Source organism: Micromonospora sp. CNZ297, assembly GCF_007827625.1.
Genome location: NZ_VISU01000006.1, coordinates 1 through 112,241, shown reverse-complemented (window position 1 = coordinate 112,241; position 112,241 = coordinate 1). Strand labels below are relative to the sequence as shown.

Annotated in this window: 106 protein-coding genes, 1 tRNA gene, 2 pseudogenes and 2 riboswitches (1 of these 111 running past the window's edge); of the genes and pseudogenes, 52 read left to right on the top strand and 57 right to left on the bottom strand. The window is 73.3% G+C overall.

Annotated elements, in window-relative coordinates; genetic code table 11:
- A protein-coding gene (locus FB454_RS13520; protein WP_145823015.1) for a helix-turn-helix domain-containing protein crosses the window boundary here: on the bottom strand, positions 1 to 12 show its beginning. Its footprint begins 645 nt before the window's first position; only the first 12 of its 657 coding nucleotides appear in the window; its start codon is at positions 10 to 12; the stop codon falls past the left edge of the window.
- A 113-nt stretch (positions 13 to 125) separates the two neighbouring features.
- Between FB454_RS13520 and FB454_RS13515 the strand changes: the two genes are divergently transcribed.
- Entirely contained in the window at positions 126 to 923 is a 798-nt protein-coding gene (locus FB454_RS13515) for an alpha/beta fold hydrolase (protein ID WP_236619413.1), read from the top strand.
- Between the two features lie 122 nt (positions 924 to 1,045).
- On the opposite strand, the gene FB454_RS13510 is transcribed toward FB454_RS13515, so the two are convergent.
- From FB454_RS13510 to FB454_RS13495, 4 genes are all read right to left on the bottom strand, one after another.
- Complete coding sequence (locus tag FB454_RS13510; RefSeq protein ID WP_013288807.1) at positions 1,046 to 2,005, bottom strand: asparaginase; 960 nt, start codon at positions 2,003 to 2,005, stop codon at positions 1,046 to 1,048.
- A 94-nt stretch (positions 2,006 to 2,099) separates the two neighbouring features.
- Entirely contained in the window at positions 2,100 to 2,942 is an 843-nt protein-coding gene (locus FB454_RS13505) for a beta-keto acid cleavage family enzyme (RefSeq protein ID WP_013475115.1), read from the bottom strand.
- A gap of 112 nt (positions 2,943 to 3,054) precedes the next feature.
- Positions 3,055 to 4,164 (bottom strand): CAF17-like 4Fe-4S cluster assembly/insertion protein YgfZ, encoded by a 1,110-nt coding sequence (ygfZ, locus tag FB454_RS13500; protein ID WP_145753725.1) that lies wholly within the window; start codon positions 4,162 to 4,164, stop codon positions 3,055 to 3,057.
- Positions 4,161 to 4,568 carry a Fur family transcriptional regulator gene (locus tag FB454_RS13495; RefSeq protein WP_082171454.1) on the bottom strand — a complete coding sequence of 136 codons (408 nt, stop codon included), beginning with the start codon at positions 4,566 to 4,568 and terminating at the stop codon, positions 4,161 to 4,163. The genes ygfZ and FB454_RS13495 overlap by 4 nt, the downstream gene beginning before the upstream one ends.
- A gap of 92 nt (positions 4,569 to 4,660) precedes the next feature.
- Here FB454_RS13495 and FB454_RS13490 point away from each other — a divergent pair, with 92 nt between their 5' ends.
- Entirely contained in the window at positions 4,661 to 5,536 is an 876-nt protein-coding gene (locus FB454_RS13490; protein WP_145823013.1) for an aminotransferase class IV, read from the top strand.
- Positions 5,537 to 5,609: 73 nt separating this feature from the next.
- Here the strand turns inward: FB454_RS13490 and FB454_RS13485 are convergent, their stop codons facing one another.
- Together FB454_RS13485 and mtfM are read right to left on the bottom strand one after the other, a co-directional pair.
- Positions 5,610 to 6,236 carry a heme-binding beta-barrel domain-containing protein gene (locus tag FB454_RS13485; protein WP_145753721.1) on the bottom strand — a complete coding sequence of 209 codons (627 nt, stop codon included), beginning with the start codon at positions 6,234 to 6,236 and terminating at the stop codon, positions 5,610 to 5,612.
- On the bottom strand, positions 6,202 to 6,306 hold the full coding sequence (gene mtfM / locus FB454_RS35370) for a small membrane protein MtfM (protein ID WP_013288813.1): 105 nt from the start codon (positions 6,304 to 6,306) through the stop codon (positions 6,202 to 6,204). Before mtfM ends, FB454_RS13485 begins: the two co-directional genes overlap by 35 nt.
- Before the next feature lie 23 nt (positions 6,307 to 6,329).
- Here mtfM and FB454_RS13480 point away from each other — a divergent pair, with 23 nt between their 5' ends.
- The 3 genes from FB454_RS13480 to FB454_RS13470 all read left to right on the top strand — a co-directional run bounded on the left by FB454_RS13480 (position 6,330) and on the right by FB454_RS13470 (position 9,230).
- Positions 6,330 to 6,692 carry a DsrE family protein gene (locus tag FB454_RS13480; protein ID WP_013288814.1) on the top strand — a complete coding sequence of 121 codons (363 nt, stop codon included), beginning with the start codon at positions 6,330 to 6,332 and terminating at the stop codon, positions 6,690 to 6,692.
- Positions 6,693 to 6,765: 73 nt separating this feature from the next.
- Complete coding sequence (locus tag FB454_RS13475) at positions 6,766 to 7,155, top strand: SCP2 sterol-binding domain-containing protein (RefSeq protein WP_145753719.1); 390 nt, start codon at positions 6,766 to 6,768, stop codon at positions 7,153 to 7,155.
- Positions 7,152 to 9,230 carry a glycogen debranching N-terminal domain-containing protein gene (locus FB454_RS13470; protein WP_145753717.1) on the top strand — a complete coding sequence of 693 codons (2,079 nt, stop codon included), beginning with the start codon at positions 7,152 to 7,154 and terminating at the stop codon, positions 9,228 to 9,230. Before FB454_RS13475 ends, FB454_RS13470 begins: the two co-directional genes overlap by 4 nt.
- A gap of 2 nt (positions 9,231 to 9,232) precedes the next feature.
- On the opposite strand, the gene FB454_RS13465 is transcribed toward FB454_RS13470, so the two are convergent.
- The 7 genes from FB454_RS13465 to FB454_RS13440 all read right to left on the bottom strand — a co-directional run bounded on the left by FB454_RS13465 (position 9,233) and on the right by FB454_RS13440 (position 14,798).
- Positions 9,233 to 10,084 (bottom strand): hypothetical protein, encoded by an 852-nt coding sequence (locus FB454_RS13465; RefSeq protein WP_013288817.1) that lies wholly within the window; start codon positions 10,082 to 10,084, stop codon positions 9,233 to 9,235.
- A gap of 54 nt (positions 10,085 to 10,138) precedes the next feature.
- Positions 10,139 to 11,191 carry a hypothetical protein gene (locus FB454_RS13460; protein ID WP_013288818.1) on the bottom strand — a complete coding sequence of 351 codons (1,053 nt, stop codon included), beginning with the start codon at positions 11,189 to 11,191 and terminating at the stop codon, positions 10,139 to 10,141.
- A 129-nt stretch (positions 11,192 to 11,320) separates the two neighbouring features.
- A complete protein-coding gene (locus FB454_RS13455) occupies positions 11,321 to 11,659 on the bottom strand; it encodes a DUF1416 domain-containing protein (RefSeq protein WP_013288819.1) in 339 nt (112 codons plus the stop codon).
- The gene (locus FB454_RS13450) at positions 11,659 to 12,507 is read right to left on the bottom strand and encodes a sulfurtransferase (protein ID WP_013288820.1); all 849 of its coding nucleotides are present in this window, start codon (positions 12,505 to 12,507) and stop codon (positions 11,659 to 11,661) included. Before FB454_RS13450 ends, FB454_RS13455 begins: the two co-directional genes overlap by 1 nt.
- A 206-nt stretch (positions 12,508 to 12,713) precedes the next feature.
- Positions 12,714 to 12,791 (bottom strand): Ms5788A family Cys-rich leader peptide, encoded by a 78-nt coding sequence (locus FB454_RS35365; protein WP_311202345.1) that lies wholly within the window; start codon positions 12,789 to 12,791, stop codon positions 12,714 to 12,716.
- A 95-nt stretch (positions 12,792 to 12,886) separates the two neighbouring features.
- Positions 12,887 to 13,669, bottom strand: coding sequence for an LmeA family phospholipid-binding protein (locus FB454_RS13445; RefSeq protein WP_013288821.1), 783 nt, complete (start codon positions 13,667 to 13,669; stop codon positions 12,887 to 12,889).
- A gap of 79 nt (positions 13,670 to 13,748) precedes the next feature.
- Positions 13,749 to 14,798: a hypothetical protein gene (locus tag FB454_RS13440; protein ID WP_013288822.1), complete on the bottom strand. Its 1,050-nt coding sequence runs from the start codon at positions 14,796 to 14,798 to the stop codon at positions 13,749 to 13,751.
- 245 nt (positions 14,799 to 15,043) lie between these two features.
- On the opposite strand from FB454_RS13440, the gene FB454_RS13435 reads away from it, so the two are divergent.
- The 7 genes from FB454_RS13435 (at position 15,044) to pstB (ending at position 22,120) form a co-directional block, all read left to right on the top strand.
- Positions 15,044 to 15,763 (top strand): winged helix-turn-helix transcriptional regulator, encoded by a 720-nt coding sequence (locus tag FB454_RS13435; RefSeq protein ID WP_186461596.1) that lies wholly within the window; start codon positions 15,044 to 15,046, stop codon positions 15,761 to 15,763.
- Positions 15,764 to 15,913: 150 nt separating this feature from the next.
- On the top strand, positions 15,914 to 16,768 hold the full coding sequence (locus FB454_RS13430) for a polysaccharide deacetylase family protein (protein WP_013288824.1): 855 nt from the start codon (positions 15,914 to 15,916) through the stop codon (positions 16,766 to 16,768).
- A gap of 67 nt (positions 16,769 to 16,835) precedes the next feature.
- The gene (gene mshD / locus FB454_RS13425) at positions 16,836 to 17,774 is read left to right on the top strand and encodes a mycothiol synthase (protein ID WP_030272143.1); all 939 of its coding nucleotides are present in this window, start codon (positions 16,836 to 16,838) and stop codon (positions 17,772 to 17,774) included.
- Between the two features lie 233 nt (positions 17,775 to 18,007).
- A complete protein-coding gene (gene pstS, locus FB454_RS13420) occupies positions 18,008 to 19,111 on the top strand; it encodes a phosphate ABC transporter substrate-binding protein PstS (RefSeq protein WP_013288826.1) in 1,104 nt (367 codons plus the stop codon).
- Between the two features lie 41 nt (positions 19,112 to 19,152).
- A complete protein-coding gene (gene pstC / locus FB454_RS13415) occupies positions 19,153 to 20,238 on the top strand; it encodes a phosphate ABC transporter permease subunit PstC (protein WP_013288827.1) in 1,086 nt (361 codons plus the stop codon).
- A complete protein-coding gene (gene pstA / locus FB454_RS13410; protein ID WP_013288828.1) occupies positions 20,235 to 21,323 on the top strand; it encodes a phosphate ABC transporter permease PstA in 1,089 nt (362 codons plus the stop codon). The genes pstC and pstA overlap by 4 nt, the downstream gene beginning before the upstream one ends.
- Positions 21,324 to 21,343: 20 nt before the next feature.
- Positions 21,344 to 22,120, top strand: coding sequence for a phosphate ABC transporter ATP-binding protein PstB (pstB, locus tag FB454_RS13405; RefSeq protein WP_013288829.1), 777 nt, complete (start codon positions 21,344 to 21,346; stop codon positions 22,118 to 22,120).
- 70 nt (positions 22,121 to 22,190) lie between these two features.
- On the opposite strand, the gene FB454_RS13400 is transcribed toward pstB, so the two are convergent.
- Positions 22,191 to 23,018: an NUDIX hydrolase gene (locus FB454_RS13400; protein ID WP_013288830.1), complete on the bottom strand. Its 828-nt coding sequence runs from the start codon at positions 23,016 to 23,018 to the stop codon at positions 22,191 to 22,193.
- A 277-nt stretch (positions 23,019 to 23,295) separates the two neighbouring features.
- Here FB454_RS13400 and FB454_RS35360 point away from each other — a divergent pair, with 277 nt between their 5' ends.
- A complete protein-coding gene (locus tag FB454_RS35360) occupies positions 23,296 to 23,433 on the top strand; it encodes a hypothetical protein (protein ID WP_232236700.1) in 138 nt (45 codons plus the stop codon).
- A gap of 124 nt (positions 23,434 to 23,557) precedes the next feature.
- Positions 23,558 to 24,526 carry a Gfo/Idh/MocA family protein gene (locus tag FB454_RS13390; protein ID WP_013475100.1) on the top strand — a complete coding sequence of 323 codons (969 nt, stop codon included), beginning with the start codon at positions 23,558 to 23,560 and terminating at the stop codon, positions 24,524 to 24,526.
- 43 nt (positions 24,527 to 24,569) lie between these two features.
- On the opposite strand, the gene FB454_RS13385 is transcribed toward FB454_RS13390, so the two are convergent.
- The 3 genes from FB454_RS13385 to FB454_RS13375 all read right to left on the bottom strand — a co-directional run bounded on the left by FB454_RS13385 (position 24,570) and on the right by FB454_RS13375 (position 27,306).
- On the bottom strand, positions 24,570 to 25,574 hold the full coding sequence (locus tag FB454_RS13385) for an inorganic phosphate transporter (protein WP_013288833.1): 1,005 nt from the start codon (positions 25,572 to 25,574) through the stop codon (positions 24,570 to 24,572).
- Positions 25,575 to 25,578: 4 nt separating this feature from the next.
- Positions 25,579 to 26,205 (bottom strand): DUF47 domain-containing protein, encoded by a 627-nt coding sequence (locus tag FB454_RS13380; protein ID WP_013288834.1) that lies wholly within the window; start codon positions 26,203 to 26,205, stop codon positions 25,579 to 25,581.
- 150 nt (positions 26,206 to 26,355) lie between these two features.
- Positions 26,356 to 27,306, bottom strand: a complete 951-nt coding sequence (locus FB454_RS13375; protein WP_013288835.1) for a PPK2 family polyphosphate kinase — start codon at positions 27,304 to 27,306, stop codon at positions 26,356 to 26,358.
- A 187-nt stretch (positions 27,307 to 27,493) separates the two neighbouring features.
- Between FB454_RS13375 and sigJ the strand changes: the two genes are divergently transcribed.
- Positions 27,494 to 28,447: an RNA polymerase sigma factor SigJ gene (gene sigJ, locus FB454_RS13370; protein ID WP_145823012.1), complete on the top strand. Its 954-nt coding sequence runs from the start codon at positions 27,494 to 27,496 to the stop codon at positions 28,445 to 28,447.
- Between the two features lie 6 nt (positions 28,448 to 28,453).
- On the opposite strand, the gene FB454_RS13365 is transcribed toward sigJ, so the two are convergent.
- Positions 28,454 to 28,960, bottom strand: coding sequence for a DUF402 domain-containing protein (locus tag FB454_RS13365; protein WP_013288837.1), 507 nt, complete (start codon positions 28,958 to 28,960; stop codon positions 28,454 to 28,456).
- A gap of 124 nt (positions 28,961 to 29,084) precedes the next feature.
- On the opposite strand from FB454_RS13365, the gene FB454_RS13360 reads away from it, so the two are divergent.
- The gene (locus tag FB454_RS13360; protein ID WP_013288838.1) at positions 29,085 to 31,226 is read left to right on the top strand and encodes an ATP-dependent DNA helicase; all 2,142 of its coding nucleotides are present in this window, start codon (positions 29,085 to 29,087) and stop codon (positions 31,224 to 31,226) included.
- Positions 31,227 to 31,278: 52 nt separating this feature from the next.
- On the opposite strand, the gene FB454_RS13355 is transcribed toward FB454_RS13360, so the two are convergent.
- The gene (locus FB454_RS13355; protein ID WP_030272135.1) at positions 31,279 to 32,553 is read right to left on the bottom strand and encodes an AI-2E family transporter; all 1,275 of its coding nucleotides are present in this window, start codon (positions 32,551 to 32,553) and stop codon (positions 31,279 to 31,281) included.
- A gap of 172 nt (positions 32,554 to 32,725) precedes the next feature.
- Between FB454_RS13355 and FB454_RS13350 the strand changes: the two genes are divergently transcribed.
- Entirely contained in the window at positions 32,726 to 33,073 is a 348-nt protein-coding gene (locus FB454_RS13350; protein WP_013288840.1) for a GroES family chaperonin, read from the top strand.
- Between the two features lie 118 nt (positions 33,074 to 33,191).
- Positions 33,192 to 33,350, top strand: coding sequence for a hypothetical protein (locus FB454_RS34855; protein WP_162881441.1), 159 nt, complete (start codon positions 33,192 to 33,194; stop codon positions 33,348 to 33,350).
- Positions 33,351 to 33,377: 27 nt separating this feature from the next.
- On the opposite strand, the gene FB454_RS13345 is transcribed toward FB454_RS34855, so the two are convergent.
- Entirely contained in the window at positions 33,378 to 34,853 is a 1,476-nt protein-coding gene (locus FB454_RS13345) for a PrsW family glutamic-type intramembrane protease (protein ID WP_186461595.1), read from the bottom strand.
- Between the two features lie 23 nt (positions 34,854 to 34,876).
- A riboswitch (SAM riboswitch) is annotated at positions 34,877 to 34,999 on the top strand.
- Between the two features lie 45 nt (positions 35,000 to 35,044).
- On the opposite strand from FB454_RS13345, the gene FB454_RS13340 reads away from it, so the two are divergent.
- Positions 35,045 to 36,343, top strand: a complete 1,299-nt coding sequence (locus FB454_RS13340) for an aminotransferase class V-fold PLP-dependent enzyme (protein ID WP_486485415.1) — start codon at positions 35,045 to 35,047, stop codon at positions 36,341 to 36,343.
- A gap of 144 nt (positions 36,344 to 36,487) precedes the next feature.
- Here FB454_RS13340 and FB454_RS13335 read toward each other — a convergent pair whose 3' ends face one another.
- Positions 36,488 to 37,741, bottom strand: a complete 1,254-nt coding sequence (locus FB454_RS13335) for an FUSC family protein (RefSeq protein WP_145823011.1) — start codon at positions 37,739 to 37,741, stop codon at positions 36,488 to 36,490.
- Between the two features lie 69 nt (positions 37,742 to 37,810).
- Here FB454_RS13335 and FB454_RS13330 point away from each other — a divergent pair, with 69 nt between their 5' ends.
- Positions 37,811 to 38,446 (top strand): HD domain-containing protein, encoded by a 636-nt coding sequence (locus FB454_RS13330; RefSeq protein ID WP_013288845.1) that lies wholly within the window; start codon positions 37,811 to 37,813, stop codon positions 38,444 to 38,446.
- Here the strand turns inward: FB454_RS13330 and FB454_RS13325 are convergent.
- The gene (locus FB454_RS13325; RefSeq protein ID WP_013288846.1) at positions 38,372 to 38,704 is read right to left on the bottom strand and encodes a DUF4031 domain-containing protein; all 333 of its coding nucleotides are present in this window, start codon (positions 38,702 to 38,704) and stop codon (positions 38,372 to 38,374) included. The two genes, FB454_RS13330 and FB454_RS13325, sit on opposite strands and share 75 nt — an antisense overlap.
- A 33-nt stretch (positions 38,705 to 38,737) precedes the next feature.
- On the opposite strand from FB454_RS13325, the gene FB454_RS13320 reads away from it, so the two are divergent.
- The gene (locus tag FB454_RS13320) at positions 38,738 to 40,138 is read left to right on the top strand and encodes an FAD-binding oxidoreductase (RefSeq protein ID WP_145823010.1); all 1,401 of its coding nucleotides are present in this window, start codon (positions 38,738 to 38,740) and stop codon (positions 40,136 to 40,138) included.
- On the opposite strand, the gene FB454_RS13315 is transcribed toward FB454_RS13320, so the two are convergent.
- Positions 40,135 to 40,638 carry a hypothetical protein gene (locus tag FB454_RS13315; protein ID WP_114919019.1) on the bottom strand — a complete coding sequence of 168 codons (504 nt, stop codon included), beginning with the start codon at positions 40,636 to 40,638 and terminating at the stop codon, positions 40,135 to 40,137. The genes FB454_RS13320 and FB454_RS13315 overlap by 4 nt on opposite strands.
- Positions 40,639 to 40,704: 66 nt before the next feature.
- Positions 40,705 to 42,522: a glycerol-3-phosphate dehydrogenase/oxidase gene (locus FB454_RS13310; protein WP_186461601.1), complete on the bottom strand. Its 1,818-nt coding sequence runs from the start codon at positions 42,520 to 42,522 to the stop codon at positions 40,705 to 40,707.
- Between the two features lie 68 nt (positions 42,523 to 42,590).
- On the opposite strand from FB454_RS13310, the gene FB454_RS13305 reads away from it, so the two are divergent.
- From FB454_RS13305 to FB454_RS13295, 3 genes are all read left to right on the top strand, one after another.
- A complete protein-coding gene (locus FB454_RS13305) occupies positions 42,591 to 45,002 on the top strand; it encodes a S8 family serine peptidase (RefSeq protein ID WP_145753699.1) in 2,412 nt (803 codons plus the stop codon).
- A 43-nt stretch (positions 45,003 to 45,045) separates the two neighbouring features.
- A complete protein-coding gene (locus FB454_RS13300) occupies positions 45,046 to 45,972 on the top strand; it encodes a GNAT family N-acetyltransferase (RefSeq protein ID WP_013288851.1) in 927 nt (308 codons plus the stop codon).
- A gap of 70 nt (positions 45,973 to 46,042) precedes the next feature.
- Positions 46,043 to 46,285 (top strand): hypothetical protein, encoded by a 243-nt coding sequence (locus FB454_RS13295; RefSeq protein ID WP_013475087.1) that lies wholly within the window; start codon positions 46,043 to 46,045, stop codon positions 46,283 to 46,285.
- Between the two features lie 72 nt (positions 46,286 to 46,357).
- On the opposite strand, the gene groL is transcribed toward FB454_RS13295, so the two are convergent.
- The 3 genes from groL to FB454_RS13280 form a co-directional block, all read right to left on the bottom strand.
- Positions 46,358 to 47,980 (bottom strand): chaperonin GroEL, encoded by a 1,623-nt coding sequence (gene groL, locus FB454_RS13290; RefSeq protein WP_013288853.1) that lies wholly within the window; start codon positions 47,978 to 47,980, stop codon positions 46,358 to 46,360.
- 274 nt (positions 47,981 to 48,254) lie between these two features.
- Entirely contained in the window at positions 48,255 to 49,607 is a 1,353-nt protein-coding gene (locus FB454_RS13285) for a hypothetical protein (protein ID WP_145753697.1), read from the bottom strand.
- Positions 49,608 to 49,717: 110 nt separating this feature from the next.
- The gene (locus tag FB454_RS13280) at positions 49,718 to 49,921 is read right to left on the bottom strand and encodes a cold-shock protein (RefSeq protein WP_013288855.1); all 204 of its coding nucleotides are present in this window, start codon (positions 49,919 to 49,921) and stop codon (positions 49,718 to 49,720) included.
- A 218-nt stretch (positions 49,922 to 50,139) separates the two neighbouring features.
- Here FB454_RS13280 and FB454_RS13275 point away from each other — a divergent pair, with 218 nt between their 5' ends.
- The gene (locus FB454_RS13275; protein WP_013288856.1) at positions 50,140 to 50,655 is read left to right on the top strand and encodes a GNAT family N-acetyltransferase; all 516 of its coding nucleotides are present in this window, start codon (positions 50,140 to 50,142) and stop codon (positions 50,653 to 50,655) included.
- A 63-nt stretch (positions 50,656 to 50,718) separates the two neighbouring features.
- On the opposite strand, the gene paaN is transcribed toward FB454_RS13275, so the two are convergent.
- From paaN to thrC, 3 genes are all read right to left on the bottom strand, one after another.
- Entirely contained in the window at positions 50,719 to 52,392 is a 1,674-nt protein-coding gene (paaN, locus tag FB454_RS13270; RefSeq protein WP_174361745.1) for a phenylacetic acid degradation protein PaaN, read from the bottom strand.
- 52 nt (positions 52,393 to 52,444) lie between these two features.
- Positions 52,445 to 53,464, bottom strand: a complete 1,020-nt coding sequence (locus tag FB454_RS13265) for a GNAT family N-acetyltransferase (protein WP_145823009.1) — start codon at positions 53,462 to 53,464, stop codon at positions 52,445 to 52,447.
- Between the two features lie 311 nt (positions 53,465 to 53,775).
- Positions 53,776 to 55,065, bottom strand: a complete 1,290-nt coding sequence (thrC, locus tag FB454_RS13260) for a threonine synthase (RefSeq protein WP_013288859.1) — start codon at positions 55,063 to 55,065, stop codon at positions 53,776 to 53,778.
- Between the two features lie 12 nt (positions 55,066 to 55,077).
- Positions 55,078 to 55,210: riboswitch (SAM riboswitch) on the bottom strand.
- Between the two features lie 170 nt (positions 55,211 to 55,380).
- On the opposite strand from thrC, the gene FB454_RS13255 reads away from it, so the two are divergent.
- Positions 55,381 to 56,034 (top strand): DUF4232 domain-containing protein, encoded by a 654-nt coding sequence (locus FB454_RS13255; RefSeq protein WP_232236699.1) that lies wholly within the window; start codon positions 55,381 to 55,383, stop codon positions 56,032 to 56,034.
- 55 nt (positions 56,035 to 56,089) lie between these two features.
- Here FB454_RS13255 and FB454_RS13250 read toward each other — a convergent pair whose 3' ends face one another.
- The 4 genes and pseudogenes from FB454_RS13250 to FB454_RS35355 form a co-directional block, all read right to left on the bottom strand.
- Entirely contained in the window at positions 56,090 to 56,536 is a 447-nt protein-coding gene (locus FB454_RS13250; RefSeq protein ID WP_013288861.1) for a DoxX family protein, read from the bottom strand.
- A 152-nt stretch (positions 56,537 to 56,688) separates the two neighbouring features.
- The gene (locus tag FB454_RS13245) at positions 56,689 to 57,606 is read right to left on the bottom strand and encodes an ABC transporter permease subunit (RefSeq protein WP_013288862.1); all 918 of its coding nucleotides are present in this window, start codon (positions 57,604 to 57,606) and stop codon (positions 56,689 to 56,691) included.
- A pseudogene (locus FB454_RS13240) lies at positions 57,606 to 59,663 on the bottom strand (ATP-binding cassette domain-containing protein); the annotation flags it as partial. The gene FB454_RS13245 and the pseudogene FB454_RS13240, both read right to left, overlap by 1 nt.
- 104 nt (positions 59,664 to 59,767) lie before the next feature.
- Positions 59,768 to 60,470, bottom strand: a pseudogene (locus FB454_RS35355) (alpha/beta hydrolase); the annotation flags it as partial.
- A gap of 374 nt (positions 60,471 to 60,844) precedes the next feature.
- On the opposite strand from FB454_RS35355, the gene FB454_RS13235 reads away from it, so the two are divergent.
- From FB454_RS13235 to FB454_RS13205, 7 genes are read left to right on the top strand one after another with little or no spacing between them, the layout of a single operon-like run.
- On the top strand, positions 60,845 to 62,023 hold the full coding sequence (locus tag FB454_RS13235; protein ID WP_013288864.1) for a hypothetical protein: 1,179 nt from the start codon (positions 60,845 to 60,847) through the stop codon (positions 62,021 to 62,023).
- Positions 62,010 to 64,706, top strand: coding sequence for a nitrate- and nitrite sensing domain-containing protein (locus FB454_RS13230; RefSeq protein WP_145823008.1), 2,697 nt, complete (start codon positions 62,010 to 62,012; stop codon positions 64,704 to 64,706). The genes FB454_RS13235 and FB454_RS13230 overlap by 14 nt, the downstream gene beginning before the upstream one ends.
- Positions 64,703 to 65,167, top strand: a complete 465-nt coding sequence (locus FB454_RS13225; RefSeq protein ID WP_013288866.1) for a roadblock/LC7 domain-containing protein — start codon at positions 64,703 to 64,705, stop codon at positions 65,165 to 65,167. The genes FB454_RS13230 and FB454_RS13225 overlap by 4 nt, the downstream gene beginning before the upstream one ends.
- Positions 65,164 to 65,613 (top strand): DUF742 domain-containing protein, encoded by a 450-nt coding sequence (locus FB454_RS13220; protein ID WP_013288867.1) that lies wholly within the window; start codon positions 65,164 to 65,166, stop codon positions 65,611 to 65,613. Before FB454_RS13225 ends, FB454_RS13220 begins: the two co-directional genes overlap by 4 nt.
- Positions 65,591 to 66,352, top strand: coding sequence for a GTP-binding protein (locus FB454_RS13215; protein ID WP_013288868.1), 762 nt, complete (start codon positions 65,591 to 65,593; stop codon positions 66,350 to 66,352). Before FB454_RS13220 ends, FB454_RS13215 begins: the two co-directional genes overlap by 23 nt.
- A gap of 45 nt (positions 66,353 to 66,397) precedes the next feature.
- Positions 66,398 to 66,892, top strand: a complete 495-nt coding sequence (locus tag FB454_RS13210) for a hypothetical protein (protein ID WP_013288869.1) — start codon at positions 66,398 to 66,400, stop codon at positions 66,890 to 66,892.
- Between the two features lie 36 nt (positions 66,893 to 66,928).
- The gene (locus tag FB454_RS13205; protein WP_013475078.1) at positions 66,929 to 69,169 is read left to right on the top strand and encodes an AAA family ATPase; all 2,241 of its coding nucleotides are present in this window, start codon (positions 66,929 to 66,931) and stop codon (positions 69,167 to 69,169) included.
- Positions 69,170 to 69,188: 19 nt separating this feature from the next.
- Here the strand turns inward: FB454_RS13205 and FB454_RS13200 are convergent, their stop codons facing one another.
- The 4 genes from FB454_RS13200 to FB454_RS13185 form a co-directional block, all read right to left on the bottom strand.
- The gene (locus FB454_RS13200) at positions 69,189 to 70,220 is read right to left on the bottom strand and encodes an SRPBCC family protein (RefSeq protein WP_013475077.1); all 1,032 of its coding nucleotides are present in this window, start codon (positions 70,218 to 70,220) and stop codon (positions 69,189 to 69,191) included.
- A 3-nt stretch (positions 70,221 to 70,223) separates the two neighbouring features.
- Entirely contained in the window at positions 70,224 to 70,679 is a 456-nt protein-coding gene (locus FB454_RS13195) for a hypothetical protein (protein WP_013288872.1), read from the bottom strand.
- Positions 70,680 to 70,828: 149 nt separating this feature from the next.
- Positions 70,829 to 71,338: a GNAT family N-acetyltransferase gene (locus tag FB454_RS13190; RefSeq protein WP_036310976.1), complete on the bottom strand. Its 510-nt coding sequence runs from the start codon at positions 71,336 to 71,338 to the stop codon at positions 70,829 to 70,831.
- 150 nt (positions 71,339 to 71,488) lie between these two features.
- Positions 71,489 to 72,391: a hypothetical protein gene (locus FB454_RS13185; protein WP_030272098.1), complete on the bottom strand. Its 903-nt coding sequence runs from the start codon at positions 72,389 to 72,391 to the stop codon at positions 71,489 to 71,491.
- A gap of 151 nt (positions 72,392 to 72,542) precedes the next feature.
- On the opposite strand from FB454_RS13185, the gene FB454_RS13180 reads away from it, so the two are divergent.
- Entirely contained in the window at positions 72,543 to 72,755 is a 213-nt protein-coding gene (locus FB454_RS13180) for a hypothetical protein (protein WP_145823007.1), read from the top strand.
- 6 nt (positions 72,756 to 72,761) lie between these two features.
- Here the strand turns inward: FB454_RS13180 and FB454_RS13175 are convergent, their stop codons facing one another.
- From FB454_RS13175 to FB454_RS13160, 4 genes are all read right to left on the bottom strand, one after another.
- Entirely contained in the window at positions 72,762 to 73,250 is a 489-nt protein-coding gene (locus tag FB454_RS13175) for a DUF3263 domain-containing protein (RefSeq protein ID WP_030272094.1), read from the bottom strand.
- Positions 73,251 to 73,386: 136 nt separating this feature from the next.
- Positions 73,387 to 74,400, bottom strand: a complete 1,014-nt coding sequence (locus FB454_RS13170; protein WP_013288877.1) for an ABC transporter permease subunit — start codon at positions 74,398 to 74,400, stop codon at positions 73,387 to 73,389.
- Positions 74,397 to 75,395: an ATP-binding cassette domain-containing protein gene (locus tag FB454_RS13165; RefSeq protein ID WP_013475073.1), complete on the bottom strand. Its 999-nt coding sequence runs from the start codon at positions 75,393 to 75,395 to the stop codon at positions 74,397 to 74,399. The genes FB454_RS13170 and FB454_RS13165 overlap by 4 nt, the downstream gene beginning before the upstream one ends.
- Before the next feature lie 142 nt (positions 75,396 to 75,537).
- Positions 75,538 to 76,323, bottom strand: a complete 786-nt coding sequence (locus FB454_RS13160; RefSeq protein WP_013288879.1) for a DeoR/GlpR family DNA-binding transcription regulator — start codon at positions 76,321 to 76,323, stop codon at positions 75,538 to 75,540.
- Between the two features lie 199 nt (positions 76,324 to 76,522).
- Here FB454_RS13160 and FB454_RS13155 point away from each other — a divergent pair, with 199 nt between their 5' ends.
- From FB454_RS13155 to nagA, 3 genes are read left to right on the top strand one after another with little or no spacing between them, the layout of a single operon-like run.
- The gene (locus tag FB454_RS13155; protein ID WP_013288880.1) at positions 76,523 to 77,452 is read left to right on the top strand and encodes an SIS domain-containing protein; all 930 of its coding nucleotides are present in this window, start codon (positions 76,523 to 76,525) and stop codon (positions 77,450 to 77,452) included.
- Positions 77,449 to 78,381 (top strand): ROK family protein, encoded by a 933-nt coding sequence (locus tag FB454_RS13150; RefSeq protein WP_013475069.1) that lies wholly within the window; start codon positions 77,449 to 77,451, stop codon positions 78,379 to 78,381. Before FB454_RS13155 ends, FB454_RS13150 begins: the two co-directional genes overlap by 4 nt.
- Entirely contained in the window at positions 78,378 to 79,487 is a 1,110-nt protein-coding gene (gene nagA, locus FB454_RS13145) for an N-acetylglucosamine-6-phosphate deacetylase (protein WP_013475068.1), read from the top strand. Before FB454_RS13150 ends, nagA begins: the two co-directional genes overlap by 4 nt.
- A 13-nt stretch (positions 79,488 to 79,500) precedes the next feature.
- Here the strand turns inward: nagA and FB454_RS13140 are convergent, their stop codons facing one another.
- Positions 79,501 to 80,709, bottom strand: a complete 1,209-nt coding sequence (locus tag FB454_RS13140) for a DUF4032 domain-containing protein (protein WP_013288884.1) — start codon at positions 80,707 to 80,709, stop codon at positions 79,501 to 79,503.
- 111 nt (positions 80,710 to 80,820) lie between these two features.
- Between FB454_RS13140 and FB454_RS13135 the strand changes: the two genes are divergently transcribed.
- Positions 80,821 to 81,588 (top strand): phosphatase PAP2 family protein, encoded by a 768-nt coding sequence (locus FB454_RS13135; protein ID WP_071097580.1) that lies wholly within the window; start codon positions 80,821 to 80,823, stop codon positions 81,586 to 81,588.
- Positions 81,589 to 81,673: 85 nt separating this feature from the next.
- Complete coding sequence (locus FB454_RS13130; protein WP_013475066.1) at positions 81,674 to 84,226, top strand: glycosyl hydrolase family 18 protein; 2,553 nt, start codon at positions 81,674 to 81,676, stop codon at positions 84,224 to 84,226.
- A 97-nt stretch (positions 84,227 to 84,323) separates the two neighbouring features.
- On the opposite strand, the gene FB454_RS13125 is transcribed toward FB454_RS13130, so the two are convergent.
- Entirely contained in the window at positions 84,324 to 85,469 is a 1,146-nt protein-coding gene (locus FB454_RS13125) for a glycoside hydrolase family 25 domain-containing protein (RefSeq protein ID WP_145753661.1), read from the bottom strand.
- Between the two features lie 298 nt (positions 85,470 to 85,767).
- Between FB454_RS13125 and FB454_RS13120 the strand changes: the two genes are divergently transcribed.
- The gene (locus tag FB454_RS13120; RefSeq protein ID WP_186461594.1) at positions 85,768 to 87,009 is read left to right on the top strand and encodes an APC family permease; all 1,242 of its coding nucleotides are present in this window, start codon (positions 85,768 to 85,770) and stop codon (positions 87,007 to 87,009) included.
- A gap of 94 nt (positions 87,010 to 87,103) precedes the next feature.
- On the opposite strand, the gene FB454_RS13115 is transcribed toward FB454_RS13120, so the two are convergent.
- Entirely contained in the window at positions 87,104 to 88,888 is a 1,785-nt protein-coding gene (locus FB454_RS13115) for a potassium channel family protein (protein ID WP_186461593.1), read from the bottom strand.
- An 87-nt stretch (positions 88,889 to 88,975) separates the two neighbouring features.
- Between FB454_RS13115 and FB454_RS13110 the strand changes: the two genes are divergently transcribed.
- From FB454_RS13110 to FB454_RS13095, 4 genes are all read left to right on the top strand, one after another.
- Entirely contained in the window at positions 88,976 to 89,455 is a 480-nt protein-coding gene (locus FB454_RS13110) for an MSMEG_6728 family protein (RefSeq protein ID WP_091330674.1), read from the top strand.
- A gap of 197 nt (positions 89,456 to 89,652) precedes the next feature.
- On the top strand, positions 89,653 to 91,206 hold the full coding sequence (locus FB454_RS13105) for an FAD-dependent oxidoreductase (protein WP_145823006.1): 1,554 nt from the start codon (positions 89,653 to 89,655) through the stop codon (positions 91,204 to 91,206).
- Positions 91,207 to 91,252: 46 nt separating this feature from the next.
- Positions 91,253 to 92,389: a hypothetical protein gene (locus FB454_RS13100; protein ID WP_145823005.1), complete on the top strand. Its 1,137-nt coding sequence runs from the start codon at positions 91,253 to 91,255 to the stop codon at positions 92,387 to 92,389.
- A 217-nt stretch (positions 92,390 to 92,606) separates the two neighbouring features.
- Positions 92,607 to 93,047 (top strand): HNH endonuclease, encoded by a 441-nt coding sequence (locus FB454_RS13095; RefSeq protein ID WP_013475060.1) that lies wholly within the window; start codon positions 92,607 to 92,609, stop codon positions 93,045 to 93,047.
- Positions 93,048 to 93,123: 76 nt separating this feature from the next.
- Here the strand turns inward: FB454_RS13095 and FB454_RS13090 are convergent, their stop codons facing one another.
- The gene (locus FB454_RS13090; protein ID WP_186461592.1) at positions 93,124 to 93,747 is read right to left on the bottom strand and encodes a TetR/AcrR family transcriptional regulator C-terminal domain-containing protein; all 624 of its coding nucleotides are present in this window, start codon (positions 93,745 to 93,747) and stop codon (positions 93,124 to 93,126) included.
- Between the two features lie 69 nt (positions 93,748 to 93,816).
- On the opposite strand from FB454_RS13090, the gene FB454_RS13085 reads away from it, so the two are divergent.
- Positions 93,817 to 94,368: a peroxiredoxin-like family protein gene (locus FB454_RS13085; protein WP_145823003.1), complete on the top strand. Its 552-nt coding sequence runs from the start codon at positions 93,817 to 93,819 to the stop codon at positions 94,366 to 94,368.
- A 48-nt stretch (positions 94,369 to 94,416) separates the two neighbouring features.
- Here FB454_RS13085 and FB454_RS13080 read toward each other — a convergent pair whose 3' ends face one another.
- Both FB454_RS13080 and FB454_RS13075 read right to left on the bottom strand, forming a co-directional pair.
- The gene (locus FB454_RS13080; protein WP_145823002.1) at positions 94,417 to 95,181 is read right to left on the bottom strand and encodes an enoyl-CoA hydratase/isomerase family protein; all 765 of its coding nucleotides are present in this window, start codon (positions 95,179 to 95,181) and stop codon (positions 94,417 to 94,419) included.
- A gap of 76 nt (positions 95,182 to 95,257) precedes the next feature.
- A complete protein-coding gene (locus tag FB454_RS13075; protein WP_145823001.1) occupies positions 95,258 to 97,657 on the bottom strand; it encodes a M4 family metallopeptidase in 2,400 nt (799 codons plus the stop codon).
- 170 nt (positions 97,658 to 97,827) lie between these two features.
- On the opposite strand from FB454_RS13075, the gene FB454_RS13070 reads away from it, so the two are divergent.
- Both FB454_RS13070 and FB454_RS13065 read left to right on the top strand, forming a co-directional pair.
- Entirely contained in the window at positions 97,828 to 98,277 is a 450-nt protein-coding gene (locus tag FB454_RS13070; protein WP_030272068.1) for a hypothetical protein, read from the top strand.
- 75 nt (positions 98,278 to 98,352) lie between these two features.
- On the top strand, positions 98,353 to 99,009 hold the full coding sequence (locus FB454_RS13065; RefSeq protein WP_232236698.1) for a type 1 glutamine amidotransferase domain-containing protein: 657 nt from the start codon (positions 98,353 to 98,355) through the stop codon (positions 99,007 to 99,009).
- Position 99,010: 1 nt separating this feature from the next.
- Here the strand turns inward: FB454_RS13065 and FB454_RS13060 are convergent, their stop codons facing one another.
- Together FB454_RS13060 and FB454_RS13055 are read right to left on the bottom strand one after the other, a co-directional pair.
- Complete coding sequence (locus FB454_RS13060) at positions 99,011 to 99,622, bottom strand: histidine phosphatase family protein (RefSeq protein WP_030272065.1); 612 nt, start codon at positions 99,620 to 99,622, stop codon at positions 99,011 to 99,013.
- Positions 99,623 to 99,686: 64 nt separating this feature from the next.
- Positions 99,687 to 100,106, bottom strand: coding sequence for a VOC family protein (locus tag FB454_RS13055; protein WP_013288900.1), 420 nt, complete (start codon positions 100,104 to 100,106; stop codon positions 99,687 to 99,689).
- A 160-nt stretch (positions 100,107 to 100,266) separates the two neighbouring features.
- Between FB454_RS13055 and FB454_RS13050 the strand changes: the two genes are divergently transcribed.
- The gene (locus FB454_RS13050; protein ID WP_145823000.1) at positions 100,267 to 102,147 is read left to right on the top strand and encodes a hypothetical protein; all 1,881 of its coding nucleotides are present in this window, start codon (positions 100,267 to 100,269) and stop codon (positions 102,145 to 102,147) included.
- Here the strand turns inward: FB454_RS13050 and FB454_RS13045 are convergent.
- Positions 102,116 to 102,616 (bottom strand): helix-turn-helix domain-containing protein, encoded by a 501-nt coding sequence (locus tag FB454_RS13045; RefSeq protein ID WP_013288902.1) that lies wholly within the window; start codon positions 102,614 to 102,616, stop codon positions 102,116 to 102,118. The genes FB454_RS13050 and FB454_RS13045 overlap by 32 nt on opposite strands.
- Positions 102,617 to 102,655: 39 nt before the next feature.
- The gene (locus tag FB454_RS13040; RefSeq protein ID WP_145822999.1) at positions 102,656 to 103,156 is read right to left on the bottom strand and encodes a GNAT family N-acetyltransferase; all 501 of its coding nucleotides are present in this window, start codon (positions 103,154 to 103,156) and stop codon (positions 102,656 to 102,658) included.
- A gap of 160 nt (positions 103,157 to 103,316) precedes the next feature.
- On the opposite strand from FB454_RS13040, the gene FB454_RS13035 reads away from it, so the two are divergent.
- The gene (locus FB454_RS13035; RefSeq protein WP_013288904.1) at positions 103,317 to 103,703 is read left to right on the top strand and encodes a VOC family protein; all 387 of its coding nucleotides are present in this window, start codon (positions 103,317 to 103,319) and stop codon (positions 103,701 to 103,703) included.
- Positions 103,704 to 103,786: 83 nt separating this feature from the next.
- Here the strand turns inward: FB454_RS13035 and FB454_RS13030 are convergent.
- Positions 103,787 to 103,863: transfer RNA gene (locus tag FB454_RS13030), tRNA-Thr, on the bottom strand.
- Positions 103,864 to 104,228: 365 nt separating this feature from the next.
- On the opposite strand from FB454_RS13030, the gene FB454_RS13025 reads away from it, so the two are divergent.
- Positions 104,229 to 105,320, top strand: coding sequence for an ABC transporter ATP-binding protein (locus FB454_RS13025; RefSeq protein WP_013475048.1), 1,092 nt, complete (start codon positions 104,229 to 104,231; stop codon positions 105,318 to 105,320).
- A gap of 57 nt (positions 105,321 to 105,377) precedes the next feature.
- Here FB454_RS13025 and rlmB read toward each other — a convergent pair whose 3' ends face one another.
- Both rlmB and cysS read right to left on the bottom strand, forming a co-directional pair.
- Complete coding sequence (rlmB, locus tag FB454_RS13020) at positions 105,378 to 106,493, bottom strand: 23S rRNA (guanosine(2251)-2'-O)-methyltransferase RlmB (protein WP_091330668.1); 1,116 nt, start codon at positions 106,491 to 106,493, stop codon at positions 105,378 to 105,380.
- Positions 106,493 to 107,908 carry a cysteine--tRNA ligase gene (cysS, locus tag FB454_RS13015; protein ID WP_013288907.1) on the bottom strand — a complete coding sequence of 472 codons (1,416 nt, stop codon included), beginning with the start codon at positions 107,906 to 107,908 and terminating at the stop codon, positions 106,493 to 106,495. The genes rlmB and cysS overlap by 1 nt, the downstream gene beginning before the upstream one ends.
- Before the next feature lie 63 nt (positions 107,909 to 107,971).
- On the opposite strand from cysS, the gene FB454_RS13010 reads away from it, so the two are divergent.
- Positions 107,972 to 108,619 carry an IclR family transcriptional regulator gene (locus FB454_RS13010; RefSeq protein ID WP_030272059.1) on the top strand — a complete coding sequence of 216 codons (648 nt, stop codon included), beginning with the start codon at positions 107,972 to 107,974 and terminating at the stop codon, positions 108,617 to 108,619.
- A gap of 1,101 nt (positions 108,620 to 109,720) precedes the next feature.
- Complete coding sequence (locus FB454_RS35350) at positions 109,721 to 110,299, top strand: endonuclease domain-containing protein (protein ID WP_232236697.1); 579 nt, start codon at positions 109,721 to 109,723, stop codon at positions 110,297 to 110,299.
- Positions 110,300 to 110,368: 69 nt separating this feature from the next.
- Here FB454_RS35350 and FB454_RS13000 read toward each other — a convergent pair whose 3' ends face one another.
- Complete coding sequence (locus FB454_RS13000; protein WP_030272055.1) at positions 110,369 to 112,057, bottom strand: S8 family serine peptidase; 1,689 nt, start codon at positions 112,055 to 112,057, stop codon at positions 110,369 to 110,371.
- Between the last annotated feature and the right edge of the window lie 184 nt (positions 112,058 to 112,241).

The following is a 112,241-nucleotide window of genomic DNA, read 5'->3' as shown; positions in this document are numbered from 1 at the left end:
GCTGGTGGCCATGACTCAACGCTAGCTCGGGCCGCTAACTCCTGCAAGCAAAACGCTAGCCAGAGTTAGCAGGGTCACCGAAGGTGGGTTGCGGAGGCCATGTCCGGTCCGTACCGTTCTCCCCCGTGACCAAGATCGATATCAACGGTGCCCAGCTCGCGTACGACGAGAGCGGCACCGGAACCGCCGTGGTGCTGCTGCACGCCGGCATCGCCGACCGGCGGATGTGGCGCGGGCAGGTCCCGGCGCTCGCGCAGCGCCACCGGGTGATCGCGCTGGACCTGCGCGGCTACGGCGAGTCGGAGCTGCCGACCACGCCGTTCGCCCACCACGACGACGTGGTCGGGCTGCTCGACGCACTGGGCGTCGAGCGCGCCGCGCTCGTCGGCTGCTCGTTCGGCGGCCGGGTCGCGGTGGACACCGCGCTCGCCCACCCGGAGCGGGTCTCGGCGCTGGCGCTCTTCGGCGCTCCGGTCTCCGGCAACGAGTGGTCGGAGGAAACCGAGCAGCTCTGGGAGGAGCTGGTCGGCGACGTGGACCCGGAGGACTTCGCCGCCACCGCCGCCGGCGAGGTGCGTTTCTGGGTGGTCGGCCCGACCCGCCGCCCCGAGGACGTCGACCCGGAGCTGATCCGATTCGCCGAGGAGATGGACCGCCGGGCACTCGCCGCCGAGCAGGCGCTGAGCGCGATCGAGGTGGGCGAGCTGGACCCGCCGGCCATCGACCGGCTGGGCGAGCTGCGCGTACCGGTACTGGTCGGCACCGGCGCGGACGACCTGGCCGACATCCGCCGCCTGGCCGACCGCATCGCCGACGAGGCCCCCCAGGGCGTGCGCATGCCGGACGTCCCCGACGCGGCCCACCTGCTCCCCCTGGAGCGCCCCACCGAGACCAACGCCGCCCTCCTGCCGTTCCTCCCCTGACCGCCCCGGGCTCTCTCCCCTCGCCGCGTTGATCTTGCACTTGCAGCCCTCAGTACGCCTGGAATGCGCATTTCGCCGGGGCAGTAAGTGCAAGATCGCCGGAGGTAGAGGGCGGGGAAGGGTTACCAGGTGGGGCGGATGGCTCCCACCGGGAGGCCGCCGCCCAGCAGGGGCGGTTCGGCGTACTCGGTGAGGATGGGGGCGCGCACGTCCAGGCGCGCCAGGGCCGACACCAGGACGGGTGTGCGGGCCCTCGCGGCACCGTCGTCGATCTTCAGAGCGACGGCGCCGACCTCCGGGATCGCCGCCGCGATCACACCCTCCGCGCCGATCTTGGCGAGCAGGCCGGGTACGCCGCGCATCAGCCGGGTGTCCTCCGCCTGGGTGCCGCCGACGAGTTCCGGGTACGCCCGCATCGCGTCCGCCACCGTCCGCTCGACGGTGCCCGGCTCGGCCTCGACCAGCCGCAGGAACGCCCGCGCCAGCCCGGTCAGCGAGACGGCGAGCACCGGTGCGCCGCAGCCGTCCACCCCGACCGCCGCCGCCCGCTCGCCGGTGAACTCCTCGATCGTGGCGGTCAGGCACTGCTGGAGCGGGTGCTCGGGCCGCCAGTAGCCGTCCAGCGGCCAGCCCGCGGCCAGGCAGGTGCGCACCATGCCGGCGTGCTTGCCGGAACAGTTCATCAGCACCCGGGCCGGGCCGCCGCCGGCCCGCAGCACCGCCTCCCGGGCGGCCTCGCCGAACGGCAGGTCCGGCGGGCAGTGCAACGCGTCCTCGGTCAGGCCGGCGTCGCGCAGCAGCGCTGTCACCCGCTCGACGTGGAACTCCTCGCCCGCGTGGCTGGCCGCGACGAGCGCGATGTCGGCCGGGTCGGTGAGCGGCAGGCCGGCCCGGAGCATGCCGATCGCCTGCATCGGCTTGCTCGACGAGCGGGGGAAGATCGGCGAGGTGACGTCACCGGCCCCGGCGACCGGCTCACCGGCGGCGTCGAGCACCACCACGGAACCCCGGTGGACGCCCTCCACGAAGCCGGACCGGACCACCTCGGCGAGCGGCACGCCGCCCTCGTACGTTTTTCCCACGGTATGGACGGTACCGAGGAGACGGACCCGGTCGGCGGCGGGGTGACCTGCGACGTCGACCGGGGCGGTACGGGGTCGGAGCGGGGTGCGCCGCTTACCGGACGGTAGCCGGGACGCCGAGCAGCGTACGGGCCTCGGCGGTGGTCAGCGGGGGCCGCTGGGCGAGCTGGGCGAAGCCGACCGCCCGCGCGACGAGCTGCATGTTGGACTCCACCGGACGCCCCTTGGCGTACGTGACCGTGTCCTCCATGCCGACCCGCAGGTGACCACCGGCCGACAGCGAGGCCAGCATCACCGGGATGGTGCTGCGCCCGATGCCGGTGGCCGCGAACGTGGTGCCCTCGGGCAGGTCGCGCAGCATCTGCTGGGCCGCGACAAGGGTCGCCGTGGTGCCGGGCATGCCACCCGGCACTCCCATCACGAAGTCGACGTGCACGTGCCCGCCGTGCGGCAGGCCGTACTTGCCGAGCAGCCGCTGCAGGGCGGTGAGGTGGCCCAGGTCGAAGATCTCGTACTCGGGGACGACGCCCCGCTCCTGCATCCGGGTGTGCAGGTCGACGATGAACTCCCACCGGTTGAGGAACACGTCGTCGCCGAAGTTGACGGTGCCCATGGTGCAGGAGGCCATGTCGGGTGCGGCGTCGAGCACCGCCAGCCGGGCCGACTCCGGGTCGGTCACCGCGCCGCCGGAGGAGAGCTGCACGATCAGGTCGGTGCTCTCCCGCAGCGCCGCCACCGTGTCGCGCAGCCGCCCCTGGTCGAGCGTGGGCCGCGCGTCGTCGTCACGGATGTGGACGTGGATCACGGCAGCGCCGAGCGCCTCGCACTCCTTGGCGGTCAGCAGCAGCTCGTCGAGCGTCACCGGCAGCGCCGGCACCTCCGCCTTCGCCGACTCCGCGCCGGTGGGGGCAACCGTGATCAACGTCCCTGTCGTCATGCCCCGGATCCTAGACCGGTGCCCGGCGCCGGGTCGACCGGAGGATTTCCGGTGAAGGCGGCGTTAAGAAGGGACCTTTCCTCTACCGGAGGCGTTAATAGGGGGCCCTTCCTTACACGTCGATGGCGGCGGCGCTCTCGCCCACGAGCAGTCGGGCGTCGTCGGGCGTGTTGCGCTTCAGGACTGCCAGCGCCACCTGACCCAACTCGTAGTGCTGCACGGCGGTGCCCACGAAGCCGACCGTCCGGCCGTCGAGCGTCACCGGCGTACCGGCGACGGGCGGCTGGTCGCTCGCCACGCCGTCCAGGTGCAGCAGGACGAGCCGGCGGGGCGGCTTGCCCAGGTTGTGCACCCGGGCGACCGTCTCCTGCCCCCGGTAGCAGCCCTTGTCCAGGTGCACGGCCGGGGCGATCAGGTCCACCTCGGCCGGGATCGTCCGGTGGTCGGTGTCCACGCCGGCCCGGGCCTGCTTGGCGGCCACCCGGATCGCCTCGTACGCCCACAGCCCGGCCACCGGCACCCCGGCGCCGCGCAGCTCCGCCACCACCTCGTCCATGGCCGCCCGCGGCACGAGCAGGTCGACGCCGAGCGCCACCCGCCGGGCCCAGCCGCCGACCGGCAGCGGCTTGACGTCGTACACCGCTGACGGCCGCGCGGGCAGCTCGCCGGAACGGAACTTCGGACCCGGCACCGCTGCCACGTCGGGAGCGGCCAGCCCGGTGACGCCGAGCGTGTCGAGCGCGCCGGGCGCCTCCGGCCCGACGAGCGACAGCAGCGCGTGGTCGGCGGTGGCGTCGCGCGGGTCGACCTTGCTGAAGAACCGCATCTTCTCCAGGTATGCCAGGAGGCCCTCGGTCATCCCCGGCTCGGTGTCGAGCCAGGTGGTCTCGCCGTCGTCGGCGACCATCGCGTGCTGCTCGACGTGCCCGTGCGGGGAGAGCACCAGCAGCTCGGTGCCCTGCCACGGCGCCAGCGCGGCCAGGTGCTGGCTGGTGAGCGTGTGCAGCCAGCCGATCCGCTCCTCGCCGGGCACCGCGACCACGCCCCGGTGCGAGCGGTCGACCAGGCCCACGCCGGTGGCCAGGAGCCGCTGCTCGCGCATCGGGTCGCCGTAGTGGGCGGCCACCGGGCCGACGCCCGCCGCCCGGTGGGCCGGTTCCGGCTGGTCCCGGGTCTGGTCGTCGATGGCGTCGGTGGTCACCGCGCCCGCGATGTCGATCATGTGCGTTCCCCGTTCTGTGCGCAGCGGCCGCAGACCCCGAAGAGCGCGACATGCCCGATGTCGACCTTGAACCCGCGCTGCTCGTCCAGCTGGTCGGCGAGCGGGCGGAGCATCTCCGGGGAGATCTCGTCGATCGCCCCGCACTCCCGGCACACCAGGTGCACGTGCTGGTGCTCACCCGCCGCGTGGTAGGTCGGCGAACCGTGCGACAGGTGCGTGTGCGTCACCAGGCCGAGCCGTTCCAGCAGCTCCAGCGTGCGGTAGATGGTGGTGATGTTGACTCCGGCCGCGACCTCGCGGACCGCTGTGTGCACCTGCTCCGGGGTGGCGTGCCCCAGATCCAGGACGGCCTGGAGCACCAGCTGCCGCTGCGCCGTCAGCCGCAGCCCGCGCGAGCGGAGCATTTCCGCGAGGGAGGATTCGGACACCCTTCGATCATAGTTCGGCCGCCGCGCCGGCCGGTCCGCCGCCGGGGGTACGCCACTACGCTGCGCCAGTGGGTACGACACGGGTGGCGGTGCTCGGCCGGGGGCTCGTACCGGCGGGTGAGCCGGTGCTGCGCGGCGACGACCGGGGCGTCCTGCACGGCGACGGCCTGTTCGAGACGCTGCACCTGCGCGACGGCCGCCCCTGGCTGCTGGAGCCGCACCTGGCCCGGCTGCGGGCCGGCGCGGCGGCGATCGACCTGCCGCTGCCCCCTGATGCCGCGCTCGTCGAGCTGCTGGACGCGGTGTGCGCCGGCTGGCCCGCCCGGACCGAGGGCGCGTTGCGGCTGGTCTGCACGCGGGGACCGGAGGGCGGTGGGCCGCCCACGGTGTACGCGACGCTCGGCGAGGTGCCTGCGTCCGCCCGACTGGCCCGGCGGGACGGGGTGACTGTGGCCACGCTGCCGCTCGGGGTGGCCGCCCGGTCCCGCCCGGAACTGGGGTGGCTGCCGAGCGGCGTGAAGTCCACCTCGTACGCGCTCAGCACCGCCGCCCGGCGGTGGGCGCAGCGGACGGGCGTGGACGACGTGCTCTGGGTCTCGACCGACGGCTACGTGTTGGAGGGGCCCACCGCGAACGTGGTGTGGCTGAGTGGCGGCCGTCTCCTCACGGTGCCGGCGGCACCGACCGGAATCCTGCCCGGCGTGACCGCCGGCCATCTGCTGGAACGCGCCGGAGAGCTGGGCCTGACCGCAGGCGAGCACCTGCCCACCGTGGCCGACCTGCACGAGGCCGAGGCGATCTGGCTGACCAGCTCGCTGCGCGGCCCGGCAGAGGTCACGGCCTTGAACGGAACCCCCCGCCCGAGTTCCCCCCTGACCCAGCGCATCCAGACCCTCCTGGACCTCCCCCCACCCCCACCCCCACCCCCACCCCCACCCCGTTGATCATGAAGTTGGCGGCGACAAATCGGGCAAGGATCGCCGCCAACTTCATGATCGCCGGAGCGAGAAGGGAACGTCAGCCGGCCACCCGGGTCAGGCGGGCGGAGAGGTGCGGGCTCAGAGGGTGGCCCACGGCGGCCATCTCCTGCGCGTAGAGCAGGGCGCCCTCGACGATGCCGAACAGCCGGGCACCGGCGGTGACCTCCTTCGCCGTGGCGGTACGCACGACCGCGTCGGTGGCGAACTCGATCCGGGTGCCCTTGCGCTTGCCGATGTGCAGCTCCATCACGCCGGTCGGCGTGGTCATCAGCGCCTCCAGCTCGTCGGTCACCCGCTCACCGTCGAGCACCGGACGCCACCAGCCCACCTCACGGCCGGCGGGACGGACCGGGCGGCTCTGCTCGTCCAGGATCCACGCCCGGGACTCGTAGAACAGGAACGGCCGGCCGTCGTGGCTGATCCGGATCTCCTGCGCGTAGTCGAAGTCCTCGATCGTCGGGAACCCACCCCGGCCCCGGCCGCGCCAGACCCCGATGTACGGCAGCAGGCCGTCCAGGCTCGGGTGCAGCTTCGGGCCGACGCGCAGGTCGTGGCTCTCCTCGTACGGGTACGGGTCGACCGGCGGCGCGTTCAACCACGGCGGCTGAAGCGGACTCTCACTCACAGATTCACCACTTACCTCTAGCGATTCGCACTGCGACATAGACCAGGCCACCCGCGAGCGCGCCCAGGCCGGCGACCAGCAGGCTGACGAACCCGATCTCGGTAACCATCCGGGCCATCCTATGCTGGCGTCATGGCGCGCACTCTCGTCGTCAAGGCCACCGCCGGCGCGGACTCCCCGGAACGCTGTGCACAGGCGTTCACAGTCGCCTCCACCGCAGCCGCGGCCGGGGTGGACGTGTCGCTCTGGCTCACCGGCGAGTCCACCTGGTTCGCACTCCCCGGGCGGGCGGAGACGTTCGAGCTGCCGCACTCCGCGCCGCTCGGCGAACTGCTGCACGTGGTCCTGACCACGGGCCGGGTGACCGCCTGCACCCAGTGCGCGGCCCGGCGGGACATCGGCCCGGGCGACGTCATCCCCGGCGTACGCATCGCGGGCGCCGCGGTGTTCGTCGAGGAGGCGATGACCGAGGGCGCGCAGGCGCTCGTCTACTGAGCGACCCGCCCGGGTCGTCCACTCTGACCGGTGAGCCGATCCTGACCCGACATGTCCGGATTACGCCTACCATGTGAACGTGAGTGAGGCGATCCAACAGTTCTTCGCGTCGCTACCGGCGCGCGCCGCGTCGGTGCTGAACAGCCCGATCGGCGGCACGCTTCAGATCGACCTGGCCGACGGCAACCGGACCGAGCACTGGTACGTGACGCTGGCCCCCGGATCGGCCCAGGTGAGCCGGGAGGAGCAACGGCAGGCGGACGGCGTGCTGACCCTCTCCACCGAACTGTTCGAGAAGCTGGTCACCGGCCGCGAGGCCGGCATGGCCGCGGTGCTGCGCAACGAGGCCACGTTCAGCGGGCACGTCGTGCTGTTCCTGGCGTTCCGCCGGTTCCTGCCGACCCGGCCCGACGTACGGGATCCGCGGGACGCCGCCCGCGACCACGTCCGGCGGGTGGCGTGAAGGAGCGGGTCAGCATCCTCGACGGCAACACGTTCCTGGTCAGCGACGATCGCGGCAACATCCAGCCGTCGTACGACTTCCCCACCGGGCTGTTCTCCTTCGACACCCGGTTCCTCTCCACCTGGATCCTCACCCTCGACGGGGAAACCCTGCACGCACTCTCCATCGACGACTCGCTGTCGTACAAGACGCGGTACTTCCTGGTCCCCGGTGAGCCGACGCACTATCTGGACGCGAACGTCTCGGTGATCCGCAGCCGCGCGATCGGCGGCAGCCTGGACGAGGAACTGACAGTGCTCAACCACTCCGCGCAGGCGAAGGAGTTCCGGCTCCGGCTGGAGATCGGCTCCGACTTCGCCGACCTGTTCGAGATCAAGCACAAGCGGGACAAGAAGGGCACCACCACGCCCAGCGTGGAGACGAACGCGCTGCGGCTGACCTACCGCCGGCAGGCGTTCCACCGCGAGACGATGGTGACCAGCAGCGCGCCGGCCGAGGTCGACGAGAGCGGGATGACGTTCCGGATCCGGGTCGGCCCGCACGGCGAGTGGACCACCCGGCTGCACATCGACACAGTCATCTACGGCGCCCGGGGCGAGGACATCCGGGCCATCCTGCCGCTGGGCGGCCAGCGGACGGCGGCCGACATCGAGGCGGAACAGAGCGCCCTGATCAGCCGGGCGCCGAAGCTCGGCTGCGACTGCGAGCCGCTGGCCGGGGCGTACCGGCGCAGCCTCAACGACCTGGCCGCGCTCCGGTACGAGTCGATCACGCTCGGCGTCCGGTTGCTCGCCGCCGGCCTGCCCTGGTTCATGACGCTGTTCGGCCGGGACAGCATCTTCACCTCGCTGCAGGTGCTGCCGTTCCTGCCCGAGATGGTCAAGCCCACGATCGTCATGCTCGCCGGACTCCAGGGCAGCCGGGTCGACGACTTCCGGGACGAGGAGCCCGGCAAGATCCTGCACGAGCTGCGCTACGGCGAGACCGCCGGCTTCGAGGAGCAGCCGCACTCGCCGTACTACGGCGCCGCCGACACCACGGCGCTGTTCGTGATCCTGCTCGACGAGTACGAGCGGTGGACCGGCGACGCCGACCTGGTGCGCAAGCTGGAGCACGAGACGCGGGCGGCGCTGACCTGGCTGGACACGTACGGCGACCTGCTCGGCACCGGTTACGTCTGGTACATGTCGCGGAACCCGGAGACCGGCCTGCCGAACCAGTGCTGGAAGGACTCGCCGGACGCCATCTCCTACGCCGACGGGCGGATGCCCGAGTTCCCCCGGGCCACGTGCGAACTCCAGGGGTACGCGTACGACGCGAAGCTGCGCGGCGCCCGCCTGGCCCGCACGTACTGGAACGACCCGACGTACGCCGACCGGCTGGAACACGAGGCGGCGGCGCTGAAGGAACGGTTCAACCGCGACTTCTGGATCGCGGACCGCGAGTACTACGCGCTGGCGCTCGACCCGCTGGGCCGCCAGGTGGACGCGCTCACCTCCAACATCGGTCACCTGCTGTGGAGCGGCATCGTCGACGAGGCCCGCGCCCCCGCCGTCGCCGCCCATCTGCTCGGCCCACGCCTGTTCTCCGGGTGGGGTGTGCGGACGCTCGCCGACGACCAGGGCCGGTACAACCCGGTCGGCTACCACGTGGGCACGGTGTGGCCGTTCGACAACTCGATCATCGCCTGGGGCCTGTGGCGGTACGGCTTCCGCCAGCAGGCCGGCCGGATCTGCGACGCTCTGCTCAGCGCGTCGCACTACTTCGACGGGCGGCTGCCCGAGGTGTTCGCCGGCTACGAGCGCGGCCTCACCGACTACCCGGTGGAGTACCCCACGGCGTGCAGCCCGCAGGCGTGGTCCGCCGGCACGCCGCTGCTGCTGCTACGGGTGATCCTGGGACTGGAACCGCAGGGCGATCACCTGATCATCGACCCGGCCGTGCCGCCCGGGATGGGCCGGGTGGAACTGCTCGACATCCCGGGCCGCTGGGGCCGGGTGGACGCGCTGGGCCGCAGCCGGGAGCCGCACGAGGAACAGCCGTCGCCACCGGCGCTGACCCTGCCCGGCGGCTGACGTCAGGCCCGGCAGGGCGTGGTGACCGCCACCCGGACCCGCTCACCGGCCCGCAGCGCCAGCACCGCCGGGTCGCCCGGGCGTGCGTACGCGTCGGCCGAGTCCACCACCGGCGCGGCGCCGACGCCGAACGCGGCGGCCAGCGACTGGTCGGCCGGCACTGCGGCCTCGGACCGGGCCGTGCGGGCGGTCCCGCCACCCGGGCAGGGCGCGGTCAGCACCTGGACCGGCCCGGTCGCGCCGCCCCACCGGCCCAGCGCCGACGCCAGCACGGCCGACTCGGCGGCGGCGTCGGCGGACGGAACCCGGTAGCCGGAGCCCGCCGGGCGGCAACCGGTGTCGGCGGTGAGCAGCACCCGGCCCGGGCCACCGGCCCGGCCCTCGACCGCGACGAACTCGCCCGCGTCGGCGCGCAGCAGCGGTTCGCCGTCGAGCGTCGACACGCCGGCCCGCCAGCCCGACGGCAGCCGGTCGGCGATGCCGCGCAGCACCTCGCGTACGTCGTCGCCGCCGATCGCCACCTCGACGCCGCGCTCCAGCGTCGCGCCGTCGTCCATCGGCGTGATCCGGCAGCCGCGCTCCAGCCGGTCCGGCAGGAGCGCCGGTACGCCCGCGGCGCCGACCGCGGCGGTCAGCTCGCCGATCGCCCGGTCCACCACCGGGCCGGCCTGGTCCAGCGACCGCTGCTCCTTCACCGTCGGCGCGTCCGTGCGCACCGACCACCAGGTCAGACTCGCGAGCAGCACGGCCCACACCACGGTGGCGACCGTCAGCCAGCGCAGCCGGCGTCGGCCGCCGGGGCCGGGCCGGCCGGGCGGGGTGGGCGGGGCGTAGCCCGTCTCGACGGCAGTCACCCGGCCATGGTGTCACGGACGGGCGAGACGCCCGGCCGCGCCTCGGCACCTCGCTCAGACCGGCTCCGACCGGCGGGACAGCAGCCACAGCAGGTAGAAGGGGCGCTGTCGCAGCTCGCCGCGACGGTCGGCGTACTGGTCGGCGGCGAGCACGGCGGAGAAGAACCCGCCCGCGCCCAGCATGCCGAGCACCGGCGCCAGATGGGTGCCCTCGACCGCCACCAGCGTCGCCGCGACAGTCGCCACCGCCGCCCCTGCGGCCTGCACGGCCGAGCGCCGGGCCACCCGGGCCACCTCGGCCCGGGCCGCCCGCACCCCCTCCTGGATCTCCGCGTCGAGCTTCACGAGTTGTACCAGCGCGCGGTCCGGGTCGGTGTCGACCTCCAGCATCCGGCCTCGCAGGTACGCCTGGGTCGCGGCGAGCGCGTCGCCCTCCTGGGTCAGGATGGCGCAGTAGTCCCGCAGCGACGTGCCCTCCAGCATCGGCAGTTCGAGCTGGAGCAGCGGGGTGACCAGCCGCGCCTTCACCGGATCCCCGCTCGGCACGTCGACGACCCGATGCCCCTTGACGATCAGGTCGAGCGTGCGGTCCGGGTTGTCGCCCAGCTCGATCCGGCCTGATGTGTCGAACAGCGACGAGGTGGACTGTGCGTCCGGCGCGCGCGACTCCAGGTGGCTGCGGCGGAAGGTCTGCGGGAAGTAGACGAGCTGGCCCAGCTCGAGCAGCGGCGCGCAGTCCCGCAGGTACGCGCCGAGGCGGCCCAGGTCGTCGCACTCGGCGAAGAGCTGGTCGATCCGGATGTCCTCGTACCGGCAGCGCGGCCCGCAGTGGTCCGGGTCCTCGCCGCACCTCTTGCAGATCTCCCGGTTGACCAGATAGCGGTGCTCGCCGCCCGGCTGGGACAGGACCAGCTTGGCCGTGACGAGCGTGGCCCGCTTGGTGAGGAACGACAGATCGGTGTCGAGGCTGGCCACCGAGACGTCGAACGGGCGCCGCCGGCCGGACGCGTCGGTGCGCTGGAGTTCGCGGACGACCTCCTCGCCCCGGTTGCCGTCGATGAAGTCGATCAGATAGCGGCGGGCGTGGGCAGCGGCGTCGTCGAGCACCTGATCCCCCTCCGGCGCGTCCGGGGCGCACCGCCGTCCAGCCTGCCAGCCACGGGCGAGCCGCACAGTCGCCGGAACGGCTCGTGGCCCGCCACCCGGGTGGGCGGCGGGCCACGATCAGAGCGTGGGTCAGGCGGCGACCGAGACGGTCACCTCGTTGATCCCGCGGGCCGCGGACACGGCGGTGTCGCCGTTGCCGTGGCGGGACAGCGCGCGCAGCGTCCAGGAGCCCGGCGCGGCGAAGAACCGGAACTGCCCGGCCGCCGACGTCACCACCTCGGCGGTGAACTCGCCCGTCGAGTCGAGCAGGCGCACGTACGCGCCCGGCACGACCTCACCGGACTCGGCCAGCACGCGGCCGGTGATGACGGTCTCCTTCTCCAGGTCCAGGCTCGCCGGGAGGGGGGCGGACTGGTCCGGCGCGGCGCAGCCGGCGGCAGCCGTCGAGGCGGCGGAGGCGGCGGTCATCAGGCCTCCCCGGGCTCGTCGCCGAGCGCCACCGGCACGCCGACGAGCGAGCCGTACTCGGTCCAGGAACCGTCGTAGTTCTTCACGTTGCGGTGCCCGAGCAGCTCCTGGAGCACGAACCAGCTGTGCGAGGAGCGCTCGCCGATCCGGCAGTACGCGATCGTCTCCTTGCCGTCGTCCAGCCCGGCGTCGGCGTAGATCTTGCGCAGCTCGTCGTCGGACTTGAACGTGCCGTCCTCGTTGGCCGCCTTGGACCACGGGACGCTGATCGCGGTCGGGATGTGGCCGGCCCGCTGCGCCTGCTCCTGCGGCAGGTGGGCGGGGGCGAGCAGCCGGCCGGCGAACTCGTCGGGGCTGCGCACGTCGACCAGGTTCTTGGTGCCGATCGCGGCGACCACCTCGTCGCGGAACGCGCGGATCGAGGTGTCCGGCTCCTGCGCGACGTACTGCGTCTTCGGCCGCTCCACCACGTCGGTGACGAGCGGACGGGCGTCCAGCTCCCACTTCTTGCGGCCGCCGTCGAGCAGCTTCACGTCGCCGTGGCCGTAGAGCTTGAAGTACCAGTACGCGTACGCGGCGAACCAGTTGTTGTTGCCGCCGTACAGGATCACGGTGTCGTCGTTGGCGATGCCCCGGTCGGACAGCAGCGCCTCGAACTGACTCTTGTTGACGAAGTCCCGGCGGACCTGGTCCTGCAGGTCGGTGCGCCAGTCGAGCTTGACGGCGCCGGCGATGTGCCCGGTGTCGTAGGCCGAGGTGTCCTCGTCGACCTCGACGAAGACGACGCCCGGGGCGCCGAGGTTCTTCTCGGCCCACTCGGCCGAGACGAGTGCGGTGTCGCGACTCATCAGATCACTCCCTGGTGAGGATGGTTTGGTGAGCCTGCGCGTGGAGATCGATGTCGATGGTTGTCGCACCACACGCGGACCCTGAGCTAGGAACGGATCACGGGTACGTGCGACGGCGCCGCTGCCGGGCGTTGAGGAGGGGGAACCGGGAAAGGTTCGTGGACCCTGGGTGGCCGCCGTTCAGGCGGCCGGAGACAGCCCCGCCGTCAGATGACGGGGCGACACAGGCAGGTGGCCACGCGGCACAGGTCGACCGCGCGCCGTTTGGTGAGGAGGGTCCCCATGGGCAGGGAGATTACCAGCCGAGGCGACAGCTGCCACCAGGCCGACCAGCATCCGGGACGGCAGGCCCGTTCCCCGGACCGGCCGTGTGCGGCTTTCAGCCGGCTGAATTGATGGGCACGTTCGCCGCGTCCGCCGTGACCACCAGGCCCTCCGGCTTCGGCTCCACCTTGCGCAGGTTGAGCTGGAACGGCAGCTCCGGCAGCGGCACGTCGATCGAGATGCCCTGCGCGTACCGGGTCAGCGCGGCCCGCGCCAGCGGCACGTTCGGCAGGCCCTCGGCGGTGAGGTCGTTGAAGCGCAGCGCCACCTTGTTGCCGGCCACCGTGACGTCGGCGGTGCCGTTGACGGTGAGCTTGATGCCGAGGACGTCCACCGGGGCGGTGACGGCGAGCTTGCCGTTGCGCTCGCCCAGCGTCAGCCCGGGCCGGTCCAGCAGCTTGGCCAGGCTCTCGTAGGTGACGGTGCCCCGCCCGTCGACGCTCTCGGCCACCACGTCGCCCCGGCCGGAGCGCAGCGTGTCCAGCGAGGCGGTCACGTTGCGCGCGTCCACGTCGAGCTTCGGCACCTCGACCGCGTCGCCCTGCACGTCGCCGCGCACGTCGGTGAGCTGGATCGAGATGCGCTCGTACCGGCCGTCGAGCACCTGGGTGAGGAACGGGAAGCCACCCACCTCGACCTGCGGCGCGGCGGACTGCGCGTCCTGCTTGGCGATCTCCTGCCGGACCTGGTCGGCGATGGCGCGCTCGGCCACGCCGGCGGCCACCCGGTCGGCGACCACGAGCAGCCCGGCCAGCACAAGCAGCAGGACGAGGAAGCCGATCAGCACCTTCCGGCCCCGTCGCCGGGGTCGGCCCTCCGCCGGATACGCCTCTGCCACGCCGCCTCCAGTCCTCGCCGCCGTCACCGCGCCTCGCGGCGCAACCGTACTTACCCGAGGCGAATCCTCCCCAACCGCGTCAGAGGAACAGCACGCACATGGCGTACGCGGCGGGCGCGGCCAGCGCGAACCCGCCCAGCGGTCCCTGCATGTGCCGGGCCACCCACATCGTCGGCGGTTCACCGGCCATCAGGCGGCCCGCCTCGGCGTACCCCACCGCTAGGTCGGCCAGGACGGCGGTGGCCGCGCTGACCACCCCGACCAGGGCGGCGCTGGTCGGGGTGAAACCGACCAGGTAGCTGCCGAGCACGGCACTGGTGAGGGTGCCGATCATGGCGCCGGCGACCACGCCCGTCGCGCCACGCGGCACCTGCGGGGCGAGCCGTGGCCACGGCGCGACCGCGTCGGTGAGCCGGGCGACGAGCAGCGCCACCCCGGCGGCGGTGAGGCAGACAGTGATCGCCTGGGTGCCCTTGGGGATCCGGCTGAGCACGATGAGCGTGGCGAAGGCGACCACGCCCACGACGATCAGCAGAGTGCCGCCGAGCGAGTCGGTCACCCGGACCCGGTCCACCCGCCGCACGAGCTGCCCCAGCACGGCCAGCAGGAGCCCGGCTGCGGCGGCGTAGCCGAGCGGGGCCAGGCCGGCGATGTCCGACTGCACGGCGGCGACGTCGGCGATCACCGCCGTCGCGGCGCTGACGAGCGCGACGACGAGCAGTGCGGGCGGTCGCATGGCCATCGTCCAGGCCAGCACGAACAGGAGCTGGACGCCGAAGATGATCGCCGCGAACGGAAGCCGGTGCCCGGGGCCCGAGGTCTGCGCGCCGAGCACCAGGCCGACGCCGAGCAGCGCGGCGAAGCCGGCGACGGTGAGCGCCAGGGGGCGGCGGACCGGGACCGGAGGCACCTCCTCCTCGGGCTCCTCGTCGGATTCGTCGTCGGGACGCCGGCCGGGACCGCCCTTGCGCAACCGGCGCGGGCCCTTGCGCTCCGGCCGCTCGCCCTCCTCGTCGGCGGGGCCGGTACGCGGGGCGGGCGGGTAGCCACGGGCGGGGCCGGACGGCCCGGCGGACGGGTCGTCGGCCCACGGTTCACGACCGGTGTCGCGCGAGGTGGAGGGAAACACGCCCCGATCGTGCCAGACCCGGGCGGCTCGGCGGAGGTCCCGGTTTCGACGACGTTAAAACCTGCGCCGCGATCGAGGGCAGAAAGGGCAAACGGTAAATCGCGCGAAGGTGACGGCCGGTCCATCGGTTACGCTCAGGCCGTTACCCGCCCGTCGACGACGCCGGGACCCACGCAAGTTCACAGTGCCGCCCGCACCCGGGCGTGTCGCTGGTCGCGCGCGGCCGGAAGGCCGCCGGGACGGAGGTGATCGTGGAGCTCCTGCTGCTCGTGACCGCGCGGGCCGGTGAGCCGTCGGCGGTGTTGCCGGCACTCGACCTGCTGCCGCACTCGGTTCGCACCGCACCCCGCGACGTCCGCACGCTGGTCTCCGGCCCGACCCCGGACGCCGTCCTGGTGGACGCCCGCTCCGAGCTGAGCGAGGCGCGTGCCACCTGCCGGATGCTGCACGCCACCGGGCTCGGCGTACCGCTCGTCGCGGTCGTCACCGACGCCGGACTGATCGCGCTCAACGCGGACTGGGGCGTCGACGACGTGATCCTGGCCGGCGCCGGGCCGGCCGAGGTGGAGGCCCGGCTGCGGCTCGCGGTCGGCCGGCTCAGCAACGCCACCGCCGGCGCCGGCGGCTCGATCCGGGCCGGCGAGCTGAACATCGACCCGGACACGTACGCCGCCAAGCTGAAGGGCCGGCCGCTCGACCTCACGTACAAGGAGTTCGAGCTGTTGAAGTTCCTGGCCCAGCACCCGGGGCGGGTGTTCACCCGGGACCAGTTGCTGCGCGAGGTCTGGGGCTACGACTACTTCGGCGGCACCCGGACGGTGGACGTGCACGTGCGGCGGCTACGCGCCAAGCTCGGCTCGGAGTACGAGTCGATGATCGGAACCGTCCGCCAGGTGGGCTACAAGTTCGTCGTCCCGCCGTCGCGCTCGCTGCCGGAGCCGGAGCCCGCCCCGCTGCCGGTCTGACCGCCCACGCCCCACCCCGCTAGAGGGCACTTTTCTTATATGCCCTTTTTGCCCGATCAGTCAGCCATATCCTGGCTGCCGGAATTGTCGGGCTAAGGGGGCGACGGTGCGTGCGGTGACCACGGGGGCGACGAACGGCCGGTGCCGCTGATGCGGGGCTCTACGCTGCGCGCCGCCGGGCTCGTGACAGTCGTACTGGCCGGCCTGCTCGGATCCGCGTTCGCGCTGGGCCGCAGCCTGGTGCCCGACCCGCATCCGTCGGCCGCCGGAGTCGCCACCACGCTCAACGGGCCGCGCTACGGCGAGCAGCCACCCAGCACCGACTTCCCGGGCGGCACGGCCAGCCCCCGGCCGAGCCCCGACGCCGCGCCGGACGCCGCACCGGTCGAGCCCGGCGGCGACGGCCCGTACGGCGCCCTGGTCGCCACCGGCTCCTCCCAGGTCGCGCTCACCTTCGACGACGGCCCCGACCCCCGCTGGACACCGCAGGTACTCGCACTGCTGGCCCAGTACGGCGTACGGGCGACCTTCTGCGTCGTCGGCGAGAACGTCGAGGCCCACCCGGACCTGGTCCGGTCGATCGTGGCCGAGGGCCACACGCTGTGCAACCACTCCTGGAACCACGACGTCAACCTGGGCAAGCGAGCCCCGGCGACGATCCGGGCCGACCTGCTGCGCACGAACGACGCGATCCTGGCCGCCGCGCCCGACGCGCGGATCGCGTACTACCGCCAGCCCGGCGGGGCCTGGACGCCGTCCGTCATGTCGGCCTGCGCCGACCTGAGTCTCACCCCGCTGCACTGGAGTGTGGACCCGTCGGACTGGAAGGCGCCGGGCGCCACCACCATCGAGGCGATGGTCCGCTCGCAGATGGGGCCCGGCGCGATCGTGCTCATGCACGACGCGGGCGGGGACCGGTCCGGCACCGTCAGCGCGTTGCAGCAACTCCTGCCCGAACTGCTGGCCCGGTTCGAGCTGGAGGCGCTGCCCGTCGGCAGCCCGTGACGAGCGCCACCGATCGCCGTCGTCGTCCGACGGGAACCGCGGCCCGCCTGCCGCTACCGTGACTTAGATGAGCAGCACCGAGCCGACGAGTGGTGCCGGGGCCGACGGGATCGACCGGGCGGACCGGCTGACGCCGGACGAGGTCGCCGAGGTGCTGGCGCTGGCCCGCGCCGCCGGTGACGCCGACGGCGCCGACCCGCTCGACGAGCACGTGCTGCTGCGGCTGCGCGACCCCGAGGCACCCGCCGTGCACCTCACCGCCCGGACCACCGAGGGCACCCTCACCGGGTACGCGCACCTCGACACCACCGCCCCGGCCGAGGGAGTCGGCGTGGAGATGGTCGTGCACCCGGCGTACCGGCGGCGTGGCTCCGGCCGGGCGCTGGCCCGTGGCGTGGTGGCCGCCGCGTCCGGACCGCTGCGCGCCTGGGCGCACGGCGACCACCCGTCGGCCGCCGCACTGGCCGTCGACCTGGGCTTCTCCCGGGCGCGGGTGCTCTGGCAGATGCGCCGTCCGCTCACCGCCGAGCTGCCGGCACCGGTCGTACCGGAGGGCGTGACGCTGCGCGCGTTCCGCCCCGGCGAGGACGACGAGGCCTGGCTGGCGGTGAACAACGCCGCCTTCGCCCAGCACCCGGAGCAGGGCAAGTGGACGCTCGACGACCTGCGCGTCCGCATCGCCGAGCCGTGGTTCGACAGGGCCGGATTCCTGCTCGCCGTCGACTCCGCCACCGGGCGGCTGCTCGGCTTCCACTGGACCAAGGTGCACGAGCAGCAGGGCTCGGCCCGCATCGGCGAGGTCTACGTGCTCGGCGTCGACCCGTCCGCGCACCGGGGCGGGCTGGGCCGGGTGCTCACCGCCGCGGGCCTGACCCACCTGCGCGACGAGCGCGGGCTGGACCGGGTGATGCTCTACGTGGACGAGAGCAACACCGCCGCTGTGGCGCTCTACGAGCGGCTGGGCTTCGCGCACTGGTCCGCGCACGTCAACTACCAGCTCGGCTGAGCGCTCGCCGGCCCCGGAAATTCGCCACAAAGGCGATAGCGGGCTGCTAGTTCACGAAATGGACAACCCCTCCTCAGCGTACGGCCACCTCGTCGGCTGAACGTGTTCACCGCGCGTTCACTTACGTCCGGCGAACCGTCCACCTGGCCCTCCTACCTTTCGTGTCAGCCGGTCAGCGCCGGCCCCCGGCACTCCGGGCGACCTGACCAAAGACGTGAAGGGAAACCCCTCAAGTGAAGCTCCAGCGGCACGGCGCCATCGCCTGTCTCGCTCTTACCGCGGTTCTCGGTCTCAGCGCCTGCGGCTCGGACAACAACGAGCCGGCCGGTGCCTCCGCCTCCGGTTCCGCCGCCGCGGTGGACTGCGCGACGGGCACGCTGAACGCGCAGGGCTCCTCCGCCCAGAAGAACGCCATGGCCGAGTGGATCAAGGCTTACCAGCAGAAGTGCGCCGGCACCACGATCAACTACGAGCCGAGCGGCTCGGGCGCCGGCATCCAGGCCTTCATCGCCGGCACCGCCGACTTCGCCGGCTCGGACTCCGCCCTCAAGCCGGAAGAGCAGCCGCAGGCCGACGCCAAGTGCACCGGCGGCCAGGCGCTCAACCTGCCGATGGTCATCGGCCCGGTCGCCGTCGTCTACAACGTCAGTGGCGCGGACAACCTCCAGTTCAGCCCGGCCACCCTGGCGAAGATCTTCGCCGGCAAGGTGACCAAGTGGGACGACGCGGCGATCAAGGCCGACAACCCGGACGCCAAGCTGCCGTCGACCGCGATCCAGGCGGTGCACCGCTCGGACGAGTCGGGCACCACCGACAACTTCACCAAGTACCTCTCCAAGACCGCCGAGGCGGACTGGACGCTCGGCAACTCCAAGGCGTGGAAGGCCCCGGGCGGCGTCGGCGCGGCCAAGTCCGACGGTGTGGCCAGCAAGGTCAAGAGCACCGACGGCACCATCAGCTACGTCGAGTGGTCGTACGCCGAGAACTCCGACCTGAAGATGGCGAAGATCAAGAACGGCAACGGCGAGTTCGTCGAGCTGACCGGCGACTCGGCCGGCAAGACCATCGCGGGCGCCAAGTTCGAGGGTCAGGGCAACGACCTGAAGATGTCGATCGACTACAACACCAAGGAGGCCGGGGCGTACCCGATCGTCCTGGCGACCTACGAGATCGTCTGCAGCAAGGGCCTCGCCGCCGACAAGCTGCCGCTGGTCAAGGGCCTGCTCGGCCACGCCGCCAGCGCCGAGGGGCAGAAGGAGCTCGTCGAGCTGGGCTACGCGCCGCTGCCCGAGACCGTCCGCACCAAGGTCGAGGCCGCGGTCAAGAGCCTCTCCTGACGCTCTGACCGACACCTCCTCAACACGAAGCGAGCGAGCAGATGGGTGACACCCCTCACCGCTCGGCCCACGCCGGCACCGGCGGGAACCCCGTGACCACGAGTCACGAGCGACCCGCCGGTGCCTCGGCGCGTGTGGCCGAGCGCCCCGGTAACCCGGGCCGCCCCGACGGTGGCCTCGGCGGCGGCGGCGCCCTCCCTCGGGCCCGCGCCTTCGGCGCGGAACGGGCGTTCCGCGGCCTGACCCTGGCCGCCGGCACCACGGTCCTGGTGGTCATCGCGGCCATCGCGATCTTCCTGATCGCCAAGGCCGTCCCGGCGCTGCGGGCCAACACCGAGTCGTTCTGGACGTTCGAGGGCTGGTTCCCGAACGACGACCCGCCGCAGTTCGGCATCGGCGCGCTCGCCTTCGGCACGGTCCTGAGCTCGCTGCTGGCGCTGCTCATGGCGGTGCCGGTCGCGCTGGGCATCGCCCTGTACCTGTCGCACTACGCGCCCCGGCGGCTCGGCAACGCCCTGGGCTTCCTGATCGACCTGCTGGCCGCCGTGCCGAGCGTCGTGTTCGGCCTCTGGGGCCGGGACTACTTCGCCCAGCCGGTCGCCGACCTGTCCGCGTGGCTGAACAGGTACTTCGGCTGGATCCCGATCTTCGGCGACGGCCCGTACGGCAACTCGATCCTGCTCGGCTCGGTGGTGCTCGCCATCATGGTGCTGCCGATCGTCACCTCGCTGTCCCGCGAGGTGTTCCGGCAGACCCCGACCGCCAACGAGGAGGCCGCGCTCGCGCTCGGCGCCACCCGCTGGGAGATGATCCGCACCGCGGTCCTCCCGTACGGGCGGCCCGGCGTCATCGCCGCGGTGATGCTCGGCCTGGGCCGGGCGCTCGGCGAGACCATCGCGCTGGCGCTCACGCTCGGCTCCACGTACGCCATCTCGTTCAACATCCTGCAGAGCGGCGGCAACTCGATCGCCGCGAACATCGCCAACCGGTTCGCCGAGGCGAACGACACCGGCCGGGGCGCACTCATCGCCTCCGGCCTGGTGCTGTTCGCGATCACGCTGATCGTCAACATCACCGCGCGGGCGATCATCCACCGGCGGCGCGAGTTCACGGAGTCGGCCGCATGACCACTACCCTCACCCCCCGCCGCCCGCGCCCGCCGGCCCAGCCGGCCACGCTGCGGGCGAGGCGGCTTCCCGCGTACGCCGCTCCGGCCATCGCCGTCGCGGCACTGCTGCTCGCGGCGGCCCTGGTGTACGGCGCCGGCATCGGCGGCCCGGTCCTGGTCGTGGTGGTCGGCGCGCTGTTCTACCTGGCCGGTCTGTTCGCCGCGGCCAACGCGGTGGAGGGCCGCCGGTCGGCCCGCAACCGCACCTGGAGCGCGCTGATCCACTCCGCGTTCGTGCTGGCGGTGCTGCCGCTGGCCTCGGTGGTCTGGACGCTTGTCAGCAAGGGCTCCGAGCGGCTGGACGCCAACTTCTTCGGCACCTCGATGAACAACATCGGCTCGCGGGACGCCAACGGCGGCGCGTACCACGCGATCGTCGGCACGTTGCAGCAGGTAGGCATCGCCACCCTGATCACGGTGCCGCTCGGCGTGCTCTGCGCGATCTACATCGTCGAGTACGGCCGGGGCCGGTTCGCGTTCACCATCCGCTTCTTCGTGGACGTGATGACCGGCATCCCGTCGATCGTCACCGGCCTGTTCGTGCTGGCCTTCTGGGTGCTGGTCGTCTCGCCGTGGTTCAACGACGGCCGGCCGGGCTTCTCCGGCTTCGCCGCCGCGCTGGCGCTGAGCGTGCTGATGCTGCCCACAGTGGTCCGCTCCACCGAGGAGATGCTCCGGCTGGTGCCGGCGCCGTTGCGCGAGGGCGCGTACGCCCTGGGCGTACCGAAGTGGAAGACCATCCTGCGGGTCGTGCTGCCGACCGCGCTGCCCGGCATCGTCACCGGCATCATGCTCGCCATCGCGCGGGCCGCCGGTGAGACCGCCCCGGTGCTGCTCGTCGCCGGCGGCGGCGCGGCGATCAACTTCAACCCGTTCGAGAACAACCAGTCGTCGCTGGCCCTCTTCGTCTACCAGCAGGCAGGCGAGGCGTCGAAGTACTCGCCGGCACGGGCGTGGACCGCGGCGCTGACCCTGGTCGCCCTCGTCCTCGTCCTCACCGTCGCGGCGAAGTTGCTGGCCCGTCGTAACCGGCTCGGCCGATGAACCCTGGAGGTACCGCCACCATGGCCAAGCGCATCGAAGCCACGAACGTGACCGCCTACTACGGCGGGTTCAAGGCGATCGAGAACATCAACCTGACCGTCGAGCCGAAGACCGTCACCGCCCTGATCGGGCCGTCCGGCTGCGGCAAGTCCACGTTCCTGCGGTCGATCAACCGGATGCACGAGGTGCTGCCCGGCGCCCGGGTCGAGGGCAGCCTCACCATCGACGACCAGGACATCTACGACCGCGACGTGGACGTCACGGCGGTCCGCCGGATGATCGGCATGGTCTTCCAGCGGCCGAACCCGTTCCCCACCATGAGCATCTTCGAGAACGTGGTGGCGGGCCTGCGGCTCAACGGCGTGCGGCGTAAGTCGATCCTGGAGGAGGCGGCCGAGCGGGCGCTCCGCTCGGCGAACCTGTGGGACGAGGTGAAGGACCGCCTCGCCAAGCCCGGCGCGGGCCTGTCCGGCGGTCAGCAGCAGCGGCTCTGCATCGCCCGCACCATCGCTGTCGAGCCGCAGGTGGTGCTGATGGACGAGCCCTGCTCGGCGCTGGACCCGATCTCCACGCTGGCCATCGAGGACCTGATGTTCCAGCTCAAGGACAAGTTCACCATCATCATCGTCACGCACAACATGCAGCAGGCCGCGCGGGTGTCGGACCGAACCGCCTTCTTCTCGATCGAGAAGACCGGCGACCCGGGGCGCCTGATCGAGTACGACAACACCCAGAAGATCTTCAGCAACCCGAGCCAGAAGAAGACCGAGGACTACATCACCGGCCGCTTCGGCTGAGGTGTAAGGAGGGGCCCCTGTTAACGCCTCCGGTAGAGGAAGGGGCCCCTCTTAACACCGCCGGCCGAGGTCAGCTCAGGCGGAAGCGGGGCTCGGCACCGTCCAGGCCGTCGATGTGGGGCAGGATCGGCGTACCCGGCTCTCGCTCTGCCGCAGCGCGGGCCACGCCGGCGAGGTCGCCCGCGGCGGCGACCTCGGCGAGCGTGACCATTGTGGGCGGCAGCATGGTCAGCTCGCCGGCCTCGGTCCGGGCCAGGGCGTCCGCCGGGCGCAGCCACAGCGTGTGGTCGGCCTCGCCGGAGACGTCCCGGGTCCGCTGCCCCTCGGGCAGCAGGGCCACGAAGAAGTACGTGTCGAAGCGGCGCGGCTCGAACTCCGGGGTGATCCACCGGCTCCACGGCAGCAGCAGGTCGGACCGGAGCGTCAGGCCCCGACCGGCCAGCAGGTCCGCGAAGCCGACCCGCCGTCCCTCCAGATCCTGCCGGGCCGTCTCCCAGTCGTCTCCGCTCACGTCGCCGACCACGGTGTCCGGGTCCGGCCCGGCGAGCAGCACGCCCGCCTCCTCGAAGACCTCGCGGGCGGCGGCGCACACCACTGCCTGCGCGGCGGCCGGGTCGAGCCGGAGGCGCTCACCCCACGCCGCCGGGTCCGGGCCGGCCCAGCCGAGGTGCGCCTCCGAGTCGGAGCGGTCCACCCCGCCGCCGGGGAAGGCGTACATGCCGCCGAACGTCATCGCCGCCACCCGGCGGATCATGTAGACCTCGAAGCCGTCGCCGGCCGGGCGGAGCAGCAGCACGGTGGCGGCGACCCGGGGTACGGCTGGTACGGCGCCCTCGGCCTGGAACCGGCGGGCGTGCTCCACCAGGGCGGGGGGTGCGGCGAAGCCGTCGATCGTCATGCGCCGAGCCTAGTTCGCGACGGGCGGCCCGGCCCGGCGGCGGCCGGGCGGAGACGCACGCCGCCTCACCCACACTCCCCGACCGCGCCGTCTGGTCACGATGCGTAGTTTTCGGCCCCGGAGCAACAGACACCCCTCTGCCGCCTTTGCTCTGCAGCCAGATCCGCATCGGCAACCGTCCGTGATCGGTGCGCATGAGGCTGCAGAGCAAAGTCGGCGAGAGGTAGTCAGTCCAGCTCGCGCCAGCGCCGACTTATGTCCGGTTGATCGCTTTTCGGTGCCTAGCTTCGACGAGGAGGAGGGCGGCAGCCGTCACTCTGCGCAGTCTTCACGCTACGTGTTCACCGCGAAGCGGCACGACGTCAAGCTGTTCAACGTCATGGTCCACGTGCTGACCGAGACCAGCCGACGCTGACGGTGCGTCGGGCGATGATCGAACGGGCCGCCCGGGCCGCCGCCGACACCCACGGCACCGCCTGACGTCCCGACGGGTGGATCACCCTGCCGGCCCCGGAGCGGGAAGGGATAGCGTGCCCGGCATGACGCGTTGGGGAATCCTGGCCACCGGAAACATCGCCGCCCGCTTCGCCGAGGATCTGCGGCTGGTGCCGGACGCCGAGCTGGTCGCGGTCGGCTCGCGTACCCGGGAGAGCGCCGAACTGTTCGCGCGCCGGCACGACGTGCCGCGGGCGTACGCCTCGTGGGCGGAACTGGCCGCGGACCCGGACCTGGACGCGATCTACGTGGCAACGCCGCACGCCGCGCACCACGAGGCGGCGCTCGCCTGCCTGGCCGGCGGCAAGGCCGTGCTGGTGGAGAAGCCGTGCACGCTGGACCTGCCGACCACCACCGAGCTGGTGGAGACGGCCCGCGCCCGAGGGCTGTTCCTCATGGAGGCCATGTGGATGCGGACGAACCCGCTGATCCTGCGGGTGCTGGAGCTGATCCGGGACGGCGCGATCGGTGAGGTGACGCACGTACGGGCGGACTTCGGCGTGGCCGGCCCGTTCCCGCCGGAGCACCGGATGCGGGCCCGCACGCTCGGCGGCGGCGCGCTGCTGGACCTCGGCGTCTACCCGCTGAGCCTGGCCCACCTGGTGCTCGGCGTGCCGCAGCACGTGCAGGCGTGGGCCAAGCTGACCCCGGAGGCGGTGGACGAGAACACCGGCATGGTGCTCGGCTGGGACTCCGGCGCGGTGGCGACGCTCAGCTGCGGCATGGTCGGCGCGACCGAGATCTCCGCGTCGATCACCGGTACGACCGGCCGGATCGACCTGCCCGAGCTGTTCTTCCGGCCCGCGCACGTGGTGCTGCACCGGGCCGGCGCCGAGCCGGAGACGATCCCGGCGGACCTGACCGGCGGCGGTTACCAGTACGAGGCGATCGAGGTGCAGCGCTGCCTGGCGGCCGGGCTGACCGAGAGCCCGCTGGTCCCGCACTCCGCCACGCTCGAGGTGATGGGCCTGATCGACGACATCAAGGCCCGGATCGGCGTCTCCTACGCGTGAGGGGTCCCCCGCCACGGCGGGGAACCCCTCGGCGTCAGGTCACTCAGAACAAGGGCCGGACCAGCAGGTACGCGAGGCAGGCGATCGCGGCGGCGGCCGGGAACGTGATAATCCAGGCGATCACGATGTTGCCGGCCACGTTCCAGCGCACCGCGGAGAGCCGTTTCGTCGCGCCCACACCCATGATCGCCGAGGTGATCGTGTGCGTGGTGGAGATCGGGGCCTTCAGCACCAGCGCGTTGAAGTAGAGCACCGCGCTGGCCACGGTCTCGGCTGCGAAGCCCTCGGCCGGGCCGAGGTCGATGATCTTCCGGCCGAGCGTCCGGATGATCCGCCAGCCGCCCGCGTACGTGCCGGCGGCCAGCATCGCGGCGGAGGTCCAGAAGACCCAGCCCGGGATGTGCGTCTTGCTCTCCTGGAAACCGCCGGTGTAGAGCGCGAGCACGATGATGCCCATGGTCTTGGCGGCGTCCTGCATGCCGTGGCCGACCGACATGGCGGCGGCGGACGCGGTCTGCGCCCACCGGAAGCCACGGCTGAGCTTGCCGGGCTGGCCCTTCCGGAACAGCCACATGATCGCCAGCATCATCAGGAAGCCGAGGATCAGGCCGACCACCGGCGAGAGCACCATCGGGATGAGGACCTTCTCGATGATGGTGCCCCACTGGACGATGCCGTCGGCGGCGAACAGGGTGGCGCCGACCAGGCCGCCGAAGAGGGCGTGCGAGGACGAGGACGGCAGGCCGAAGTACCAGGTGATCAGGTTCCAGATGATCGCGCCGAGTACGCCGGCGAAGACCACGCCGAGGCTCTCCACCCCGGTCGGCAACGTCACCAGCCCGTCGCCGACCGTCTTGGCCACCCCGGCGCCGAAGTGCGCGCCGACGAAGTTGCCGACGGCGGCCAGCGCGAGCGCGATCCGGGGGGTCAGCGCCCGGGTCGAGATACTGGTGGCGATCGCGTTGGCCGCGTCATGGAAGCCGTTCGTGTAGTCGAACGCCATGGCGACCGCGATCACCGCCAGCACGGCGATGAGTTCGGGTGTCACTGGATCAGGACTCCTTGACCGCGATGGTCTCGACGGTGTTGGCGACGTGCTCGAAGGCGTCGCAGGCGGCCTCCAGCTCGTCGGCCACCTCCTTCATCTTCAGCACCGTGAGCGCGTCGTACTCACCGGAGAAGAGGCGGACCAGCAGCATCCGGTACGCCTGGTCGCCGTCGTTCTCGAGCCGGTTGCACTCGATCCAGTAGTCCTCGAGATCCTTCATCGACTTCAGCCGGGGCATCGCCTCGGCGGTGAGCTTGGCCTGCAGGTCGAGCACGTTGACCAGCTCGTGCAGCTCGCGCGGGAGCGACGGGAGCTTGGTCAGGCCGTACAGGTAGAGCAGGTTGCCGACCGCCTCCAGGTGGTCCATCACGTCGTCGAGCAGCGAGCCCAGCCGGTAGATGTCCTCCCGGTCGAACGGCGTGATGAACGTGGAGTTGATCTTCTTGTACAGCTCGTGCGTGATCTGGTCGCTGTCGTGCTCGATGTCGGTCAGCCGCTCGCTGATCGACTGCACGTCGGCACCGGGCAGACCCAGCTCGTTGAGCAGTTCGGTCCCCTTCACCAGGTTCTGCGCGGCCCTGGTGAAGAGCTCGTAGAAGGCGCCCTCGGTGGGACGGAAGGAAAACTTCACAGCACGGACCTCGTCGTGTCGGTGGAAGGGTGGCCGTCGCCCCCCCGGGCGTCTGCTCTGCGCATGCTAGGGACCGCGCCGAACCCACTTTCGATCGGCCCACCCCTGGTCAGGCCCGATTCACCGCTCGTTCACCTTCCGTTCACCTGATCACGGACGGCGCTGGCTCCGTAACCGGTCACGCTCCCGTTCGACGTCGAAATCGGCAGGCGGATACCCCAGATCCAACCCGCCGAACGTCTCCCGCAGCAGGTGGGCGACCGCCCAGTCCCGATACCACTTGCGGTCCGCCGGCACCACGAACCAGGGCGCGGCGTCCGTGCCGCAACGCTCCAGAGCCTCGGCGTACGCGTCCTGGTAGTCGCCCCAGCGTGCCCGGGTGTCCAGGTCGCTGGGGTTGAACTTCCAGAACTTCGTCGGGTCGGTGAGCCGCTCCATCAGTCGCTCGCCCTGCTCGGCGTACGAGATGTGCAGCATGACCTTCACCACTGTGACCGCCTGCTCGGTCAGTTCCCGCTCGAAATCGTTGATGATCGCGTACCGGGACCGCCAGGTCGCCTCGTCGACCAGCCCTTCGACCCGGGCGATGAGCACGTCCTCGTAGTGGGAGCGGTTGAACACGCCCACGTACCCGGGTGGCGGCAGCGCCCGGCGTACCCGCCACAGGAAGTCGTGCCGCAACTCCTCCTCGGTCGGCGGCCCGAACGAGCGGATGTGCAACCCGAGCGGGTTCATCGCGCCCGCCACCCGCTTGACCGTGCCGTCCTTGCCACCGCAGTCCATCGCCTGGAGCACCAGCAGCACCCGGCGCGGCCGGTCGCCGTCCAGCCCGGCGTCCGCCTGCGCCGGCGCGCTGGTGGCGCTGCCCGGCCCGGCGGCGCCCTGCGCGGAGGCGTACAGCATCTCCTGCTGCCGCCCCAGTTCCGCGCCGATCAGCTCGACCTGGGCCCGCGCCCACTCCTTGCGCGCCGGCCCGTGCCCGGCCGCCACCGGAAGCCCCGGCGTCGACCGGGGATCGACAGCCGCCAGATCGACAGTGCCCGGCCCCACCCGAAGCAGTTCCCGCATAGGCCCGCCGTCGGGCCCCACCACCTCACTCATCCCCCGATCCTCACCCCCGGAGCCGTTCCCCGCCCGCCCCGCCCCGTCGATCTTGCAGTTGCGGCCCCTGGTACGCCCGGAAAGCACCGTTTGCCGGGGCGGCAAGTGCAAGATCGGCGAGGGTGGGCGGGGTGCCGGCGAGGGTGGGCGGGTGCCGTGACGGGCGGTGGGGCGGGAGAATGAGGGGGTGGACGAGCTTGCGGGGGAGTTCGAGGCGGAACGAGGGCGTCTCCTGGCGGTCGCGCAACGGATGCTGGGCAGCCGCAGCGAGGCCGAGGACGCGGTGCAGGAGACCTGGCTTCGCTTCTCCGGCGCGCTGAGCGACCCGGGGGAGCGCGCCCGCGTACGCGATCTGCGGGGCTGGCTCATCACCACCTGTTCCCGGATCTGCCTGGACGTGCTCCGCTCCGCCCGGGTGCGCCGGGAGGCGTACCCCGGTCAGTGGCTCCCCGAGCCGGTGGTGACAGCGGCGCCGGCGGCGGACGGGTTCGCGCCCGACCCGGCCGAGCGGGCGGTACGGGCCGACCAGCTCGGCACCGCGCTGCTGGTGGTGCTGGAACGGCTGACGCCGGAGCAGCGGGTGGCGTTCGTGCTGCACGACGTGTTCGCGGTGCCGTTCTCCGACGTGGCGGACGTGCTCGCGGTGACGCCGGAGGCGGCCCGTCAGCTGGCGTCGCGCGCCCGCCGGGCGGTGCACGGGCCGGACGCGCCCCGGCACAGCGCCGACCTGGCCGAGCAGCGGCGGGTGCTCGCCGCGTTCGCCGCCGCGGTGGAGTCGGGTGAGCTGGAGCAGCTGGTCCGCGTGCTCGCCCCGGACGTGGTGTCGATCGGCGACGCCGGCGGCCACTTCCCGGCCGGTCGCCGGCCGGTGGTCGGTGTGGAGTCGGTCGGCCGCCTGCTGCTCGGCCTCTACGGCCAGGCCCGGCAGCGGGGTGGCCTGCGCGGACGCCCGGTGCTGGTGGACGGCACGCTGGGATGGCAGACGGAGTTCTTCCACCGGGACGGGCGAACCATTCGGATGGTCACCTCGTTCGCGATCCACGAGGGGCGGGTCACCGGCGTGTTCAACCAGCTCAACCCGGCCAAGGTCGGCGAGCTGCCGCCGCTGGGGCCGGACGCCGTCTGGCCGCCGCGCTGGTGAACCGGCTCAGACCACCAGTGCGAGCCACTTCCGGTACGACGTGGCGAACGGCTCGGTGCCGTCACCGAGCGCGCCGAGCAGCCAGCGGGACGCGGCCTCGGCCTCGGTGACCACGTCGTCCGGGTAGCCCCAGCGGGCCCGGTGCACGGCGAACTCGTCCTCGTCGCGCAGCTCGACCAGGCCGGTCTCACGGCGGCGCACCACGTCCAGGTCGAGGTCGATCAGGTGGACCGTCTCCTCACCCTCCCAGCGGGCCGGGGTGGCGATGTCGCAGTAGACCTCGCTGGTGCGCGGCGGCGGGTTGAACATGCCGGTCCACCACCCGTGGTGCGGCACCAGCAGGACGAACGGGATCTGCTCGACCGACGGGCGGCCGTGGTAGACGGACTCGGTGCCGGCGGGCACGCCGAGCCAGACGCCGAGATCGTCCTCGGCGAGCCGGCGGGCCGGGTAGTCGCGGTGTGCGCTGCCGTCGTACTTGCGGTAGATCACGCGGACCACATCGCTCGGCATGCCTGGCACCCTAACCGATTCCGGCCACGCCACGCGATCGGGAGGTAACCGGACGCGACCCGCCGTCCCGCCACGCCGTCGGAGCGGCCGGACCCCCGTCGGTGCCGGCGGGTACGGTCGCACGGTGACCCCGTCCCGCACCGCCACCGGCCCGGCCGTCCCGAAGAAGCGCCGCAAGGGCCGCGCCGGTGCCGGGGAGTTGCTGACCGCCGCGGTGGGCGCGGTTCCGGGTGGCGCGGCCCGGCCGGGTCAGCAGCAGATGGCCGAGGCGATCGAGCGCAGCATCGCCTCCGGCGAGCATCTCCTGGTGCAGGCGGGCACGGGCACCGGCAAGTCCCTGGCGTACCTCGCTCCGGCGCTCACAGTGGACGGGCCGGTGGTGGTCTCCACCGCCACACTGGCGTTGCAGTCCCAGCTCGTCGAGCACGACCTGCCGAGGCTGGCCGACGCGGTCGAGCCGGTGCTGGGCCGCCGCCCGACCTTCGCCGTGCTGAAGGGCCGTCACCACTACCTGTGCCTGGCCCGGCTGGACAGCTCGGTCGAGGACGAGCCGGACGACGCGCTGTTCGACGCGCCGCACTCCGGCAACGGCGGCACCAAGTGGCTCGGTGAGGCGGGCCGGCTGGGCAAGCAGGTGCAGCGGCTGCGCGACTGGGCCGAGGAGACCGCCACCGGCGACCGCGACGAGCTGGATCCGGGCGTGGACGACCAGGTGTGGCGCAGCGTCTCCATGCCGGCCCGGGAGTGCGTGGGCGCCAGCCGCTGCCCGTTCGGGCAGGAGTGCTTCGCGGAGGCGTCCCGGGCGCGAGCCCGCGAGGCCGACATCGTGGTCACCAACCACAGCCTGCTCGCCGTCGACATGCTCGCCGGGCGGCACATCGTGCCGCCGCACAGGCTGCTCGTGGTGGACGAGGCGCACGAACTGGCCGACCGGGTCTCGTCGGCCGCCCAGGCCGAGCTGGTGCCGGAGCTGATCGACAGGTCCACCCGGCGGGCGCGGCCCCTGCTGCGCCCGGACGTGGCCGAACGGCTCACCGAGGCCGGTGACGCGCTCGCCGTGGGGCTGGCCGAGGCGCCGGCCGGGCGGCTCACCGCCGGTCTGCCGCCCGCGCTGCGCGAGGCGTGCACCTTGCTGGACTCGGCGACCCGGGCCGCGCTGGAGGGGATCGGCGACGTGAAGGCCGACGACCCCGATCCGGTACGCAAGCAGCAGGCCAAGGCCGTGCTGGACGAGCTGTCCACCACCGCCCAGCGGCTGCTGGAGGAGGCCGACCACGACGTCGCCTGGGTCGAGAAGCCGGACAACGGCAGCCGCCGGGCGCTCGTCGTCGCGCCGCTGTCGGTGGCGGGCACGCTCGCCACCCACCTGTACGACGAGCGCACAGTGGTCGCCACCTCGGCGACACTGGCGCTGGGCGGCCGCTTCGACACCGTGGCCCGGGCGCTGGGGCTGGACGCGCCTCCGCCCGCCCCGCCGTCACCGGCCGCCGCCGCGATCGCCACCGCTGCCGCCGCGGGCCGTTCCCCGGTCACGCCGGTGGCCGCCGCCGAGGGCAGCCGCGCGTCGGTCGGCACCGTCCCGGCGACCGAAGGGCCGGGCTGGAGTTCGCTCGACGTCGGCTCGCCGTTCGACTACGCCCGGCAGGGCATCCTGTACGTCGCCGCGCATCTCCCCCGCCCCAGCGTCTCCGGGTTGCCCGGACCGGCAGGTGAGGAGCTGCTGGCGCTGGTCGAGGCGCTCGGTGGTCGTACCCTCGGGCTCTTCTCGTCGCGACGGGCCGCGCAGCAGGCGGCGGAGCTGGTCCGCGCGCGGACCGACCTGCCGGTGCTGCTCCAGGGCGAGGAGGCGCTGCCGCTGCTGGTGCGCCGGTTCCGCGAGGTGCGGGAGAGCTGCCTGTTCGGGGTGATGTCGCTCTGGCAGGGGGTGGACGTGCCGGGCGACGCCTGCCAGCTCGTGGTGATCGACAGGTTGCCGTTCCCCCGTCCGGACGAGCCGCTCGCGGCGGCGCGGGCGGCGGCTGTGGACGCCGGTGGCGGCTCGGGTTTCGCGGCGGTGAGCGTGCCGATCGCGGCGGTCCGGCTGGCCCAGGGTGTCGGCCGGCTGATCCGGGCCACCGGCGACCGGGGCGTGGTGGCGGTGCTCGACTCGCGGCTGGAGACGGCACGCGGGTACGGCCCCTTCCTGCGCCGGTCGCTGCCGCCGTTCTGGTACACCACCCGGCCGGAGGTGGCCCGGGGCGCGTTGGAACGGCTCGCCAAGAGCTGACGCCCGCGCCTCCCCGGACGGGGTGACGCGGGCGTCGGCGGATCGTGCCTGGTCAGGGCGCCTGAGAGGCGACCACCACCGCGTCCGGCGGGGTGTCCGGCACGGTACGCGCGGCGAGCCGGCGCACCGCGGTGTTGAGGACGGCGATCAGCGGCACCGCGACCAGCGCACCGGCGATGCCGGCGAGCACCACACCGGCGGCGATGCCGATGATCACGGCGAGCGGGTGGATGGCCACCGCGCGGCCCATGATCAGCGGCTGGAGCACGTGGCCCTCGACCTGCTGCACGCCGATCACCGCGCCCAGGATGATCAGGGCGGTCACCGGGCCGCTGTCGACGAGCGCCACCAGCACGGCCACCACGCCGGACAGGAACGCGCCGACGATCGGGATGAACGCGCCCAGGAAGACCAGCGCGGCCAGCGGGAACGCGAACGGGATGTCGAACAGCACCAGGAAGATGCCGATGCCGACCGCATCGATGAACGCCACGAGGACGGTGGCCCGCACGTACGCGCCGAGCGTCGCCCAGGACGCGCGACCGGCGTCGTCGACCTTCCAGCGGGCGGCTACCGGCAGCAGCCGGACCAGGAACCGCCAGATGTTGTTGCCGTCGCGCAGGAAGAAGAACGTGGCGAACAGGACCAGGACGGTGCCGGTGAGCACCTCGGCGAGCGTGGCGGCGGTGCTTATCGCACCGCTGGTGAACCGCTCGGTGTTGCCGTTGATCCAGTTCTGCGCCTCGTCGATGTAGCGGTTGAGCTGGCTGTCGGACAGGTGCAGCGGGCCGGTCTTGAACCAGTCCTGGATCTGGCGTACGCCCTCGGAGGACTTCTGGCTCAGCTCCGGTACGCCCTTGATGAACTCGTTGACCACGAGCGTGAGCGTGCCGACGACGGCGGCCAGGCCGCCGACCAGCACCACGGCTGTCGCCAGCGAGCGGGGCAGCCGGGCCCGGAGCAGCCAGCCGACCGCCGGGGCGAGCAGCGCGGAGAGCAGCAGCGCGACGGTCAACGGGATGATCACGATGCTGATGGTGCCGACGATCCTGAGCAGGGCCCAGGTCACGATGCCGATCACGATCAGGCGCCAGCACCACGCGGCGGCGATGCGCAGCGCGTGCGGCACCTCCGTGTCGTCCCGGCTCACAGTCGAGGAGTGCAACGCCGCCGGCGACGCGGCGCCCACGACCACCGCCTCCGGCGCGGCGGGTGGCCCCGGCGCGGCGGGCGAGGCCACTCCGGCGTCCCCGGTGTCCGCGGCGGCCCGCCGGGTCCGGGCCGCCTCCCGGCCCGACTCGTACGCGCGGCGGAGCCGTCCGCGCATCCGCTCGAAGCGGCTCAAGCGCACCTCCGGCAAAATCAGCCCCACCAGGTCGCAGGGGGCACAGGATACGTCCGTACGCCCCACCCTAGGGCGACTCGGCCACACATTGCCCGCCCGGCGCTCTCGCCAACCACGCCGGGATCGACCGACGGGCACGCGGTAGCGTCTTCGCGTGACCGCCGACCAGAGTCTCGACGCCGGGCTGCCGATCCGCCTGCTGCACGACCGCGTGCTGGTGCGTACCGAGGGTGCGGAGGGGGAACGCCGCTCCACCGCCGGCATCGTGATCCCCGCGACGGCAGCCGTGGGCAAGCGGCTGGCCTGGGCCACGGCGGTCGGCGTGGGGCCGAACGTCCGCGCGATAGTGGCCGGTGACCGGGTGCTGTTCGACCCGGACGACCGCTCCGAGGTCGAGTTGCACGGGCGGGCGTACGTGCTGCTGCGCGAGCGGGACGTGCACGCCGTGGCGGCCGAGCGGGTGGAGAGCACCGCCGCCGGCTCCACCGGTCTCTACCTGTAGGTCCTTACCTGTTGCGGCGCTCCGGTGCCGGTCGCTCTGCGGCGGTGCTGTTTGCGGCGCTGCCCGGCGGGAAGCCCAGGCACCTCAGCGCGCCCTGGGGAGGGACACCATGCCGGTAGTGATCAAAAAGATCCTCGCCTGGGGATTCCTCGCGTTCCTGATCTACTTCATGGCGTTCCGGCCGGACGGCGCGGCGCAGGTGTTCAAGGGCATCGGCGGCGCGCTGATGGCCATCGCCCAGGGGCTCGGCGACTTCCTGACCGGCCTGATGAGCTGACCGGCGCCCCCGACGAGCCGCCCGGCCTCAGCGCCCGGGATACCAGGGCGCGCCCGGGTCGTGCCAGCCGCCCGGTCCGTAGCCGCCCTGCGGGAAGGCGGGCGGCTGGGCCAGCACCACCGGGATCGGCACCACCGGGTCGTCCGGCGCCTCGACCGGGCGCTGCGAACCGTCCGGGAACCGCAGGTGGTAGCGCTGACCGTCCCAGACCCCGACCGGCGCCTGCGGGTCGCGACCGACGAAGAACGACCGGTACGCGGTGATCGCGTCCAGCAGCTCCCGTTCCTCCCGTGCCGTCCGCTCCCGCTCCTCCGGCTTGCGGTCCAGTCCCCGGCGCATCCCGTCGCGCAGCAGCGCCAGGCGGGTCGCGGCGAACTGGTAGCCGCGCATCGCGCGTACCCCGCCGTCACCGGCGACCCGCCGTGCCCAGGTGCGCGCCGCGTGCCGCCGGCCCAGGCTGCCCAGCGCCGCCACCTCGGGCGGTGTGAGCCAGCCCGCGCGAACGTAGTCGGGCAGCGTGCGCTCGGTCAGCCGGCCCTCCCAGGCGCGCAGCCAGACCGCCAGCCCGACCATCGCGAAGAAGATCGGCACCATCACGCCGATGTAGCCGTAGAGCACGATCACCACCTCCCCGGTGGCCTGGGCCAGCGAGGGCAGCAGGTTCCAGGTGCCGTGCAGGATCATCGCCAGCAGCAGCCCGGCGAGCGGCGCGAGCACCCGCACGCGCCGGTCGGCGGTACGCGCGGCGACGCCCAGCCCGACGCCGGTCATCGACGTGAACAGCGGGTGGGCGAAACCGAACAGCAGGATCCGGACGATGAAGATCGCGATCACCTGTTGCGCGCCGGTGGCCGGGCCGTACTCGTCGGCGCCGGCGCGGTAGCCGTGCCCGCCCAGGTAGAGGATGTTCTCCACCATGGCGAAGCCGACCGCGGAGAGCCCGCAGTAGACCAGGCCGTCGGTGATCCCGGAGAACTCCCGCCGCCGGAAGATCAGCACCAGGAGCGGACCGGCCGCCTTGGTCAGCTCCTCGATGAACGGCGCGACCAGCACCGCGGTCAGCGCGACCGGCAGCCCTCGGTCCTCGAACAGCCCCGCGCTGGCCGTGTTCACCAGCAGCGAGATCGCGGTGGAGACGAAGGCGCCCCAGGCGAAGCAGAAGCTCAGGTACTTCAGCGGCTCCGGCTCGTAACGGTCGAGCCAGAGGAAGCAGAAGACCAGCACCGGCACCGGCAGGATCGCCGCGATCACGCCGATCAGCAGCGCCTCGGCGCCCAGGCTCTCGCCGAGCGTGAACACCATGAACAGCGCACCGGCCGCGATCAGCAGCACCACACCGGCCAGCACCAGGAAGCGCCGCCAGCCGAGCCGGCGCAGCGGCATCCGGGGCGTCGGCGCCCCCGGCGGGGCGGCGGGCGCATGCGGTGGCGGCGGGGCTGCGCCGGGCGGGGTGTCGGCCATGCGGTCAGCGTAGTCACCTGCGACCCACTGGTCCGGTCGCATCGTGAGGGCTATGCTCCCGGACAGGTCACGAGCGCCAGCGTCAAGCCCCGGCTTGCTGGCCGGCAACCCTCGTCGAGGTTCGCGGTGGGGTGCCCCGGGTGATGACCGGGCCCGGTGCCGCTCCGCGCGCCGGGCAAGCGCGGACCCCGTCCCGGCACCACCTGGGGTCCTGTGACCCGGGAGGCTCCGGCATGACCGTCACCCTCGTACCCTCGCTGCCCGTGCTGCCCGTGCTGCCCGTGCTGCCCGTGCTGCCCGTGCTGCCCGCGCCGGTCCGGCCCGACCCGCTCGGCGTGCTCGGCGTACCGGGGGAGATCAACCTGGACCACGCCGCCAGCGCGCCGTGCGCGCGGGCCGCTGCCGACGCGGTGGCCGGGCTTCTTCCCTGGTACGCGAGCGTGCACCGCGGCGCGGGCGCGCTGTCGCGACGCTGCACACTGGCGTACGAGCGGGCCCGGCAGACGGTCGGCGACTTCCTCGGCGCCCGCCCCGACGACCACGTGATCTTCACCCGGAACACCACCGACGCGCTGAACCTGCTGGCCCGGGCGCTGCCCGCCGGCACCACCGTGATCACGTTCGGCGCCGAGCACCACGCCAACCTGCTGCCCTGGCCGCGCGGCTCGGTACGGCTGCCGGTCCCGGACAGCCCGGCCGGAGCGGTCCGGTCCCTCGCGGCGGCGCTCGGCGAACTCGCCCGCGACGCCCGGCCCGGCCTGCCCGTGCTGGTCGCGGTCACCGGCGCCGGCAACGTCACCGGCGAGTGCTGGCCGGTCGCCGAGCTGGCTCGGGTGGCCCACCGGCACGGCGCCCGCATCCTGGTCGACGCCGCGCAGCTCGCCCCGCACGCCCCGGTCGATCTGACCGCGCTGGACGTGGACTATGTGGCCCTGTCCGGGCACAAGCTGTACGCCCCGTTCGGCGCGGGCGTGCTGGCCGGGCGCGCGGACTGGCTGGACGCGGCCCCGCCGTACCTGGCCGGAGGCGGCGCCACCAGCCACGTCGGCGCCGCTACGCACGAGGTGCGCTGGACGACCGGCCCGGCCCGGCACGAGGCCGGCACCCCGAACCTGCTCGGTGCGGTGGCGCTCGCCGCTGTCTGCGAGGCGCTCGGCGCGGCCGACCGGGACGCGCTGCACGCCCGGGAACAGGCGCTGCTGGCCCGGCTGCGTACCGGCCTGGCCGCGCTGCCGGACGTGGTGGAGCTGCGCATGTTCTCCCCCGAAGCGCCCCGGGTGGGCATCGTCAGCTTCGTGGTCGCCGGACGGGACTCCGCCGACGTGGCCGCCCACCTGGCGAGCCGGCACCGGATCGGGGTACGCGACGGCCTGTTCTGCGCGCACCCGCTGACCCGGCGTCTGCTGGCCGAGGCCGCCGCCCGTACCGGCCGCACCGACCTGCCCCCGACCGCCCTGCGCGCCAGCCTCGGCCTGGGCACCACAGAGCCGGAGGTAGACACCCTCCTGACGGCCCTGACCCACCTCCCCTAGCCCTCTCCCCACCGCACCTCGAGCGGTGATCAAGGAGTTTGTGCACTGGTTGATCTCCTCGGAGTCCGGTAACTCCTTGATCAACGCGCCAGGGCGGGAGCGCGGGAGCGCGGGAGCCGGGGCGGGAGCGCGACCGGGCGGGGGTCAGCCGACGGGTGGGGCTGTGGGGGGATGAGCGGCGGGGTTCCGGGCTGCGGGTTCGCCCTGGCGGTTCTCGCCGAACGCCTGCCGGACCAGCCGGTTCGCCTCCTCCTGGTCGATCCCGGAGGCCACCATCAGGTCGCTCGCCGTGGTACGCACCTGGGCGATCACCACGCTGCCGGAGAAGCCGACCCCCTCGGCGTACGCCCGCCCGGCCTCGCTCACCGCGCGCAGCGACCGCTCGCGGGCCTCCTGCGGCTCCTGCCCGGCGGCGAACTCCTGGCGGAGCAGGCGCACCGACTCGGCCAGGTGACCGATCGCGTCCGGCATCGGCTCGGGGACCGGTTCGGAGTCCTCGATCATGGTGACCGCGCGGCGGATCAGCGTGCCGGTGTTGCGCATGGCCCGGTCGATCGGGTCGGCCGCCTCGGCGTAGTGGGTCAGCTCGCTGCGCCGGTGCCAGCGGGCCGGGGACAGCGTGCTGGTCTCCTTCGCGCCCTCGATCGCCTCGGAGAGGGCGGCCAGTTCCTCCTTGTTCTCCCGCAGCCGGAACAGCGCCTGCTGGGCCGCGTCCCGGTCCCGGCTGCGCACCGCGTCGGCGCAGGCGTCGAGCTGGCCGGCGAGCAGGTCCAGCGCGGGCCGGGCGGCCCGGTTGATCACCCGTAGCGGGTTGAGCGGCAGCAGGATGGCGGTGACCAGCAGCGCGATGCCGCCACCGAGCAACGCGTCGATGAAGCGGGGGAACTCCAGGTTCTCGGTGGACGGGCTGAGCGTCACGATCAGCACCGCGGTGGCCGCGGCCTGGATCACGATGGCCACGCTCGCCCCGGCGAAGATGCTCAGCAGGATCGCCGAGGTCACCACGAGCGCGAGCTGCCAGGCGCCGGTACCGACGAAGTAGATGAGCGCGTCGCCGACGAGCACGCCCACCGCGACCCCGACGATCAGCTCGACGGTGCGCCGGAACCGCTGCCCCACCGAGGCGGCGAGCGTTCCGACAGCGGAGATCGGGGCGAAGACCGGCTGCGGGTTCTTCAGCAGCCGGTGCGAGATCAGGTACGCCAGGCCGGCGGCGAGCCCGGCCTGCACGGCGAGGCCGAACGCGGTACGGACCCGGTGCAGCCGGTCGTGCAGCGTCGCCTTGCCCCGGTGCCGCAGTTCCTCCATCGCGGAGGCGATCCGCTGCCCGTCACGGTCCGCCAGCCCTTCACGCAGGTTGCCACGACGCAGGAACCGCAGTCGTCCTTCCCGGGCCATGGCCGGTACTACCCGTACCGCCCCGGCTGAATCCCTCCGACCGGGCCGGACTGGGGCAGACTGCACCCGATGGACGAACTGACGGCACGGTGGCGGGCGACGGTACTGGCGGCGGGCGCGACCGATCCGGCGGGAGCCGACCGGGCCGGTGCCCGGCTGCTGGCGGGCTGGCGGGAGCCGCACCGGCGCTACCACGACGAGGAGCACCTGCGGGCGGTGCTCGACGTGGTCGACGCGTACGCCGATCTGGCCCGCGACCCCGACCTGGTCCGGCTGGCGGCGTGGTGCCACGACGCCGTCTACGACCCGCGCGCGGCGGGCGACGCCAACGAGCGGGCCAGCGCCGACCTGGCCGGCGAGCTGCTGGCCGCCGCCGGGCTCCCGGCCGCGACGGTGACCGGGGTACGCCGCCTGGTGCTGCTCACCGTCGGCCACGCGGTCGGGCCGGACGACCCGGACGGCGCGCTGCTGTGCGACGCGGACCTGGCGGTGCTCGCCGCCCCTCCGGCGCGCTACGACAGGTATGCCGCGGCGATCCGCGCCGAGTACGCGCACGTGCCCGATCCGGACTTCCGCACCGGCCGGGCCGCGGTGCTGCGGCACCTGCTCGCCCTGCCGGCGCTCTACCGCCTACCCGAGCCGCACACCCGCTGGGAGGCCCCGGCCCGGGCCAACCTGTCCCGGGAGCTGGCCGCGCTCACCTGAGACGCGGTGCTTCGGGCGGCGCAGACCGGAGTCCCGCAGCAGGCGGACGATCTCCCGCGACGGCACGACCGTGGCACCCAGCCAGACCGCCGCCCGGAACCGCTCGGCCGGCACGTCGTAGTGGTCGCGGTCGAAGCCGCGCCGGGGCGCGCCGAGCATCTCGGCGAACGCGTGCAGTTCGGCGTACGAGACGTCGCTGATCAGGTGCGACCAGAGCCGGCCGCGCCAGGGCACGGCGGGCGGGTCCAGGTAGAGCACGGCAACAGACGGTACGCCGGTAGCCTTCCCGGCATGGCCGCCCATCCCCTCCTCGACGACCTGCGGGCCGCGCTCGGCGACGCCGCCGTGCTGACCGACCCGGATCTGCTGGCCGGGCACGAGCGCGACGAGGCCGACCTGTGCGACTCGGGTACCCCGCTGGCGGTGGTGCGCCCCCGCGGCACGGATGAGGTGGTGGCTGTGGTCCGGGCGGCCGGGCGGCACGGCGTACCGGTGGTGCCGCAGGGTGCGCGGACCGGGCTGGCCGGCGCGGCGAACGCGGTCGCCGGCGCGGTGGTGGTGAGCACCGTGGCGATGGACGCGGTGCGGGAGATCGACCCGGTCGGCCGGATCGCCGTGGTGCAGCCGGGCGTGGTGAACGCGGCGCTCGCCCGTGCGGTACGGGAGCACGGCCTCTGGTATCCGCCGGACCCCGGCTCGTGGGAGTCGTCCACCATCGGCGGCAACGTGGCCACGAACGCCGGTGGCATGTGCTGCGTGAAGTACGGCGTGACCAGCGAGTACGTGCTGGGCCTGGAGGTGGTCCTCGCCTCCGGCGAGGTGCTGCGGACCGGGCGGCGTACCGCCAAGGGGGTCGCCGGGTACGACCTGACCCGCCTCTTCGTCGGCTCGGAGGGCACGCTCGGCGTGATCACCGAGGTGACTGTGGCGTTGCGCCCGGCCCCGGAGGAGTCACTGACCCTGGTCGCGGTCTTTCCCACTGTGACGACGGCAGGTGGCGCGGTCGCCGGGATCGCCGAGCGGGGACTCACCCCGAGCCTGCTGGAACTGCTGGACCGGACGCATCTGCGGGCGATCGAGGCGTACCGGCCGATGGGTCTGCGCACCGACGCCGAGGCGCTGCTGCTCGCAGCGGCGGACACCGGCCCGCGTGCCGCCGACGACCTGGCCCGGCTGGCCGAGGTGTGCACGATGGCGGGTGCCGACGAGGTCTACGCGGCCACCGACGCGACCGAGGCGGCGGCCCTGCTCCAGGCGCGGCGGCTGGCCCATCCGGCGATGGAGCGGTTCGCGGCGGAGACGTTCCCGGGCGGCAACGGCGGCCTGGTCATCGACGACGTGGCGGTGCCGCGCGGCCGGCTCGCGGAGCTGCTCGACGGGGTGGCCCGGATCGCCGAGGCGTGCCGGGTGCCGATCGGGGTGGTCGGTCACGCGGGCGACGGCAACATGCACCCGAACATCGTGGTCGACCGGGCCGATCCGGCGAGCCTGGCCCGGGGACGGCGGGCCTTCGACGAGATCATGCGGCTGGGGCTGGAACTGGGTGGCACCTGCACCGGGGAACACGGCGTCGGGCTGCTCAAGCGGGACTGGCTGGCCCGCGAGATCGGGCCGGTGGGCGTACGCGTGCACCAGGCGATCAAGGCGGCGCTGGACCCGGCCGGCCTGCTCAACCCCGGCAAGGTCTTCTAGCCCTTGTCCTCGGCCGGCGTGGCCTGGGTGACGAGCAGCAGCACGTCGTAGGCCACCTTCGGCTTCGGCTCGCCCGGGCAGTCCTGGATGGTGACTGTCAGGTCCGGCGGCACGAGCAGCGTCGACGTCAGCACGCCGATGCAGCCCTGCTTGTAGCTGCGGGCCTGGTCGGTCTCCTTCGCGATCGCCGGGTCCGCGAGCATCCGCTGGAGCCGCGTGGTCTGCTCCGGGCTCAGCGTGCCGGTGGCGTCCACGCCGTCACCGGCGCAGTCGCGGCACTGCCAGCGGCCGGACGGGTCCACGTCGAGGTTGCGGACCGGGCCGTCGCCGAGCCGCTGCACCAGGGAGACGCGTCTGCCGTCCGGTGTCGGGCCGGCCGTGCCCGCCGCCCCGGGTGCGGTGGCGCCCTCGGCCCGTCCGAAGGAGCAGCCGGTCAGAGCGGCCGCCAGCAGGACGACGGCGGACAGAGCGGGGACGCGCGACCAGGATGGGCGAACCACGCGGGGAAACCTACACTTCCGTAGGTAGCGCGCACTACCGGCCGAGCGGCCCGGGTCGGGGATCCCCTACCTGGGGGAGGCCGGAAGTTCAACGCCCGGACCGTCGGTCCCCCGGTCGGCCGCGAATCCGCGGACGTCGGGCGCGCCGAGGCGGGCCGCGTCGGCAGCGATGTCGTCCGGCATGAGCTGCGACTCCCGCTCGGCCAGCACCCGCGCCCGGTAGTGGGCGACCTCCCGGTCCCGGGTCGCCGCGTCCCAGCCGAGCACCGCACCCATCAGCTCCGCGGCGTGCTCCGCCGACTCCAGGCCGCGGTGGCTGGTCTCGATCGAGATCCGGGTACGCCGGGTGAGCACGTCCTCCAGGTGCAGCGCGCCCTCGGCACGGGCGGCGTACGTCACCTCGGCGGCCAGGTATTCCGGCGCGCCCGCGAGCGGCGAGCCGAGCAGCGGATCGGCGTCGACCAGGGCGAGCAGTTCCAGCGTGAGGCTGCCGTAGCGCTCCAGCAGGTGCTCGACCACGCCGACCGCCACCCCGTGCCGGCGGGCCAGGTCGGCCCGGTCCCGCCACATGGCGGCGTACCCGTCGGCGCCGAGCAGCGGCAGGTCGGCGGTACGCGAGGAGCGGGTCCGGCCGAGCCGGTGCATCGCGCGGTCGACCACGTCGGAGGCCATCACCCGGTAGGTGGTGTATTTCCCGCCCGCGACCAGCAGCAGGCCGAGCATCGGCTCCACCACGGCGTGCTCGCGGGACAGCTTGGAGGTGGAGTCCGCCTCGCCGGCCAGCAGCGGGCGCAGCCCGGCGTAGACGCCCTCGATGTCGGCGGTGGTCAGCGGCCGGTCCAGCACCATGTTGACCTGCGACAGCAGGTAGTCGATGTCGCTGGCGGTCGCGGCCGGGTGGGACCTGTCGAGTTGCCAGTCCGTGTCGGTGGTGCCGATGATCCAGTGCCCGCCCCAGGGGATGACGAACAGCACGCTCGTCGCGGTACGCAGGATCAGGCCGGTCTCGCCGACGATCGCCGAGCGGGGCACCACGAGGTGCACCCCCTTGGAGGCGCGGACCCGCAGCTTCGGGCGCAGCCCGACGTCGTTGAGCATCCGCGACATGTCGTCGCTCCACACGCCGGTGGCGGCGATCACGGTGCGGGCGCGTACCTCGAACTCGGCGTCCGGCGAACCGGCGGGCGCCTCCAGGTCGCGGACCCGCACGCCGGTGACCTCCCGGGCCTGCCGGGTCAGGCCGACCGCGCGGGCACTCGTCACCACAGTCGCGCCGAGGCTCGCCGCGGTACGCGCCAGCGTCACCACCAGGCGGGCGTCGTCGACCTGGCCGTCGTAGTAGCGGATCGCGCCGGCCAGCTTGTCCGGCCGGAGGCTGGGGAAGATCCGGCGGGTGCCCTCGCGGGTGAGGTGCCGGTGCAGCGGCATGCCGCGACCGCCGCCGAAGATCCCGGCGAACGCGTCGTACGCGGCCACGCCGAGGCCGTAGTAGGAGCGGCGGAAGAACCGCCGGGGCAGGTCGCCCGCGCCGCCCTCGGCGGGCAGCGGCACCAGGATCGGCACCGGCCGGACCAGGTGCGGCGCGAGCCGGGTGGCGAGCAGACCGCGCTCGGTCAGCGCCTCGTGGACCAGGTGGAACTCCAGCTGCTCCAGGTAGCGCAGGCCGCCGTGGATCAGCTTGCTGGACCGGCTGGACGTGCCGGCGGCGTAGTCGCGCGCCTCCACCAGGGCGACCTTCAGCCCTCGGGAGGCGGCGTCGAGCGCGGCGCCCGCTCCGGTGACGCCACCGCCGATGACCAGCACGTCGAACCGCTCGGCCCGGAGGCGGCGCAGGTCGTCGGCGCGGCGCTCGGCGGACAGCCGGCCGGCCGTGGATCGGGACACACTCGGGTCACGCACCAGTCAACGGTAACCGTCCCGGGCGCGCGGCGACACGGCCCGGCCGTACCGTGATGACCATGCTGACCGGTCCGCCGCTCGCCCCCGTACCGCCGCCACCGCGCGAGACCGGTCCGTGGCCGGTCGTGGCGGCGGTGGCGACCGGGGTGTGGATCGTGCTGGTCACCGTGCCGGGCCAGATCACCGGCTGGCTGGTCGACCAGGTGGCGCTGGTCATCGGCGCGGACCGGCCGGTGGCGGCCTGGCCGGTGGTCGCGGTGGCCACGGTGCTGCTGGCCGGCGCCCCGGCGCTGGCGCTCGCGCTCGCGCCCCGCTCCCCCGCGCTGCGGGCGACCGGCCGGGCCTGGACCGCCGCCGTGGTCGCGCTCGGCGCGACCACGCTGCTGCGGACGGTGCCGCCGGTGCACCACGAGGCGTACCTGGCCGCGCTCGCGGTGACCGCCGCGGCGCTCGCGCTCGTCGCCGTCCGTCTCGGCCGCGTCCGGCCACCGGTCGTCGTGGACGCGGCCCCGGAGGGCCGGTTCGGGTCGGTGTCGCTGCTGGCGATCGCGGGCGGCCTGGCCGTACTCCTGCCGTGGGCCTGGGTGGGCGCGCTCGGCGGAGCGCTGGAGACGTTGCTCGCCGGCCTGGCCGCCGCCGCGCTGGGCGCGCTCGCCGGGGCACTGCTCGGCGCCGGTTTCTGGGCCGCGTTCGGGCCGGGTCCGGCCCGGCTGGTGCTCGTCGGCGGCCTGGTCGCGGGGGTCGCGCTGACGCCGCTCGCGGCCGGCGCCGGGCAGTCGGGCGTGCAGCTGCCGGCGCTGGTGCTGCTGCCGCCGCTCGGTTTCGTGCTGGCCGCGCTGGAGGCGGCGGCCCGCCACGCGGGCCGTCCGGCCGGGCCCGCGCCGGTGCGCCGGCTGGTCGGGCTCGCCCTGCTGGGGCCGCTCGCGTTCACCGACCCGGAGGAGATCAGCCTCCTGCTGTCCGCCACCCGCGACGCGCCGTTCTGGGTCGCGGTGGGCACCGGCGTGGCGCTCGCCGTCGCGGTCCTGCTCGCAGTCGGGTACGGCGTGCTGCTCGCCCGGTCCCGCACCCGCGCGCCCCGGCGCGGTCCGGCCGCGCTGGTCGCCGCCGCGCTGCTCGCCGCCGTCGCCGTGGTGTACGTGGTCCCCGGCCGGCCCGGACTCTACGGCGAGCGGCTGCTGGTGGTGTTGCGCGAGCAGGCCGATCTGACCGGTCTGCCGGCCGGGACGCCGGGCCGGGCCGGACGGGACGTCCGGGCGACCGAGGTCTACCGGCGGCTGGTGGCGACAGCCGACCGCACGCAGGGCGACCTGCGCCGCACGCTGGCCGGGATGCGGCTGAACCCGACGCCGTACTACCTGGTGAACGCGATCGAGACGGACGGCGGGCCGGCGGTGCGGGCCTGGCTGTCGAGTCGTCCCGAGGTGGCCCGGGTGCTGGTGAGCCAGCGCCTGCGCCCGCTGCCCGCGCTCGCCCCGCAGGCGCGCGGCGACGCCCCGGCGCCGGCCGGCCCGGCCTGGAACATCTCGCTGATCGGCGCGGACCGGGTCTGGTCGGACCTGGGCGTCACCGGGTCCGGCGTGGTGGTCGGCAGCTCCGACTCCGGGGTGGACGGCCGGCACCCGGCGCTCGCGGGCGGCTTCCGGGGCGGCAACGACTCGTGGTACGACCCGTGGGAGGGCCGCCGCGCCCCGGCCGACCGGGGTGGCCACGGGACGCACACGCTCGGCAGCGCGGTGGGCCGGGACGGGATCGGCGTGGCGCCGGGTGCGAGCTGGGTCGGCTGCGTCAACCTGGAGCGCAACATGGGCAGCCCGGCCCGCTACCTCGACTGCCTCCAGTTCATGCTGGCGCCGTTCCCCGAGGGCGGGAACCCGCTCACCGACGGCCGTCCCTCACGCGCCCCGGACGTGCTCACCAACTCGTGGGGCTGCCCGCCGGTGGAGGGGTGCGACCCGGGAGCGCTGCGACCGGCGACCGCCGCGCTGACCGCGGCCGGCATCCTGGTGGTGGCCGCGGCCGGGAACACCGGCCCGTCGTGCGGCTCGATCAACGATGCGCCCGCGCCGTACCCGGACGTGCTGACCGTCGGGGCGGTGGACCGGCAGCGGCGCGTCACCGAGTTCTCCAGCCGCGGCCCGGCGCCGGACGGTCGGGCCAAGCCGGACCTGGTCGCCCCGGGCGCCGCGGTGCTGTCCGCGATGCCGGGCGGCGGGTACGCCACCCTGGACGGCACCTCGATGGCCACGCCACAGGTCGCGGGCGTGGTGGCACTGATGTGGTCGGCGAACCCGGCGCTGGTCGGAGACCTGGAGCGGACCCGGGCGATCCTGCGCGACACCGCCCAGCCGGTCACCCAGCCCGCCGGGGCGGACACCTGCGGTGGACCGCAGGACGTCTCCGGCGCCGGGCTCGTGGACGCGTACGCGGCGGTCCGCGCGGCCCGGTCGGTGGCGACCGGTTAACAACCCTGTCCATTGGTCTGCCGATGCCCTAGGGTCGGCGTCCATGGACGTGGAGATCATCGAGCTGGGCCGGGACCGGCTGCCCGAGGTGGTCGAGCTGTGCCGGCTGTCGTTCGATCTGCCGGAGGACGCGGCCGAGGCGTCAGCCGTGGTGGTCACCGTGGCGGAGCGGGCCGCAGCCGACCGTCCGGTGCTGCGCCTCGGTGCGGTACGCGACGGCGCGCTGGTCGGCGTACTCGTCGGGTCGCTGTCGGCGGCCGATCCGCGCCTCGGCCACGTCGACCTGGTCGCTGTCGCGCCCACTGAGCGCCGCCAGGGCGTGGGCGGGGCGCTGCTGACCGAGGCGGAGAGCCGGCTCGGCGCGCTCGGCGCGGCCGAGGTGCTGCTCGCCGGCAACCCGCCGCACTACGCCTGGCCGGGCGTCGACGTGCGCTACACCCCGGCGGTCTGCGCCGCGCAGCGGCTCGGCTACCGGCAGGACCGTACCGCCTGGAACATGACCGCCGAGCTGTCCGAAGGGTCGGCGGCGCTGCGCCCCACCGAGGCCGCCGAGCAGCGGCTGGCCGGGCGGGGCGTGACGGTACGCCGTGCCGCCTCCGACGACCTGCCGGCGCTCGCCGCGTTCGCCAGGTCCACGTTCGGCGGCGCCTGGGACGGTGAGCTGGCCGGTTCGGTGGGGCGGCCGGACGCGGGTGTGCACCTGGCCGAGCGGGACGGCGAGATCCTCGGGTTCGCCGCGTACGGTTCGGCGCGGCCGAGCTGGTTCGGGCCGATGGGCACCGCACCGGCGGCGGAGGGCTCCGGGATCGGCGGCGTGCTGCTGCGCCGATGCCTGCGCGACCAGGCGGCGGCCGGGATCACCGCGGCGCAGATCGGCTGGGTGGGGCCGGTGCCGTTCTACTCGAACGCGGCGGGCGCCCGGATCGAGCGGGTGTTCTTCCTCTACCGGAAAGCCATCAAAGGGGCATAGACGTCAATAGTGCCATTCAGCCTCCTTCGCCATCGACCGGGCTCTACGGTCGGAGCAGAGGAGGCGGTGCATGACCACGAATGACGAACGGGCCGAGGATCCGGCGGCGGCCCGGCGCCCGGCCGACGAGCTTCCCGGCCAGCTCCCGTTCGACCGGCTCGACGTCGGCGACGCTGAGCAGCTCGCCGAGCTGACCGGCGCAGACGCACCACCGGTGGAGGAGCCACGGCAGCCGGTGGACGAGCCGAGGCGGCCGCCACCGCCGTACGACAGGGCGCACAAGCGGCGCAACCAGCGCCCGCTGCCCACCTGAGCCGGATACGCGGAAAGGGGGCGGACCGCTGACGCGGCCCGCCCCCTTTCGGCGTACTGGGTGGAGCTGGACTCAGAAGTCCATCTCCCCGCCACCCGGGCCCGCCGGGGCGGCCGGGGTCTTCTCCGGCTTGTCCGCCACGACGGCCTCGGTGGTGAGGAACAGCGCGGCGATCGAGGCGGCGTTCTGCAGCGCGGAACGCGTCACCTTGGCCGGGTCGATGATGCCCGCGGCCAGCAGGTCCACGTACTCGCCGGTCGCGGCGTTGAGGCCGTGACCCGGGTCGAGGTTGCGGACCCGCTCGACGACGACGCCACCCTCCATGCCGGCGTTGACGGCGATCTGCCGCAGCGGGGCGTCCAGCGCGATCTTGACGATCTGCGCGCCGGTCGCCTCGTCGCCGGCCAGGTCCAGCTTGTCGAAGGCGGTCTTGCCGGCCTGCACCAGCGCGACGCCACCACCCGGGACGATGCCCTCCTCGACGGCGGCCTTCGCGTTGCGGACGGCGTCCTCGATGCGGTGCTTGCGCTCCTTCAGCTCGACCTCGGTGGCCGCGCCGACCTTGATCACCGCAACACCGCCGGCCAGCTTGGCCAGACGCTCCTGCAGCTTCTCCCGGTCGTAGTCGGAGTCGCTCTTGTCGATCTCGGCCCGGATCTGGTTCACCCGGCCCTGGATCTGCTCGGCGTCGCCGGCACCGTCGACGATGGTGGTCTCGTCCTTGGTCACCACGACCTTGCGGGCGCGGCCCAGCATCTCGAGGCCGGTCGCGTCCAGCTTGAGGCCGACCTCCTCGCTGATGACCTGGCCACCGGTGAGGATGGCGATGTCGGTCAGCATGGCCTTGCGGCGGTCACCGAAGCCCGGCGCCTTGACGGCGACCGACTTGAAGGTGCCACGGACCTTGTTGACCACCAGGGTGGCGAGGGCCTCGCCCTCCAGGTCCTCGGCGATGATCAGCAGCGGCTTGCCCGACTGCATGACCTTCTCCAGGATCGGGAGCAGGTCCTTCACCGACGAGATCTTGCTGTTGACGATCAGGATGTACGGGTCGTCGAAGACGGCCTCCATACGCTCCGGGTCGGTCATGAAGTAGGCGGAGATGTAGCCCTTGTCGAAGCGCATGCCCTCGGTGAGCTCGAGCTCCAGGCCGAAGGTGTTGCTCTCCTCGACGGTGATGACACCTTCCTTGCCCACCTTGTCCATCGCCTCGGCGATGATCTCGCCGACGCTGGGGTCGGCGGCGGAGATGGAGGCGGTGGAGGCGATCTGCTCCTTGGTCTCCACGTCCTTGGCGAGCTTGAGCAGCTCCTCCGAGACGCTGGCCACGGCGGCCTCGATGCCCCGCTTCAGGGCCATCGGGTTGGCGCCGGCGGCCACGTTGCGCAGACCCTCACGGACCAGGGCCTGGGCCAGGACGGTCGCCGTCGTCGTGCCGTCACCGGCGACGTCGTCGGTCTTCTTCGCGACCTCCTTGACCAGCTCGGCGCCGATCTTCTCGTACGGGTCCTCGAGCTCGATCTCCTTGGCGATGCTCACACCATCGTTGGTGATGGTGGGGGCACCCCACTTCTTCTCGAGCACGACGTTGCGGCCCTTGGGGCCGAGGGTCACCTTCACGGCGTCGGCGAGCTGGTTCATGCCCCGCTCGAGGCCGCGGCGCGCCTCTTCGTCGAACGCGATCATCTTGGCCATACGGCGTTGTCCTCCTGGACACTCACGGGCCACCCGGATGCCCGGATGGGCCGTCTGGTGTACGCACCTTGGGGACGTCGCCACCTGGCGACGACGACGTCTCCTCGGTCGGGCCGGACAGCCCGCGACGACCGGCCTCGTACCGCTCCGGCGTCCCTTCGGACACCGGCGCGGCCGTGGCCCTACCGCCCCGACCTTCTGGCACTCACCGTACGCGAGTGCCAATGACTTGTTTAGCACTCTCCCTAGCCGAGTGCAAGCACGACAGCCCCGCTCAGCCGAGTTCCGCCGCCAGCCGGGCCGCGTTCACCGGGCCTTCCTGAGCCCGCTGTTCGGCGTACGTGACGACCAGCCCGACCTGCTGCGCCAGGTAGGCCGGGGCAGCCAGCAGGGCGCCGAACACGGCGAGCGCCACGGCGCCGATCGCGGTGCCGACGGCCTTCATCGGCTCGACGCCGAACACCGCCCCGCTGATCCCGCCCACGACCGCGTCCAGCACCGTCGCCGCGAGGAGGACAGCCATCACCAGCGCGACCCGGCCCAGCACCATGCCGAACCGGCTGTGGAACATCCGCCACGCCCGCCCGATCGGCTCCCGCCGCTCGAACAGGTAGACCGGACCGAACAGGGCCAGCGCGAACGCGGCGTAGAGGCCGGGCAGCAGGCAGAAGCAACTGCCGATCATGACCAGCAGCGAGACCAGGAGCGTCCAGCCCCACAGGCCGAGGGCACGGCGCAGCCCGTACCGGAAGGCGGCGCCGAGTCCGGTCGGTTCGCCGGCCGCCTGGCGGGCGACCACCCAGGTGCCGGCGGCCCAGCCCGCCGCCTGGAGCAGGCCGAACACCAGCCCGGCGGACAGGAGCACGCCGTAGAAGGCGAACATCTGCCCCCAGAAGCCGGCCGGCAGCACCGGCGCACCGTCCGGGGCGGTCGCCATCTCGCCCTCGGGGCTGAAGACGAGCGTGAGGACGCCGATCACCGCCGCCGGGACGACCTGGGTGAGCAGCACGATGGGCAGCAGTTGGCGCCAGCCGCGCCGCAGCGCGGCGGTACAGCGGGCGAACCAGGGACCGATGCCCGCGTGCGGCGGGTTGACGAGCGGATCCTGCGGGTCGATGCCCGGGAACCAGCCGGCGTACGCCCCGGGACCGGCCGGCACCGGGTACGCCGCACCGGGGACCGGGTAGGCCGCACCGGGCATCGGATAGCCCGGGTACGCCGGACCACCCAAGCCCGGCGGCGGGGTGCCCGGCGGCGCGTTCCAACCGTGCGGAGGAGTGCCCGGCGCGTTCCAACCGTGCGGAGGAGTGCCCGGCGGCGCGGTCCAGCCCTGCGAGGTGTGGCCGGGTGAGGTGTCATCCGGCGCGGTCCATCCGGGCGGGTTGGCCGGGACCGGGCCGCCGGGCTGCGGGGTGTCGTACCCCGGCTCGGCCGGGACGATCGGCACGGGGCCGGTGTGACCGGCCCACGGGTCGGCGCCGGACGCGCCGGAGGCGGGCGTGGCCCCTCCGGTGGTCCCCGGCGGTCCCGGTGCCGGCTCGGCGGCGGGCGGCGGGGGCGCGGTCGGGTCGGCCGGAGGGCCGGACGCCGCCGGCTCGGTGGAACCCGACGGGGGCAGATCGGACATGGGCCCTCCTCAGCGACTACGGCTGGAACGGCTCATGATCTTCCATGGTGGTCGGCCGCAACGCAGCCCCCGGGCCGGGGTCCGGTCGCGGGAGCACCGCCCGCCGCAGGTCAGGCGATGACGCGGACCCGCTCGGCCTGCGGACCCTTCTGCCCCTGCGCGATCTCGAACTCGACGCGCTGGCCGTCGTCGAGCGCCTTGTAGCCGTCCATCTCGATCGCGGAGAAGTGGACGAAGACGTCCTGCCCGCCGTCGACGGCGATGAAGCCGTAGCCCTTTTCGGCGTTGAACCACTTCACGGTGCCCTGTGCCACGGTGCACTTCCTCACTCTGCGCGGCGTTCCAACACCCGGAAACCGGCGGACCGGCACCGGTGGCGCACCGGTCCAGCGATCGGCGACGCTGAATTCGGTGACCGAAATCGCACGCTACACGAGGCGTGACGACGGCGCACGACCACAAATCGGGCATATTCCGGGGCGTACCCGGGCCTGTCGCACACCCGCCGCGGACCGTCCGGTATGCATGCGGCATGACCAGCGTGAGCACCACGACCACCGTCCGCCGGGTCCGGCCGGAGGACGCCGGCCGGATGCGGGCGCTCCGGCTGGAGATGCTGGCCGACTCCCCGCTGGCCTTCCTGGAGACGGTGGCCGAGGCCGCCGCCCGGCCGCACGCGGAGTTCGCGGCCCGGGTCGCGGCCGTCTCCCGGGGCGACCACACCGCGCAGTTCGTGGCCGACCCGGGCGGCCGTCTGGTCGGCCACGCCGGCGGCATCGCCGCGCCGGACGAGCCGGGCCTGACGCTCGTCTACGCGGTCTACGTGACGCCGGCCCGGCGGGGCAGCGGCCTGCTGGCGGCGCTCGTCGACGAGGTGGCGGCCTGGTCGCGCGCCTGCGGACGGCCCGAGCTGATGATGGAGGTGGTGGTCGGCAACGACCGCGCCTACCGGGCCTATCAGAAGCTGGGCTTCGTGGACACCGGCGTACGCGTGCCGCACCCCCGGATCGCCGGTCTGCACGAGCTGCAGATGCGCCGCCCGGCCTGAGCCGGCGCGGCGTTAATAAGGGGCCCCTCCTCTACCGGAGGCGTTAAGAAGGGGCCCCTCCTTTCAGACGTGCCGGCGGCTCTGCACGATGCGGAACCGGTTGGCCACGTACGCGCCGTCGGTCAGCGCCGAGTTGGCCGCCGCGTTCGCGCCCGAACCGTGGAAGTCGGAGAACGCCGCCGACTGGTTGACGAACACCCCGCCGGTCAGGTTGCAGGACAGGTGCACCCCGGCGTCGATCGCCGCCGCCTCGGCCGCGTCCAGCACCGCCTCGTTCGTGGAGTAGACGCCCGCGGTCAGCGCGCCCTTCTCCCCCACCGTCTCGCGCAGGATGCGCAGGCTGTGCTCGGTGGAGTCGGTGGCGATGGCGAACGAGATCGGCCCGAACCACTCCCGCGAGTAGGTGGCGGTGTCGGACGCGTCGAGCTTCACCACAGTCGGCGTACGCACCACCGCGCCGGGGAAGGACGGGTGCTCGACGGTGCGCGACTCCAGCACCGGCTCGCCGACCTTGGTGACCTCCTCCAGCCGCTCCAGCACGCCGTCGTTGACGATCGCGCCGGTCAGCTCGACGCCCCGGGCCGGGTCGGCGGTCAGCTTGGCGACCGCGCCGGCGATCCCGGCCGCCACCTCGTCGAAGCTCTTGTGACCCTGGTCGGTCTCGATACCGTCGCGCGGGATCAGCAGGTTCTGCGAGGTGGTGCACATCTGGCCGCTGTACAGCGTCAGCGTGAAGCCGAGGTTGCGGCAGAGCCCGGCGAAGTCGTCGGTGGAGTCGATCACCACCGTGTTCAGGCCGGCCTTCTCGGTGTAGACGGCGGCCTGCCGGGCGTTCGCCTCCAGCCAGTCGCCGTACTCGGTGGAGCCGGTGAAGTCGACGATCTTCACGGCCGGGTGCAGGGCCAGCGTGGTGGCGAGCTTCTCGCCGTCGGTCTCGGGGGCGAGCTGCACCAGGTTCGGGTCGAAGCCGGCCTCGGCGAGCACCTGCCGGGCGTACTTGACGGTGATCGCCAGCGGCAGCACCGCGCGCGGGTGCGGCTTCACCACGACCGGGTTGCCGGTGGCGAGCGAGGCGAACAGACCGGGGTACGAGTTCCAGGTCGGGAACGTGTTGCAGCCGATGACCAGCGCGACACCGCGCGGCACCACGTGGAACGTCTTGGTCATCCGCAGCGGGTCGCCCTTGCCCGCGGCCTTCTCCCAGCCGGCGGTGCCCGGGTGGCGGGTCATCTCGGCGTACGCGTAGGCGACCGCCTCCAGCGCGCGGTCCAGCGCGTGCGCGCCACCGGCCTGGAACGCCATCACGAACGCCTGGCCGCTGGTGAACTGCACCGCGTTGGCCAGCTCGAACACGTTGCGGTGCAGCCGGTCCAGGATCTCCAGGCAGACACCGGCCCGGGCCTGCGGGCCCGCGTCGCGCCAGGCGGGCAGCGCGGCGCTCGCGGCGGACACCAGCTGGTCGGCGCCCGCGTGCGGGTAGCGCACGTCCAGCGCCACCCCGAACGGGCTGGCCTCGGTGGCCACCGTGGTGCCGTCACCGGCCTGGTCGAGCGGGAAGTCCCCGCCCAGGTACGCCTCGAAGGCGGCCTTGCCGTCGGCGGCGGCGGTCTCGCCGTACACCCGGGGGCTGGGCGACTCGGGGTAGGCCGACCAGTACCCGCGCTCCGCGATGGCGGTCAGCGCCCGGTCGAGGGTCTCGCGGTGCCTGTCGTACAGGGGGTGCGGGGTCTCCGTCATGCCCGCCATCATGCAACAGAAAGGCACCAGATCAGTAGGGGCGTGTCACAACTCAGATCGTCAACTGCCAGTCGACCGAACCGGCGGCGGGGCGGAACCCGAGTTGCTCGTTGATCGCGATCATGTGGCGGTTCACGGCCGCGTTCCAGGTGTCGACGGCCCGCAACGCCGGTTCGTGCGCCAGCGCGTACGCCAGGTTCCCGGCCTTGCAGAGCAGGCCCAGCCGGTGGCCGCGGTGGCCGGGGTCGACGAGGGTGATCTGCTGCCAGGCGTGGTCGGTGCTGCTCGCGTCCAGGCTGAGCTGGGTCCACCCGACCAGGCGGCCGGTCGCCTCGTGCACCGCGCCGGTGTTGTACCGGCGTACGCCCCGGGCGTCCAGTGCCCGCTCCGCGTCCCGCACCCGCGCGGCGTCCATCTGCTCCGGCTCCCAGTCCAGCTCGCCCATCGGCGCGTCGAGCAGTAGCCGGCCCTCCAGGTAGGCGACGTCCGCGACGTACTCCTCGGGGGTGTGGTCGCGCCACCGCACCGGCCGGTAGCCGGTCGCCGCGGCGCGCGCGTCGGCCAGCAGCGCGGCGAGCCGGTCACGGTCGAGCCCGGCCACGTCGAGGCGGCGGCGGACGTCGGCCAGCGCCGGCTTGGCGCCCACGGCGGCGGCGAACGCGGCACCGGGGAAGACCCGCCCCTCCTCGCCGGGCAGCGCGGCGACGGTAGCGCCGACCAGTCGTTTGCCGCCGTGCTCCCGCAGCAGCCGGACGCCGTGGTCGTGCAGCGTGCGCCCGATGCCCTGCCGCCGGTACGCCGGGTCCACGGTCAGCTCGACGCTCGCGTTCTCGGTGTTGTCGATCGTGTGCAGGTAGAGCCGGAGCCAGCCGACGGGCTGCCCGTCCAACCGGGCCACCAGCCAGCGCGTGTCGATGCCGGGCATCGGGTGCCGCAGCGGCGCCTCGAACCGCCGCCGGCAGAGGTCGGGCAGGTCCGGCTCGTCGACGGCCTGCGCGCCGCAGGCGATCCGGTAGACCGCGTCGAGCGTCTGCCGGTCGGTCGGATCCAGCGGCGTCACCGTGAGCGTCATGCCACCGAGGGTGCGCCGGACACAGCGAAGAGGCCAGCGGTTTTCCGCTGGCCTCTTCGGACGTTGGTCGGGAGGGACGTCCGCACAACGCCTCCGGCGTTGGGTCGCAAGAACTTGAAAAGTCTCCGGCGGATGCCCTCCCGCACGAAGCATCTTGCGCCGTCCGGTTCCTGCCGTCAAGTCCTTGAGGGCGGTTTTCTGGCACTCACCGCACATCACCGGTTACCCACCGGTCTCACCCGATCCCCCACCCGGGCGAGCCCCACCTCCCCCACCCGGCCACCCCCGCCGGTGGCGGAGGACCGGAGGGGTCAGGCCAGGAGGCCGGCGTCGCGGGCGGCGCGGAGGCTGGGCTTGATGCGGTGGGTGGGGCCGACCTGGGTGGCCACCGCGTCGAGCGTCTTCAGGCCCTCGCCGGTGTTGAACACCACCGTCTCGGCGGCCGGGTCGAGCCGGCCCGACTCGACCAGCTTGCGCAGCACCGCGACCGTCACGCCGCCGGCCGTCTCGGCGAACACCCCTGTGGTACGGGCGAGCAGCCGGATGCCCGCGCGGATCTCGTCGTCGTCGGCGTAGTCCATCCAGCCGCCGGTACGCCGCACCGCCTCCAGCGCGTACAGCCCGGCCGCCGGGTCGCCGATGTTCAGCGACTTGGCGATGCCGGCCGGCTTGACCGGCACGATCGTGTCGGTGTCGCCGTGCAGCGCGGTGGCGATCGGGTTGCAGCCGGCCGACTGCGCGCCGAACACCTTCCAGCCGCCGGCCGGCGCCTCGACCAGCCCGATCTCGACCAGCTCGGCGAACGCCTTGTCGATCTTGGTGAGAAGTTCGCCGCTGGCCATCGGGATGACCACCTGGGCCGGGATCCGCCAGCCGAGCTGCTCGGCCACCTCGTAGCCGAGCGTCTTGGAGCCCTCCGCGTAGTAGGGCCGGACGTTCACGTTGACGAACGCGGTGTCCTCGAACTCGTCGGTCTCCACCAGCTCGCCGCAGAGCCGGTTCACGTCGTCGTACGAGCCGTCGATGGCGACCAGGTCGCCGCCGTACACAGCGGTGGTGACGACCTTGCCCTGCTCCAGGTCGCCGGGGATGAAGACGATCGACGGCACGCCGGCCCGGGCCGCGTGCGCGGCGACGGAGTTGGCGAGGTTGCCGGTGGAGGCGCAGGCGTAGCGGGCGAAGCCGAGCGCGCGGGCCGCGGTGAGCGCCACCGAGACGACCCGGTCCTTGAACGAGTGGGTGGGGTTCGCGCTGTCGTCCTTGACCCAGAGCGGCGCGGTGAGCCCCAGTTCGGCCGCGAGGTGCGGGGCGGCGACGAGCGGGGTCAGCCCCGGGTCGAGCGTGACCCGGGTGGCCGGGTCCTGACCGGCCGGCAGCAGCGCCGCGTACCGCCAGATGTTGTCCGGACCGGCCTCGATCTGCTCACGGGTGACGGTGGCGAGCGCGGCGGTGTCGTAGTCGACCTCCAGCGGCCCGAAACACTCGTAGCAGGCGTGCTGCGCGGCGAGCGGGTACCGCGCCGAACAGGCACGGCAGACCAGGGCGCGGGCCGGGCTGAGGGTGGTGTCGATACCGGTGGCGACGGGAAGCGTCGACGTCATGTCGAGGAGTTCCTCTCATCTTTCCCCGCATCGCCGGGTGCGGCGGGGACGGAATTGGCACCTGCCCGCTGTCGCTCGTCGTCGAGCGTGCGGGTGGTTGCCGGGGCGTCGTCGGGCCGTATCCCTCAGCCCCTCTGGATGAGGTATTCAGTTGTGCCGCCGAGTCTAGGCGCTGCTCACGGCCGCGCCACCTCGGGATCCCACGCTGTGGGCCGGCTCGGCGTCCGACCACCGCGACCGGCTCCACCACAGCGGGCTACCCGGGCCTGCTCGATGCGGTCCTCGCCGAGCGCGGCCGAGTGGCATGATCACCCGATGCGGAGATCGGCGCGCCTGATCGGCGCCCTCACCGGCGTGACGCTGATGGCAGCCTGCGCCCCGGCGCAGGGGCCCGCGGAAGGACTGTCCGATCCGATGCCCACGGCGCCGCCCCGGCCGGGTGCCCCCACGGCCGAGCCGACGCCCGCCGCCACCTGCTCCCCGGAGGGCGTCGCGATCACCGAGCTGGGGGTGAGCGCCGCGATGGGGCTGCGGGCGATGGGCCTGGACCTGCTCAACTGCGGCGACCGGCCGTACGAGCTGCGCGGCTATCCGGCGGTCGCGCTCCGGGACGCCGACGGCGACCCGATCGAGGTGCGGATCATCCCGGGCGCCAAGCCGATCACCTCCGGCTTCGACCACCCGCCCACCCGGATCGTGCTGGCCCCCGGCGAGCGGGCCGGCGCGGCGCTGATCTGGCGGAACCTGGTCACCGACGCGACGGTGCCGGCGACGAACGGCACCGGACTCGACGTCGCGCCGGTGGCCGGCCGGCCGGCGCACCCGGTCGCCCTGGACGGGCCGATCGACCTCGGCAACACCGGCCGGCTGGGCGTCAGTGCGTGGGAGCGCCGCAAGCCCGGCCCGGCCGACACGCCCACGCCGGCCGCCCCGCCCCCGCCCACGACTCCGCCGGTCAATCCGCTGTAGGAACCAGAGCCCGGCACGGGAGCACTCCGACCGGGATCTGGTTCGGCGCGAACGCTCAGACCGGGACCGAGGCCGGCGCGGCGGCGGGCTCGGTCGCGGTGGACCGGCGGCGGGCCAGCAGCGCGTCGAGCGCCCAGTTTCCCGGGCCGAGCACCGCGACCAGCAGGAACGACCAGCAGAAGAGCGCGGCCAGCTCGCCGCCGTTCTGCATCGGCATCAGGTGGTGCGGCTGGTGCACCACGAAGTACGCGTACGCCATCGAGCCGGAGGCGAGCAGCGCGGCCGGCCGGGTGAACAGGCCGACGAGGACCAGCGCGCCGCACACGAGCTGGATCAGCGCCGCCCACCAGCTGGGCCAGGTGGCGAACGGGACGGCACCGCCGGTGGCCGGGTTGCCGCCGAACAGGCCGAAGATCGAGGCGGCGCCGTGGCAGAGGAAGAGCAGGCCGGTGACGATGCGGAACAGGGACAGCACGGGGTCTTTCAGCTGCGCCGGGATCATAGGGAACCTCCTGGTACGGGTGCCGGACGCCGTCCAGGATGGCGGGAGTATTGATTGATGTTAATCGATATCTTTGCAGGCGGGACAATCACATGGGAACGCTCCCATGATATGGGCCGAGGCGCTCCCGTGGTGACCCCGTCCGGGTCACCTCAGCTCGTGACGTCCTTGCGGGTGAAGCGCCAGAAGGCCAGGCCCCAGAACAGCGTGGCGTAGACGACCGCCGAGAACGCGCCCTTGACCACGTCGTCGGTCTGCATCGGCGTCGACAGCAACCCCAGCCAGGCGCTGCTGTAGTGGGTCGGCAGCAGGTTCCGCAGCCCGCCCAGCGCGGTGATCTGGTCCAGGATGCTGGACAGGATCCACAGCAGCACCGCGCCGCCGACCGCGCCGAGCGCGGCATCGGTGGTCACCGACAGCAGGAACGCCAGTCCGGCCACCACCAGCAGCACGACCGCGAGATAGCCGAGCACGCCGAGCAGCCGCAGCAACCCGTCCGCCGGCGCCAGCTCGGCCGAGACCTGGCTGCTCAGCGGCTTCCAGCCGTACCGGAGCGTGCCGGCGAGCAGCGCGGTGCCGGCCAGCAACAGCAGGGCCAGCCCGGAGTACGCGAGCGCGACGACCAGCTTCACCGCGAGCAGCCGGGCCCGGGGCACCGGCACCGCCAGCAGGTAGCGCAGGCTGCCCCAGCTCGCCTCGCTCGCCACCGTGTCGCCGCAGAACAGCGCCACCACCACGACCAGCAGGAACGACGCGGACACCAGGATCGAGAACAGGGTGAAGTTGAGCCCGCCCGACGTGGCCAGGTCGGCCAGGCTGGAGAACTCGCCCCGCCCGCCGCCGTCGTCGTCCCCGGCGTCGAACTGGAACGCCACCAGGATGATCAGCGGCAGCAGCACCATGAACCCCAGCGCGAGCTGGGTACGCCGGCGCGACGCCTGCCGCCGGAACTCCGCGCCGAACGGGAGCGTGGCCGAGGGCCGGTAACCGGCCGCCGCCCCGCCCGCGCCCGGCGCCGCCGTACCGGACGTGCCGCCACCAGGCGACGATGCCACAGACGAACCCGCCATCACCGGTCCCCGCTTCCCCGAGAGTTCTCGCCCACCAGGGCGAGGAACGCGTCCTCCAGGCGGCGCCGGGGCACCACCCGGTCCACCCCGATGCCGGCGCGGACCAGTTCGGCCACCACCTCGCTGCGGGCGGTGCCGTTGGTGTCGACCACCAGCCCGCCCTCGGCGTCGGGCAGCACCCGTACGCCGTCGAGCCGGTCGAGCACCGTACGCGCCGCGTCCGGGTCGCTCACCTCGAACAGCACGCTCGGCGACTCGCCGACGATCTCCTCCACCGGGCCGGACGCCACGATCCGCCCCTTGTTCACCACCACCGCGTGCGTACAGGTCTGCTCCACCTCGGCCAGCAGGTGGCTGGAGACCAGCACCGCCCGGCCGTCGGTGGCGTAACGCTGGAGCACCCGGCGCATCTCGGCGATCTGCGGCGGGTCCAGCCCATCCGTCGGCTCGTCCAGCACCAGCAACTCGGGCAGGCCGAGCATGGCCTGGGCGATGGCCAGCCGCTGCCGCATGCCGTGGCTGTACTTCTTCGTCCGCCGGTGCACCGAGTCGCCCAGGCCGGCGATCTCCAGCGCCTCGTCGAAGTGCGCGTCCTCCCACGGCCGCCCGGTCGCCCGCCAGTACGCCTTGAGGTTGTCCAGGCCGGACAGGTGGGGCAGGAAGCCCGGCCCCTCGACCAGCGCGCCGATCCGGGACAGCACCGGTGAACCCGGCACCAGCCGGTGACCGAAGACGTAGATCTCCCCGGCGGTGGGCTGGGTCAGCCCCATCAGCACCCGCAGCGTGGTCGTCTTGCCCGCGCCGTTGGGTCCGAGCAGGCCGACCACCTGGCCGGGGTGCACCTCGAAGTCCACGTCGGAGACCGCGACGAAGCCGTCCGCGTACTCCTTGCGCAGGTTGCGCACGGCGAGCGGGACGCCCGCGTACTCCGGGTGCACGGAGTCGTCCTGGCGACGGTGCCGGCGGCGGGTGAGCAGCACGACCACGACGAGCCCGGCCACGATCGCGACGAGCAGGCCGGCCAGCGCCCAGCGCCAGATCGCGGCGGTGGTGGGGATCGGCGTGGCGTCGACGGTGGGCAGCGTCAGCGGCCCGTCGGCGAGCGCCACCGTGTGCACGGCCGGTTCGGCGGGCGAGGCGTACGCCTGGTCCGACGTCGCCACCACGAGCCGCAGCCGGTGCCCGGCCTCGACCCGCCGGACGATCCCCGGCAGCGTCACGGTGACCGGCGTGGCCGCGTCGACGGTGGCCGGCAGGCCGGTCAGGCGCACCGGCGCGACCAGGCCGGACGGCAGCGTGGCCGCGCCCTGCGGGTCGACGTCGTAGAGCTTCACGAACAGCACCGCCTCGCCGGTCGGTGAGGCGGCCCTGATCCGCACGGTGGGCGCGCCCACCACGTCGACCGGCTCGTCCAGCGGCGCCGACTCGAAACGGGCGTGCTGGCCGGGGATGTCACCGGCGACGCCGTCCAGCAGCGAGCCGAGCGCGCCTGCGAACGGCACCGAGGAGATCGCCGCCGGGTTGCCGTTCGGCGGTACGGCGACCGGCTGGGGCGGACCGGCGAGCGTCACCTCGCGGCGGTCCTGCCCGGCCAGCCCCGGGTAGTCGGCGGTACGGAAGCCGGTCGCCACCAGGCCCCGGTCGAGCGCGTCGAACCCGGCGATCCGGGAGAACGTGAACGTGTCGCCGGGCGCCGCCCCGTCGCCCTTGACGTAGTGGTCGAGCCACTGCGCGGTCAGGAACTTCACCCGGTCGGAGTCGGAGGTGGGTCCGGAGCCGCCGTCGTGGCCGCCGGTGAACCAGGCGACCCGTACCGGGGTGCCGGCGGCGGCGATGCCCCGGGCGTTGGCGTCCGCCTCGGCCAGCGGGAACAGCGTGTCCGCCTCGCCCTGCACCAGCAACGTCGGCGACTTGATCCGGTCCAGCACGCCGGCCGGCGACGACCGGCGCAGCAGTTCGACCGCCGCCGCGTCGGCCCGGCCGGTGGTGGCGATGCGCAGGTACGCGGCACAGACGTCGGCCGCGAAGCGCCCGCAGGACGGGTCGGCGGCGCCGGCCGGCGCGCGACCGGCACCGGTGCCCGGCCCGGCGCCCGGCTGCGGGCTCGGCGGGCCGGCCGACTCGGGTGCGCCCTCCGGTGCGGCGGCGGTGGCCCCGGAGAGCCCGGCCGGGCCGGATCCGGCGTTCCCGCCGCCGCCGAAGAAGATGCCCGCCCAGCCCTTCTTGAACACGCCGTCGGTGGGCTGCCGGCCGCTGCTCTCCGGCAGGAATGCGCGGGACAGGTCGTTCCAGGTGATCATCGGGACGATCGCGTCGATCCGCTGGTCCTGCGCGGCGAGCAGCAGGGCCAGGCCGCCGCCGTACGAGCCGCCGACCACACCGACCCGGGGGTCGCCGGCCGCGTCGAGGCGGATGTCCGGCCGCTGCGCGAGCCGGTCGAGCAGCCGCTGCGCGTCCCGCACCTCGTAGTCGGGGTTGTCCAGGTGGATCTGGCCGCCGCTGCGCCCGAACCCGCGGGCGGTCCAGGTGAGCACCGCGTACCCGCGGGCGACCAGGTCCTCGGCGTCGGAGCGGACCGAGTCCTTGGTCCCGCCGAAGCCGTGCGCCAGCAGCACCGCCGGCACCCGGTTCGACGACGAGGCGTCCTCCGGCAGGTAGAGCGTGGTGTCCAGGTCGACCGGCTCGTCGCCGGAGGGCCCGGAACGCACTGTCACCAGGGCCGGCTCGGTCCGGAAGTCCGCGCCCTGCGGCCGGGCCACCCAGACCAGCGCGGCGGCGACGAGGACGACCACCACCACTGCGGCGACGATGCGGCGCGGATGGCCGGCCAGGGCGCGCCGGAGCCGCGCGGCGGTTGATCTCATGCGCCACACGGTACGGGCCGACGGCTGAGCATTCGCTGAGATCCGCCGTACGTCTGTCCGGTTGCACCGATCGTCGCGTAGCGTCCGTCATCCGCCAAAGGTCCAGAGCATCCCAGCGGGACGTATTCGGATCATGTGAATTCACATCTACAGGCGCAAACCATCGTCGATGTCATTTCTCGGCGACACGATCACACGCTACGTACCTTTCGCCCTGACGCAGGGTCACCCAAAATGGACTGACGTGAAGCCGACTCATCGGCCGAGGTCTGACGCGCGTCCGGTTCGGCTACTTTTCCGGTCCGGTGCACGGGACTGCGTACGGCGACCTCCCGGGGCACCGATCGCCCCGCCGTCGCCGGAGGAGACACACCATGACAGTCCCCGCGTCGCGGGTTCGCCGGCGGCCCGCCGTACCGGGCCGCACGCTCGCCCTGGTGCTGGTGCTGGCGCTGCTGGCCCCGCTCGGGCTGATCTTCGTCCAGGCCGAACGCGACTTCGCCGACGACCACGACCTGGTGAGCCGGGAGCGGCTCGGCGTCCGCTACCTGCGCGCCCTCGGGCCGGTCACCGACACGCTGGTGGAGGCCCAGGCCATCGCCGTCGCCGAAGGGGCCGTCTCCCGGGCCTCGCTCGCCGCCGCCATCGAGGGCGTCGCGGAGGTGGACAACGCCGTCGGCGACGAGCTGCGCACCCACGAACGCTGGGCCGGGCTGCGGGCCAAGCTGGAGGCGCTGCCGGACCGCGGGATCGGTGACCCCGAGGCCGCGTACCGGGCCTACGGCGAGGCGTCCGACCTGCTCCTGGCCCTCTACCGGAAGGTACGGGAGAGCTCCGGCCTGATCCGCGACCCGCGCTCCGACTCGTTCTTCCTCCAGGACGGCATCGGCGGGGACCTGCCCACCGCGACGGTGCTGGCCGGGCGGCTCGTCGACCTGGCCCGGCTGTCCGCCAAGCGCCCAGCCGCCGAACGCGCGCGGGTCGGCGCGGAGCTGGCCGAGCTGCGCGTCTCCGCGCTCGGTCCCGCCACCGACCTGGTCGCCGACCTGCGCTCGGCGGTCGACAGCTCGGAGAGCACCGACCTGGGCGCCAACGTGCTCACGCCGCTGGACACCTACCAGCGCTCACTGGAGACGTTCGCTGTCTACTCGGCGCCCGGCGCCGGCCGCTCCGCGCCGAGCACCGACCAGCTCACCCGCGCCGGGATCAGCGCGCAGAACGCCGCCAAGCAGCTCCGCACGGTCATCCTCGACCAGCTCGACGCGCTGCTGCGGGAACGACTCGACGCCCTGGAGCGGGACCGGCTGCTGGGCCGGATCGCCGCCGGGGCGGCGGTGGTGCTGATCGCCGGGATCGTCGCGCTGCACGTGGCCGCGCTGCGCCGGGACCGGTCCCGGGCCACCCCGGCACGCCGGGAACCGGCCGAGGCCGGGCCGGCGCCGACTGTCCACCCGGAGCCACCGCTCTCCGCGCCCGGGGCCGACCGCCAGCCGGTCGCGGTGGGGCACGGTGGCGACGCCGACCGGTGGAGGCCGTTCGATGCTGCTCGGTAGGTTACGCATCCGGGGCAAGCTCGCCCTGCTGGTCATCATTCCGCTGCTCAGCATGGTCGGACTCGCCGTACCGGTCGTCATCGACCGGGTCACCGCCGCCCGGGAGGCAGCCGACACCGCCGAGACCGTCCGCGTCGCCAGCCGGGTCGGCAGCCTGGTCCAGGACCTCCAGCAGGAACGCCTGCTGTCGGTCGGGCTGCTGCTCGGGCGGGTGAGCCGGACCGAGCTGATCCAGAAGTCGGCCACCGTCGACGACCGGGTCGCGGACCTGCGCGCCGAGACGCTGCCGACGGCGGTCCGCAAGAGCCTCGACGGGGTACGCCGGCTGGAGGACGTCCGCAACGCCACGCTCGGCGGCCGGGCCACACCGCAGCAGATCCTGACCGTGTTCGGCGAGGTCGACACCGCCCTGATCGACGCGCTACGGCTGCCCTTCCAGGTGGACACCGACACCGCGGCCGGACGGCAGGTGCTCGCCCTGGACGCGCTGCTGCGCGTCGACGAGGCACTGAGCTCGTGCACCACGCAGATCGTGCTGGTGAAGGCGACGGGCGATCCGCAGGTGGCCCGGTCGTTCGTGGCCTGCATGGCGGGGCTCAACGTCGACAACCGGCGGTTCCGCAAGCTGATCACGCCGGAGCAGCTGAAGGTGGCCGAGCTGGACGACGCGGCGGTGGCCGCCCGGACCAGCCCGACGTTCCTGGTGGACAGCCTCCGGGATCCGGACAAGGCGATCGCGCCGGTGCCGCTGGACGTGCTGTTCCCGTCGGCCCGGTCGATGATCACGCTGGGCCAGTTCGTGGAGAAGAAGGTCGTCGCGGACGTCATCGCGGAGACCCGCGCCCGGGAACGGGAGGCCCTGACCGCGGCCTGGCTGGTCAGCCTGGCGGCGGCGGCGATCCTGCTCGTCGTGGTGCTGCTGAGCATGACGGTGGCGCGTACGGTGGCCCGGCCGCTGAGCCGGCTCACCCGCTCCGCCGAGCGCGTCGCCCGGGTCACCGAGGCCGAGCTGACCCGGGTCGCCGACGACGAGTCCGAGACGGTCCCCCCGGTACGCCTCGACCCGGTGGAGGTCAGCGCCCGGGACGAGATCGGCGACCTGGCCCGCGCGTTCGACCGGGTGCAGCACACCGCCGCCCGGCTGGTCGAGCGGCAGGTCGCCGGGCGGCGCAACGTGGCGCAGATGTTCGGCCACGTCGGCCGGCGTACGCAGAACCTCGTCGGCCGCCAGATCGCGCTCATCGACCGGCTGGAACGCCAGGAGACCGACCCGGGCCGCCTGGAGCACCTCTATCGACTGGACCACATCTCCAGCCGGCTGCGCCGCAACGCGGGCAGCCTGGTGGTGCTCTCCGGCGCCACCGGCTCGGACGGTCACGTGGCGCCGGTCCCGCTGGCCGACGTGGTCCGGCTCGCGCTCGGCGAGATCGAGGACTACACCCGCGTCGACGTGGAGGTACCGCCCGGCGTGGCGGCGGCCCCCGCCATCGCGGGCGACCTGGTGCTGACGCTCGCCGAGCTGATGGAGAACGCCACCTCGTTCTCGCCGCCGCACACCCGTGTGGTGGTGACCGGTGAGCTGACCGAGGGCGGCGCACGACTTGTCGTGGTCGACCACGGTATCGGCCTGACCGAGGACCGGATGACCGAGGAGAACGCCCGGTTCACCCGGCGGGAACGCCTCGACCTCGCCCCGACCGAGGTGCTCGGCCTGTTCGTGGTCGGCCGGCTGGCCCGCCGGCACGGCTGGAGCGTCCGGCTGAGCCACACCCCCGGTAGCGGCGTCACCGCCGCCCTGGAGATCCCGGGCGCCTCGCTCGTGATCCGCCGCCCCGAGCCGGTCGGCGCCGGCGCCGGCCGGGCCGCCGTGCCCGGCACCCGCGAGCCGGAGCCACCGGCCGTCGAGGCGCCGTCCGGCTTCGACGCCGAGCTGCTGACCCGGGCCACGCGCAGCATGTCCAGCGGCGACCCGTGGAACGCCTTCGGCCACCAGGCCGACACCGCGGAGCCGATCGAGGACCAGGGCCAGGCCACCGGCGGTCCGCCGCCGGCCTGGCCGCCGTCGGGCACCCGGCCGGCCGGACCGGCGGCGCGTCCCGGGCACGTCTCCCCGCCGACACCGGTCGTCGGCCCGGCCCCGGCCGCTCCCCCGGCCGCCGGGCCGGCGACCGGCCCGACCCTGACGCCGCCGGCCACCCGCCCGGCCCCGGCGCCCGCCGGGTCATCCCCGGTCATGCCGGCGCCGACCGGGCCGAACCCGGTCGGGCCGCCCGCCGGGCGGCCCGGTACCCGCTCGCCGATCCGGCAGCGGGTGCCCGGCGCGAACCTGCCGGCCACCCCGCCCGCCGGTCCGGCCGGACCGGCCACCGGCGGACCGCTGATCGGCGTACCGGCGGACCCGTCGAGCGTCCGGGCCCTGGTCGAGGCGTTCCAGGACGGGGTACGGCGGGCCGAGGGCGACGTCGACCACGCGCCCCCGGCTGCGGAACGGCCCCGGCTCAGCCGCCGGGTGCCCGGCGCGAACCTGTCCGTCTCCCCGGCGCAGTCCGTGCCCCCCACCAGCTCCGACCCCGGCGACCCCGTCGAGGTACGCAACCGGATCAGCGAGTTCGAGGCGGGCGTCGCCCGTGCTCTGCGCGAAGTCAGTACCGACCGCCGCTACGAAGAGGACCCATCACGGTGACCAGCCCCTTCCTCCACGAGAACGTCGAACAGAGCACCACCGGCGACCTCAGCCCCGAGGCACGCACCTTCAACTGGCTGCTCGACTCGTTCACCTCCAGCACCGCCGGGGTGATGGAGGCGATCGCGGTCTCCTCGGACGGGCTGCTGATGGCCATGTCCGCGATCAAGGACCGGTCCAACGCGGAACGGCTCGCCGCGGTGGTCTCCGGCATGACCAGTCTCGCCGGGGGCGCGGCGAGCTGGTACGCGCTCGGCGCGCTCAACCGGGTGATCGTCGACATGGCCGAGGGATACCTGCTGATCAGCGCGATCAGCAGCGGCTCGGTGCTCGGCGTCGTCGCCGACCGCACGGCGAACCTGGGCACCGTGGCGTACGAGATGACGCTGTTCGCCGGCCGCGCCGGCGGCGCCCTGAGTCCGCGCCTGATCGCCGAGCTGAAGAACGCCGTACAGCAATGATCCCAGGGGCCGCCGGCGCGGACCCGGAGCCGGAACCCGGCGTCCGGATCCGCCCCTTCCTGCACGCGTCCGCTCCGGTGCCGGAGCCGGACGCGGGCGACGGGGAGCCGACCGGCCCACGCCCCTTCGTGCTGACCTCCGGACGGGTGGACGGCGACCCGGCGATCGGCCTGGAGACCCAGGTCACCGCTCGTCCGGGCAGCACCTCGTGGGCGGTGACCGCCCGGTTGGCCCCGGAGCTGGCGGCGATCGTCGCGATCTGCGCCGAGCCCGTCTCGGTGGCCGAGATCTCCGCCCGGACCCGGATGCACTTCGGGGTGACCCGGGTGCTGGTCGGCGACCTTCGCGCCGCCGGCCATCTCGACGTGCACGTCGCGGACGTCGACGACGCCCTCGATCCCGACATCATCCTGCGAGTGATTGATGGACTTCGTGCGATCTCCTGAATGGCCGGCGGCCGCCACGGGTGGGCCGGCCGCCAACAGCGCCCCGAGCCGCTACGGCGGCCCGGCGCCGCTGATCGGCCGGGCCACGCCACCCCCGCCCACGCCGCCACTGCCGTACCTGCCGCCGGGTGTGCCGCCGGCCGAACCTGCCCCGATCGTCAGCCGGGTACCGGCGCCCCGGCCGCCGATCCCGGTCAAGATCCTCATAGCCGGCGGGTTCGGGGTCGGCAAGACCACCACTGTCGGCGCGATCTCCGAGATCGCGCCGCTGACCACCGAGGCGGAGATGACCACCGCCGGCATCGGCATCGACGACCCGGGCGGGGTCGCCGGCAAGACCACCACCACCGTCGCCATGGACTTCGGCTGCGTGACCATCGACCGCAGCCTGAAGCTCTACCTCTTCGGTACGCCCGGCCAGGCGCGCTTCGGGTTCATGTGGGACGACCTGGCCCGGGGCGCGCTCGGCGCGCTCGTGGTGGTGGACAGCGCCCGGCTCGACGACTGCTACCCGGCGATCGACTTCTTCGAGCGGTCCGGCCTGCCGTTCGCGGTGGGCGTCAACGCCTTCGACGGCCGGCTGGCCCTGGACCTGCCGTCGATCCGCTGGGCGCTGGCGATCGGCGAGCACGTGCCGCTGGTGCAGTTCGACGCCCGGGACCGCCTCTCGGTACGGGACGCCCTGCTCGTCGTCCTGGACCGTGCGCTGGACCGGGCCACCCGATCCCGGGCAGGCTGAACTCGCAGTCGTTTCGATCCGTTGTCTGGCGAAGGGGTGGACGCCATGAGAGGTGATCTGGACGAGACACTGGCCCGGATGGCACGGCGCGAGGAGGCGCTGCGCCGCCGGGCGCCGATGCCCGGCGAACCGGCCGGGACGCCCGAGCGGGACGTGCCCGTGGAGGCGGCGGACGAGCCGGGCGACGAGCGGGCGGGGCGCGGCGCGTACCGGCTGCGCGGTGGCGAGGCGCCGGTTCGGCGTGACCCGGTCGAGGAGGTCGCCGAGGCGGTCCGGAGGGTGGTGGCGGAGCACCCCGGGCTGGCCGTGACGCTGCGCGTGGAACTGGGCGAGCAGGCGTACCCGCTGCGGGTCTCCTGGTCCGGCGCGGCGGTGACGGTGGGCCCGGCGGCGCCGCCCGCGCCGCCGCCGGCGTGGCCCATGTCGGTGAAGACGGTGCCCGCGCCCGGCCACGACCCGCTGGAATCCGACCCGGCGGCCCGGCTGGCCGAGATGATCCGGCGCGACCCCTCGCTGCTGGACGACCCGGGCCCGCGCTGACCGGCACCCGATGATCGGGGCGGCTACTGTCGGCGGGTGGCCGAACCCGACCTGACCCTGACCGCGACGCTGCGGCCGGCCGCGCTCGACGCCCGCCGCGGCGTGGTGCGCCTGCATCCCGAGGTGCTCACCGCGCTGGCGCTGCGCCCCGGCGACCCGGTACGCCTGACCGGCCGCCGGGTCACCGCCGGCATCGCGGCCGCCGCCGAGCCGAGCACCAGCGGCGCCCTCCTGCACGCCGACGACCTGCTGCTGGGCAACCTCGGCCTGCGGGCCGGCGGCCAGGTCACTGTGAGCCCGCTGCCGGCGACCCCGGCACGCCGGCTCACCCTCTCCGGCCCGGCCGCTGTGGTCGCCGCGGTCCCGCCGGAGATGCTGCGGCTCGCGCTGCTGGGCAAGGTGGTCACCGCCGGGGACGACGTCTCGCTGCTGCCGCAGGACGTGCTGCCGGACGCCGCCGTGCGCGGCCTGATCGAGGCCGCGCGGCGCAGTCTGGCCAGTTCCGTCGGGTACGCCTGGACGAGCACGTTACTCACAGTCGTGTCGGCCGAACCGGCGGTCGGCGCGCTCGTCACCATGGACACGGTGGTGGGCTGGGAGCACGGCGCCGCCACCCGCGGCTCCGGCCCGGCGTCCTCGGCCTCCCCCGCGCGGTTCTCCGCCCCCGCCACGCCGCCCGGGACGGAACCCGACGGGGACCTGCTCGGTCCGGAGGACGCGCCCGACGTGGACGAACTGCCCGGCCTGCGCGCCCAGGCCGAGGAGCTGACCGAACTGCTGGATCTGGGCTTCCACCACCGTGAGGTGCTGGGCCGGCTCGGCACCACCGTCTCGCTCGGTGTGCTGGTGGAGGGCCCGGCGGGCTCGGGCAAGTCCGCGCTGGTGCGTGCCGTCGCCGCCCGGGTCGGCGCGGGCGTACGGCCGCTCTGGGCGCCCGAGCTGGCCGCGCTCAGCAATGACGCGGCGGCACGCCGGCTGCGCGAGGCCGCCTCGGCGGTACGCGCCGGTGGTCCCGCCGTGCTGCTGGTCACCGACGTGGAGTCGATCGCCCCGGCCGACGAGCCGGGCCCCCTGGCCACGGTGTTCCGCCAGGTGGTGGCCGAGACGCTGCGGGCCGGTGCCGCTGTGGTGTGCACCAGCGGACGCCCCGAGGCGGTGGATCCGGCGCTGCGCGGCCCGGACCTGCTCGCGCTGCGGATCACCGTGCCGCTGCCCGACGCGGCGCTGCGCCGGGAGCAGTTGACGGTGCTGACCCGTGAGGTGCCGCTCGCAGGTGACGTCCGGCTGGACGAGGTGGCCGCCCGTACCCCCGGGTTCGTCGCGGCGGACCTGGCGGCGCTGGTACGCGAGGCAGGGGTACGCGCGGCGCTGCGCCAGAAGACGGCGGAGACGCCGACGGTGGCGATGGCCGACTTCACCGCCGCGCTGGAGGTGGTCCGGCCGACCACGATGTCCGCGTCCACGCTGGAGCTGGCGTCGGTGACGCTGGACGACGTGGGCGGGTTGCACGAGGTCAAGCAGACGCTCACCGAGTCGGTGCTGTGGCCGCTCACCTATCCGGACACGTTCGCCCGGCTGGGTGTGACGCCGCCGCGCGGGGTGCTGCTCTACGGTCCGCCCGGCTGCGGCAAGACCTACCTGGTGACCGCGCTGGCCGGGTCCGGGCGGGCGAACGTGCTGTCGGTGAAGGGCGCGGAGCTGCTCTCGAAGTGGGTGGGTGAGAGCGAGCGGGCGGTCCGGGAGCTGTTCCGCCGCGCCCGCCAGGCCGCACCCACGCTCGTCTTCCTCGACGAGGTGGACGCGCTGGCCCCGGTACGCGGGCAGGCCACCGACGGCGGTACGACCGACCGGGTGGTGGCGGCGCTGCTGACCGAACTGGACGGGGTGGAGGCACTGCGCAACGTGGTGGTGGTCGGCGCGACCAACCGCCCCGAACTGGTCGACCCGGCGCTGCTGCGTCCCGGCCGGCTGGAACGGCTGGTCTACGTGCCGCCGCCGGACGGCCCGGCGCGTACGGAGATCCTCCGCGCCTCGGCCCGGGACGTCCCGCTCGCGCCGGACGTGGACCTCGACGCGCTCGGCGCGGAGCTGGACGGCTTCTCCGCCGCCGACTGCGCCGCGCTGATCCGGGAGGCGGCGCTGGCAGCCATGCGGGAGTCGCTGAGCGCGAGCACCGTGACCGCCGCGCACGTCGAGGCGGCCCGGAACCGGGTCCGCCCCTCCCTGGACCCGGTGCAGCTCGCGCACCTGGAGTCGTACGCCACGGGCCGGTCCTGACGAACCGGCCCGCCTCCGGTCAGCGCTCGTCGCGGCGGCGGGCGGCCGGGCGGCGAGGCCTCTCCGGGACACGGCGACGGCGCTCGGGTTCGCGCTGCCCGCGTGCCGTCCGGCTGCGGGCACGCTCCGGCTCGGTCAGGACCGGCTCGTCGGCGTACTCGTCGTCGTCGAAGTCGTTGCCCTCGTCGTAGGCGGCGTACTCGTCGTCGGCCGGCCCGGCGTCTCCCCGCTCCTCCCGGAGCGCGGTCTCGTGGTCCTTGACGACCTGGGAGTCCTCGATCTCGCCGCGCCAGCCCTCGACCGCGTCCGGGTCGAGCACGGTCCGGGTCATCACGTGCCGGACGAAGTGCTTCAGCTCCAGCCGGACCCGCCGGCCCTGCGCCCGCCACAGGTTGCCGGTGTGCTCGAAGAAGCCCTGCGGGTGGTACTCCAGCACGACCAGGATCCGGGTCAGCTCCGGGGCGACCTCGTGGAAGCTGACGGTGCCGTCGACCGAGCCCTTCTCGCCCTTCGACCGCCAGTGGACGAGCCGGTCCGGGATCTGCCGGACGATCGTCGACTCCCAGCTCCGGTGCGACCAGAGCACCTGCGCCTTCCAGGTCATCTTCTCGTCGGCGTCGCAGTCGGCCTGCTCGACCTTCTTCATGAAGCTCGGGAAGTCGCCGAACGTCGTCCACTGGTTGTAGGCGACCCGGACCGGCACGCCGACCTCGACGGTCTCGACGATGTTGGTGACCTTGAGCTTCTGGCCGCCGTCCCGGCCACCCTTGCGACCGAACGCCGCCATCAGCTTCTCCTTACCGCCGGCCAGGCCGGCATGGAACATCGCCCTCACCGGGGAGGCACCCTCGGCGAGCCGTTGCGCGCCGGTGGCGGCGGCGACCAGGCCAGGATCGCCGCCCTGCTTCGCGTACTCGCTCAGCCGCCCGGTGGCGTCGGTGACCCGTTCGGTGACCACCTGCACGGCCCGCTCACCGAGCGCGGAGGCGAGGTTGCGCAGCTCACCGCCGATCTGGTCGCGGGCCCGGTCGGCCAGGCTGCCCGTCGCCACGGCTCACCGCCCCCGATCGGCTCGGGCCGGCACCGGCGCGCCGGGCTGGTCGTCCAGTTCCTGCTCCTCGTCCGGCGCGGAACGCTCGGCGCCCGGCCCGGAACGGTCCTCGTCCGACGCGGAACGCCCGGCGTCCGGCCGGCCCGTACCCGCCTTGCGGCGCAACGCACCGGCGCCCTCACGCAGTCGTCCGCCGATGGCGTCGATGCCGTTGCCGGCGGCGGCGGTCGCGGCCGCGCGGCCCGCGGCCACCAGCGGCGGTGCCAGCCCGCCGAGGTTGCGCAGCTGCGGGTTCGCGGCCATCAGGTCCGCGCCGAGCTGCTTCAGGCCGCCCGGGCGCCGGCTGGCCCGCCCGGCGGCGACCGCCGCGGCGAGCGTCAGCGCGGTACGCATCTTCTTCCGGCGACCCAGCAGGTAGCCGAGACCGACGGCGAACGCCACCCGTGTTCCGCTCTTCATCCGCTCTCCTCCGCGCTCCCCGGGAAAGTCAGGTCCCGGAGACGCGGGCAGTACCCGTCACCCCCTCGGCAAAACACTTCCGTGCAAGCACGAAACCACCCACCGAGGCGACTCTGAGCAGGAGAAACGTGATCGGGGAAGGAAGCGGGTCAGCGGATCGGCAGGGCCGAATCCAGGGACATCCGGGCGTGCAGCACTCCGTCTTCCTCACGCAGTTCCGCGCCGCACTTACGCAGCACCGAGATCGCCCCCGCGTTGTCCGGCGTGGTGTTCGCGACCACCGTGTGCATCCCGGCCCCGGCGGCGATGTGCAGCAACTGCCGCAGCGCCGCGGCGCCCAGGCCCCGGCCCCGCGCGGACCGGCCGAGCCACATGCCGGTCTCCACTGTTCCCGGCTCGTCCCGGCGGGTCATCCGCACCATGCCGACGACCTCACCGCCGGAGACGATCGCGTACATGGCGGTGCCGGTCGGGCCGTTCAGCCCGCCGAGGCTGGCGCGGTGAAACTCGCGGAACGCGTCGCGGCGGGCCAGCGACCAGCCCGCGGGGGCGTCCACCGGAGGCATGACGTCCTCCGGTTCCGCCTCGGCCGCCGCTACGGAGAGCAACGGTTCCAGGTTCCGTTCGTCCACCGGCTCCAGCCGTACAGCACCCGTCACGTCGCGCAGTCTGCCGCGCGTGGTCCGGGTCGTCCACCCCTTTGGGGAGGGATTGCCGCTATGGCCGACCGCCTCGTCCGGTCGTACCCCCGGGGTGTTCCCGCCTCACGCTGCGTTGTCATCCGACCGGTCGTTCCGACGTGAGCGTGCTCACGCCGAAGGGCCGAACTCGCAGAGCACAGCCGAGGCGTCGTCGGTGCGCTTGTGCCGCCGCAGCCGGTCCGGGTGGTCCCGCTCGGCAGCGCGGACCCGGTCGATCAGCCCTTCCGGACCCTCCACGGTGAGCACCTCCAGCAACCCGGCCCAGTCGAACAGGCCGAACTGGTCGACAGCGCAGGAGGCGCCGTCGCTGAGCAGCGCGGCCCGGCGCAGCGCCCCCGGACCGCGCAGCGGAAGCGTCCCGGTGAGCGCGTGGTAGGCCGCGTCCGGGTCGCTCGCCGCCGCCCAGTAGCCGTGGGTGCGGTTCATCCGGGTCCGCTGCACGGTCGTCGCGCGCCGGAACCGGGTCACCGGGTCGGTCTCGCCGTCCGGCAGTGCGGCGACGCTGCGGCGCAGGTCCGCCACCGCGTCGGCCAGCCGGTCGTCGGTGACCACCTCGATCCCCTGGTCGGTGTCGAGCACCAGCGGGCTGTCGCAGAGCACCAGGTAGTCGACCCGGTCGCCGCCGGCCCGCAGCAGGCAGACGGTGGACGACGGGGTGCCGGGATGGTCGAGGTCGCACGTCCCGCCGTGGTCGGCCCGTACCGCGAGGATCGCCGCCGCGAGGCTGCTCATCAGCGTGGCGGCGGGGCGGGCCGCGACCGCCAGGCCGATCCGGGCGGCCAGGTGGCGGACGTACCAGGCGGGGCCGTGCGCGCAGCCGGTGTCGAAGCCCTCGGGCACCGTGGCCCCGTCGAGGACGCCGACGAGCGGGCCGAAGCGGAAGACCACGTCCTCGTTCTCCGGCCGGCCGGGGGCCGGGTCGGAGGCGGAACGCACCCGCATCACCGGCGCCTGCGCGGCCGGGCGGGCCGGGCTGCTGCCGATCGCGTACCGGCGGTCTGGTGCCCCCATCGTCGGCCTCCGTTCGTCGTCGCCGGCCGCCTACCCGGACCGCGCCGGGTCATCCGCCGCCGACCCGATCGTGGTAACCGTGCGTCATCTTCTCCGGACCTTCGGTAGCGTCGGACGCGACCGGGTCGGTCCCGGTGACAGGGGGTACGAGATGTTGGAGCGGTTGCACGAGGGCGGCGTCCGGGCGGAGCACGCCTACCTCGCCGGGTTCGTCAGCATCGGCCTCTCGGTGACCAGCTGGTTCCTCTCCAAGCACATGGAGCGCGCCGGGGTGGCGCGGGCGGACCGCTGGGGCATCTTCATCGGCGAGTGGGCCCCGACGTTCTTCGCCATCGGCAACGGGTTGCGCACGTACGAGAAATGACGCCGGTCAGCGGCGCCGGTTACGGGCACGCGACGAGCGCAGCCGACGCAGCCGGCCGATCAGCACCGGCTCGGCGGCGAGCGCGGCCGGCTGGTCGAGCAGGGCGTTGAGCAGCTGGTAGTAGCGGGTTGCGGAGAGCCCGAACGTGTCCCGGATGGCCTGTTCCTTGGCGCCGGCGTGCTTCCACCACTGCGCCTCGAACGCGAGGATCCGCTGCTCCCGCTCGGTCAGGCCGGCCGGCGTCGTGCCTACAGCGGCCGCCTCCGCCGCGTCTGGACCGGCCTGCTCGACCGGGGCGGCGGACTCGACGGGCGGCGAGGCGGGCCCGGCCGTGGCGGGCTCGGCGGGCCGGGCGGACTCCGACGGCTCCGACGGTGCGGTGGACTCGACGGGCGGAGCGGTGCGCGGTGGCGGAACGGTCCCGCCCGCGTGGCGCGTACCCGCTGCCGGGCCGGACCGGTCGACGGCGGCCCGCTGCGAGGCGTCGGCGGACATGGCGCTCCTCTCCGACGGCGGGTGACCGGCACGCGGAGCGCGCCGGCCGGGGGAGCCCCAGCGTAACCAGGGCCGCCCCCGGCCGCATCGGACGCGGGGTCCGCGCCGCCGGCACCGGCCGGCGGCGCGGACCAGGTCAGGCGATGTCCCGCCGGCGCATCGTCCAGAACGCGGCCGCCAACGCGCCCACCAGCGCCACGCCGAACACCACAGCCGACTGCTGCCAGGTGACCACGTATGTCGCAGGCTCGCAGGCGCCCTGGGAGAACTGGCAGGTGTCGTAGTCGAACAGTTCCGCCTGCTTCAGGAACCACGACTGGGCGTACGTGGACAGCACGTACCGGTCACCGAACTGGACCCCGAGCACGGCGACCGCGATCCGGATGCCGATCTCGCTCACCGCGAAGATGCCCACCGCCGCGCCGAGCGCCATCGCCGTGTGCCGGCCGAGCGAGGCCAGCGCGAACCCGACCGCCGCCACGAGCAGCGTCATCCCCAGCGCCCGCAGACCGTCCAGCCCGATCGACTGCCACACTCCGGCGGTCATCTTCGCGGTGCTGCCGCGCAGGCTGGCGATCAGCCAGAACGCCGCCGTCCAGAGCGCACCGAGCACCACGGTCAGGCCGAACACGGTGGTGAGCAGGGCGGCCAGCTTCGTGCCCAGCACGGTCAGCCGTTTCGGCCGCCAGAGCAACAGGTTCATCATTCCGCCGGTGTTCCACTCGGCGCCCACGAAGGAGGCGCCGACGATGAAGCCGAACAGCGCCACGGAGGCGGCGAACACGGCGATGAACAGGGGGAACTCGGCCCGGAAGTCGAACTGGTACGGCAGGTACCACTTCGCCTCGAACATGTCGGGCTGCGGCTGGTAGTCCTTGCCGCAGTTCGGGCCGTACCGTTCCTCGGTCTTCTCGCCGCGCGCCTGGGCCGCCTCGCACTCCGCGATGGTGCGCTTCCATTCCGTCATCGCGGACTGGTAGTCGTTGTTCGCCTTGGCCTCGGCCTCTGCGACCACGACGGGCGAGAGCTTCTCGCTGGAGAAGCTGAACGCGGTCGCGACGGTGGCCAGGCCGAGCACCAGCAGCACGAGCATCAGCCGGGTCACCCGGCGCTTGCCGAGCCGGCGCAGCTCGGTGACGAACAGGCTCATGCGCCCCAACCTCCTGCGGTGCCGGTCTGGTCGACCTTGGCGGACTGATCGACCTGACGGTGCTGGCCGGGGACCGGCGCGGTGGCGGTCAGTTCGAGGAAGACGCTCTCCAGGTCGACAGCGACCGGGGTTAGCTCGCTGACGTACAGGCCCTGCTCGGCGAGGAGCCGGCTGACGGTGGCCGGCTTGTCCACGCCGGACAGCATCAGGTGGTCCGGCTCGGCGGCCACGTGGACCCCGGCCCGGGTGAGCGCGTCGGCGGCCTGGGGCAGGTCGCTGACCGCCTCCAGGCGTACCCGCACGGCGCCCTGGGAGTGGGCCGCGAGCACCTGGTCGACCGGACCGAACGCGACCCGGCGGCCGAGCGAGATGATGGTGACCGAGTCGCAGATGAGCTGGATCTCGCCCAGGATGTGGCTGGAGAGCACCACTGTCATCCCGGCCTCGGACAGCTCCCGCATCAGCCCGCGCATCTCCCGGATGCCGCCCGGGTCGAGGCCGTTCGCCGGCTCGTCGAGGATCAGCAGCTTGGGGTTCTTGAGCAGCGCGGAGGCGACCGCGAGGCGCTGCTTCATGCCGAGCGAGTAGGTCTTGACCCGCTCGCCGGCCCGGTCGCGCAGCCCGACCAGTTCCAGCACCTCGTCCACGCGCTGCTTGGGCAGCTCACCGGCTTGGGCGAGCAGGCCGAGCGTGTCCCGCGCGGTGAAGTGCGGGAAGAACTGCGGACTCTCCACGATGGCGCCGACCTGCCCGGCGACCGCCGGCAGCGCGTGCGGCAGCTCCTGGCCGAGGATGGCCATCCGGCCGCCGTTCGGCTTGATCAGGCCGAGCAGCGTCCGCAGCGTGGTGGTCTTGCCCGAGCCGTTCGGGCCGAGGAAGCCGTGCACCTGGCCGGCTTCCACTCGCATGTCGAAGCCGTCGAGCGCGTGGCGAACCCCGCGTTTCCGGCTTCGGTACGTCTTGCGGAGACCTTCGATCTCCAGGACAGCCGACACAGCTGACCTCCCCCGATAAGTAGGCGTCAGCGACACCATACGCGGTATGCACCGGAAGGCAATACCCGGTATGCAGTGTCGGCGCGTTAAAAGGGGGCCCCTCCTCTACCGCAGGCGTTAAGAAGGGGCCCTTCCTTGCACGTCAGGCGCAGACGACGTGGACGCCCGCCTCACGGAACGCCGCCACCACGTCCGGCGACGCGCCGGAGTCGGTCACCAGCGTCTCGACCCGGTCCACCGGGCAGATCCGGGCGAACGCGTGCCCGCCGAGCTTCGACGAGTCGGCTATCACGACGACCCGCTTGGCCCGGGCCACCATGAGGCTGTTCATGGCCGCCTCGCCCTCGTGGTGCGCGGCGGCGCCCAGCTGCGGGTCGATCGCGTCCACGCCGAGCAGCGCCACATCCAGCGTGACCTCGCGCAGCAGCGCCCCGCCGAGCGGGCCGACCAGCTCGAACGATTTCGGCCGGACCACGCCGCCGGCCACCACCACCTTCATCCGCGAGCGCACCAGCAGCTCGTTGGCGATGTTCAGCGCGTTCGTGACCACTGTGAGCTGGGCGCCCTCGGCGCTGGTGTTGAGATCGGGGCGGACGGCGAGCGCCCGCGCCACCTCGGTGCTCGTGGTGCCGCCGTTGAGACCGACGACGGTGCCCGGCGACACGAGCGCCGCGGCGGCGGTGCCGATCCGCTGCTTCTCGGCCGAGTGCTTCGCGGTCTTGTAGCGCAGCGGCAGGTCGTAGGAGACGCCGTTGGCGACCGCGCCACCCCGGGTACGGGTGATCATCTGCTGCTGGGCGAGCTGGTCGAAGTCGCGCCGGATGGTGGCCTGGGAGACGTCGAGCCGCCCGGCCGCCTCCTCGACGCTGACCCGGCCGCTGTCGGTCAGCATCTCCAGCAGCGCGTTCCAGCGCGCGTAGCGGTCCACCGCGGGGCCCTCCCCAGACTGTGCGTGAACGGTGATCGGTTGCGTGCACACTAGTGCGCGAAACTGGGTCCGCGCAAAACCCTGCGCTGCGCGAACGGAGAGACGGTTGCCACGACCACCAGGTTTCGCGCAGAATGACGCGCGAAAGGCGGCCGTATCGCGCCGTATTGCGCAAGGTCTCCCCTGGGGAGGAGTTGTCATGGCGTACGTGCACGCGGAGATCGCGAGCCAGCCCGACTGCTGGCGGGAGGCGGCGCGACTCGCCCCGACCGTCGCCGAGCACCTGCCGCGCCCCGGCGAGCGGGTCGCCGTGGTCGGTTGCGGCACGTCGTGGTTCATGGCGATGGCGTACGCCGGGCTGCGCGAGGCCGCCGGCCAGGGCGAGACCGACGCCTTCCAGGCCAGCGAGTTCCCGGCCGGCCGGAACTACGACCGGCTGATCGCGATCACCCGCTCCGGCACCACCACCGAGGTGCTCGACCTGCTCACCGCGCTGCGCGGGCGGATCCCCACCACGGTCCTGGTCGGCGACCCCGACTCGGCAGCCGTCGCGCTCGCCGACGCCACGGTCGCGCTGCCCTTCGCCGACGAGCGGTCGGTGGTGCAGACCCGCTTCGCCACCACCGCGCTCGCGCTGCTGCGCGCCCACCTCGGCGAGGACCTCGGGCGGCTGGCCGCCGACGCCGAGGTGGCCGTACGCGCCCCGCTGCCGATCGACCCGGCCGGCATCGAGCAGGTCACCTTCCTCGGTCGCGGCTGGACCGTCGGGCTGGCCCAGGAGGCCGCTCTGAAGTGCCGCGAGGCGGCCACGTTCTGGGCCGAGGCGTACCCGGCCATGGACTACCGGCACGGCCCGATCTCGGTCGCCGCGCCCGGACGGCTGGTCTGGGCACTCGGCGAGATCCCGGACGGCCTGCCCGAGGACGTGGCCGCGACCGGCGCCGCGTTCGTGCACAGCCGCACGCACGGCTGGCGCACGGTGCTGACGAGCTGGTCGGCCGGCCGCAACCCGGTCGACCCGATGGCCGACCTGATCCTGGCCCAGCGGTTCGCGGTCGCGCTCGCCACCAGCCGCGGCCTCGACCCGGACGCGCCCCGGCACCTGACCCGGTCCGTGGTCCTGGCGTGAGCGCAGGCGACGAGGTCGTCGTCGCGCTGGACGTGGGCGGCACCGGGATGAAGTGCGCCCTGGTCCGGCCGGACGGCACGACTGTGCACACCGAACGGCACGCCACCGACGCGCAGCGCGGCCCGGAGGCCGTGGTCGGCACGATCCTCGACGTGGCCGAAGGGCTCGCCGGCAAGGCCCGCGCCGACGGCCGCACCCCGGTGGCCTGCGGCATCGCCGTACCCGGAGTGGTCGACGAGGCGCGCGGCGTGGCGGTCTGGTCGGCGAACGTGGGCTTCCGGGACGTACCCCTGCGGGAGCTGGCGGGCACGCGGCTGGGACTGCCGGCGGCGCTCGGCCACGACGTGCGGGCGGGCGGTCTGGCCGAGGCCCGGCTCGGCGCCGGGCGGGACGGCGGGCATGTGCTGTTCGTCGCGATCGGCACCGGCATCGCCGCCGCCCACGTGGTCGACGGGTCGGCCGCCACCGGCGCGCACGGCGCCGCCGGGGAGATCGGCCACATCCTGGTACGCCCCGGCGGCCCGCGCTGCGGATGCGGGCGGACCGGCTGCCTGGAGGCGGTGTCGTCGGCCTCGGCGATCGGACGCCGGTACGCCGAGCTGTCAGGTGCGCCCACCACCGCCGCCCAGGTGGCCGACCGGGCGGCCGCCGGTGAGCCGCTCGCCGTGGAGGTGTGGCAGGAGGCGGTAGAGGCCCTCGCCGACGGACTCGCCACCGGGCAGGCGCTCTACGATGTCTCGACAGTGGTGCTCGGCGGCGGGCTGGCCCAGGCCGGTCCCCGGCTGTTCGACCCGCTGCGGACGGCGTTGCGCGAGCGGCTGACGTTCCACCGCGAGCCGCGCCTGGTCGCGGCCGACCTCGGTGACGAGGCCGGCTGCCTGGGCGCCGCCCTGCTGGCCCTGGACACCCTGGCGAAGGAGAGTCGATGACCCGGCGCGTGACCGGCAAGGTGGTGACCCCGACCGGCGTCATCCGGCAGGGTTGCGTGGAGATCGCCGACGGGCGGATCACCGCTGTCGCCGAGTATCCGTCGGTGCGCGACGGCCACTGGATCGTGCCGGGCTTCGTGGACATGCACACCCACGGCGGCGGCGGGCACACGTTCACCACCGGCGACGCGGAGTCGGCCCGGCAGGCAGCCGCGTTCCACAGCGGGCACGGCACCACCACGCTGCTGGCGAGCCTGGTCAGTTCCCCGTTCGAGCTGATGCGCGACGCGACCGCCGCCTACCGTCCGCTGGTGGAGTCCGGCGTGCTCGCCGGCGTCCACTTCGAGGGCCCGTACCTGTCCGCCGACCGTTGCGGCGCGCAGAACCCGGAGTTCCTGCGCGACCCGTCCACCGCGGAGCTGACCGAGCTGATCGAGCTGGGCGGCGGCGCCGTACGGATGGTCACCATCGCTCCCGAGCGGGACGGCGCCACCGAGGCGATCGAGCTGCTGGTGTCGCACGGCGTGGTCGTGGCGGTCGGGCACACCGACGCCACCTGGGAGCAGACCCGGGCGGCGGTGGCCGCGGGCGCGACGGTCGGCACCCACCTGTTCAACGGGATGCGCCCGGTGCACCACCGCGAGCCCGGCCCGGTGGTGGCGCTGCTGGAGGCCCCGAACGTGGTGTGCGAGCTGGTCGCCGACGGGGTGCACCTGCACGACGGCATGCTCGGCTTCGCCACGTCGGTGGCCGGCCCGGAGCGGGCCGCGCTGATCACCGACGCGATGGCCGCCGCCGGGATGCCGGACGGCGAGTACGAGCTGGGCGGCCAGGCGGTCACCGTGTCCGGTGGGGTGGCCCGGCTCAGCCGTGACGGCGCGATCGCCGGCAGCACGCTCACTATGGACGCGGCGCTGCGGCACGCGGTCGGCGCGGGTGTGGCCCTGCCGGACGCCTGCCGGATGGTCGCCACCACCCCGGCCCGCGCGATCGGCCTGGGCGACCGGGTGGGCGCGCTGGTCGCCGGGCTGCGCGCCGACCTGGTGATGTTGGACGACGACCTGAACGTGGTGCGGGTGATGCGCGGCGGCGACTGGGTGGAGTGATCCGCCCCCGGCGTCAGGCGCTCGGCACCTCGACGCCGAGCACCGCCTGCTCGTCCGGCCGGTGCACGAGCACGTCGGCCAGGTACGACTGCACCGCCCGGCGCATCCCGACGTCCCGCCCGGCCTGCTCGGAGAGCAGCCACTTGTGCTCGATGATCTGGGCGAACAGCTCCTGCGGCTCCAGCTTGTTCCGCAGGTGCGCAGGCACGGCCCGGACCACCGGCTCGAAGACCTCGGTCAGCCAGCGGTGCGCCGCCTGCTGCTCGTCGGTCAGGTCGCTCTCCAGCCGGTAGGCGTCGAGGTCGTTGAGGAGCCTGCGGGCCTGGTTCTCCTCCGCGTCCAGGCCGGTCAGGCGCAGCAGCCGCCGGGTGTGGTAACCGGCGTCGACCACCTTCGGCCGGACCAGGTAGCGCCCGTTGTCGACTGTCGACATGGCCACCTCGGCCACGTCGAAGCCCAGCTCGTTGAGGCGGCGGATGCGCCCCTCGATGTCGTGCCGGGCGGCGCGCTCGACCTGCTGCTCGTAGGTGATCTCGTGCCAGAGCCGCTCGTAGCGCTGCACGACCTCCTCGCAGACCACCTCCGGGTCGATCGACTCGTGCAGCAGGCCGGCGGCCTGGAGGTCGAGCGCCTCGCCGAAGATGTTGACCCGGGCGATCTCCAGGTCCTCGCCGCGCTGGCCGTTCGACAGCGACGGGTGCAGCGCGCCGGTCTCCGCGTCGACCAGGTACGCGGCGAACGCGCCCGCGTCCCGCCGGAACAGGGTGTTCGACAGCGAGCAGTCGCCCCAGAAGAAGCCGGTCAGGTGCATCCGCACGATCAGCGCGGCCAGCGCGTCGAGCAGCCGGTTCATGGTCTCCGGGCGCAGCGTGTTGGAGAACAGCGCCCGGTAGGGCAGCGAGAACTGGAGGTGCCGGGTGATCAGCACCGGGTCCAGCGGTTCGCCGTCGTCGGTCTGCCGGTCGGCCACGATCGCGATGGCCTCGACCGACGGGAAGTCGATCCGCTCCAGCGCCCGCAGCAGGTCGTACTCGCGCTCGGCGACCCGCTCGCCGGTCTCCTTCACCGCGTAGACGTACCCGCCGAGCCGGACGAACCGCACGATGTGCCGGGAGATGCCCTGCGGCAGCGCCACCAGGTGTTCGGCAGGCCACTGCTCCAGCGGTGTCGACCAGGGGAGGTCGAGCAGCGCCGGGTCGACGAGAGCCGAGGTGATCCGCACGGCAACCAGTGTGACCGCTGACCCCCGCGCCGCGCTTCCCTTCGTGGTTGGGCACACAGCCGCCGATGCCCGCGCCGCCCCGCCGCCGGCGGCGGCCGGTAGCGTGGTCGCGTGCGTCAGACCTCGGGGGTACGCGGTGACCTGCGGCTGCGGCCCGTCCGGCCGGCCGGGTGGTGGTTCGACCTGCTGCTGCTCGCGGCAGTGGTGGCGCTGACTGTCGCGCTCGCCTCCGGTCACCTGTTCGGCCTCGACCGGGCGGTGGCCGACTGGTCCGACGAGAACCGCCCGGCCGCCGCCCGCTGGGTGGCGATGACGCTGAACCTGCTCGGCCAGGGCACGCCGCTGACGCTGCTCGCGGCCGGGCTGGGCGTGCTGCTGGCGTGGCGGCTGCGCTCGGTGCGGCCGCTGCTGCCGCCGGTGGCCGGGTTCGTGCTCACGTTCTTCACGATCGGCCCGCTGAAGGTGTGGACGGCCCGCCCGGCGCCGAGCGCCTCGGTCAAGGAGCCGTTCCTGTCGCCCGAGCAGACGCTGCCCCTGTTCCAGCACGACCTGCCGGTACGGTTCGCGCAGTCGTACCCGTCGGGGCACGTCGCCAACTCGATCGTCTGGTACGGCGTCCTGGCCCTGCTGCTGGCCCCGCTCGTGCGCACGCTCGGCCGCACAGTGCCGCCCCGACTGGTCACAGTGGTCCGGGTGGTGCCACCGGCGGTGGTCTTCTGCACCACCGTCTACCTGGGCTGGCACTGGCTGACCGACTCGGTCGCCGGGCTGCTGCTCGGCCTGCTGCTGGACCGCCTGCTGCACCGGGTGCCCTGGAACAGCCTGCCGCTGCCGGCGCGGCTCCACGGCTGGGCCCGGCCGGCGGAGCATCTCGACTAGCAGTCCGCCTCTTGTCTCGGCGTATCGACACCGGTATACATTTAGCAACCTTAACAGTTAAGTTTGTTAAATGTAGGAGGTGCGCGTGCTGGCGAGACGAATCAGCCGCTGGCTGTCGGCCGGCGCCGCCGGTCTGCTGACCGCGATGACGGCGGTGGTCGTGGCCGCCCCGGACGCCCGGTCGGCCGCCGCCGACGACGAGGCGTGCCGGCCCGACGGGCTCTACCGCACGCCCGGGGTCTCGGTGCCCTACTGCACCGTCTACGACACCGCGGGCCGGGAGAAGATGGGTGCGGACCACACCCGCCGGATCATCGGCTACTTCACCAGCTGGCGGACCGGCCGCAACGGCGCCCCGGCCTACCTGGTGAACCAGATCCCCTGGCAGAAGGTCACCCACATCAACTACGCGTTCGCCCACGTCGACGGCGGCAACCGCATCTCCGTGGGCGACCCCGGCGCCCCGGACAACCCGGCGACGAACATGACCTGGCCCGGCGTGGCCGGTGCCGAGATGGACCCGGCCCTGCCGTACACCGGGCACTTCAACCTGCTCAACAAGTACAAGAAGCAGAACCCCGGAGTCCGCACGCTGATCAGCGTCGGCGGCTGGGCCGAGACCGGCGGCTTCATCGACGACAGCGGCAACCGCATCGACTCCGGCGGCTTCTACCGGATGACCACCACCGGCACCAACACGGTGAACACCGCCGGCATCAACACGTTCGCCGACTCGGTGGTGACGTTCCTGCGCACGTACGGCTTCGACGGGGTGGATATCGACTACGAGTACCCCACCTCCAACAACAAGGCCGGCAACCCGCTCGACTTCGCCCAGGCCGACGCCAAGCGGGCCGGTCTCAACGCCTCGTACCAGGTGCTGATGCGCACGCTGCGGGAGAAGCTCGACCGGGCCGCAGCCACCGACGGCAGGCACTACCTGCTCACCGTGGCCGCGCCCGCGTCCGGCTGGCTGCTGCGCGGGATGGAGTCCTACCAGGCGTTGCAGTACCTCGACTACGTCAACGCGATGTCCTACGACCTGCACGGCGCGTGGAACCACTTCGTCGGGCCGAACGCGGCGCTCTACGACAACGGCGACGACGCCGAGCTGGCCGCGGGCGGCGTGTACGGCGCCTACTCCGGCATCGGCTACCTGAACACCGACTGGGCGTACCACTACTTCCGGGGCGCGCTGCCCAGCGGCAGGGTGAACATCGGCGTGCCCTACTACACCCGGGGCTGGCAGGGCGTCACCGGCGGCACCAACGGCCTGTGGGGACGGGCGGCGCTGCCCGACCAGACCAAGTGTCCGGCCGGCACCGGCGGCTCGATCGGCTCCACCACCCCCTGCGGCAACGGCGCGGTCGGCATCGACAACCTCTGGCACGACCTCGACGCCGCCGGCAACGAGGTGCCCGGCGGCGCCAACCCGATGTGGCACGCGAAGAACCTCCAGGCCGGCATCACCGGCGACTACCTGGCCGGATACGGCCTCACCCCGGCCACCGACCCGGCCGACCGGATCAGCGGCAGCTACGCCCGTAACTACTCGGCCGCGCTGGTCGCGCCCTGGCTGTGGAACGCGGAGAAGAAGGTCTTCCTCTCCACCGAGGACGACCAGTCGCTCGCCGCCAAGGCCGACTACGTCGCGGCCAAGGGCCTCGGCGGCGTGATGATCTGGGAACTCGCCGGCGACTACGCCTACGACTCCGCCAAGGGCCGGTACGGCATGGGCGACACGCTGACCACGCTGCTCTACGACCGGCTGAAGGCCGCACCGGCGTACGGCGCCCGCAAGGCGGGCATCACCATGCCCACCCGGACGCTGGACGTGGCAGTCGGCATGGGTGGTTTCGCGCTCGGCGACAACAACTACCCGATCAACCCCGAGCTGCGGCTGACCAACAACACCGGCGCGCCGATCCCGGCCGGCGCGCACCTGGAGTTCGACTATCCCACCACCACCCCGGCCACGCTCAGCCAGCAGTCCGGCTGGGCGCTCACCACTGTCACCACCGGCCACACCGGCAGCAACGTGGGCGGCCTGAAGGGCGACCACAACCGGGTACGCCTCACCGTGCCGGCCGCAATCGCGCCCGGCTCCTACGCCGAGGTGACGCTCAACTATCAGCTCCCGATCTCCGGCCCGGCCAACTTCACGCTCGCCTTCGGCGGCCAGACGTACGCGCTGGCCGGGGACTGGGCACGTGGTGGCGAGGTGGTCACGCCGTCGCCCAGCCCGAGCGGTTCCGTCCCACCCGGCGGGGGCACCTGCACCGCGCCGGCCTGGTCGGCGTCCACCGCGTACTCCGGCGGTGCAACCGTCTCGCACGCCGGACGGACCTGGAGCGCGAAGTGGTGGACCCAGGGCGAGACGCCGGGCAGCGCCGCGGTCTGGGCCGACCAGGGTGCCTGCACGGGCTCCCCGACGCCGACCACCTCCCCGACGCCCACCGGCTCGCCGTCACCCACCGGCGGTGCATGTGCCGCGCCGGCCTGGGCCGCGGGCACCGCGTACCCCGGAGGTGCCGTGGTGTCCTACGGCGGACACCGGTGGACCTCCCGGTGGTGGACCCAGGGAGACGTGCCGGGGACCAACAGCCAGGGCGTGTGGACCGACAACGGGCCCTGCTGAACCCGATCCCGGTGCCGCCGGCGGAATCCTGCCGGCGGCACCGGCCGTTCACCCGGGGGACCCGGGCCTACGGTGTGTGGAACGGCGGGCACGGCGCTCAGCCTGCCGTCCGGATCTCCACGATGCTGATCCGGGTGCGGGTGCTGTAGGTCAGCCTGCGGCGGTGGTCGTCGTCCGCCGGCCGCACCGCCACCTGGACGCGGATCTGGGTGCCCTTCGGCAGCTCGACCCGTTCGTCCGGCGTGCTCACCACGAACACCCCGCCGGTGGTCTCCGGGTCGACCGACACCCGCTCCTGCCGCAGCAACGGGGTGTCGTTCTCCGCGTCTCCGGGCCGGGTGTACTCGGCGCGTATCCGGACCAGGTCGTCACGCCGCAACCCGCGCAGGTCGACTGTCGCCTGGATGCTCACCAGCCCGGTCTCCGGCACCGTCCAGTGGTACAGGCCGGTGGCCCAGCGGATGGCGTGGAACCGGTCGGTGGTGTCGAGCGTGTCGCCGGCGTGCGCGGTGCTGTGGAAGGTGGCGATCACGTCCCGCTTGGTCGTCGTGGACGTCTTCTCCCCGATCATCTTCGCGAAGTCGTCGGCGGTGCCGCGGAACGCGTCCGCGTCGCAGGTGTGCTGGCGGCCGATGATGGCCGAATCGGTGAACTGCCAGATGCGCGGCGTCTCCGCCGGCTTGCCGTAGCGCGTCCAGCCCGGGCCGGAGTCCCCGCCGGCCCGCGCGTACGCGGCCTTGAAGTCCTCGGCCACCCGGTACGGGTAGTCGGCGTTCCAGCGCGGGAAGTCGCCCAGGTCGTCGTCGCCGTACTGGCCGCGCGACGCGTACATCACCGCCACCTTGCCGGTGCGTTCCTCCAGTTCCCGGCCCACGTCGACGCCGATGTGCGGGGGCACGTCGTCGGTCGGCCAGCGCTCCAGGTCGATCTGCCAGAAGAACCCGTCGTACGTGCGCCACCAGGGGGTGTGCTTGTCGGCGTAGTCGATGGCGGTGGCCGCCTGGTCCTCGATGGAGACGTCGGAGTGCACCACCACGTACATGCCCAGGAACGGGATGTCCGCGTCCTTTGCGGCGGTGAGCATCACCCCGTAGTACTGGCTGTGGAACGTGCCGTCGCGCGACTGTTCCGTGCCCTTGTAGGTCATGAAGTCGATGCCCGCGGCGCGGGCCTCCCGGATCCGGTCGGCCGTCAACCCCCGGTCGACGTCGTAGTCACTGGCGTCCCAGCCGAAAAGCGTCATGTGCGGTACCTCCCGCGTTCGCGGAGAAGACGTTCCCGAAATTGCCGGAGCCGATTCGAGGGCACCATTGCCCGATCGACGCAGAAAGAATCTGATCATCGCCATCGGATAATCGGCACGGAACATTTGCGAACCGCGCTGGCGGGGCGATTCGCTCCCGCTTTGACCTGCGTAAACGACTCTACCGAGGGGTTCGGCGATCGGCCACCGCTGAACGTCGATTAATTATGCAAATCATTTTCGTCAATTTCCGGGCGGCGGGCACCTGCCGTTCACCTGAGCGCCCTAGGCTGCCGGTGTGGAACAACTGGCGCGGCGACTCGGCGTACCCGATGCGGTGGTCATCGGTCTGGGCTCGATGCTCGGCGCGGGCGTCTTCGTGGTCTTCGCACCGGCCGCGGCTGCCGCGGGCGGTCCGGGCCTGCTGGTCGCGCTGGCGGTCGCGGGCTTCATCGCCTACTGCAACGCGACCAGCTCGGCCCGGCTCGCCGCCCGCTACCCCGAGTCCGGCGGCACCTACGTCTACGGCCGGGAACGGCTGCACCCGTTCGCCGGTTTCCTCGCCGGCTGGGGATTCGTGGTCGGCAAGACGGCGAGCTGCGCGGCCATGGCGCTGACCGTCGGGGCGTACCTGTGGCCGGGGCGGGCGCGGCTCGTCGCGGTCCTCGCGGTGGTGGCGGTGACGGCGGTGAACCTGCGCGGCATCGGCAAGACCGCCACCGCCACCCGGGTCCTCGTCGCCGTGGTGCTCACGGTGCTCACCGTGGTGGCGGTGACCGGCGCGCCGCAGGTGGCGGCCGACCGGCTCACCGCGCCGGCCGGAATCGGGGCGGGCGGCGTGCTGACCGCCGCCGGCCTGCTGTTCTTCGCCTTCGCCGGGTACGCGCGGATCGCCACGCTGGGCGAGGAGGTCCGCGACCCGGAGCGCACCATCCCCCGGGCGATGCCGCTGGCGCTCGGCGCGGTGCTGGCGATCTACCTGACGCTGGCAGTGGTCGCGCTCGGCGTGCTCGGCGCCGACCGGCTGGCGTCCACCGACGCGCCGCTGGTCGAGGTGGTGACCGCCGCCGGGCACCCGGGCCTGGCCTGGCTGGTCCGGGCCGGCGCCGCAGTCGCGGTGACCGGGGTGCTGCTGTCGCTGCTGGCGGGCGTCGGCCGCACCATGCTGGCGATGGCCCGCCGCCGGGACCTGCCCGGCGCGCTCGCGGCGGTCCATCCGCGCCACCGGGTGCCGCACCGCGCCGAACTGGCGGTGGCCGCCGTGGTCGCCGTCGTGGTGACAGTGGGCGACATCCGGGGCGCGATCGGCTTCTCCAGCTGCACGGTGCTGGTCTACTACGCGATCACCAACGCGTCGGCGCTGACGCTCGGCCCGGACCCGGCCCGGCGCGTCCCGGTACGGCTGCTCGCCGCCCTCGGGCTCGTCGGCTGCCTGGTGCTGGCGGTCAACCTGCCGCTGCCGAGCGTCCTCGCCGGGTTCGGCGTGCTCGCCCTCGGCGCGCTCGGGTACGCGGTCCGCAACCGTCGTCGACCTGCCTGACGCGGCCCGGCCGCCTTGACGCGGCCGGCAGCCCTTGATGCGCCGGCTGCCCTTGAGGCGCCCGGCGGCCGTCACCGCTGGCGCGTCCGGTCACTCACTCCTGCGGGCGGCGTGCGGCGGGCGGGCCGGTGGGTGCCGGCGGCGGCGCGGGCGTGGTCTCCCGGAGCAGGGCGGTCAGCCCGGCCCGCCGGGCCACCACAGTCAGCCGGTCACCGGCCTGGATCACCATGCGGGGGTCGGCCGACCAGTCGGCTTTCTGGTTCGGCCGGGTGTGCGCGAGCAGGCGTACCTCGCCGGGCCGGGCCACCGCGCTCAGCGGACTCCCGTCCAGCGGCGAACCGGCCACCACCGGCACCTCGGTGACCAGCAGCGCGTGCCGGTCGACCGGGATGGTGGCGACCACAGCGCGATCCAGCAGGGCCGCCGCGAACGCCGGCGCGGCCAGATAGGACACGCTGCGCGAGATGCCGATGCCGAACGCCTGCTGGATCCGCTCGGCGAAGTCGCCGTCGAACAGCCGCAGCACCACGCGCAGGTCCGGGTCGAGGGACCGGGCGATCAGCGCCGCTCGCAGGTTCGTCCCGTCGTCGGTGGACACCACCACGAGCGCCTGGCAGGTGTCCACCGAGGCGGACCGGAGCGTCTCCTCCCGGCCCGCGTCGCCCACGATCAGCGGCACCCCCAGCCGGCGCGCCAGCGGGGCGCCGCGCGCGTCCGCGTTCTTGTCGATCGCCACCACCTCGACACCGAAGTCGTGCAACTGCGCCATCACCCGGGTGCCGATGTTGCCCAGCCCGACCATCACCACGTGCCCGGAGCGGTCCGGCTGGACCCGGCCCGCGTGCAACGCCAGCCGGGCGTTGACGATGCCGTCGACCACCGCGGCCGTGATCAGCGGGATCAACGCCAGCCCGGCCAGGTTGAGCACCACCTGCATCACCTGGGCCGCGACCGGCTTGTTGACGTCCGGATCCTGGCCGGTGAGCGTGGTGACCAGCGTCAGGTAGACCGCCTCGCTCCAGCTCACGTCGGCGGCCCGCGCGTTGAGCCAGCCCAGCGCCGCGATCACCCCGAGCAGCACCAGCACCGCGATACCGATCTTGCGGGTGGCGAAGTGACGGACCGCGCGCAGCAGGACGGCGACCGGCTGCCGGCGCCGCCGCGCCCGTACCAGCCGCCGCGCGGCGACCTCGGTGCCCGCCGGCCGCCCGGTCGCCTCGGCCAGCACCACGTCGGCCGCCGCCTCGTCCGCGGGCAGCACCCGGACCAGGTCCGGATCGGTGGTGACGGCAAGGCCGCAGACCACGTCCTGCTGGCGTACGTCGTCGCGGCGGGCCACGTAGAGCGTGCGCCCCGCGTGCCGGAAGTGGGTCGGCGCCACCTCGCCCAGCGCGGCGGCCACGAAGGCGGGTGCGGCGATCGAGGCGTCCGAGAGCACCGCCGAGTCGGGGAAGAGCTGCCGCAGCCCGTCCGCCAGGTTGGTGTTGAACATCCGCACCACCAGGCGCAGCCGCGACTCGACCTCCTGCGCGCAGAGCGCGGCGTGCATGTTGCCCACGTCGTCCTGGTGCAGCAGGGCCAGCCCGGCCGCGCCGGCCAGCCCGGCCCGGCGGAACGCGGCCTCGTCGAGGCGCTCCGCCGTGACCACACGTACCCCCGGCACGTCCCGGCCGTCGGGGCCCTCGGACCGGCGGCGGCCCGGCACCACGAGCGTGACCCGCACCCGGCCGTCGGCGCTGTCGGTGGCGAGCAGCGACCGGACCACCCAGTAGGCGAGCGGGTCGGAGCCGCAGACCACGTAGTGGGGGCGTTCGTCACCGTTCATCCGGAGCCGCCAGCCGGTTGCGCGGCGCGCGCGGTCGCGCAGAGGCTCGGCCATGTCCGGATCGTAGTCAGCCGCTCGCGATCCGCGCAGCCCCGGCGATCATGAACGCATGGCACGGCCGGGTACGGGTAGAGCACCGCCATGCAGACGTTCCTGCCGTATCCGGACTTCCTGGCCAGCGCGCGCACGCTGGACCAGAAGCGGCTGGGCAAGCAGCGCGTGGAGGCGATCCAGGTGCTGCGCGGGCTGACCCGGCCGGACTACGGCTGGCGCAACCACCCCGCGGTGAAGATGTGGGCCGGGTACGAGGAGGCGCTGACCCGGTACGGGCTGGACATGTGCGCGGTGTGGTGCGAGCCGGGCCGGGCCGACACCTGCGCCGGGACGCTCGCCACCGACCTCGCCGCCGCCTGCGGCATCTCGGTGATCCGCACCCAGGACGAGCTGGCCGCCGCCGGTGAGCTGCCGCCCTGGCTGGGCCGCGACGACCTGCACCGCAGCCACCAGTCGTCGCTCCTGCGCAAGGACCCCGCCCACTATGCACGGTTGTTCACCGACGTCTCCCCCGACCTGGAGTACGTCTGGCCGCCGTCGGACCGCCCGCGCCGCTGCCTGCCGTGAAAGGAAGGGCCCCTTATTAACGCCTGCGGTAGAGGAAGGGCCCCTTGTTAACACCTCGCCCCACACACCCACGCGGCGCACCCAGCACGGGGGCGACGCGGCGTTAAGAAGGGGCCCCGCACATCCGTATGCGTTAAAAGGGGCCCCTTCCTTTCACCTCGGGCAGACTGGGGGGACCGCCGACTGGAGGATGCCCCGTGGGTCTGTCGCAAGTGGTAGGTCGCCTGATCGGCGTACGCGAGCACGTGGTGGACCCGGGCGGCGGTGGCGCCGACCGCGTGCCGCGACCGGTCCCGGCGCTGGTGGTCGGCGGCGGCATCGCCGGCATGTCGGCGGCGGTGGTGCTGGCCGAGCGTGGGGTGGCGGTGACGGTGCTGGAGGCGGCGCCGCACCTCGGCGGGCGGCTCGGCGCCTGGCCGGAGGAGTTGTCCGACGGCGTCCAGCGCAACGAGCACGGCTTCCACGCGTTCTTCCGGCAGTACTGGAACTGGCGGTCGATCCTGCGCCGCGTCGACCCGGCGCTGGGCTTCCTCAAGCCGATCCCGGGCTACCCGATCCTGTCCGAGCAGTGGCCCACGGAGGAGTTCGGCAAGTTGCCGCCCGCGCCGCCGGCGAACCTGCTGGCGCTGCTGCTGCGCAGCCCGAGCCTGCGCCTGGCCGACCTGCGCACGATGGACCGGGACGCGGCGCTGCCGCTGCTCACCTACGACCCGGTACGCACCTACGAGGAGTTCGACGAGCGGACCGCCGACGATCTGCTCACCTCGCTGCGGCTGCCGGACCGGGCGCGGGCCATGCTGTTCGAGGTCTTCTCGCACTCGTTCTTCAACCACGAGGCGGAGATGTCGGCCGCCGAGATGATCGCGCAGTTCCACTTCTACCTGCTCGGCAACCCGGAGGGGCTGGCCTTCGACTGCCCGGACCGGGACTACGGCACGGCGATCTGGGAGCCGCTGACCCGGCACGTGGAGAAGCGCGGCGGCCGGGTGCTGACCGGCGCGGCGGCGGCCCGGCTGGACCGTACCCCGGCGGGGTGGCGGGTGACCGGCGCGGACGGCGACGTCTGGGAGGCGCCGCACGTGGTGCTCGCGGTGGACCCGCCCGCGCTCGCCGCGCTCGTCGACGCCTCGCCCGGCCTGGCCGCGGCGGCACCCGAGCTGGTGGCGCGGATGCCCGCGTTCGGCAGACCCGGACCGCCGTACGCGGTGGCGCGCTACTGGATGGACGGGGACGTCCGGGCCGACCGCGCGGTGTTCAGCGGCGTCTCCCGGCAGCCCACGCTGGACTCGGTGACGCTCTACCACCGGCTGGAGGACGAGCCCCGCCGCTGGGCCGCACGCACAGGCGGCTCGGTGGTGGAGCTGCACGCGTACGCCTGCGAGCCGGACGTGCCGGCCGACGAGCTGGCCGCCCGGATGCTGCGGGAGCTGACCGCGCTCTGGCCGGAGGTGGCCGACCTGCGGGTACGGGAGCTGCGCGCCCGCGTCGAGGCGCAGGCACCGGCGTTCACGCCTGGCAGCCACGCGTGGCGTCCCGGGGTGGAGACCGACGCGTCGGGCCTCTACCTGGCCGGGGACGGCATCCGCACCGACTTCCCGAGTGCGCTGATGGAACGGTCGGCGGCCACCGGGATCATCGCCGCAAACCACATCCTCCGTGCCGAGGGCGCGGCGGCCGAGCCGGTCCGGTCGATCCGGCCGCGCGGCCTGCTGGCCGGCAAGGCTGGGCCGAAAACGGTCATAAGTACATAAAATCGGCTCTACGCTCGACTGATCCGGCGACACGGGAGGTCGGGCGGTGAGCACCGCGACGCGGGATCGGCGCGACGAGGACCACGGGACACCGCGGGACGAACGGACCGCGGTGGTCACCGCGCTGCGACTCGGCTGGTCCATGGCGGACGCCTACCACCACGCGCAGACCGCCGACCTGACCGGGGACGGGCACCGGCCGGCGCCCGCGCCGCCGAAACTGTCGAACCTGACCGAGCTGGCCGGGCGGCACCGGCTCGGCATGTATCTCGACGGCGTGGACGTCGCGCTGGCCCAGATCGCGCCGCTGACCACTGCGGGCCGTACGGTGCCGTCCACCGCCGCCGCCCGGGGCGCCACCGAGGCGGGCCGGGAAACGCTGCTGCGCGCGCTCGACGACCTCAACATCGACGTGCTGCGCTGGACGATGGCGACGAACCACCGGGTGGGTGTGGCGTACCGGCTCGGGCGCTCGCTCGCCGACACCGTGCGGCGCGGCGACGCCGGCCAGCTCGCCGCGCGCTTCGGCGGCCGGCATCTCCAGATCAGCAGGTGGCTGGACGAGCTGGCGAGCGTGCTGCCGCCGTACTCGGCCGCCGTGGTGCGCCGCTCGCTCGCCGCCTGGGCGACGGCTGTCGGTCGTGCCACTGTGGGCGACCCGGGCGAGGCCGGGCTCGCCGAGCTGGCCCGCGAGCTGCGCAACCAGGGCGACCTGTGGCAGGACGTACTGACCGGCGGCCTGCACCCGCGCGACCTGCTGGACGAGGAGAACTGGGCGGTGATCGCCCGCAACGTCGTCATCCGGGACCGGAAGCTGGTGGCGCAGGCCGCCCGTGGGATCTTCTGGCCGGTGCTGGCGCCCCTGCTGGTGGTGCTGCTGGCGGTCGTCGGGGTCAGCGCCGCCGCGGCGGCCGGTTCCCCCACCACCCGGGCGGCGGTGGCGCTCGTCGGTCTGGGCGCGGGGCTCACAGCGATCTGGCGGTCGATCTCCACGCCCACGCTGTCGGTGGCGGCCGAGGTGAACCGCCCGCTGCTGGACAGCGAGCTGGTGGTGCAGATGACCGCCCGCATCGACCGGCCGCTCGCCGCCGCGAGGCGCGCCGGCCGGGCCGGACGGCAGCGGCGGCCCACCGACGACGGATCGAAATACGTTGCCCACGATTCCCGGATCGATCTACCGTGAGCGCGCAAGGTCAACCACCGCTCCGGGAGCCGTCGATGTCGCTACGACCCGCCACCACGATGACGTCGTGGCTGCTCGGCGACGGCTGCCGGGAACACGGTCCCTGGCCCGGAGGGCACGACTGACGCGCCTCGCGCGTCCCCGTCGTCGCCGCCCGGTCCCCGTGGACCGGGCGGCTTTTTCGTCGCCGTACCGCCGATCGTGAAGGGAGAACCCGGTGGACGCCGTCCTCGTCGTCAACGCCGACCTCGGCCCGCTGCACCGGGTCACCGTCAAGCACGCGATCCGGATGCTCTGCCGCCGGGTCGCCGAGATCCACGAGGCCGAGCCCGACCGGGTCATCGGCGTCTTCCCGCTGCCGCGTGTGGTCCGCCTCGTCCGGTACGTGGTGACCCGCTGGCGGTTCAGCGCCGGCCCGGCCTGGTCCCGGGCCGGGGTGCTGGCGCGCGACCGGCGGAAGTGCGCGTACTGCGACGGCGCGGCGAGCACGATCGACCACATCCTGCCCCGCTCGCGCGGTGGCCGGAACACCTGGGGGAACACCACCGCCGCCTGCTACGCGTGCAACCAGCGCAAGGGCGACCGGACCCCGGCCGAGGCGGGCATGCCGCTGCGGCGGGAGCCGGTGACGCCGAGCTGGGCCGCACTGGCGCGGTGACGGACGGCCGGCGGGCACAGGGGGCGGTGCCGGGGGGTGAGCCCCGGCGCCGCGCCCGCCGGTCCCACCAAGTCGCCTAGCTGTCGAGACGCCGGGCCAGCCCGTCGAGCAGGAGGTCCAGCCCACCGCCGAACTCGTCCTCCGGTGCGACCGCGCCGGCCTCGCGTGCGGTCTCGGCGAGCAGGGGGAACTCGTCGCGGGACAGCGCCGCGATGACAGCCGTTCCGGGGCCTGACAGCGCGCCGAGGTGCTCCATCTGGATCGCCCCGACCACGTGGCCCAGCAGGGCGCGGAACGCGATCACCCGTCCGACGCCGGTGAAGCCGGCCCTTGTCAGCACCGCGAGCACCGCCTCGCCCCAGCGCAGGATCGTCGGCGAGCGGTGCCGGTACGCGGGGAGCAACGGCACCACTGCCGGATGGACGCCGACCGCGCGGCGCACCCGGTCGGCCAGGTCCCGGATGCCGTCCGGCCACGGGACGTCGCCCGGCGGACGGGTGTCCACCCGTTCGAGGACCCGCTCGACGACGAGCGCCTCCAGTTCGTCCCGGTCGGCGACGTAGCGGTAGAGGCCCATCGTGCTGGTGCCGAGCTGCGCGCCGACCGCGCGCATGGTGAGGCCGGCGAGGCCGTCCCGGTCGAGCACCGCGAGCGCCGCGTCGGCGAGCCGGGCCGGGGTCAGGGAACGGGGACGGGGCATGGCCTTGACAGCGTACAAGATACGCCTACGGTTGTAGGAGTACGTCGTACGCCTACAACGGGAGCGCGCATGGACGTCGTCACCCCCCGCCACCTGACCAGCGTGACCGGCACCGGGATCGACCTGCCGGATCCGGACCGCCTGATCCACCTCCAGTTCCGGCGCTTCGCCGGCTGCCCGGTCTGCAACCTCCACCTGCGCTCGATCGTCCGCCGGCACGCCGAGATCGAGGCCGCGGGCGTACGCGAGGTGGTCTTCTTCCACTCCCCCGCCGACGAACTGCGCGAGCACGTCGCCGACCTGCCGTTCGCCGTGGTGGCCGATCCGGACCGGCGGCTCTACCGGGAGTTCGGCGTGGAGTCGGCGCGGCGGTCGCTGCTCGACCCGCGCGCCTGGCTGCCGATCCTGCGAGCAGTGGTGACCGGAACCTGGCACGTGCTGCGCGGCCGGGAGCGGCTGCCGTCCACCTCCCCGCACGGCGGCCGGCTCGGGCTGCCGGCCGACTTCCTGATCGCACCCGACGGGCGGGTGCTCGCCGCGAAACACGGCGAACACGCCTCCGACCAGTGGTCGGTGGACGAGCTGTTGGCCCACGTCAGCGCGGACCGCGCGTCGCGGTGACGGCGGACCGTGCCGGCCGGCCGTTCGCGGCTGACGCCTGCCGGCCGGTCAGACGGCGGGCGGCGTCCAGCCGAAGCGCGGAGGGCGCCGCTCGTTGATCGCGGCCACGCCCTCGCGTGCCTCGCCGCTGTCCCGCACCTGGGCGTGCCACCAGGCGAGCCGGTCGGCGTCGGCGCGCCCGTCGACGATCTCCTTCGCGGCGGTCACTGTGAGCCGGGACCGCTCGGCGACCGTGGCGGTCAGCGCCGCCACCCGCCCGGCCAGCTCACCGGCCGGCAGCACCTCGTCCACCAGGCCGATCCGCAGCGCCCGCTGGGCGTCGACCAGCTCGCTGGTGAACAGCAGGTGCTTGGCCGCCGACGGGCCGACCAGCGCGGCCAGCCGCCGCGTGGTCGGCGCCGGGTAGACCAGGCCGAGCCGGGCCGGGGGTACGCCGAACCGCGCGTCCGCCGAGGCCAGGCGCAGGTCGCAGGCGACGGCGAGCTGACAGCCGCCACCCACGCAGGCGCCCTCGATCGCGGCGACTGTGGGGCGGCCGAACGCGGCGAGCCGTTCCTCGGCGGCCACCGCGATGCTGCCGTCACCGGCTGCCAGCAGCTCGTCCAGGTCGCCCAGGTCGGCGCCGGCGCAGAACGTGCCGCCCGCGCCGGTGAGGACCAGCACCCGTACGGCCGGGTCCGCCTCCAGGCCGTCGAGCAGCACCGGGAGCTGCCGCCACATGGCCGGGGTCATGGCGTTGCGCCGGGCCGGGTTGTGGATGACGACAGTGGCCACCGGGCCGTCCAGGGTGACTGTCAGTTCCGCGTCGGACATGGGTCCGACCGTAACGGCCGGGGCCCGCCGACCACCCGCGTGGGGTGGCCGCCGGGCCCCGGGATCGGCGGTCAGGTCAGGAGACGTTGATCGCGGTGTCGTCGATCACGAACGAGGTCTGCAGCGAGCTGTCCTCGGTGCCGGTGAACTTCAGCGTGACGGTCTGCCCGGCGTAGGCCGCCAGGGAGAACGACTTCTGGCTGTAGCCGCTGGCCTTGTTCAGGTTCGAGTAGGTCGCCAGCGTGGCCAGCACCGAGCCGGACGAGTTGAGCACCTGCACGTTCAGCTTGTCGTACTGGACGCTGGTGGTGCTCTCGGCCGAGTCGATGTGCAGCCAGAACGAGAGGTTGTACGCGGAGCAGCCGCTCGGCAGGCTCACCGACTGCGACAGCGTGTCGGTGCGGGTTCTGCCGTAGCCGTTCAGCCACGCGTTCCACGTACCGGTGCGGGTCGGCTGGCCCTGCGAGCCGTACTGGCCGATCACGCCGGAGGTGGTGGCCCAGACCGTGTTGCCGGACTCGAAGCCGGGGTTGCCGAGCTTCTGGCCGGCGCCGGTGCAGCCGCCGCCCGTGCCGGTCACCGTCAGCGAGTACGTGGCGGTCTTGGTGCCCGACGCCGCGCTGCCGGTGACGGTCACCGAGTAGGTGCCGGTCGGGGTGCCGGAGCTGGTGGCGATGGTGAGCGTGGACGAGCCGCCCGAGGTCACCGAGGCGGGGCTGAACGACGCGGTGGCGCCGGTCGGCAGGCCGGACGCGGAGAACGTCACGGTCTGCGCGGTGCCGCTGGTGGTGGACGTGCCGACGGTGGCGGAGGCCGATCCACCCGCGGTCACCGACCCGGAGGTCGGCGAGAGCGAGACGGAGAAGTCGTTACCGGTCGAGCTGCACGGAGCGTCGTTGCCGGCCACGTTCACCGCGGTCCACGCCGCCTGGACGGTCTTGTACTCGGTGGAGCAGTTGCCGTACAGGTCGGTCGCGGCCCGCAGGGTGTACGCGCGGGCGGTGTTGGCCGGGTTGCTGGTGTTGACGTACGAGGTGTTCGAGGTGAAGTACACGTCGAGCGCCCGGTACCAGATCTTCTCCGCCTTGGCGCGGCCGATGCCGGTCACCGCCGGGGCCGAGCCGCAGACCGGCGAGGTGCCGTACGCGGTGGCGCCGGTGCCCTCGGCGAGGTTGAAGAAGAAGTGGTTGCCGACGCCGGAGGAGTAGTGCACGTCCTTGTTCTTCGTGCTGGTGGACCAGCAGGAGTCGGACGAGCCGTCCAGCGACGGGTTGTACATGTAGCGCAGCGGCGTACCGTTGCCGTTGATGTTGATCTTCTCACCGACCTGGTAGTCGCCCGGGTCGCTCGGCGCGGCGGCGTAGAACTCCACCATGTTGCCGAAGATGTCGCTGGTGGACTCGTTGAGGCCACCGGACTCACCGGAGTAGACCAGCCCGGCCAGCGCCTCGGTGACGCCGTGGCTCATCTCGTGACCGGCCACGTCCAGCGAGACCAGCGGGCGGGAGTTGCCCGAGCCGTCGCCGTAGGTCATCTGGGAGCCGTCCCAGAACGCGTTGACGTAGTTGTTGCCGTAGTGCACCCGGCTCGGCACGCCCTGGCCGTTGCCGAAGATGCCGTTGCGGCCGTGCACGTTCTTGAAGTAGTCGAACGTCTTGGCGGCGCCGAAGTGCGCGTCCACGGCGGCCGACTGCCGGTTCGAGGTGGCGCCGTTGCCCCACGCGTTGTCCGCGTCGGTGAACGTGGTGCAGGTGGAGGTCCCGTTGTTCATGTCGCAGGTGCGGCCGTTGCCGCGCACCGGGTCGATCATCTGGTACGTGCTGCCGGAGAGCGTCGTGTCGATGGTGACCGAGCCGCTGTAGACGCCCTGGCCGGTGCCGGCCACCGTCTCGATCTCGTCGTACGAGCCGATCACCTTGCCGGTGGTGGCGTCGGTGATGACGTGCAGCTTCGACGGCGTCTGCTTGTCCGCCTTCCAGCCGGTCGCGACGGTCTCCCAGGCGAGGCGGCCCTTGCCGCTGCTGGCGTCGACGAACAGTTCCGGCGCGCCGACCGAGGTGAGCGACCCGGAGAACGTCTTGCGGGCGCTGGCCTTGGCCGCGTCCGCGCCGACCTTCGCGGTGGTGCTCAGGGTCAGCGGGGCGGACAGGCTGACCGACGCGCTGGTCAGGGTGCCGTTCGGGGCGGTGTGGATGACGAAGTCACCGCCGTACACCCGGAGACCCTGGTAGGTCCGGCTGTACCGGGTGTGCGCCGCCCCGGAGGGGTCGACCTTGGTGCGGACGGCCTGGTAGGCCTCACCGCCGGCGCCCTGGACGACGCCGGGGTTGGCGCGCAGTAGGCTCGCGGCCTTGGCTGCGGCAGAGGTCTCGGGGCTGGGGGCGGTTGGCGCTGCCGCTTGCGCCGAGGTGGTGACGCAGGCCAGCACGCTGCTGGTGAGCAGCGCTGCGCTGACGGCGGCGACGGATCTTTTCACGGGCCCTCCTGGAAGGCGAAGTTGTGACGGGGGTAGTCACTGATGTAGATATAGCGATACATCGAAGAACGTGAAAGAGGCTGGCGAGATCCCGCCTGAGACATTGACCGAACGGATGAGGAGGACCGGTGGGCCGGAACCGGGTGGTCCCGTCGCGCGTCCGATCGGGTATGAGAGCTGCCTCCGCCGCGGCGGCCGTCGCCGCCCTTCTCCTCCCGCTCGCCGGCTGCGCCCGCACCGACGCCCCACCCGTCCTCACGGACGGACCCTCGCCGCTGGCCACCGAGGTCGTACTCGTGAAGTCGGGCGGCATCGCCGGGCTGTCCGACACCGTCCGGGTCGAGCCGGACGGCCACTGGACGAGGACCGACCGCGGCGGCGCCTCCCGCGAGGGACAGCTCGCCGCGGAGAAGCTCACCCGGCTGCGGCAGCTCGCGGCCGACCCCCGGCTCGCCGCCGAGGCCGCCGTCACCGTGCTGCCGACGATGTGCGCCGACGCGTTCACCTACCGGCTCACCATCGGGCCGAACCAGGTCGGCTACGTGGACTGCCCGCCGGAGACCACGCCACCGGCCGTCACCGCGCAGGTGGTGGACCTGCTCAACGGCGCCACCGGCTGACCGGCCCGTCAAACCCGTTCCGGCTGTGACATCGGCCTATGGCCGGGGCGGGCCGGCCGCGCCAGCATGGAAGCCATGACTCGCGCACTCATCGCCCTGACCAGTCACTCCGAGCTGGGCCGCACCGGCCGCTCGACCGGCTACTACGTCGGCGAGGCCGCCGAGCCGTGGGAGGTGTTCCGGGCCGCCGGGTACGACGTCGACCTGGTCTCCGTGGCCGGCGGGGAGCCGCCCGTCGACGGGCGGGACGAGAACGACAGCACCCAGAATGACTTCCTCGCCACCGCCGGCGTCACCGACACCCCGAAGGCCGCCGACGTCGACCCGGACGGGTACGACGTGATCCTCTTCGCCGGTGGTCACGGCACCATGTGGGACTTCCCCGACGACCCCGACCTGGCCCGGATCGCCCGCTCGGTCTACGAGCGCGGCGGCGTGGTGGCCGCCGTCTGCCACGGCCCGTCGGCGCTGGTGAACCTCACCCTCACCGACGGCTCCCGGCTCGTCGCCGGCAAGCGGGTGGCCGGGTTCACCAACAGCGAGGAGGCGGCCGTCGGCCTCACCGACGAGGTGCCGTTCCTGCTCGCCGACAAGCTCGGCGAAGCGGGCGCGCAGCACGTGCCGGCACCTGATTTCACCGAGCACGTGGTGGTCGACGGGCGGCTGGTGACCGGCCAGAACCCGCAGTCCGCCCGCGCCGTGGCCGACGCCGTGGTGAAGCTGATCGCCTGAGTCAGATCCGGTAGTCGTCGGGCAGGCCGGTGGCACGCAGCTCGGGCGGCAGGTGGGCGACGTCGTTGAACGCGACGAGCGCCGGCGGGCCGCCCGAGCTGTAGCGGATCACGGTCAACCCGCAGTTCTGCTGGTTCAGCCCGATCCACCGGCGCGCCGGCGCGTCTACCGCGTGCAGTACCAGCCACGCGACCAGGAAGTTGTGGGTGACGACCAGCTCGCGCACGTCACCCTCCGCGGGAGCGGCGGCGAACCGCGCCACCGACTCCGCGGTCACGCGCGGTCCGTCTCGCCGCTCCCGCTCGGAGAAACCGGCCAGGAAGGCCGCGTACGACTCCGGCAGGCCGGCCGGGTCGGTGTCGTGCGGCATGTGGTCGCCGGCGCGGTCGTCCTCGCGTACCGGAACACCCGGCAGCGACGCCGCGACCAGCGCGGCGGTCTCCGCGGCCCGCCGGGCCGGCCCATGGTGTACGGCGGCGAAGCGCGTGCCGCGCAGCCGCTCGCCCAGCAGCGTCGCCTGTCGGCGGCCGCGCTCGGACAGTCCGGTGTCCGCCTCCTCCTCCGGCCGGTCCTGCTCGCCGTGACGGACCAGGTAGAGCAGGCGGGTGGGCATCGGCACCTCCACGGTCGGGGACCGCGAGACTAGCCCGCTGAGCGCCGCCCGGGTGGCCCGCCGGTCACGGGTGCTGGTGCATCTGCCCGATCCGGATGCGGTTGCCGAACGGGTCACGGATGCCGAAGTCGATGCCGTACGGCCGGTCGGTCGGCTCGTCGGTCACCTCCACGCCCTTCGCGACCAGGTCCGCGTACGTCTTGTGCGCGTCGTCGGTGGTGAAGAACAGGAAACCGCCGGCGGCGCCCTTGGTGAGCAGTTCCCGGACCTGCTCGGCCGTCTTCGGGTCCAGAGCCGGCGGACCCGGCTTCTCCAGCAGGATCTCCCGGCCCGGGTCACCCGGCACGTTCACGGTGAGCCAGCGCATGAAACCGAGGTCCTGGTCGGTGCTGACCTCCAGGCCGAGCTTGCCGACGTAGAAGTCGAGCGCCTCGTCCTGGTCGAGCACGTAGATCTGGGAGCGGGAAGTCGAAGTCATCGTCATGCCGACGACGCTAGAGCAGCGCCCCGACCTGCTGCTTATCCGAAACTGCGCAGTCCCGCCGTCGAGCCACCTCGCCCGAGTTGCGTCGTTTGTCCGCGCGGGGACACCGCCCGGACATCCGCTGTTAACGTCCCCGTGACATAAGCCGGGGGGTTACTCGATGCAGCTGATGGTGGCCTGGGCCGCGACCGGGGCGTTGCCACAACCGCGCCTCGATGCCGCCGTGGCCCGGTTCGACAAGGCCGTGGCCGACCTCGTACCCGAAAGCTGGCACCGCCGGCGCTTCGGCGGCACCGACTGGGGCGTGCTGGTGCTGCACCCGGCCGATCCGGGCGGATACCGGTGGCCGCCCGTCGCCACCGACGGCCCCGTCACCGCCGTCTCCGTGGGCATCCCGGTAGGGGCCGACGGCGACGACCCGGTGACGCTCGCCAACCGCCTGCTCACCGGCGAGGACGTGCACCGGGACGTCGTACCGCCGTTCGCGCTGCTCGCACTCGACCGCGACCGTCTCGCCCTGCAACAGGACTGGCTGGGCATGGCCCGGGTGTTCACCGGCGCGGCCGACGGGATCACCGCCTGGTGCACCCGGCCCGGTCTGCTCGCCGACTTCCTGCACGGCGAGGCCCGCCCCGACCCGGCCGGCTGGACGTCGTACCTGCTCACCGGCCACTTCGGCGGCGACCTCTCGCCGCTCGCCGGCATCCGGCTGCTCCAGCCGGGCGAGCGGGTCACCGGCCGCCGCCGCGCCGACGGCGGCTGGCAGCTCACCACCGAGATCCGGTACGCCGCCGACGACGTGGTCCGCAGCGGCCTCGCCGACCGGGACCGGCCGACCGACGAGCGGCTGGACCTGGCCGCTGACGCGTTGACCCGATCCGTCGCCGGCCTGCACCGGCTGCACGACGGCGAGGTCACGCTCGGTCTCTCCGGCGGCAAGGACTCCCGGCTCATCGCCGCGACGCTCGTCGCCGCCGGCCGTACGCCGGACCTGGTCACCAACGACGACACCCCCGCCGAGGGCGACGTGGCCCGCGAACTGGTTCGGCTCCTGCGGGACCGGCGCGGCCTGGAGCTGCCGCACCGCCTCACACCCGCAGCGCCGCCGGAAACCGTCCTCGGCACCGGCCTCCGGGACCGGGCGCGACGGCTCGCCGCGCTGCACGACCACCAGTTCCCCTCGACCTACCTGACGCGCCCGGCGGCGCGGACCCGGCTGCCTGACGAGGTACGCCCGCCGAGCCTCACCGGAGCGGCAGGCGAACTGGTGGTCGGCTTCTGGTATCCCCGCCCCGACGCCGACCCGGCGCCCACGCCCGAGCAGGCGGCCATGAGCAAGCTGCTGGCGGCCGTGCCGCGCGGGACCACGACGCCCGAGGCGCTGGCCGCCGAACGGGACCGCGTCACCGCGCTGACGGCCCACGCCCGAGAGCTGGGCCTACGCGACGAGCACCTGATCGACTACGTCTACCTGGTCGAGCGGATGCGCCGCTGGTGCACAGCCGCGTACACCACGGGCATGGTCACCCCGTTCCTGGCGCCCGGCTTCGTCGCGGCCAGCTTCGCGTTCACCGCGGCCGAGAAGCGGGCGCGACTTCCGCACACCGCGCTGATCGCCCGGCTCGTACCGGAGTGGGCGGACGTGCCGTTCGTCAGCTCCGCCACCGGACCGTCCCGCGCCACCCGGATCTGGGAGGGCGACGGCGTCGCCGCCGTGGCCGACCTGCTGGACACCGTCCACAGGCCGCTCACCGAGCTGATCCGGCGTCCGGCCGTGGAGCGGGAGCTGCGTACCGCCGCCCGGGGCGGCCGGCCCGATCCGCGGGTGCTGGCCCAGTTCACCGCGCTGGCGGTCGCCTCCGAACGGCTGGAACCCGACTTCACCGGGCCGTCGACCGGCGCCACCTACGAGCGGGTCACCGCGCCGCCGCGCCCGCGTACGCCACCGGAGAGCCGGCTGGCCGGACTGCGCTGGCTACGGCGGACCCGGCTCGGTGACCGGCTCTGGGTCATGGTGCGGCGGAGGGTGCGGGGCCGCTGACCGCTGCGGCTTCCCCGGCGGCGGCCGGCTTGCGGGTGGCGACCGGCTGGCTGGCGGTGGCCGGCTGGCCGGCGGTGGCGCTCGGGCGCATCCAGGCCTTGGTGAAGCAGCTCGGGACGTCGGCCGGCGCGGCCTTGCGGCGCCGGTAGGCCGACGGCGACTCACCGACGATGCCGTGGAACGTCCGGCTGAACGTGCCCAGGCTGCCGAAGCCGACCAGGTGGCAGATCTCGGTGACCGGTTCGCCGGTGCACGCCAGCAGGTACATGGCGCGTTCCACCCGTCGGCGTTGCAGGTAGCGGTGCGGCGTCTCGCCGAAGGTGGCCCGGAAGGTGCGGATGAAGTGCGCCTCCGAGACGTGCGCGATCCGGGCCAGGGCGGGGATGTCGAGCGGCTGCGCGTACGCCCGGTCCATCGCGTCGCGGGCGCGCAGCATCGCCCGGTTGGACTCCTCGACCGCGCGACTCATCGCTGGTCAGCCTACTGCGCGTGCCGCGCCCCGCACCGTCTACGGCTGGTCCAGGAGGCTCTTGGCCATGATGTGCTCGCGGCGCACGCCGTCGGGCATCAGGCCGCCGACTTCGCCCGTGTCCCGGAAGCCGTTGCGCAGATACAGGGCCCACGCGGTGGGGTTGCCCTCCGCCACGGCGAGCCGCAGCGTCCGCGCGCCTGCCGGCCGGGCCCACTGCTCGACCTCCTGGACGAGGTGGTCGCCCACGCCCCGGCCGCGTCCGACGGGTGCCACGTACATCGAGATCAGCTCGACCACCCCGTCCTGCTCGGTCGGCATCCCGCTGGCCATCCCGACCGGTTGCCCGTCGAGCATCACCACGACGTTGTACGAGCCGGGGACGGCCAGCCGCCCGCGCCAGCGTTCCTCGCGGTCGCCGTCGCCCTGCCAATCAGCCAGTCGGGCGCCGAAGGCGTACCCGGCCTCGGCGAGCGCGGCGAGCCGCAGTTCCCGCCACACCTTCCAGTCGTCCTCGCCGAGGACGCGCGTTTCGAGCATGCGGAGAGGGTGGCGCAGGCCTGCCGAGCAGGCAACCGGTATCCGGCAACCGTGACGATCGGGTGTTGTCGAATCCCGCCCGAGTCGGGTCTAGCCTGAAGTCGGCAGGCTCAGCCAGGTCGAAGAGGGCACGGACAGTGCCCAGCGGGGAGAAGACATCGTGGAACGTGTGACGGGCATCGGCGGCGTCTTCTTCCGCGCCCACGACCCGGACCGGATCAACCGCTGGTACGCCACCCATCTCGGGGTCGAGCTGGCACCGGAGTCCTACGACGTGTCCTCCTGGTGGCAGAAGCCCGGTCCTACCGTCCTGGCGGCCATGTCGGCGGACTCCGAGCACTTCGGCGGCCCCGAGCACTCCTGGTCGCTCAACTTCCGGGTCGTCGACCTGGACGCGATGGTCGACCAACTGCGCGATGCGGATATCGACGTCGAGGTGGACCCCGAGGAGTACCCGAACGGCAGGTTCGCGAGCCTCAGAGACCCAGAGGGCAACATGATCCAGCTCTGGGAGCCCGCGGGGGCCGACGCCCGTGGGCCCGCCTGACCCCTCGCGGGTGTACCGTCAGGTCGCTGCTGACGGAGCCGGGCGTCCCGCGGCGACATCGGCCCCGGAACGCCTTGTGGAACTGGAGCCCCCGGCCGGGATCGAACCGGCGACATCTCGCTTACAAGGCGAGTGCTCTGGCCAGCTGAGCTACAGGGGCGCGTGCGTCGGGCTCAGCATAGCGACTGAGCCCCGGAATTCCCGCCTCGCAGGGCTCCCGAGCACGGAAAACGTCGGCATCCCGACCGGTACGACCGATGGATCATCGCTCGGCCGCGCTCACAGGTGGGGAGATTGATGCCTCACAGTGCCTTCCTGACCGTTATGCGTATGCCATCCGTCCCACCCGACGTGCCACGTCTTGGCACGATCGCGAAAGCCGTTTACCGTGCAGTGACACGGACGACACTCCGGTCGGCCTCGGCTGCCTGAGCGACGACCCCGTTGGCCGGTGCCTTGGGCGCCGGTCGCTCCTTCACTCGGATCGTCCGGCACGTTCCTGCCGGTGAAAGGAAGCGCTCCATCATGGCTACGGTCACCTACGCGAAGGCGTCCCGGATCTATCCGGGCACCGAGCGCCCCGCCGTCAACCAGCTCGACCTCCAGATCGGCGACGGGGAGTTCCTCGTCCTGGTCGGCCCGTCCGGCTGCGGCAAGTCCACCAGCCTCCGGATGCTCGCCGGCCTGGAGGACGTCGACGACGGCGCGATCTACATCGACGACCGGGACGTCACCCACCTCCCGCCGAAGGCCCGCGACATCGCGATGGTCTTCCAGAACTACGCCCTGTACCCGCACATGACGGTGTACGAGAACATGGCGTTCGCGCTCAAGCTGCGCAAGACCTCGAAGTCGGAGATCGACCGGCGGGTCAAGGAGGCGGCCGGGCTGCTCCAGCTGGAGGAGTTCCTCAGCCGCAAGCCGAAGGCGCTCTCCGGCGGTCAGCGCCAGCGTGTCGCCATGGGTCGCGCGATCGTCCGCGAGCCGCAGGTCTTCCTCATGGACGAGCCGCTGTCGAACCTCGACGCCAAGCTGCGCGTGCAGACCCGTACCCAGATCGCCTCGCTGCAGGCGAAGCTGGGCGTCACCACCGTCTACGTCACCCACGACCAGGTCGAGGCCATGACCATGGGTCACCGGGTGGCGGTCATGCTCGACGGCGTGCTCCAGCAGGTGGACACCCCGCGGGCGCTCTACGACACCCCTTCCAACGTCTTCGTCGCCGGCTTCATGGGCTCCCCCGCCATGAACATCAAGACGGTGAAGCTGACCGAGCAGGGCGGGGCGTTCGCCGAGATGATCGTGCCGCTGACCCGCGAGCAGGTCCAGGCGGCCGGCGCCGACGGCGGCGACGGCAAGGTCACCGTCGGCTTCCGGCCGGAGGACTGCGACCTGGTCAGCCCGTCCGAGGGCGGCATGCCGGTCGTGGTCGAGCTGGTCGAGGACCTCGGCTCGGACGCCAACGTCTACGGCCACGCCGCGCTGGAGGGCCACAACGAGCGGTTCGTGGTCCGTACCGACCGCCGCAGCATGCCGAACATGGGCGACACCGTGTTCGTCAAGCCGCGTACCGGCCGCAGCCACGTCTTCCACGCCGCCACCGGCCAGCGGATCTGACGTACGCGAGAAAGGGGCGGCCCGCCACGGCGGACCGCCCCTTTTCGTTGCTCTCGATCAGACCTCGACGGACCGGCGGCGGGCGACCTCGGCGAGCGTGACCGCGGCGGCCACGCTGGCGTTGAGCGACTCCACGTCGGAGACCATCGGGATGCTGACGGTCAGGTCGCAGGTCTCCCCGACCAGGCGGGACAGCCCGCGCCCCTCCGAGCCGACCACCACGACGAGCGGGCCGACGGCGGCCTCCAGGTCGTACAGGTCGGTCTGTCCGTCGGCGTCGAGGCCGACCACGACGAAGCCGGCCTCCTTGCACGCCTTGAGCGACCGGGTCAGGTTGGTGACCTGGGCGACGGGCACACGCGCGGCTGCGCCGGCGCTGGTCCGCCAGGCGGTCGCGGTGATCCCGGCGGCACGCCGTTCGGGTACGAAGACACCCTGCGCGCCGAACGCGGCGGCCGACCGGATGACCGCCCCGAGGTTTCGCGGGTCGGTGACGCCGTCCAGCGCGACCAGCAGCGGTGCGGCCTGCTCCAGCGCGGCGGCTACCAGGTCGTCGAACGGCTCGTAGGCGAACGGCGGCACCTGGAGGCCGACGCCCTGGTGCAGCACCCCGCCGGTCATCCGGTCCAGCTCGGCGCGGCTGACCTCGAGGATCGCGATGCCCCGGTCGGCGGCGGTCCGGACGATCTCCTTGACCCGGTCGTCGACGTCGATGCCCTGCGCGGTGTAGAGCGCTGTCGCGGGCACCTGGGTGCGCAGCGACTCCAGCACCGGGTTGCGCCCGACCAGCAGTTCGGGGCTGTCCTTCGCCGGGTTGGCCTTGCGGCCCGGCGCGACCCGGGGACCGCCCCGGCCGCCGGGCTTGCCCTTGCCGCCCTTGAGCGGCACACCGGCCCGGCTGCCCTTGCCCCAGGTGGTGTCCTTGGTGCCGGGCTGGCCGATCTTGGGCGCGCGGCCCTCCTCGGCGGCGGCACGGCGCTCCTTGTCCTGCTTCCAGGCGGTGCGCTGGGGCAGCTTCTCGGTGCCCGAGTACGCCTTGTGCCAGGGCCGCTCGTCGGCGGGCAGCGTGCGACCCCGCCCGGCGAGCGAGTCCTTGTTCTTGCCACCGGTGCCCTTGGGGGCGCCCGCCTTCGGCGTCAGTCGCCGGCCACGGCGCTGCGAGTTGCCGGCCATCAGTCCTGCTCTCCAATAGTCCAACGCGGGCCCTGGGGGGTGTCCTCGACGACCACGCCGGCCTGCTTGAGCTGGTCGCGTACGGCGTCGGCGGCAGCCCAGTCCTTGCGGCTGCGGGCCTGCGCGCGCTGCTCCAGGGCCAGCGCGATCAGGGAGTCCACCACGCCGCGCAGGTCGTCCGTGCGGCCGCCGCCGGTCCAGGCCGGGTCCAGGGGGTCGACGCCGAGGATATCCAGCATCGCCCGGGTGGCGGCCAGCGTCGTGCGGACGGTCACATCGTCCCCGGCGGTGAGCGCGGTGTTGCCGTCGCGGACCACCTCGTGCAGCGCCGCCAGCGCCGCCGACGTGTTGAGGTCGTCGTCCATCGCGGCCACGAACCCGGCCGGCAGGTCGCCGGGCCGGCCCGGGCCGACCCGCTCGGCCGCCCGCTGCACGAAGCCCTCGATCCGCCGGTACGCGACGGCGGCCTCGCGCAGCGCGTCCTCGGAGTAGTCGATGCGGGACCGGTAGTGCGCGGCGACGTAGTAGTAGCGCAGCTCGACCGGGCGGACGCCGAGCGCGGCCACGTAGTCGAGGTCGAGCGTGTTGCCGAGCGACTTGCCCATCTTGGTGCCGCCGATGCCGAGCAGGCCGTGGTGCACCCAGTAGCGGGCGAACGGCAGGTCCGCGGCCTGCGACTGGGCGATCTCGTTCTCGTGGTGCGGGAACGTCAGGTCGAGCCCGCCGCCGTGGATGTCGAACTCGGGACCGAGGTAGCGCCAGCACATGGCCGAGCACTCGATGTGCCAGCCGGGCCGGCCGCGGCCCCACGGCGACGGCCAGTAGGCGTCGGCCGGTTCGCCCGGCTTGGCGCCCTTCCAGAGCGCGAAGTCACGCGGGTCGCGCTTGCCCCGGTCGGGGGCGTCGCCGGCGGGCTGCATGTCCGCCGGGGACTGGCCGGACAGCGAGCCGTACGCGGGCCAGGAGGCCACGTCGAAGTAGACGTCGCCGGAGCCGTCGGTGGCCGGGTAGGCGTGACCGGTCTCGATCAGCCGGGCGATCAGCTCGTGCATCTCCGGGACGTGCCCGGTCGCCCGCGGCTCGTACGTCGGCGGGAGCACGTTCAGCGCCCGGTAGGAGGTGGTGAGGATCTGCTCGTTCGCGTACGCGATCGACCAGAACGGCCGGTCCTGCTCCATCGCCTTGGCCAGGACCTTGTCGTCGATGTCGGTCAGGTTGCGGATGAACGTGACCTCGAAGCCCTTGCTGAGCAGCCATCGGCGCAGCACGTCGTAGTTGACGCCGGAGCGAAGGTGACCGATGTGCGGCGGGGCCTGGAGCGTGAGACCACACAGGTAGACCCCCACCTTGCCGGCTTCCCGCGGGACGAAGTCCCGCACCGATCGGGTGGCGGTGTCATACAGGCGTAGCGTCACCTCACAAGGGTAGCCGTCCGCACATTTCCGGGTTGGCCGGAGCCGGGTCGTACGCTGCGTGCTGTGGACACGGCGGCGCGCACGGGAGAGACGGCACAGACCCTGGACCGGGGCCTGCGGCTGCTGCACCTGGTCGCGGACGCGCCGGGCGGGCTCACAGTCACCGAGGCGGCGCACCGGCTGGGCATCGGCCGGGCGGCCGTCTACCGGCTGGTCGGCGCGCTGACCGGCCACGGGATGCTCCGGCGTGACGGCAAGGGCCGCCTGCGCATCGGCGTGGGCGTGCTGCACCTGGCCCGCCGCGCCCAGCCGCTGCTGGCCGAGGGCGCGCTGCCCGCGCTGCGCCGGCTCGCCGAGGGCACCGGGGCGACCGCCCACCTCACGGTGGTCGAGGGCGGCGAGGGGGTGGCGCTCGCGGTGGTCGAGCCGAGCTGGACGTCGTTCCACGTGGCGTACCGGACCGGCACCCGGCACCCGCTGGAACGGGGCGCCGCCGGCCGGGCGGTACTGGCCGGGCGGGCCGGCGATCCGGGGCCGGTGAGTACCAGCGGCGAGCTTCAATCAGGCGCATACGGGGTGGCGGCGCCGGTGCTCGGTGTGCCTGGGCTGGAGGGGAGCGTCGGGGTGGTGTCGCTGACCCCGCTCGACGTGGCGGACGTCGGCGCCCAGGTCACCGCCGCCGCCGAGGCGGTCGCCGCCGCGCTCTCCTGACCCCGCATGCCCCCACGCCGTCACGCCCTCACACCCTCACGCCCTCACGCCAGCTCGGGGAAGTGGCTGCATCAACGCGGCCCGGACACCGCCACCTCCCCGAGGTGGAGTCGATCAAGCCAGCTCAAGGCACCGGCGGCCATACGGCCCAGCCCACCCCGGAACCCTCACTCCACACACCCTCACGCCAGCTCGGCGACGTGGCTGCATCAACGCGGCCCGGATGCCGCCACCTCCCCGAAGTGGAGTGGATCATGCGCTGATCGAGGGCCATAGCACACGGACAGGGGCGGTCGGGGGTTGTCCACAGGGCGCGGCGGGTGGCACGGCTGCGGCTGTCCACAGGGGTACCGATCTCGACCCGTGCCCCGCCACGCTCGTCACATGCCACCTCATCCTCATCGACCATCGGAGTTGGCCTGGCAGGTCTTCCGGGGCTCGGAAGCGATCCGGCGCGGGCTGCTGTCCCGGCACCATCTGCGGGGCGCGTCCTGGATCCGGCTCCGGCAGGACGTCTACGCCGACGCGCGACTCGACCGCGACCACGCGCTGGCCTGCCGCGCGGCGCTACTACGCATGCCACCCGGTGCGGCGATCGCCGGCCCTTCGGCGGCCTACCTGCACGGGGTCGAGCACGCCGCCGACTTCACCGACGACGTGCACGTCCTGCTGCCGGCCACGGTCCGGGCCGACTCCCAGCCGGGTGTCCGGGTGCACCACGCCCCGATGTCGAGCACCCGCAGCGGCCTCCTGGTCCCCGCCGCCGCCGCAGCCGCGCGAACGAGCCCACCCGCCGGCACCAACCCACCCGCCGACACGAACCCATACGCAGGCACGAACCCATACGCAGGCACGAGGTCGCCCACCGACACGAAGCCACCCGCAAGCACGAGGTCGCCCGCAAGCACGAGCCCACCCGCAAGCACAAGGTCGCCCGCCGGCACGAAGTCGCGCGCCGGCACGAGGTCGCCCGTCGCGGCGTCGTCCGCGGCGGACCGCCCACCGGGCACACCGGGCCGGACCAGATCGCCGAATCCGGCCGACTCCCGCAGGGCGCCCGGACCGCACGGCCCGGCCACCCCGCCGGCTTCAACCGCCGCATTGAACCCGTTCGCGGGGTCGTACCCCGGCGCGGAAATGATCCTGGCCGGGCCGCCGCCCCGCACCGAGCCGGCCGCCTGTGCCTGGGAGACAGCGGTCTGGGCCGATCCCGTCAAGGCGGTCGGCATCATCGACGGGCTGCTGCGTACCGGTTCGGTGAACCGGTCGGCGCTGGCGAGCGAGGCGGCCCGGAACGCCTGCCGCCCCGGTGGGCGGCGAGCCGCGTGGGTGTTCGGCCTGACCGACGGGCTGGCCCAGTCCCCGCCCGAGTCCCACCTGCGGGTCCGCCTCGTCCTCGCCGGCCTGCCCCGCCCGGTGGCCCAGTATCCGGTGCGGGTGCCGACCGGCCTGATCCTGCACCCCGATCTGGCCTGGCCGGAGTTCCGGGTCGCCGTCGAGTACGACGGTCAGTGGCACTCCGACGCGGACCGGATGCACCTCGACCGGCGGCGGCTCAACCAGCTCGTCTCGGCCGGCTGGCTCGTGTTGCACGTGACCGGCCGCCGTCTGCGTAAGGAGTTCCCCGCCCTGGTGCGGGAGATCCGGGCGGCACTGGTGGCCCGGGGGTGGCGGCCGTGACACCGGCCGGAACGCCGAGGTGGCGGCGTCCGGGAAACTCCGGACACCGCCACCTCGGGGAAACTGTCGTTACGGTCGAACGTTGGGCTTGACCGGGGTCTTCACTGCGGCGTAGGCGTCGACGATGCCGTAGCCGTAGAAGCCGTTGAAGTTCAGCGAGCCCGCGCAGTACGCGTCGAACTCGGCGTCCCGGCCCTCGTTGGTGTAGCTCTGCAGCCGCGGCTCCGGGCAGGCGTGCTCGGCCGCCGTCCGGTAGAGGTGCTGCTCGACCAGGTTCGGCGCCATGCCGTAGCCGTTGCGGCCCTGCTTCTTGCCGTGCTTGCTCACGATCAGCGCCGCCACGCCCGAGACGTGCGGGGACGCCATCGAGGTGCCCTGGAGGTAGGTGTAGTAGCCACACTCACCCTTGGCGGTGCACTGCTTGAACACCGAGTTCTCGAAGCCGGCGACGATGTCGCCGTTCTCGTCGACCGACCCCTCCTCCTGGAGCACCTTCTTCGGGTACGTGGAGAGGATCATGTTGGCGTCGGTGCGGTACGTGTCGGTGCCGAAGCCGTCCCGGAACCAGCCACCCGGCGCCGCCACCGAGATCTGCTCGGTGCCGTAGTTCGAGTAGTCCGACTTCTTGCCGGACGGGCCGACCGCCGACACGCCGATCACGTGCGGGCCCTCGACCGGCAGGTCCCAGCAGGTCGCGTTGTCGATCGGGCGCGGGTACGGGTCGGCGCCGTAGTCCGGGCTGCTCACGTCGGTGCGCGGCGCGCCCAGGTCCTCGTGGTTGTTGCCGAGCGAACCGACGAGCGTGACGCCCTTGTGGTGGGCGAAGTTCAGCGCCCGCTTCATCGCCTCGATGACGGTCCGCTGCTCGGCCTGCGCCTCCGGCGAGTCCGCCGGGTTGGCGGTGCAGTTGTAGAGCCACGGGTCGACGTAGAAGGACATGTTCACCACGTCCAGCCCGGAGCGGCCCGCGTGCACCAGGGAGTTCACCACCGGGTTGAGGAAGAAGTAGCCGCTGTCCTGGCCACCCTTCAGCTCGACCAGGGAGACGTTCGGGGCCACGCCGGAGAGGCCGAAGCCGTTCGCGGCGGCGCCGATGGTGCCGGCCACGTGCGTGCCGTGCCCGCCGTCGTCGGTGCCGACCGGGTCGAGGCAGCTCGCCACCTCGCACGGGCCGTCGACCTCGGGGATGTCCGGGGCGAAGTTGCGCGACAGCGCCCAGTTGAAGTTGGGCGCGAGGTCGGGCTGGCTGGCGTCGACGCCGGTGTCCAGGATGCCGACGGTGACCCGGCGGTCGCCCGGCTCGATCTTGCGGGCCTTGTCGGCCCGGATCATGTCCAGGCCCCAGAGCTTGTCGTCGAGCGGGTCCATCTTCTTGCCGTTGTTCCTGGCGGCCTTGCCCTTGGTCGCCGCGGCGGCCAGCAGGTGCTCCTGCTCGACCCGGTCCAGCTTCGGCTTGCGGCCGATCGCCTTCTCCTCGGCGGCGCCGACCAGCGCGCCGGCCGCGGTGGCCCGGCTGGCGAAGTCCGCCCGGTCGCTGGTGACCTGGAACAGGCCGACGTCGTCGGTGCGGGCGACGACCTTGCCACCGGCGGCGGCGATCGCGGCGATCGCGGCGTCGGTGGAGACGCCGCTCTCGGCCAGCACGGTGAAGGTCCGGGTGTCCGACGGCGCGGCGTTCGCCGGGATGCTCAGACCGGTCACCGTGAGTGCCAGCGAGGCCGCAGCCGCGACCGCGCCGACGGTGAAGCGCTTGCTCACCACATCAGATCCTCTCGTTGAGGGACGTGGTGTCATCCCACATCACGGGAGCGGGTTCCGCCAGATCGACGTCCGTTATCGGCGGCAACTAGGTCGTGTTTCGTAGGGCGCGGAGCCATTGGTTGATGGCGGCGATGGTGAGGGTGGCTTCATAGCGCACGGCGAGTTTGTCGTAGCGGGTGGC

Coding starts and splice junctions, on each gene's coding strand:
- ygfZ (WP_145753725.1), bottom strand. CDS start 4,164: ATGATCGACATCGCGGGCGCGGTGACCACCGACGCCATCGACGACCAG.
- FB454_RS13505 (WP_013475115.1), bottom strand. CDS start 2,942: ATGACGACAGGGACGTTGATCACGGTTGCCCCCACCGGCGCGGAGTCG.
- FB454_RS13450 (WP_013288820.1), bottom strand. CDS start 12,507: ATGAGTCGCGACACCGCACTCGTCTCGGCCGAGTGGGCCGAGAAGAAC.
- FB454_RS13155 (WP_013288880.1), top strand. CDS start 76,523: ATGGCGTACGTGCACGCGGAGATCGCGAGCCAGCCCGACTGCTGGCGG.
- FB454_RS13180 (WP_145823007.1), top strand. CDS start 72,543: ATGTTGGAGCGGTTGCACGAGGGCGGCGTCCGGGCGGAGCACGCCTAC.
- FB454_RS13485 (WP_145753721.1), bottom strand. CDS start 6,236: ATGTCGCAGTGCGAATCGCTAGAGGTAAGTGGTGAATCTGTGAGTGAG.
- FB454_RS13355 (WP_030272135.1), bottom strand. CDS start 32,553: ATGCGCGGACGGCTCCGCCGCGCGTACGAGTCGGGCCGGGAGGCGGCC.
- FB454_RS13065 (WP_232236698.1), top strand. CDS start 98,353: ATGACTCGCGCACTCATCGCCCTGACCAGTCACTCCGAGCTGGGCCGC.
- FB454_RS13400 (WP_013288830.1), bottom strand. CDS start 23,018: ATGACGATCGACGGCTTCGCCGCACCCCCCGCCCTGGTGGAGCACGCC.
- FB454_RS13125 (WP_145753661.1), bottom strand. CDS start 85,469: ATGACGCTTTTCGGCTGGGACGCCAGTGACTACGACGTCGACCGGGGG.
- FB454_RS13390 (WP_013475100.1), top strand. CDS start 23,558: ATGACGCGTTGGGGAATCCTGGCCACCGGAAACATCGCCGCCCGCTTC.
- FB454_RS13285 (WP_145753697.1), bottom strand. CDS start 49,607: ATGTCCGATCTGCCCCCGTCGGGTTCCACCGAGCCGGCGGCGTCCGGC.
- FB454_RS13220 (WP_013288867.1), top strand. CDS start 65,164: ATGATCCCAGGGGCCGCCGGCGCGGACCCGGAGCCGGAACCCGGCGTC.
- FB454_RS13265 (WP_145823009.1), bottom strand. CDS start 53,464: ATGACGCTCACGGTGACGCCGCTGGATCCGACCGACCGGCAGACGCTC.
- FB454_RS13090 (WP_186461592.1), bottom strand. CDS start 93,747: ATGCCCCGTCCCCGTTCCCTGACCCCGGCCCGGCTCGCCGACGCGGCG.
- FB454_RS35365 (WP_311202345.1), bottom strand. CDS start 12,791: ATGGGGACCCTCCTCACCAAACGGCGCGCGGTCGACCTGTGCCGCGTG.
- mshD (WP_030272143.1), top strand. CDS start 16,836: ATGAGCAGCACCGAGCCGACGAGTGGTGCCGGGGCCGACGGGATCGAC.
- FB454_RS13275 (WP_013288856.1), top strand. CDS start 50,140: ATGACCAGCGTGAGCACCACGACCACCGTCCGCCGGGTCCGGCCGGAG.
- FB454_RS13230 (WP_145823008.1), top strand. CDS start 62,010: ATGCTGCTCGGTAGGTTACGCATCCGGGGCAAGCTCGCCCTGCTGGTC.
- FB454_RS13235 (WP_013288864.1), top strand. CDS start 60,845: ATGACAGTCCCCGCGTCGCGGGTTCGCCGGCGGCCCGCCGTACCGGGC.
- FB454_RS13070 (WP_030272068.1), top strand. CDS start 97,828: ATGAGAGCTGCCTCCGCCGCGGCGGCCGTCGCCGCCCTTCTCCTCCCG.
- FB454_RS13115 (WP_186461593.1), bottom strand. CDS start 88,888: ATGGCCGAGCCTCTGCGCGACCGCGCGCGCCGCGCAACCGGCTGGCGG.
- rlmB (WP_091330668.1), bottom strand. CDS start 106,493: ATGGCCGGCAACTCGCAGCGCCGTGGCCGGCGACTGACGCCGAAGGCG.
- FB454_RS13040 (WP_145822999.1), bottom strand. CDS start 103,156: ATGCTCGAAACGCGCGTCCTCGGCGAGGACGACTGGAAGGTGTGGCGG.
- FB454_RS13335 (WP_145823011.1), bottom strand. CDS start 37,741: ATGGCCCGGGAAGGACGACTGCGGTTCCTGCGTCGTGGCAACCTGCGT.
- FB454_RS13195 (WP_013288872.1), bottom strand. CDS start 70,679: ATGAAGAGCGGAACACGGGTGGCGTTCGCCGTCGGTCTCGGCTACCTG.
- FB454_RS13330 (WP_013288845.1), top strand. CDS start 37,811: ATGGACGAACTGACGGCACGGTGGCGGGCGACGGTACTGGCGGCGGGC.
- FB454_RS13455 (WP_013288819.1), bottom strand. CDS start 11,659: ATGACCGCCGCCTCCGCCGCCTCGACGGCTGCCGCCGGCTGCGCCGCG.
- FB454_RS13025 (WP_013475048.1), top strand. CDS start 104,229: ATGGCTACGGTCACCTACGCGAAGGCGTCCCGGATCTATCCGGGCACC.
- FB454_RS13340 (WP_486485415.1), top strand. CDS start 35,045: ATGACCGTCACCCTCGTACCCTCGCTGCCCGTGCTGCCCGTGCTGCCC.
- FB454_RS13060 (WP_030272065.1), bottom strand. CDS start 99,622: ATGCCCACCCGCCTGCTCTACCTGGTCCGTCACGGCGAGCAGGACCGG.
- paaN (WP_174361745.1), bottom strand. CDS start 52,392: ATGACGGAGACCCCGCACCCCCTGTACGACAGGCACCGCGAGACCCTC.
- FB454_RS13345 (WP_186461595.1), bottom strand. CDS start 34,853: ATGCGACCGGACCAGTGGGTCGCAGGTGACTACGCTGACCGCATGGCC.
- FB454_RS13080 (WP_145823002.1), bottom strand. CDS start 95,181: ATGTCCGACGCGGAACTGACAGTCACCCTGGACGGCCCGGTGGCCACT.
- FB454_RS13045 (WP_013288902.1), bottom strand. CDS start 102,616: ATGAGTCGCGCGGTCGAGGAGTCCAACCGGGCGATGCTGCGCGCCCGC.
- pstB (WP_013288829.1), top strand. CDS start 21,344: ATGGCCAAGCGCATCGAAGCCACGAACGTGACCGCCTACTACGGCGGG.
- thrC (WP_013288859.1), bottom strand. CDS start 55,065: ATGACGTCGACGCTTCCCGTCGCCACCGGTATCGACACCACCCTCAGC.
- FB454_RS13365 (WP_013288837.1), bottom strand. CDS start 28,960: ATGCCGAGCGATGTGGTCCGCGTGATCTACCGCAAGTACGACGGCAGC.
- FB454_RS13375 (WP_013288835.1), bottom strand. CDS start 27,306: ATGAGTGAGGTGGTGGGGCCCGACGGCGGGCCTATGCGGGAACTGCTT.
- pstA (WP_013288828.1), top strand. CDS start 20,235: ATGACCACTACCCTCACCCCCCGCCGCCCGCGCCCGCCGGCCCAGCCG.
- pstC (WP_013288827.1), top strand. CDS start 19,153: ATGGGTGACACCCCTCACCGCTCGGCCCACGCCGGCACCGGCGGGAAC.
- FB454_RS13305 (WP_145753699.1), top strand. CDS start 42,591: ATGACCATGCTGACCGGTCCGCCGCTCGCCCCCGTACCGCCGCCACCG.
- FB454_RS13050 (WP_145823000.1), top strand. CDS start 100,267: ATGCAGCTGATGGTGGCCTGGGCCGCGACCGGGGCGTTGCCACAACCG.
- FB454_RS13245 (WP_013288862.1), bottom strand. CDS start 57,606: ATGGCGGGTTCGTCTGTGGCATCGTCGCCTGGTGGCGGCACGTCCGGT.
- FB454_RS13480 (WP_013288814.1), top strand. CDS start 6,330: ATGGCGCGCACTCTCGTCGTCAAGGCCACCGCCGGCGCGGACTCCCCG.
- FB454_RS13300 (WP_013288851.1), top strand. CDS start 45,046: ATGGACGTGGAGATCATCGAGCTGGGCCGGGACCGGCTGCCCGAGGTG.
- FB454_RS13055 (WP_013288900.1), bottom strand. CDS start 100,106: ATGACGATGACTTCGACTTCCCGCTCCCAGATCTACGTGCTCGACCAG.
- FB454_RS13430 (WP_013288824.1), top strand. CDS start 15,914: ATGCGGGGCTCTACGCTGCGCGCCGCCGGGCTCGTGACAGTCGTACTG.
- FB454_RS13495 (WP_082171454.1), bottom strand. CDS start 4,568: ATGCTCCGCTCGCGCGGGCTGCGGCTGACGGCGCAGCGGCAGCTGGTG.
- FB454_RS13295 (WP_013475087.1), top strand. CDS start 46,043: ATGACCACGAATGACGAACGGGCCGAGGATCCGGCGGCGGCCCGGCGC.
- nagA (WP_013475068.1), top strand. CDS start 78,378: ATGACCCGGCGCGTGACCGGCAAGGTGGTGACCCCGACCGGCGTCATC.
- mtfM (WP_013288813.1), bottom strand. CDS start 6,306: ATGGTTACCGAGATCGGGTTCGTCAGCCTGCTGGTCGCCGGCCTGGGC.
- FB454_RS13085 (WP_145823003.1), top strand. CDS start 93,817: ATGGACGTCGTCACCCCCCGCCACCTGACCAGCGTGACCGGCACCGGG.
- FB454_RS13250 (WP_013288861.1), bottom strand. CDS start 56,536: ATGATCCCGGCGCAGCTGAAAGACCCCGTGCTGTCCCTGTTCCGCATC.
- FB454_RS13170 (WP_013288877.1), bottom strand. CDS start 74,400: ATGAGCCTGTTCGTCACCGAGCTGCGCCGGCTCGGCAAGCGCCGGGTG.
- FB454_RS13215 (WP_013288868.1), top strand. CDS start 65,591: ATGGACTTCGTGCGATCTCCTGAATGGCCGGCGGCCGCCACGGGTGGG.
- FB454_RS13175 (WP_030272094.1), bottom strand. CDS start 73,250: ATGTCCGCCGACGCCTCGCAGCGGGCCGCCGTCGACCGGTCCGGCCCG.
- FB454_RS13110 (WP_091330674.1), top strand. CDS start 88,976: ATGCAGACGTTCCTGCCGTATCCGGACTTCCTGGCCAGCGCGCGCACG.
- FB454_RS13320 (WP_145823010.1), top strand. CDS start 38,738: ATGGCCGCCCATCCCCTCCTCGACGACCTGCGGGCCGCGCTCGGCGAC.
- FB454_RS13185 (WP_030272098.1), bottom strand. CDS start 72,391: ATGGGGGCACCAGACCGCCGGTACGCGATCGGCAGCAGCCCGGCCCGC.
- FB454_RS13210 (WP_013288869.1), top strand. CDS start 66,398: ATGAGAGGTGATCTGGACGAGACACTGGCCCGGATGGCACGGCGCGAG.
- groL (WP_013288853.1), bottom strand. CDS start 47,980: ATGGCCAAGATGATCGCGTTCGACGAAGAGGCGCGCCGCGGCCTCGAG.
- FB454_RS13255 (WP_232236699.1), top strand. CDS start 55,381: ATGCGGAGATCGGCGCGCCTGATCGGCGCCCTCACCGGCGTGACGCTG.